Below are 115,343 nucleotides of genomic sequence, written 5' to 3' on the forward strand. Positions count from 1 at the left end.
CGCGCCGCGGCCTCGCGATCCGTGAGCGACTCCGCCGACGCCCTTCTCCGCCTCGACGACGCCGTCAACGAGCTCGATCTTGCGTTCCGGGCGGCCGACGCGGTAGATGTCATCGACGAACCGACCGAGCTCCGTCGCGCACGCGCCGCTGCCCTCCGCGCGCGCGACCGCGCGTTCGCCGAGGTCTCCCGCCTCCAGGACGACACCGGTCTCGCGGCGCGGCGGCGCGACGAGGCGCGACGGCTGGGCACGCAGCTCGACGGCCAGTTGGAGCGCGTCGCTCGTACCCGCAGGCAGCTCGACGAGTGGGCGCGCACGCACCGCACCGGGCCCGAGCTCCTCGCCGCCGCACGCCGACGCCGCGACGAGGTGCTCGAGACGACCGGAGACCCCGAGCAGCTCCTCGCCGTCCTCCGCGACCGTTTCGCTCCCGAAGACCGCGACGATGCCGAGACGGCCGGGCGAGCGGCATCCGATGCCCTCCGCGACGCGGATCTCGCGCTCCAGCGCGCCGCCTCCGAGCCGGACGGCCGCGACCTCTTCGACGCCACCGCGGCACTCGCCCGCGCCGAACGCCAGGTGCGCGCCGTCGAAGACGCGCACCGCATCGCCCTGCAGGCCGCCGAGAACGCGGCGGCCGAGGTCACGGCCGCACGAGCCGAGATCGAGGCGGCGACCGAGGTGGCGACCCTCCGTCCGACGGAGGCCGCACCCGACGCCGCCGAGCACCTGCGCGCCGCCGCTCGAGACCTCGAAGCCGCGGCGGCCGTTGCCACCCAGCGACCCCGGCGTGCCATCGCGATCGTGGCCCGGGTGCGGGAGCGGCGAGATCAGACGCTGAGTGACGCGATGACCCCGCGGCAACGCCTCGAAGCCGCGCGCGCGGCCCTGCCCGGTACTCTCGCTTGCGCCCGAGCAGCCCTGGCCGTGGCGGACGCGCGCGACTCCGACGCTCCCATCGCCGACCGCCTCCAGCTCGAGCGAGCCCGCCGTCAGCTCGCCGCTGCACGCGCGGCCACCGATGCCGAACAGGCCCTGGCCCATGCCCGAGCCGCCTGGCACGCGGTCGCACGGCCGATCTGACGACCGACCGCGGTCTGCGTCTCGGGAACTCGCGTGCCCTATCGTGAGCGGCATGGGGGAGAACACGATGCTCCGACGGGCGACGCAGCTCGCTCGACGCCTTCCTGCCACGCTCATCCTGGTCGGCATCCTGATCGTCGTCGGCGTCGCGACGGGCGCCCTCTGGCAGCCGTTCACGGTCTCCACTGCCTACGACTCGCTCGCGTACGGTCTCCCCGCCCTCGAGGCCGGTCGGTGGTGGACGCTCATCACCGGCACGTTCGTGATCAGCGCGCCGTGGCTCTACCTGCTCGGTATCCCGACCCTCGTCGGGATGGCGTATCTCGAGCTCCGCCGCGGCACCCGCGTCGCGACGGCGTATTTCGCCGTGGGCCAGCTCTTCTCGATCTTCGCCGCGTCGCTCTTCCTCTGGGTCGCTGCGCTGCTCCCCTGGCCGTGGGCCCAGCAGCAGGCGATGGCCCTCGATGTGGGCCCCTCGGGCGGCGTCTTCGCGTGCCTCGCGGCGGCGCTGGCCCTCCTGCCGTCTCCGTGGCGCCTGCGCGCGTGGACGGTCCTGATCGCGGGCCTCGCGGTCACGTTCCTCTACTACGGCTCGCTTCCCGACCTCGAGCGCGTCCTCGCCGTCGCCCTCGTGCTGGGTGTGGACCGGTCCCTGCGCCCGCAGCGCGTGAGCGTGCGCGAGCAGCGCCTCATCGCGTTCGTGGTGCTGTGCGCCCTGGGCGCGTTCGAGATCTTGGGCTATCTCGCCCCGATGACCGGCCCCTTCGGTTCATCGGCGGCGGCCTCGGGCTCGTGGGTCGACGTCGCGGTCAATACGCTCGTCGTCCTCGTGATCGCCACAGCCCTCCGCCGCGGTCGACGATGGGCCTGGGTCGTGGTGATGCTCTACAGCGCGCTGAACCTCCTGTTGGTTCTTCTGCTCTTCGGCGTCCTCCTCCTGGAGGGTCTCACCCAGATCGAAGCGGATCTGGATGCCGACTTCACCAGCGTCCTGGCCTCCTCGGCGCTGTGGCTCGTGGCATCCGTCTACTTCTTCCTCGTGCGGGCGGCCTTCCGCGCCCGTCCGCGCGCGGCGCTCGGCGACTCCCCCGCTCCGTCGGTCGCCGAGGTGAAGAATGAACTGCACGCGACCGGCGGCGGCACGCTGTCCTGGATGACGACGTGGGACGGCATGTCGTACGCGCGCTTCGGCCGGGGCATCGTCGCCTACCAGCGTCGCTCCGGCGTCGCTCTGGCTCTCGGAGATCCCCTCGGTCCCGTCGGCACGCGCGCTCAGACCGTCCGCTCCTTCGTCGACGCCGCCGAAGCCGCCGGACTCGCCCCGTGCTTCTTCAGTGCGGGCGAGGCCACGGCCGACGCGGTGCCGAGCGGCTGGCGTCGCATCGTCGTCGCCGACGACACGGTGGTCGACCTTCCCGGACTCCAGTTCACCGGCAAGGCATGGGGTGCCGTGCGCACGTCGCTCAATCGCGGCGAGCGCGAGGGCATGACCTTCCGCCTCTCGACCCTCGCCGACGAGACGTGGGGCGTACGTCAGCAACTGCGTGCGATCTCCGAGAGCTGGGTGGGCGACAAGGGACTGCCCGAGATGGGCTTCACCCTCGGCACGCTGCACGAGGCGGCCGACCCCGAGGTACGGATCGCTCTGGCGGTCTCTCCGCAGGGTGACGTCGACGGATTCCTGTCGTGGCTGCCGATCTACGGCGAGGGCGGGATCCGCGGATGGACACTCGACCTGATGCGCCGCCGCGACGGCGGCTTCGGGCCGGTGATGGAGTACCTCATCGGTGCGTCCGCCCGCCAGTTCTCGGCCGAGGGCGCCCAGGTCATGTCCCTGTCCGGCGCCCCGCTGGCCCACGAGTATCCGGCGGATGCCGGCGCCATCGCCGACCTGCAGGATCGCATGGCCGCGATGCTCGAGCCCGTCTACGGCTTCGCGTCGCTGCACCGGTTCAAGCAGAAGTTCCACCCGCGCTACGAGACGATGTACCTGCTCTACCGCGACGAGGCCGATCTCACGCGCATCGGTGCCGCCCTGACGCGGGCGTTCCTTCCGCACGCGACGCTGGGGCAGTTCGCCGCCGCGGGCGTCGACCTCGTGCGTCACGAACACTGAAGGCCCCGGCCGACACGCGGAACGCGCACGACCGGGGCCGGACCGACCGAGGCCGGATGGAGGATCAGAGGGGGCGGATGTTCTCCGCCTGCAGGCCCTTGGGGCCCTGGGCGACCTCGAACTCGACGCGCTGGTTCTCCTCGAGCGAGCGGTAGCCGCCCGACTGGATCGCGCTGTAGTGCGCGAAGACGTCCTGGCTGCCGTCATCGGGGGCGATGAAGCCGAAGCCCTTCTCGGAGTTGAACCACTTGACCGTGCCCTGCGTGCTCATTCGTTCTGCCGTTTTCCGCTTGAGCCGGCGCCGAGCGCGCCGGTCTGTGCCACCACGGTAACGGCCAAGGTCTTGTCGCGCACGGGTCCGTGACATAAACGTTGCGAGCGCGAAAGAAGGGGGTGTACGCCCTTGAGCCCATACGACGCCCGGGCTGAGCAAGGCTCAAAGCCCGGGCGTCGACGGATCCCCCCGGATATGTCACGCGAGGCGTGACGGCGATCACTTTACCGGCGCGGAGGCCTGCGCGCGACACGAAAACGAAGAATCAGCAAGTTCTGTCCATGTGCTGTGGTAATCGGAGGCCCTAAAATCCGGCTGATGGATAGTCGTCGGCGCGCTTCCGCCCTCGTCGACGAGGCCTACCGGGCCCTCGGCGAGGCAATCGTCGACGGTCGGCTCCAAGCCGGCGATCGGTTGCGCGACGTCGAATTGGCGACGCTCATGGGTATTTCCCGTACCCCCGTGCGCGAAGCGCTCCAGAGGTTGGAGCGCATCGGACTCGTCGAGGTCGCGGCCAACCGGTACACCCGGGTCGCGGCCCTCACCGACCGCGCCCGCAACGACATGCGCGAGTACGCCGCGCACACCATCGCGGCTGTCATGCACGTCGCTCTCCCGCGTTGTACCGACGAAGAACTCGCTGAAACCGCACGCATCGTCGAACAGATGCATTCCGCCGATTCTTCGAACGACTACGTTCTCGCGGTCATGGCGTTGGCCTCGCACCTCGTGGCCGTTTCGCGCAATGTCGTCTTTCAGAAGACCTTCGTGCAGATCGACCTTGTTCTACGCCGCAACCTCGAGGGGTGGACGAGCGTGACCGACAGCACTCGCGCGACGCTCTTCCGCCATCTCCACGACCAGATCGGGCGTCGCGACACCAACGGCGCCACCTGGACCTTCCTGGCCCTGCACGGTTTCGCCTGAGCGCACAAGAGTCGGGACTCGTCCGGCGAGCTCCGGTTAGCGTGACGTCATGCCCCACATCGAGTTGCGCGAGCTTCGACACGACGATCAGGATGCCGCTTTCCAGGCGGTGTCGGCCAGTACCTCGGCGTGGCCGCGCGCCACGTTCGACGACCGCGACGCCTTCGACCGATGGACCGCCGACGAGAAGGTCGACGCGCGCGCGATCGTCGAGGACGACACCGTCGTCGGGGTGGCCGCGGCTCTCGAGGTCAACGGTGACCGCGAGATCCTGCTCGCCGTCTCACCCTCGGCGCACGAGGACGCCCCGACCGAAGCGCTGCGGCTGCTCACCTCGCAGGAGGCCGAGCGCCCCCTCTACGCGTGCGTCTCCGCCGACGATCAGCCCTCGCATGCGATCCTGGCCCGCATCGGTTTCGTCGAGCACGAGCGCGACGGCGACGACGTGGTCTACGTGCTGCCGCCGACGCTGGAGTGAGGCCGAGTCCCATGAGCGCCGGACTGATCCCACGGCGCGAGAAGACTCCGCCGCTGCGCGCGGGCGGGGTCGGAGATGGGGGGCGGCCCCGCGCGGCGGGCAGCGGACGTTGACCTCTCGCTCCGCCTGTGTTGGGCTGTGAGGATGGCGGGCGAATGGGCATGGAGCATCCCCGTCGTCGTCGGCGCGATCCTGTGGTTCTGGTCGATCCGGCTGACGCTGCGTGCTTACCCCGACGAGCGCCTGTCGCTGTGGGCGAATCCGCGCAAGGCCCCGGCGCGCGCCGTCGCTGCCCGCGCGTCCGGCACCGGCCTCGCGATGTTCGGGGTCGGCATGACGGCGGGCTCCATCGAGACGGAGCCCTGGATCGCTGCGGGACTCGCGGGATCGTTCTTCGCCCTGACCTTCCTCGCGCCGTACGCGATCTCGGTAGCCGTCCACAACTCCCGGATGGCCTGAGGCGTCAATTCCGGGTCAGCCCCCCACCGATCCCCCGGCGAGAGCGAGGAGGAAGGGGAGGCGGCGGTGTTTCGGCATCCCGCCCAGTAAAGCGGGTGGACGAGGGAAGACGTGAAAAGGCCCGGGGCGCGGTCCAATCGCCCCGGGCCTTTCGTTGCGAGGTCAGCGCGCGGCGCGACGACCCACGATCAGGCCGTAGATGAGCAGAACGATGATCGAACCGCCGATGGCGAGCAGCCAGGTGCGCAGCTCGAAGAAACCGCCGAGGTCGACACCGAAGATCGCGGTTCCCAGGAAGCCGCCGAGCAGAGCGCCGACGACGCCGAGCACCAGCGTGATGAGCCAGCCGCCACCCTGCTTACCGGGGAGGATCAGCTTGGCGATGGCGCCGGCGATGAGGCCGAGGAGGAGAAATCCGAAGAATCCCATGATGTGTTCCTTTCGCGAGTGTGAACCGATGCCCGCTCGAGGCGGGACTCTCGTTACATACAGCTTCCTCTCAGGATCGAGTTCTGCGGGGTGGGTTGCATAAGGCGCGCATTTCTGGTGGGGTCGCGCGTCCGCGCGAATGGCGTTCCCCGGCCGGCTCGCCTAGCGTGGATCGAATGGCCGACACCTTTGCCGACCGCCGTTCGCCGCTGCGCCCCCTGGGAAACCTCGTGCGCGGCACACTCATCGGGGTGGTGGAAGTCATCCCCGGGGTCAGCGGCGGCACTGTCGCCCTCATCGTGGGGGTGTACGCCACGCTCATCGACGCCGCCAGCCACGTCGTGCGCGGAATCGTGGCGAGCACCGACGTCGTCCGCGGCCGAGGATTCGCGCGCAGCGCCGCACACTTCCGGGCCGTGCGATGGAGCGTCGTCGCCCCCGTGCTGGTCGGAATGGTCATCGCCGTGATCGTCGGGGCCCAGGTTCTGGCGCCGTTGGTGAAGGCGTATCCGTCCGAGACGCGAGCCGTGTTCGGTGGCATGATCGCGGCATCCCTCCTCATTCCCGTGCGCATGCTCGGCCGGGGGTGGACGTGGCGCCTCGGACTGATCGCACTCGTCGCAGCGTTCGCCGCATTCGTCCTGACCGGTCTGCCGACGGCGACGATGGCCGAGCCGCCGCTGGTGATCGTCGCCCTCGCCGCGTCGGTCGCGGTCTGCGCGCTCGTGCTGCCCGGGCTGTCGGGTGCCTTCCTGCTGCTGGTGTTCGGGCTGTACGAGACCACGCTCGTCGCCCTCAACGAGCGCGATCTGCCGTACATCGCGGCTTTCGCGCTCGGCGCTGTCGTGGGGCTCAGTCTCTTCGTGAATCTGCTGCGCGTGATGCTGCGTCGATTCCACTCGCTCATGCTCGCGATGATGACCGGGCTCATGCTCGGCTCCCTCCGCGCGCTCTGGCCATGGCAGGACGAGTTCGGTCAGGCGTCCGCCCCCGGCGACGACGCGGGCACGCTCGCGCTCCTCGCGGCAGGCGGGGTGGCCGCCGTGCTCATGGTGGTGGCGACGCAGGCGCGGATGGCGCGCGGTCGCGGCGCGGCGTAACGTCCCCATCCCGCGCCCCTCCGCACGCGCGGTGGGAGACTGGTCGAAGGCCGGCGCGCCCGACCCGACCGGAGGACGTCCCCGTGAGCAGCACGATCCGACCGGATGGTTCCCCGCCTTCGGCACCTCCGGGTAGGACGCAACGCGACCGCGACCGGTCCGTGCGCCGACGAGAGCGTGCCGAGATCGCCCTGATCGCCGCTTGCTGGGTCTCGGTCGTCGCCGCCGTGATGCTGTTCCTGGGATCCGGGCGACCGGCACAGCTCACCGATCTCGCCGGGGCGGTGACGGCCGCGGGGATCGTGACCGGCCTCGTCGGCACCGACCTGCTCCTGCTCATGCTCGTGCTCGCCGCCCGCGTCCCCTGGGTGGATCGGACGTTCGGTCAGGACGCCGCGATGAGGGTGCACCGCCGCCTCGGCAAGCCCGCGGTGTACCTCGTCCTGGGCCACGGCGCCCTGCTCACGGTGGGCTACTCCCTTCGCGACGGTCTGTCGCTCTGGCATCAGACGCTGTCGCTGTATTCCGGGGCCGACATGCTCCTGGCGCTGCTCGGAAGCTGCCTCCTGGTACTCATCGTCGTGACCTCTCTCGTCATCGTGCGTCGTCGCCTCGCCTACGAGGCCTGGCACGCGATCCACCTCATCAGCTACGCGGCCGTTCTGGTGGCGGTGCCGCATCAGCTCTCGGCCGGGCAGGTCCTCTCCGGCAGCACGCCGCAGACGTTCTACTGGATCTCCCTCTACGTCGTGGCGTTCGGCTCGATCGCCTGGTTCCGGTTCGCCGCGCCGCTACTCGCCACGCAGGAGCATGAGCTGCGCGTCGCCCGTGTCGACCCGCTCGGTCCAGACGTCTTCACGATCCATCTCCGCGGACGCGACCTGTCACGACTCGGGGTGCGCGGTGGGCAGTACGCGATCTGGCGCTTCTGGAGTCGCGGCACGTGGTGGCACGCGCATCCGATCTCGTTCTCCGCCGTGCCGACCGACACGGATGCCCGCCTGACCGTGCGCACGCTCGGCACCGGAACGGAGCGTCTGCGTCGACTGCGGCCCGGAACGAAGGTCTCCTTCGCGGGCCCCTACGGGATGTTCACGGATGCCGCGCGCACCGCCCCGCGCCTCGCGATCGTCTCGGCCGGCATCGGCATCACCCCGGTGCGGGCTCTGCTCGAGGACAGCGGACTGCGCCCGGGGGAGGCCACCGTCGTCCTGCGCGCGACAGAACGCTCGAAGACCTTCCTCTGGGACGAGGCAACGACCCTGGTCCAGAACAGCGGCGGCGACGTCGTCGAGATGATCGGGAGGCGACCCGCCGAGGTGGTGTCGTGGATGTCGGCCGACGCGATTGCGCGCGGAGCGACGATCTCGTCCGTTCTGCCCGACCTGCTCGACTCGGACCTCTTCGTGTGCGGTCCTGCGGAGTGGACCGACCTGGTCGTCCGGGATGCGAGGGCCGAGGGCCTCCCCGACCGACGGATCCACGTCGAGAGGTTCGACGCCGTGGGGCCTCGCGTTCCTCGTCGATCGAGATCGCTCCGTCGACGATGAGCACCCACCCCGTGATGTCCGACACTTCTCGGCCCGGTCGATCGGCTCGTGATCATCCGCCGTTCACTCGCCGGAGGTGACCGTGAACACGCCGTGATGTCTCGAGACGGCGTGGCGCCTCGCTCGGGGGCCGCCACCCGATCCTGATTCGACGACGAAGGGCCCCGGGAGAAACCCGGGGCCCTTCAGTGTCGTGTGCGCGAGGGGGGACTTGAACCCCCACGCCCTTGCGGGCACTGGCACCTGAAGCCAGCGCGTCTACCTATTCCGCCACTCGCGCGTGCGCGGCATCGTGGATGCCACGCGATCAACTTCCCGAGAATATCACGGCCGCCACCAGGTCACGAAACGCGGTGCTCGAAGCCCGCGTCCATGACCTCCCCAGCCGTGCTGACTACGATGTGCCTACTGGTCTGCCTGCCTGAAGGAGTCTCGTGGGGCTACTCGACAGTTTCGAGAAGGGTCTCGAACGCGCCGTCAACGGTGCGTTCGCGAAGACCTTCCGCAGTGGCATCCAGCCGGTGGAGATCGCGTCCGCTCTGCGGAGCGAGCTCGACAAGAAGGCCGTGGTCGTCACGCGTGAGCGCATCCTCGCGCCGAACACCTTCGTGGTGCGCCTCTCACCCGCCGACGACGAGAAGATGAGCGCGCTCGGTTCGACCCTGGTCACCGAGCTCGACACCCTGGTGAAGAAGCACGCCCGCACACAGGGCTACTCGTTCGCCGGCCCCGTCGCCATCTCGATCGAGCGCGACGGCTCCCTGTCCACGGGCACGCTGCGCGTGGACTCGCAGACCACCGAGGGCCAGGTCGCCTGGCGCGGAGTCGTCGACATCGACGGCACCCGTCACCCGCTGACCTCCGCCCGCACGGTGATCGGCCGCGGCAGCGACGCCGACATCACGATCCCCGATGCCGGGACGAGCCGTAAGCACGTCGAGATCCTGTGGGACGGCGAGCGCGCCATGGTGCGCGACCTCGGTTCCACCAACGGCACGACACTCAACGGGCGTAAGGTCTCCGAGGCTGCTCTTCCGCCCGACTCGACGATCTCGATCGGCCGCACCACTATCGTGTTCCGTGTCGTCGCCCAGGCGCAGCCGCCGCGACGCTCTTCCGCGTCCGACGCCACGAGCATCTTCGATGTCCGGGAACGGGGCCCCCTCTCATGAGTCAGTTGACTCTCCTTCTTCTGCAGGGCGGCTTCCTCGTCCTGCTGTGGTTCTTCGTGTTCGGCGTCGTGTACTCGCTGCGCGCCGACCTCTTCGGCGTGAAGGTGCGCAAGCTCCCCGAGCCCTCGGCATCCGCTTCCCCGGCGGCGGCCGCGCCCACCTCCTCGCCCGACGCGGTGACCACGCAGGTCAAGCGCCCCGCGGCGCCCGTCCCGGCACCCGCCGGGGGTCTCGCGACCACGGACGCGGTCTCACGTATCGTCATCACCAGCGGCCCCAAGGCCGGCCTCGAGCTGCCGCTGGGCACCGAGCCGCTGACGATCGGCCGTTCCAGTGAGTCGGGTCTCGTCATCCGCGACGACTACACCTCGAGCCACCACGCGCGTCTCGTGCTGTGGGGCGAGCAGTGGATGCTGCAGGACCTCGATTCCACGAACGGCACCTCGCACGACGGCGTCCGCGTGGCGGCACCGGTCCAGGTCAAGGTCGGTGCTCCCATCAAGGTCGGCGCCACGACGTTCGAGTTGAGGAAGTAACCCTCCCCCATGGTCTTCCAGGGCTCGAGCGCCGCCATCTCCCACACGGGCAAGGTGCGCTCCAACAACCAGGATTCCGGCTACGCCGGGTCCAACCTCTTCGTGGTCGCCGACGGCATGGGCGGTCACGCGGGCGGTGACGTCGCCTCGAGCCTGGCGATCGGCCGTCTGACCGAGCTCGACCAGCCGTTCGAGTCGCCCGCCCAGGCCGAGCACGCCATCCGCGATTCCCTCGCCGACACGGCCGCGGAGCTCATCGACACCGTGGCGCGGCGCCCCGAGCTGGCCGGTATGGGCACCACGGTGAGCGCTCTGGTCATGGTCGACGACTACGCCGTCATCGGCCATATCGGCGACTCGCGCATCTACCTGTATCGCGACGACACTCTCACCCAGATCACCGCCGATCACACCTTCGTGCAGCGCCTGGTCGACTCGGGTCGCATCACGCCCGAAGAGGCGCGGTACCACCCCCGTCGCTCGGTCCTGATGCGGGTGCTCGGTGACATGGATCCCGACCCCGAGATCGACAGCTTCATCATGCCGACGCAGGACGGCGACCGCTGGCTGCTCTGCTCCGACGGCCTCTCGGGTGTCGTCGACGACGCGCACACCGCGAAGACGCTCGCTCTCGGCATGCCCCCGGCCCGTACCGCCGACGCTCTGCTCAAGCAGGCACTCGACGGCGGCGCACCCGACAACGTCACCGTCGTCCTCGTCGACGTCGGTGGCCAGCACCCGGTCTTCATCGGAACCCCGACGATCGTCGGCTCCGCCTCGAACCCCAGCGGCGTGGTGGTCCCCGCCGCGCGTCCCGGTCGCTCCGGCTGGCTCCACCACGCCCGTCAGGTCGCGAACGAACCCACGCACTTCGAGCCGGCGGCCGAGTTCCTCGAGGAGTTGATCGAAGAAGACCGCCGTCGCGCCCGCCGTCGCCGCTTCGGCTGGCTCGCCGCGTTGATCGTGGTGCTCGCCGCGATCGGCCTCGGCCTGTTCGCCGGGTACACCTGGACCCAGACGCTCTACTACGTCGGCGCCGACAGCGACTCCGTGGTGATCTACCGCGGCATCCAGCAGTCCATCGGCCCGATCTCGCTGTCGACGGTCTATCAAGATACGAACATCCCCCTGAACCAGCTGTCCGACTTCGATCGGCAGACCGTTCAGGCCACCATCTCCGCCCCGTCACTGAACGACGCGGAGAAGATCGTCGAACGCTTGCGTCCCGCAGCGGAGGGAAGCGGATGACCGACCAGAAGCTCACCCGTCCGGGCGACGCCGTGTCCACCGACACGGCCGTCATGCGCGCGCTCAAGAAGATCCGCGTCCCCGCCAAGCAGCGCAATCGCGAGCTCGGTCTGCTCCTGTTCGCGATCGTCGTCTACGGCGGAGCCGTCGTGCTCGTCCAGCTCGGGGTGAACAACACCGTCGAGACCGGCTACCTCAGCATCGCGGCGATCCCGGCCGTTCTCGCGCTCGTCATGCACGTGGTGCTGCGCCTGCGCGCCCGAGACGCCGACCCCTTCGTGCTGCCCATCGCCACCGTCCTCACGGGTCTCGGTATCGCGATGATCTACCGCATCGACCTGGCCGAGAAAGCGAGCGGATGGGATGCCACGGGCAACCGCCAGATCGCCTGGGCGGCCCTCGCGATGCTCGCGGCCCTCGCCGTGCTGATCTTCCTGCGCAACTACCGCGTGCTCTTCCGGTACACCTACCTCTTCGGCCTCGTCGGCATCTTGCTCCTCCTGCTGCCGTTCGTGCCGGGCCTCGGTACCGACCAGAACGCCGACGTCTGGGTGTCCCTCGGGTTCGTGTCGTTCCAGCCGGGAGAGCTCGCCAAGATCTGTCTGGCCGTCTTCTTCGCCGGGTACCTCGTGCGCACGCGGGAGAGCCTCACCTCGACCGGAACGCGCTTCCTCTTCATGACTTGGCCGCGCGCACGCGAACTCGGCCCGGTGCTGATCATCTGGCTCGTCTCGCTCGGCATCATCGTGCTCCAGCGCGACCTCGGTACGGGCCTGCTCATCTTCGGCATGTTCGTCGCGATGCTGTACGTCGCGACCGGCAAGACGAGCTGGGTGCTGATCGGTCTGATCCTGGTCGGAGTCGGTGCCCTCCTGGCATCCCAAGTCCTCCCCTACGTCAACGGCCGCTTCGCCAACTGGCTGAGCGCCTTCGACCCCGAGGTCATCAACCGCGACGGGGGCAGCTACCAGCTCGTTCAGGGCATCTTCGGCCTCGCGCACGGCGGACTGTTCGGCACCGGTCTCGGCCAGGGCCGGCCCTACATCACGCCCCTCTCCCAGAGCGACTACATCGTGCCGAGTCTCGGCGAGGAGCTGGGCCTGGTGGGCCTGTTCGCGATCCTCGCGCTCTACATGGTGTTCACCAGCCGCGGCATCCGCATCGGTCTGGCCGGTCAGGACGACTTCGGCAAGCTGCTCGCGACGGGTTTCTCGTTCACGATCGCCTTGCAGGTGTTCATCATGGTCGGCGGCGTCACCCGTGTGATCCCGCTGACCGGACTCACGACACCGTTCCTCGCGGCCGGCGGATCCTCGCTGATCGCGAACTGGATCATCGTCGCGTTCCTGCTGCGGATCTCCGACGCGGTGCGCAGCCGCCCCCGGGTGGTGATCGGCTGATGACCCTCCCGTCCGCTCCCGTCGACGCCCCGATCATGGAGGAGGCACCGTGACCAAAGAGCTCCGACGCCTCAGCATCGTCATGCTGGCGATGTTCCTGGCCCTGTTCGCTTCGACGAGCATCATCCAGGTCGCCCAGGCCAGTTCGTTGACCAACACCACGGGCAACACCCGCGCGCTGTACGACTCGTACCAGATCCAGCGGGGATCGATCATCGCCGGCGGCACCGCGATCGCCTCCTCGGTTCCCTCGGACGACGTGTACAGCTGGCAGCGTCAGTACACGGATGCCGCGATGTGGGCGCCCGTGACGGGCTACATGAACCCCGTGCTCGACAGCAAGACCCAGATCGAGTCGGCGGAGAACAGTGTGCTCAGCGGCTCCGATTCGAACCAGTTCTTCTCGCGCATCGACCGGGCCATCACCGGTCAGGCTCCGCGCGGATCGAACGTCGAGCTCTCGCTCGATCCGACCGTGCAGAAGGCCGCCTGGGACGCCATGGGCGACCTCCAGGGTGCCGTCGTCGCGATCGAGCCCTCGACCGGCCGCATCCTGGCGATGGTCTCGACGCCCAGCTACGACACCAACACGCTCGCCTCGCACGACACCGACGCCGTCAACGCGGCATACGACCAGCTCGTGGCCGACCCGTCGAAGCCGATGGACAATCGCGCCATCGCGGGCAACCTCAACCCCCCGGGCTCGACCTTCAAGCTCGTCGTGGCGTCGGCCGCCCTGGCATCCGGTCGTTACACACCCGATTCCGCGTTCCCCAACCTCGCCGCGTACACCCTGCCGCAGTCGACGAACGTCGTCAGCAACGCCGGCGGCGGCACCTGCGGCGGGGGCGACACCGTCACGATCGCGACCGCGCTGCGCCTGAGCTGCAACATCCCGATGGCCGAGCTCGCCGTCGAGCTCGGCGACGACGCCATTCGCGCCGAGGCGGAGAAGTACGGCTTCAACAAATCGTTCAGCATGCCGCTTGAGTCGACCCCCTCCACCTACCCGACCTCGCCGAACGCCCCGCAGACCGCGCTCAGCGGCTTCGGCCAGGGCGACGTGCGCGCCACGCCCCTGCAGATGGCGATGGTGTCGGCTGGCATCGCGAACGGCGGCGTCGTCATGAACCCGCGCATGGTCGACCGCGTGATCGAGCCGAACCTGTCGGTCAAAGACGAGGCGAGCAGCAGCGAATTCGGGCGGGCTCTCGAGCCATCGATCGCCTCGCAGATGGTCACCATGATGACGGCGAACGTCCAGGACGGCGCAGCATCGAATGCAAGAATAGACGGGGTCGCAGTGGCGGGTAAGACCGGCACGGCGGAGAACGATTCCCGTCCCTACACTCTCTGGTTCACCGGCTTCGCACCGGCGGAAGACCCCAAGGTCGCCGTCGCCGTGGTCGTCGAAAACGGTGGTGGCCAGGGGCAGAACGGGAGCGGCAACGAGATCGCCGCCCCGATAGCGAAGAAGGTCATGGAGGCGGTGCTGGGTAAATGAGACCGACGCAAGGTGTGACCTTCGGAGGACGCTACGAGCTCGATTCGCGGATCGCGATCGGCGGTATGGGCGAGGTCTGGGAGGCGACGGATCACGTCATCGGACGTACCGTCGCGATCAAGATCCTCAAAGACGAGTACATGGGCGACCCGGGCTTCCTCGAGCGCTTCCGTGCCGAGGCCCGTCACGCTGCCCTCGTCAACCACGAAGGCATCGCCAGCGTGTTCGACTACGGCGAAGAAGACGGCAGCGCCTTCCTCGTGATGGAACTCGTCCCGGGCGAAGCCCTGTCGACGATCCTCGAGCGCGACGGCTCTCTCTCGACCGACAAGACTCTCGACATCGTCGCCCAGACGGCCGCCGCCCTCCAGGCCGCGCACGCGGCGGGCCTCGTCCACCGCGACATCAAGCCGGGCAACCTGCTGATCACGCCCGACGGTCGCGTGAAGATCACCGACTTCGGCATCGCGCGCATCGCCGATCAGGTGCCGCTCACCGCGACCGGCCAGGTCATGGGCACGGTGCAGTACCTCTCGCCCGAGCAGGCGTCCGGTCACCCGGCGTCGCCGGCCACCGACACGTACTCGCTCGGAATCGTCGCCTACGAGTGCCTCGCCGGAAAGCGCCCCTTCACGGGCGAGTCGCAGGTCGCGATCGCGATGGCGCAGATCAACGAGCAGCCCGCTCCGCTCCCGCCCACCGTCGCGCCGTCGGTGCAGAACCTCGTGATGGCGATGATCGCCAAGAAGCCCGATGACCGACCGGCCTCCTCCGCTGCCGTCTCGCGCGCTGCCACGGCCCTGCGTCGGGGCGACCTCGCCGCTGCGGCGGCCGCCGTACCGGCGATCGCGGGCGGTGCGGCCCTCGTCGACGACGCGACGCAGCTGCTCACGGCCGGCGGACAGACGTCCGCCACGACACGCCTCATGCCTGCCTCCGCAGCCGCGACGTCGCTTCTCAGCGAGGAGCACCGAGAAGAAGACCCCGCACCGCAGAAGAAGAAGCGCAGCCCCTGGACGTGGCCGTTGATCGCGCTCATCGCGCTGCTCGCGCTCGTTCTGATCGGCACGCTCGTCACGCTGCTGTCGAACCAGGGTGAACCGGATGCCGTCCCGGCGAGCCCCTCGGCCTCGTCCTCGACCCCGGCACCTCGGCCGTCGTCGCCCTCACCGAGCGCGTCCCCGTCGAGCACTCTCGTCGACGTCGACGCGCTGAACCTCATCGGCAAGACCTGCGACGAGGCCCGCGAGCTCTTGCGTGACGCGAACCTCGGTGCCACCTGCGCCACCGGCAACGCCGCAGCGAGCGCCGATCAGGTGGGAAAGATCTACGTGGTCGACCCCACCGGGCGCAACCCGCAGGGCACCAACATCGAGGTCACGGTCTACGGCGACGAGACGCCCCTCTCCACCCCCGGCACCCCGACCCTCCCCGGAACCTCGGTGACGGCCGGGAGCGACATCCAGGTCTCGTGGCAGCAGTACTCCTGCCCCTCGGGCACCGGGTCGGTCACGTCGTACAACTTCACCGCGACCAACGGCACCTTCGACACCAACGGTCAGTCGACCGCGTCGTTCGCGCCGGACGCGCGGAACGCGAAGCTGACGGTCAGCAACGCCCCCGGTCAGACCCTGCGCGTGACGTACACCGTCAGCTGCTCGGGCGCCGGTGACCGGACGGCCGGTCCGTCGGGTGAGGCCTCGGCGACGATCTCGGGCGGCAGCTCGGCATCGCCTTCGGCCAGCCCCGCGGCCGTTCCGACCGTCAAGCCCTGATCCCCCCGTCCCCCCACGCCAGGAGCTCCACCCGTGACCACTGAGACGCGCGTCCTTTCCGGGCGCTACCGCGTCGACGACCTCATCGGTCGCGGCGGCATGGCCAGCGTCTATCGCGGGTACGACCAGACGCTCGGCCGCACGGTCGCGATCAAGGTCCTGAAGGCCGACCTGGCCGGGGATGCGGCGTTCCGCACGCGCTTCCGCCTCGAGGCGCAGGCGGCCTCGCGCATGGCGCACCCGACGATCGTGCGGGTGTTCGACGCGGGCGAAGACGTCGAGACCGGCGCAGACGGCCACGAGCGTCCCGTGCCGTACATCGTCATGGAGCTCGTGCACGGGCGCCTGCTCAAAGACGTCATCGCCGCCGGCCCCGTCCCCACCGACGACGCGCTGCGGTACGTCGACGGCATCCTCGAGGCTCTCGAATACTCTCATCGCGCCGGCGTCGTCCACCGGGACATCAAGCCGGGCAACGTCATGATCACCGACTCCGGTCGCGTCAAGGTCATGGACTTCGGGATCGCCCGCGCGGTCTCCGACTCGTCGTCGACGGTCGCCGAGACCACCGCGATCGTCGGGACCGCGGCCTACTTCTCGCCCGAGCAGGCCAAGGGCGAATCCGTCGACGCGCGCGCCGACCTGTACTCGACAGGCGTCGTGCTCTACGAGCTCCTCACGGGACGCACCCCGTTCCGCGGCGAGACGCCGGTGGCCGTGGCCTACCAGCACGTCAGCGAGGCGCCGGTCCCGCCCAGTGAGATCGTCGAAACGGTCCCTCGGGCTCTGGATGCCATCGTGCTGCGCGCCCTGGCGAAAGATCCGTTCCAGCGCCCGCAGGACGCCGCGAGCTTCCGCGAAGCTCTCGACGAGACGATCGACGGGAAGGGCCCGACGAAACGCCAGATGTCGGCGCTGTCGAACGAGCTGTACGGGCCTAATCCACGTCAAGCGGCCGAGACCGCCCGCTCGTTGCGTCAGCTCAGCACCGACACGACGATGCGCCGCACTCAGCCCGGTCCTCCCGTGGCGTGGATCTGGGCGGGCGTCACCGTTCTCGCGGTGCTTCTGGTGGCGGTGCTCATCTGGGTCATGCAGATCCAACCGAGCAACGACGTCCCCACCAGTGCCTACACGGTGCCGAATGTGGTCGACATGTCGTACGACCGTGCCGTCGAAACGCTCGAGGCGCAACAGCTCACCACCAGCCGTGTGAACGAGTCCGACGAGAAGATCGCCGCCGGAAACGTCGTGAGCACGGTCCCCGAGGCGGGAACGAACGTCACCGCGGGACAGCGGATCACCGTCTACGTCTCCACCGGTCCCGACACGGCGACGGTACCGACGCTCAACGGGATCACCGAGAGTGAGGCGCGCACGTCGCTGCAGAAAGCCGGGCTGTCGGTCGGTTCGATCCGACGCCAGGACAACCCCGCACTGGCCGCGGGCACGATCATCTCGTCGAGCGTCGAATCCGGCTCCGAGGTCGCCAAGGGCACGACGGTCAACCTCGTGGTGGCCAGCGGTCAGGTCGTCATCGTGGACTACACCGGGTACACGGTCGACGCTGCGCAACGCGAGCTGGAGTCCGACTCGAAGCAACTGACGGTCACGAAGCAGCAGGATCCCGGATGCAAGGCGGCGACGCCCCAGACGGTCAAGACGCAGTCTCTGGCCCCGGGCGAAGTTCCCGTGCACAGCGAGATCACGCTGACGGTGTGCTCGGGCTCCTGACCCCGCGGGGATGAAGGAGGGAGCCGCGCGCGGCGGCCCCGGTCAAGCCGGAATTCTCGAGCCAGCGGCCGAGCAGCAGGTGACCCCCCTCGGTGAGCACGCTTTCGGGATGGAACTGCACACCTTCGATCGGTGCTTTCCTGTGACGTATACCCATCACCACACCGCTGTCCGTCTGCGCCGTGATCTCGAGTTCGGCCGGGAGGGAATCCGGTTCGACCGCGAGGGAGTGGTATCTCGTGGCGACGAAGGGGCCGGGGAGATCGGCGAAGACTCCCTCCCCGTCGTGTCGGATCACGCTCGTGATCCCGTGCAGCAGTTCCGGCGCGTGCCCCACCCGCGCGCCGAAGGCGGTCGCGATGACCTGATGGCCGAGGCAGACCCCGAGCAGGGGGATGCCGGCATCGAGGGCCGCGTGAACGACAGCGACGGAGTGTCCGGCGTCGTCGGGATGTCCCGGTCCCGGTGAGACGAGGATCGCATCCGCCTCGCGGACGGCTCGCCGAGGCAGCGCGCGCTCCTCGGCGTCGAACAGAACGGTCTGGGCGCCGAGGTCGCGGAGGTAGCCCGCGAGGGTGTGGACGAAGCTGTCGCGATTGTCGACGACGACGACGCGCCAGGGCCTCACTCGACCGTGACCTCCTGGGGATAGACGAGGTCGCTCACCCACGGGAAGACGTAGAAGAAGAGGCCGTACAGGACGGCAGCGACAAGCACGAGGATGATCAACACGCGCACCCACCACGGACCGGGGAGGACGCGCCAGAGGGCTCCGTACATCAGGATGCTCCAGAGGTCAGGGACGTCGGCGGACCGGCGTCGGTGCGCGGGGTGAAGGACTCGAAGACGCCGTACCCGATAGCCCGCTCCGAGAAGCCGTAGCGCGGGCTGCAGGTGGTCATCGTGATCAGTCGGTCCGTCGCCTCGACCTGCGGCTGCTGCGGCGTGGGCAGCAGGACGTTCACCCCGTCGGGGCGCACGTACTCGATGTTGCGGAAGCGGTAGGTGAACCATCCGACCTCGGTCTCGACGACGATGGCGTCACCGATGTGCAGCGAGGGGAGGTCGGCGAATGGGGCTCCGTGACTGCCACGATGGCCGGCGATGGCGAAGTTGCCCACCTGCCCGGGCATCGCGGTGTCGGGATAATGCCCCAAGCCGATCGGGTCGAGCGTGCGCGACGAGCTGACCCCGCCCGCCACGGTGAAGTGGTAATCGGGTCCGAGACGCGGGATGTACACCACACCGAATCGTTGTGCGTCGCCGGGCTGCTCGAGGGCGGGCGGGTCCGCCGTCGGCGGGGCCGCGGGCTGGGACGGAGACGTCGTGATGGCCGAGGGAACGGGGGGCGGCGGATCGGCGTTCCACTGCTCGCTGAGCTCTTTGCCCTGGTCTTTGAACTGGGCACCGATGATGGCGTCACCGATCCAGAGTTGCCACACGACGAAAAGGAGCACGAGAACGCCTGCGGTGACCAGCAGGTCGCCGATCACCCCGATCACGGTCACCCGTCGACGCGGCGCACGCCCGCGCCGTGATCCCCGACGGGTCTGCGGCTGGTCGACGGTCTGCACGGGGGCAGTCTAGTTCCGCGGGATCACGCGTACCTGACCGTTAGACTGTCCGGCATGGCACGAACTGGCAAAGGCGAAGACCCGATCGCTGAGCGCAACGAAGGCGGATCGGCTCCGAACCCCGTGTGGTTCTTGCCCATCATGATCGGCCTCATGCTCATCGGTCTCGTGTGGGTGCTGGTGTTCTACCTCAGCAACTCGCAGTTCCCGATCCCGGGCATCGGCCCGTGGAACCTCGTCATCGGCTTCGGAATCGCTTTCGTCGGATTCCTCATGACGACGAAGTGGCGCTGAGTTACACACATGTAATTCATCCCCACCTGTGGATGGGGCTGTGGATAACTCTCAGACGTAGAACAGAGCCGGGATCGCCAGCAGGGCGATCAGCAGCACGCTGAGCCCGACGAGCAGGCCGATCTGCAGGCGCTTCTGCGTTGCGGCACGGGTGCGCGCGTACACCAGCCCCACAGCCGCTCCGGTGATGAGACCACCGAGGTGGGCCTGCCACGAGATACCCACCGCCGCGAGCGATCCGGCGAAGTCGCCCGATCCGATGGCACCGATCGCCGCGATCACGAACGGCCAGGCGAAGTTGATGGCGATCAGCACGGCGATGACGCGGATGTCCGCGCCGATGTGCCGCCCGATCACCAGGAGCGCACCGAACAGCGCGAAGATCGCCCCCGAGGCCCCGACCGTCCAGACGCCGGGGGCGAGCAGAGCGACGGCCACCGATCCGCCCAGCGCGCCGATCAGATAGAGCAAGAGGAAACGCGCACGCCCGAGCAGAGGCTCGAGGCTGCGACCGATGAACCAGAGCGCGAGCATGTTCAGGCCGACGTGGAAGAAGCCGCTATGGACGAGAGCGACCGTGAGCAGCCGCCACGGCTCCAGTACGCCGAGTTGCGGCACCACGTACAGACTGTTGAACGCGAGCACGTTCCGGACGAAGCCGCCCACACCGGGGATCAGACCGATGATGTAGACGAGTCCGGTGACGGCGATGATGCCGAGCGTCATCTGAGGTCTGCCCGACGAGACCACCGACAGGGGGCGCGACGCCCAGCGGCGCTGCGCCTTCTTCTGAGCAGGGGTCTGGGAGGCGCGCTGCTGCGCCATGCACTCGGGGCAGATGACACCGACGGCGGCGGGGGTGCGGCAGTCCGAACACACGGTGCGCATGCACCGCTGGCACAGCACGAAGCTCTGCCGGTCGGGATGCCGGTAGCAGAAGTTGTCGCTGTTGCGACGGAACTCGTCAGTCGTGGACACCCGCCGCCGCCTGGAAGATCAGACCGAGACGATGTCGACCGACTGGAGCACGACGGGCTCGATCGGACGGTCGCCCGCGGCGGTGGGAACAGAGGCGATCTTGTCGACGACGGCCTTCGAGTCATCGTCGGCCACCTCGCCGAAGATCGTGTGCTTGCCCTGGAGCCACGGGGTGGGGTCGGTCGTGATGAAGAACTGCGAGCCGTTGGTGCCCTCGGGCTGGCCGGTGATGGCGTTGCGGCGCAGACCGGCGTTGGCCATGGCGAGCTTGTAGGGCTGGGTGAAGTCCAGCTCGGGGCTGATCTCGTCGTTGAAGTTGTATCCCGGTCCACCGATGCCCTGACCGAGCGGGTCTCCGCCCTGGATCATGAAGTTGGGGATGATGCGGTGGAAGATGACGTCCTTGTAGAGGGGACCCTCGCCCTTGGCACCCGTTGCCGGGTTCGTCCACTCCTGGGTTCCGTCGGAGAGCCCGACGAAGTTGCGGACGGTGCGCGGAGCGTGGTCGCCGAACAGGTTGACGACGATGTCGCCGTGGTTGGTGTGCAGGGTCGCGACGGCGGTGTGGTTGGCCATGGCTACATTCTCTCAGAGTTATCTGCAAGGGTCGGCGGTGCCGGCGACCCGTTCTGGCAAGATGAACGAACGTACATCCCATCGACAGGGAGGATGAGCCGTGGGCCTCAGCCGCAAGAGCAAGAAGGAACTGCGCAAGCTCCAGAAGCACGCCGCGAAGGTGTGGGAGTCGCAGCAGGTGCTGCTGGGCGAGAGCGGGAAGGTCGCTCGAGAAGCCGGCCACCAGCTCGGTCGCTTCAGCCGCGAAGACCTCGTCCCCGCCGTGCAGGACGGGTACAACAAGTACGCCGCTCCGTACGTCGACAAGAGCGTGAAGTACAGCAATCGCTTCCTCAGCCACAAGGTCGTTCCCGCGGCCGGTGCCGTGGTCGGCGGAGCGATGTCGGTGTGGGACGCCGCGGGCGACACCCGCGACCGTCTCGCGAAGGGTCGTGGCTTCGAGCTCGACACGCACAAGTACGCCAAGCGTGCCGAGAAGTACGGCAAGCAGGCGTCTAAGCGTCTCGCCAAGAAGCTTCCCTCGCAGCACGACGGCATCGGCGCCGGTGGCGTCATCGCCATCATCCTCGGCGTGGTCGCCGCTGCCGGCGTCGCGTACGCCGCGTGGCAGACACTGCGTGCCGACGACGAGCTGTGGGTGGCGGACGACCCGCTGCGCGCACCCGACGCGTGAGCGATCCCACCATCAGAGTCAGAGAGGCCGCGCGAGAGCGCGGCCTCTCCGTCGATATCCGCGAGCGTCCCTCCGCATCGAGCCTCGACGAGGCGGCCGAGCTGCTCGGCATCCCCTCTGCATCCATTGTGAAGACGCTGGTGGTCAAGCGGTCCGACGACACGTACCTGTTCGCTCTCGTGCCCGGTGACCGTGCCATCTCCTGGCCCAAGCTGCGTGCGGTGGTCGGGGTCAACAAGCTGCGCCTCCCGGAGCCCGAGCTGGCCCTCTCCGCCACCGGCTACGAGCGAGGCACCATCGTCCCCATCGGGAGCAGCACCGACTGGCCCGTGTACGCCGACGAGCGCATCGTCGGAACGCGGATCGCCATGGGAGCCGGCGCGCACGGCTACAGTCTGTTCGTCGACGCGGACGATCTCATCGCCGCGTACGACGCAACGGTCGCCGACATCACGGCAGAGCGAGCCTGACGTTCAGGAGCCGAGGAGGCCGGCCATCCGCAGGGCGACGTCGACCAGCTGAACGCGACGAAGTTTACGGGTCGCCCCGAGGGTGAACCACTCCGCTCGGTCGGTGGATCCGTCGGTCTCGAATCGCAGATGCCCGCCCACGACCCGGGCGCGGTAGACGATCCGCAATGCGTGTAGGGCACCCGTGGCCCCGTCGGCGAGCCGTGCCTGCGCGGGGATCACTCGAGAGTGGATGCCGAGCAGCTCGTCGACGACGACGCGGAAGCCCGTCTCCTCGCGCACCTCGCGGCGTACCGCCTGCGCGGGGTCTTCACCGTCCTCGAGGCCGCCGCCGGGCAGGGTCCACGCTCCCCGTCGTCCGTCGATCCAGTGAGCGAGCAGCACACGGTCGTCGGCGTCGGTCACGACGGCGTACGCGGCCACGCGCATGTCCATGACCAGACTCTAGCGAGCGTGTTCACCCGCGTGTCGGAGGTGACGGGAAGCGCCCGGCACCCGCCACGATGGTGGCATGCGCACAGAGCTTCCTCCGACGACCTCCGACGTCTCGCGCCGCGATCTCACACTGGACCTCGCCCGCGTCACGGCGGTGTGTTTCGTCGTCATCGTTCACCTGCTGCAGGTGGGGGTGGGGTGGGGCCCCGACGGCTCCCTCATCACGTCTCGGCCCGCGGAGATGCAGCCCTGGTTCGACGCCGCCACCTGGTTCGGCCAGATCATGCCGTTGTTCTTCGTCGTCGGCGGATTCGCTTCTGCGGCCGGATGGGCGACATGGCGGAGTCGTGGAGGTGACGCGCGCGGGTTCGTCCGCTCTCGCACGCTCCGGCTGGCGCAGCCGGCTCTGCCCCTGTTCGTCTTCGTCGCTGTCGTCCTGGTCGCCGCCGCCGCGATCGGAGTGGATCCGTCGCTGGTCGACGCCGCCGTGGTCGGCGTCGGGATGCCGCTGTGGTTCCTGGCGGCGTACCTCCTGTGCCAGGCGGTCGTACCTCTCGCCGCTCGCTGGCACGAGAGGGCCCCTCGCGGCACTCTCGTGATGCTTCTGGCCGCAGTGGTTGCGGTCGACGCCGTGCGATTCCTGTCCGGGATCGAGGAACTGGGCTACCTCAACCTGCTCTTCGTCTGGCCGCTCATCCAGCAGCTGGGATTCTGGTACCGCGACGGGTGGTTCGATCGCCGCTCGGCTGTATCTCTCCTGGCCCTCGCGACCTCCTGTTACCTCGTGGTCGGCGCCGTGGTCGTGTGGGGGCCCTACTCCGACAACATGCTGGCGAATCTCAACCCGCCCACTCTTCCCCTCGTGCTGTTTGGTCTCGCTCAGGCGTGTCTGCTGCGTCTGGCGAAGCCCGCGCTCACCGTGCTCATGCGCACGCGCCTCGCGCAGGGGGTGGTGTTCGCGATCGGATCCCGCCTGATGACGGTGTACCTGTGGCACCTGCCCGTCATCCTCATCATCTCGGGGATCGCCCTGCTCATCCCCGGCGCAGCTCCCGCGCCCGCGAGCCCGCAGTGGTGGGCAACGCGCCCCCTGGTCTTCCTGGCGACGGCGATCGTGCTCGGATTGCTCTCGCTGATCCTGATCCGATTCGAGGCGCTGGGCGACCTTCCGCCGGCACCGGGATCGGTCATCCTGGCGATCGCGTGGTTCTGCGCATTCCTCCCGCCCTTCGCCGTGACGCTGCAGGGGATGAACACGGTGCTCGCGGTCGGCGGGGCGGTCCTGTACACGGCATCCGTCGTTCTGCTCCGAAGAGGGCGGCGACGACGCGCCTCGTGAGAGCGACGGCGGAAAAGAAAAAGAGCCGGTCCCGATGGACCGGCTCTTCCTTCTCGATTGTGGAGCCTAGGAGATTCGAACTCCTGACATCCTGCTTGCAAAGCAGGCGCTCTACCAGCTGAGCTAAGGCCCCGCGAGGGAGGGGTGGGGCTACCAGGACTTGAACCTGGGACCTCTTCATTATCAGTGAAGCGCTCTAACCGCCTGAGCTATAGCCCCGTCTCGCTGACGTGATGTCAACCTCGAAGACTTTACCGGACTTGCAAGGTTTTGACGAATCGACGTCAGTTCGAGGTGAACCCGACGAGCAGGCCGCCGGTGACCTTGACCGCGAGGTTGTAGATACCCGCCATCACGGCGCCGAGCACCGTCACGATGACGAGGTTGAGGATCGCGATGATCGCCGCGAACGCCATGACCTGGGGCAGACCGACGTACTGCGAGAGGGTCGCGCCGCCGTCGGTGAAGCTGGTGAAGAACTCATCGAGCTTGGTCAGCAAGGTCGCCGACACCACCAAGTAGATCAGGAAGTACGACACGACCGTCACGATGGCCAGGGCCACCGCGGCAAGGAACGACAGCTTCACCGCCGACCAGAAGTCGATGTACACCAGTCGCAGGCGGACCTGCTTGGCGGGGGTCTTGTGAGTCGACTTCTTGGCGAGCTTGTCGGCTACCGTGCTCATGCGTCAGTACTTTCCTCGGGGGTCTCGGAAGAGGAGGCGTCGGCCTCGTCCGCGGGGGAAGCGGCGGGCTCCGTGGTCGTCTCCGTCGTCTCGGTCAGGTTCCGCTCTGCGTTTCGAGCGATGGCGATGATCCTGTCATCACCTCCGGCTCGTGCGAACACGACACCCATTGTGTCGCGTCCCTTGGCGGGTACCTCGGCCACGGCAGAGCGTACCACCTTGCCACTGGCAAGAACCACGAGGACCTCATCGCCTTCCGACACCATCATTCCGCCCGCGAGAACGCCGCGATCGTCGGTCAGGCGGGCCACCTTGATGCCCAGACCACCTCGGTTCTGCATCCGGTACTCGGTGACGGCGGTGCGCTTGGCGTAGCCGCCCTCGGTCACGACGAAGACGAACTCGTCGTCCTTGGCGACGGATGCCGAGAGCAGGCTGTCCCCCTCGCGGAAGTCCATGCCCTTCACGCCCGAGGTCGACCGCCCCATCGGGCGCAGCGCGCTGTCGGTGGCGGAGAAGCGCAGCGACTGTCCGAGCCGGCTGATGAGGAGGATGTCGTCACCCTCGTCGACCAGCATCGCGCTGACAAGCTCGTCGGCGCTGCCCTGCTCGGCCTCGTCGCCCTCCTCGGCGACCTGTCCGCGGAGCTTGATCGCGATCACCCCGCCCTGGCGGTTGGTGTCGTACTCGTCGAGACGGGTCTTCTTCACGAGACCGTTCCGGGTCGCGAGCACGAGGTAGGTCGCGACGCTGTAGTCGCGGATGTCGAGAATCTGCGCGATCTCTTCGTCGGGCTGGAGGGCGAGCAGGTTCGCGACGTGCTGACCCTTGGCATCGCGGCCCGCCTCGGGCACCTCATAGGCCTTCGAGCGGTAGACCCGGCCCTTGTTCGTGAAGAACAGCAGCCAGTGGTGCGTCGTGGTGACGAAGAAGTGCTCGACCACGTCGTCGGCGCGCAGCTGCGCACCCTTCACGCCTTTGCCACCGCGGTGCTGCGAACGGTAGTTGTCGCTGCGCGTGCGCTTGATGTAGCCGTCGCGGGTGACCGTGACCACCATCTCTTCTTCGGCGATGAGGTCCTCGATCGACACGTCGCCGTCGAATCCGTGGAGGATCTCGGTGCGACGGTCGTCACCGAAGCGGTCGGTGATGGCCGTGAGCTCGTCGCGGATGATGGTGCGCTGGCGAGCGGGGGTGGCGAGAATGTCGTTGTAGTCCGCGATACGGGCCTCGAGCTCGGTGGCCTCGTCGACGATCTTCTGGCGCTCGAGGGCCGCGAGTCGACGCAGCTGCATATCGAGAATGGCCTGCGCCTGGATGTCGTCGATGTCGAGGAGCTTCTGCAGTCCCTCGTTGGCATCCTGGGCCGTGGGCGAGCGACGGATGAGCGCGATGACCTCATCGAGCGCGTCGAGCGCCTTCAGGTAGCCGCGCAGGATGTGCATGCGCTCTTCGGCCTTGCGGAGGCGGTACTGCGTGCGCCGCACGATGACCTCGACCTGGTGGTCGATCCACAGGCTGATGAAACCGTCGAGAGACAGCGTGCGGGGCACCCCGTCGACGATCGCGAGCATGTTCGCGCCGAAGTTCTCCTGCAGCTGCGTGTGCTTGTACAGGTTGTTCAGCACGACCTTGGCGACGGCGTCGCGCTTGAGCACGACGACCAGACGCTGACCGGTGCGGCCCGAGCTCTCGTCGCGGATGTCGGCGACGCCGGTGATCTTGCCCTCGCGGGCGAGGTCGCCGATCTTGACGGCGACGTTGTCGGGATTCACCTGGTACGGCAGCTCGGTGATCACGAGGCACGTGCGGCCCTGGATCTCCTCGATGTTGACGACCGCCCGCATCGTGATGGAGCCTCGGCCGGTGCGGTACGCGTCCTTGATGCCGCGGGTGCCGAGGATCTGCGCGCGCGTCGGGAAGTCGGGGCCGGGAATGCGCTCCATGAGCGCTTCGAGCAGCTCCTCGCGCGTGGCATCCGGGTTCTCGAGGGCCCAGAGGGCACCGGACGAGACCTCGCGCAGGTTGTGCGGGGGGATGTTCGTGGCCATGCCGACCGCGATGCCGACCGAGCCGTTGACGAGCAGGTTCGGGAAGCGCGCGGGCAGGACCGTCGGCTCCTGGGTCTGACCGTCGTAGTTGTCCTGGAAGTCGACGGTCTCTTCCTCGATGTCGCGCACCATCTCGAGCGCGAGGGGAGCCATCTTCGTCTCGGTGTATCGCGGGGCTGCGGCGCCCTGATTGCCGGGCGAACCGAAGTTCCCCTGTCCGAGAGCGAGGGGGTAGCGCAGCGACCAAGGCTGCACGAGGCGCACGAGGGCGTCGTAGATGGGGGCGTCACCGTGCGGGTGGTAGTGACCCATCACCTCGCCGACGACACGGGCGCACTTCGAGAACGACTTGTCGGGGCGGAAGCCGCCGTCGTACATGCCGTAGATCACGCGGCGGTGCACGGGCTTGAGACCGTCGCGCACGTCGGGCAGAGCACGCCCGACGATGACGCTCATCGCGTAGTCGAGGTAGCTCCGCTGCATCTCGAGCTGGAGGTCGACCTGGTCGATCTTGCCGTGGTCGTGCGCCGGCTCGCCGCGGACGTCGTCGGATTCGGGCGTGATGTCGTCAGCCATGTCTTCTCAGTTCCGTGAATGCGTCGTGCGAGATCAGATGTCGAGGAAGCGGACGTCTTTGGCGTTGCGCTGGATGAAGCTGCGTCGCGACTCGACGTCTTCGCCCATGAGCACCGAGAAGATCTCGTCGGCCGCGGCGGCGTCGTCGATCGTGACCTGCTTCAGCGTGCGCGTCTGCGGGTCCATCGTGGTCTCCCACAGCTCGTGGTCGTTCATCTCGCCGAGACCCTTGTAGCGCTGGATGCCGTTGTCCTTGGGGATCCGGCGACCCGAGGCCTGACCATCGACGAGCATCGCGTCGCGCTCGCGGTCGCTGTACGCGTACTCGTGGGGGTGGTTCGACCACTTCAGGCGGTACAGGGGCGGCTGAGCGAGGTAGACGTACCCGGCCTCGATGAGACCGCGCATGTAGCGGAACAGCAGCGTCAGCAGCAGCGTCGTGATGTGCTGACCGTCGACGTCGGCATCGGCCATCAGCACGATCTTGTGGTACCGCGCCTTGGCCATGTCGAAGTCTTCGCCGATACCCGTGCCGAAGGCCTGGATCATCGCCTGGACTTCCTTGTTCCCCAGAGCGCGGTCGAGACGCGCGCGCTCGACGTTCAGGATCTTGCCGCGCAGCGCCAGGATCGCCTGCGTGTGCGGATCGCGACCCTGCACCGCGGAGCCACCGGCGGAATCACCCTCGACGAGGAAGATCTCGCTGATCGAGGGATCCTTCGAGGTGCAGTCCTTCAGCTTGTCGGGCATCGCGGCCGACTCGAACACGCTCTTACGACGGGCGGTCTCGCGCGCCTTGCGCGCGGCGAGGCGCGCGGTCGCGGCGTCGATCGCCTTGCGGATGATGTTCTTGGCCTGACCCGGATTGCGGTCGAACCAATCGCCGAGCTTGTCGCCCACGACCTTCTGCACGTACGCGCGCGCCTCGGTGTTGCCGAGTTTGGTCTTGGTCTGCCCCTCGAACTGCGGCTCCGACAGCTTGACCGAGATGACCGCGGTGAGACCCTCGCGGATGTCGTCGCCGGTGAGGTTGTCGTCCTTCTCTTTGAGGAGGTTGTTCGCGCGGGCGTAACGGTTCACGAGCGTCGTCAGGGCGGCGCGGAAACCCTCTTCGTGCGTTCCGCCCTCGTGCGTGTTGATGGTGTTCGCATAGGTGAACACGTTCTCGGTGTAGGCCGTCGTCCACTGCATCGCGAGTTCGAGGGCGATCTTGCGATCGGTGTCCTCGGACTCGACCTCGATGATCTCGTCGTTGACCACGTCGGCCTTGCGCACACGGTTCAGGTGCTCGACATAGTCGACGAGACCGCGCTCGTAGAGGAACGTGTCGTGGCGGGCCTCGGTGACCTCTGCGCCCGGCTCACCCTCGGTGACCACGGACTGGGCGCGTTCGTCGCGGAGGCCGATGCGCAGACCCTTGTTGAGGAACGCCATCTGCTGGAAGCGCGTGCGTAGCGTGTCGTAGTCGAAGTCGATGGTGTCGAAGATCGTGGCATCCGGCCAGAACGTGATCGTCGTTCCCGTCGCGTCGCTCTCCTCGTCTTTCGAGAGAGGAGCGAGCGGCACGCCGCCGTCGCGGAACGATTGACGCCACACGTGCCCCTGGCGGCGCACCTCGACGTCGAGGCGCGTGGAGAGGGCATTCACGACGGATGAGCCCACGCCGTGCAGACCGCCCGAGACCGCGTATCCGCCGCCGCCGAACTTTCCGCCGGCGTGCAGCACGGTCAGCACGACCTCGACGGTCGACTTGCCCTCGGTGCGGTGCATGTCGACCGGGATGCCACGGCCGTTGTCGACCACACGCACGGCGCCGTCGCTGAGGATCGTGACCTGGATCGTGTCGCAGTACCCGGCCAGCGCCTCGTCGACGGAGTTGTCGACGATCTCTTGCACGAGGTGATGCAGCCCGCGCTCACCCGTGGAGCCGATGTACATACCGGGACGCTTGCGAACAGCCTCGAGGCCCTCGAGCACCTGGATGGCGTCCGCCCCGTACTCGTTGGGAACCTTTTTGGTCGCGGCGGGGACTTCGGGTTCCTCGGAAACGCTGTCGGGGTTTTCGGACGTCATGTGTACGCGCGCTCCAGATCGATTCGTCGGAACCTCCATCCTATCGCGGACGGGCTCTCGAAATGGCGTGTACGCCCCTACGCGGCCATAAATCGTGTCGAACCGGGATCGACCATGACTCAGCCGTAGGTATCGCGCGGACCGCGGCCTGGAACGGCTCTGGGCCCCCATTTCCACGAGGGAACGTCCGGGCCCACGAACCGGATCGCTTCGACACCGGCCTCGGGAAAGCGTCGGAGGATCTCCGAGAGGATCTGCGCGCGCATGAACTGCAGCTGCTTCGCCCACGCCGTCGAATCGGCCTGAACGGTGAGTGTGCCGTTCTCGAGGGCGACGGGACGCGTGTGCGCGGCGGTGTCCGCCCCGGCGACCTGATCCCACGTACGCACGAGATCTTCGCGGGAGAGCTGGGGCTCCCACCCCGCCGACTGCGTCAGCGCCGAGATCACATCGCCCAGACCGCGCGGGTCGCGGCCCGGGCTGAATGGAGCGTTCTCGCCGTCGTCCGCCCGACGACGACGCTTCTTCTTGCGGTACGGAGAGGGCTCGAGCCCACGAAGCCGCAAGTAGGTCGACATCGTTTCGGGGATCTCGGCGTCATCACTCACCGCGGGGCTCCTCGATGCGGCCCGCCTCGACGCGGACGACGTGTGCCCGCAGGACATCGGGGACATCTTCTTCGACGGCCGAGGTGACGATGACCTGCTCGTAGCCACCGGCCAGCTCGGCCAGTCGGGTGCGACGGCCGGCGTCGAGCTCGGCGAACACATCGTCGAGGATGAGAACCGGGTCGCCCAGACGAGACTCGGCGCGAAGGAGTTCGGCGGATGCCAGGCGCAGAGCGAGCGCCACCGACCAGGACTCCCCGTGCGAGGCGTAACCCTTGACCGGCAGACCCCGAACGCGCAGCACCAGATCATCGCGGTGCGGGCCCACGAGGGTCAGACCGCGCTCGAGCTCGGCCGAACGCTTCGCCGCGAGGGCTGCTCGGAACTGATCGGCCAGGGGCTCGCTCGATCGCGCGCCATCGACGGCATCCCCCTCTTCGGGGTCGCCGCCGCCCACCGAGAGCGCCCACGACAACCGCGGCTCGTGGTCGGCGCCGGCGATCGCCGCGTAGGCCGCGGCCACGGGATCGGAGAGGTCGGATGCCAACGCGCTCCGCGCCTCGATCACCTCGGTGCCCAGAGCGACGAGCTTCTCGTCCCAGACGTCGAGCGTGCGAAGCGCTTCGCCGCGGAGTCCCCGGGCGCGCGCCGACTTCAACAGAGCGCTACGCTGACGCAGAACACGGTCGTAGTCGCCGATCACCCCGGCCATGCGAGGGGTGCGCTGGACGATGAGCTGATCGGCGAACCGGCGGCGGGCAGAGGGGTCGCCCCGCACGATCTGCAGGTCTTCGGGCGCGAAGAGGACCACCTGCGCGTACCGCGGCAGTTCGGAGGTACGGACGTTGACGCCGTTCACGCGAGCCTTGTTCGCGCCCTGGCGGTTGAGCTGCAACTCGAGCAGCACGCTGCGCTCACCGTGCGTGAGCCGCGCGCGCACGATCGCGGCATCCGTCCCGTCTCTGACCAGGGGTGCATCGTTCGAGACACGATGCGAGCCGAGAGTCGCGAGGTAGGCGATGGCTTCGACGAGGTTCGTCTTGCCCTGCCCGTTGCGGCCGACGAAGACATTCGCCCCCGAGGAGAGCTCGACGTCGGCTTCCGCGTAATTGCGGAAGTCCTTCAGTCCGAGCTGCTCCACGATCACCGAGTCAGACTACCCGCCGCCTCCGACACGGCAGCATGCGGTGCCGGTCAGCGCAACAGCAGGTTGGGCTGCAAGAGGTACTTGAACGTGCCCTCGCCGCCCTTCTCGACCGAGGTCTGGGGCGTGACCAGCACGGGGCTGAGCTTGTTCGCGTTGTCGCTCGAGGTGAAGGTGATTCGCGTGAACTCGCTGCGCACGGCACCGAGCGACTCGATGAGGTACTGCGGGTTGAGACCCAGCGTGACCTCATCGCCCACGAGCGTCGCGTCGACCGACTCCGTCGCCCGAGCCTGCTCGGTGCCGGCGGCGTCCATCGACACACCGTCGGGGCCGAACGTGAAACGCAAGGGCGCGGAACGGTCGAGCACGAGCGCGACACGGCGGACCGCCTCGACGAGCTCGGCCGTGTTGACCACGCTGTGGTGCTCGGTCTGCGCGGGGAAGAGTCGGCGCACGGGCGGGAAGTTGCCCTTGATGAGCAACGACGTGACGGTCTTGTTGCCCGACGAGAACGCGATGATCTCGCGGTCGCCCGAGCCCGAGAAGGCGATGGAGATGTCGCCGCTGTGAGCGAAGGTCTTGCCGACTTCCTGCAGCGTACGCGCGGGCACGAGAGCGGACGTGGTCTCATCGGATGCCACGGCTCCGCCGTCCCACGGGATCTCGCGGAGCGCGACGCGGTAGCGGTCGGTAGCGACCAGGCTCAAGCGGGTGCCGGAGACCTCGAGCTGCACGCCGGTGAGGACGGGGGTCACGTCGTCGCGCGAGGCTGCGAACGCGACCTGTGCGATCGCCGTGGCGAACTCGTCGGCGGGGACGAGACCGGATTCGCCGGTGACCTCGGGGATCGCCGGGTACTCCTGAACGGGCATGGAGGCAAGCGTGAAGCGCGCGGAGCCGCAGGTCAGCAGGATGCCACCGTCGTCGTCGACCGTGATCTGGATCGGAGCGTTGGGCAGACGGCTCGCAATGTCGCTGAGGAGTCGGCCGTGCACCAGGATCGTGCCGGGCTCGTCGACGGTCGCCTCGATCGTCGTGCGCGCGGAAGCCTCGTAATCGAAGGCGGCCAGGGTCAATCCCTGTTCGTTGGCCTCGATGAGCACACCGGCCAGGATCGGCTGCGGGTTTCGCTGGGGCAGGAGCTTGACCACGAACGAGACGGCTTCGCTGAACACATCGCGATTGACGTGGAACTTCACGGGTGCTCCCTTGACGGCGGGTATGGCTTACCCATGCTAGTGCCCCCTTGCGGCGACGCCCGCCGAGCGACGTCCCCACGGCAAGGTCATCGAATCTCTCTTAACAAAGAACTTGGATCTTCATCTTGTTAACAGCTGTGGAGAGTGTGGATAACTTGCGACACGCTTGTTAACGGCAGGGAACCAGGGGTCTGTTAACTGTGGACGAGCTGCGGAGAGCCTGTCGAGTTAACGACGGGTGTCGCGAGCGCCTTCGGCTGTTCCTCCACAGTGTTAACGCCTGAGTGCACAGATCATCCCGAGGAAAATCGAGTTATCCACAGGTTTTCCACACTGTGTAGAACCCCCTCCAAAACCCCCTGTGTACGGCCTTATATGCCCGATCAGGCGCGGAAAAAGAGAAAGGGGCTCGAACCACGGTCGTGGTCGAGCCCCTCGGGGAACGGGTGCTCAGCGCATACGGCCGAGCTGACTGGTGATCTCCGACACCTGGTTGAAGATCGACCGACGCTCCTTCATGAGGTCGCTGATCTTCTTGTACGCGTACATCACCGTCGTGTGGTCTCGGTTGCCGAACAGCTGGCCGATCTTCGGGAGCGACAGACTCGTGCGCTCACGGCAGAGGTACATCGCGATCTGACGCGCGGTGGCCACCGCCTGCGAGCGGCTCGAACCGTAGAGGTCGTCGACCGACAGCTTGAAGTACTGCGCGGTCGCCGTGATGATGTCCGTCGGCGAGATCACGTTCGCGTCGTCCTGGTCGATGATGTCTCGCAGGACAGTCTGCGCGAGCGACATGTCGAGCGTCGATCGATTCAGACTGGCGAACGCGGAGACGCGGATGAGGGCGCCTTCGAGCTCGCGGATGTTCGACGAGACGACCGTGGCGATGTACTCGAGCACGTCGTCGGGAATGAGAAGTCGTTCGCTCTGCGCCTTCTTGCGAAGGATCGCGATGCGCGTTTCGAGGTCGGGCGCCTGGACGTCGGTGATCAGACCCCACTCGAAGCGGCTGCGCATACGGTCTTCGAACCCGGTCAGCTGCTTCGGCGGCAGATCGCTCGTGATGACCACCTGCTTGTCGTGGTCGTGCAGCGTGTTGAACGTGTGGAAGAAGGCTTCCTGCGTCTCGGCGCGACCCTGCAGGAACTGGATGTCGTCGATCAACAGGATGTCGACGTCGCGGTAGCGCGCCTGGAAGGCCGATCCCCGATTGTTGGCGATCGAGTTGATGAAGTCGTTCGTGAACTCTTCGCTCGAGACATAACGGACTCGGATGCCGGCGTACATGCTCGCGGCATAGTCGCCGATCGCGTGGAGGAGGTGCGTCTTGCCGAGGCCTGAGTCGCCGTAGATGAACAGCGGGTTGTACGCCTTGGCCGGCGCCTCGGCGACCGCGACCGCCGCGGCGTGCGCGAAACGGTTGGACTGACCGATGACGAAATTGTCGAAGGTGTACTTCGGGTTGAGGCGCGTGTCGTTCCGCGACGCCGGGACGATCGGCTCGGGCGCCTGCTCACTCGCTGGCGAATGCACGGGTGCCGCCTGCGGGCGCTCTTCGCGCGGGGCGGCGGAGGAGCTGCGCTGCGTCTCGATCACATCGGGGTTCACGACGACGCGGAACGTCCCGATCTGAGGGTCTTCTCCTTGCACCTGCGCCAGCGCCTCGAGGATCGGCGCCCGCATGCGCTTGTTGAACTGCGCGGCGGTGAGGTCGTTCGGGACGTCGAGGTAAAGGGTTCCGCCCATCACGCCCTGCGGGACAGCGAGGTTCAGAAAACCGTGTAGCTGCGGGGTGACGCGATCATCGGTGAGAAGCTGGTCCAGCACGGATGACCAGACGGGCACATCCGGTGCTTCGTGCAGAGACATAGCCCCTCCGGGATCTTGACGCGACGGGTGATCGACGTGTCGCGTCGAACCTGTGGATAACTTCCGGGGCCACGCTAGTTCGCGGCCCTGTCGGAGCAAAATCCACTGTAGGACTCGGTCGCGTGTCTTTGCCACGCTTGTGGACAACGCCTGGGGATAATGGGCGGTCGCGGTTTCGGTTTGAGTTAACGCCCCGCGCGACGTAGCCTTAGTCGGTTGACTTATGCCTATACGGCAGTCCCGACCCCCGTCCCCGGCAGAAGAGCATCGGGCGACATCACCTCCGGAGTGACCCATGAGCAAGCGCACCTTCCAGCCCAACAACCGTCGTCGTGCCAAGAAGCACGGCTTCCGCGCCCGCATGCGTACGCGTGCCGGCCGTGGCATCCTGGCCGCACGTCGCGCCAAGGGCCGCACCGAGCTCTCGGCCTGACGGACCCGGTGCTCGCGAAGCCGAACCGACTCACTCGCGGATCGGACTACAAAGCCACGGTCCGACGGGGTACTCGCTGTGCCGGAGCGCACACCGTGACGTACGTCGGGATCTCGGCTGAGACCGATTCGCCCCGGTTCGGCTTCATCGTGAGTCGCCAGGTCGGCTCCGCGGTCACCCGCAATACCATTCGCCGCCGCCTCAAGGCGGTGTGCGCCGAGGCGCTCCCGTCTGTTCGAGGGGGCGCCTCGATCGTCATCCGCGCACTGCCGTCGGCAGCGACCGTCGACTATTCGACGCTTCGTGCCGAAGTGGTGCGATGCCTCGAGCGAAAAGCATCGGTATGAGTGCTTCTACTCTCCCGACCTCGTCCACGGGGACCGGACGGCTCACTGTCGACGGCGTCGTGGCATCCGTGCCGCTCCTCCCCCGCAATGCGGGGCTGGCACTGCTGCACGCGTATCGAGCGACGATCTCGCACGTCTACGGCGACGTGTGCAAGTACTACCCGTCCTGCTCCGCCTATTCGGTGGGTGCCGTACAGCAGCATGGACTCGTGAAGGGTATCGCGTTCACCGCGGCCCGTCTCGCACGCTGTCATCCCTGGGCTCAGGGTGGCATCGACGACGTCCGTCCTCATCGGGCCTTCCGCCACGAACTCACTCGGCACGGATTCGTCGTGCCCTCCCGAAAGGACTGATCGTGCAATTCGATCTCATTGGGACCATCCTCTGGCCACTGAAGTGGGTGGTCGAACTCGTGCTGGTGGGGTGGCACGCTCTCTTCACGGCGTTGGGCATGGCCCCCGCGGCCGGTCTGACCTGGGTGCTGTCGATCGTCGGCCTGGTACTCATCGTGCGCGCCGCTCTGATCCCGCTCTTCGTGAAGCAGATCAAGAGCCAGCGCAAGATGATGGAGATCGCCCCTGAGCTGCGCAAGGTGCAGGAGAAGTACAAGGGCAAGCGCGACCAGCTCTCCCGTGAGGCGATGAGCCGCGAGACCATGGCGCTGTACAAGAAGCACGGTACGACGCCGGTTTCGAGCTGCCTGCCCCTTCTGGTGCAGATGCCGATCTTCTTCGCCCTCTTCAGCGTGTTGAACGACGTGTCGAAGCACGCCGCCAGCGGCATCGGCGGCGTGGGTCTGCTCACGCCGGAGCTCACGACCGAGTTCTACGACGCACGCCTTTTCGACGTGGCATCCATGCACGTCAACCTCGTCACGGCGTGGGGCCAGTCGGACGGCCAGGTGACCGTCGCGATCCTGCTGACGCTCGTCGTACTCATGATCGGCTCGCAGTTCTTCACCCAGCTGCAGATCATCTCGAAGAACCTGTCGCCCGAGGCCAAGACCGGTCAGGCGTACCAGATGCAGAAGATCATGCTGTACATCCTGCCGCTGGCCTTCATCTTCTCGGGTGTGTTCTTCCCGCTCGGTGTCGTCATCTACTGGTTCGTCAGCAACCTGTGGACGATGGTCCAGCAGTTCGTGGTCATTCGCGAGATGCCGACTCCCGGTTCCGACGCGGCGAAGGCGCGGGAAGAGCGCTTGGCGCGGAAGGGCAAGGCCATCGATTCGTCGGGCAAGGTCGTGCCCATCGAGAAGTACCGCGCCGAGCAGCAGCGGCTCCTCGAAGAGGCCGAGAAGGCCCGCGCGGCCCAGCCCAAGCGCCAGCAGCCGGTCGGCAAGCAGCGGGCGAAGAAGCAGCAGTCCACGAAGAACACCGGTGCCGCGGGCGGAGCCGCCGGCACAGCCGGCTCCGCACCCGCCTCCTGAGAACCGGAGATCACGATGACGACATCCGATCAGATCGCACCCGAGCACACGGCCGCCACGGTGGAGCAGCTCGAGCAGGAAGGCGATATCGCCGCCGACTACCTCGAGGGTCTTCTCGACATCGCCGACATCGACGGTGACCTCGCTATGGACGTGCGCGCAGGCCGCGCGTACGTCTCGGTCGAGGCCGAAGATGCAGCCGCACTGTCGACGCTGTCGCACCCCGACACCGTGCAGGCCCTCCAGGAGCTCACGCGTCTTGCAGTGCAGAACTCGACGGGCCGATTCTCGCGGCTCATCCTCGATATCGGTGGCTCCCGTGATGCGCGTCAGCGCCAGCTCGAGAACCTCGTCGACCGGGCGATCGCGCGTCTCGACGAGGGTGCGTCGCAGGCGTCGCTCCCGGCGATGTCGAGCTACGAACGCAAGCTGGTGCACGACATCGCGGCCGATCGCGGCTTCTCGTCCGAATCGTTCGGTGAGGGCGCTGACCGTCACACCGTGCTTCGCCGCGGCTGAGTCTCGGGATGCCGGAACAGCTCGAGGCAGAGCCGAGTGCAGCGCTGACGCTGTTCGGCGACAACATCGAGAAGGCCCGTCGCTTCACCGAGAACCTGGCCCTGTACGGGGAGCAGCGCGGTCTCATCGGCCCGCTCGAGGTCCCGCGACTCTGGACGCGTCACATTCTCAACAGTGCGATCGCTGCGCCGTACTTCGCGGGTCGCGCGGTCGACGTGGGCTCGGGCGCCGGGCTGCCCGGGCTCGTGCTGGCCATCGCGCGGCCGGACGTCGAGTGGACGCTCATCGAACCCATGGAGCGTCGCACGGCCTGGTTGTCGGAGCAGGTCGGTGAGCTCGAGCTCGAGAACGTGACCGTTGCACGCATGCGCGGCGAGGAGTGGAGCGAGGGGCGCGTGTTCGATGTCGCGACAGCGCGCGCTGTGAGCGCGCTGCGGACTCTGCTTCCGTTCACCGCTCCCCTGGTGCGTCCCGGCGGGCGTCTCGTCTTCCTGAAGGGCGCCAACGTCGGAGCGGAGGTCGAGGCGGCCGCGAAGCAGGTGCGCAAGTACGGCCTCACCGATGTATCGATCGAGGTCGTCGGCGAGGGCGTGCTCGACGAGCCAACGCGGGTCTTCCTCGCCACGCTCGGTCGCTGAGTGAGGCATGTGCACATACGGCATGTGCTTTGGCGCTTTATCTATGTTTTTCCTATGCACGTGAAAGTTCTCTACTCGTGGGTGGAAACGTCGCTGACGTCGATCTCAGCAACCTTCAGAGCATCGAGAACAGCACCGCGCAGCACGCGAGGGTGACGAGGTCGACCGGAGTGGGTCGTGCCGCCCGGTCGCGTTGTCTCGATATGGGGCGCGGGGTGCAGTGCCGAACGGGAGCTCGGCAGGAAGTGCCGTTGTGAGAAGGCGGTAGAGGCTGCGATCGACGCGTGACCAGATGGCTCGCGCATCGGTGGCACCTATGCTGTCTGCTTCGGTGCCGTGACGTCTTGGTCGTCGAATCCGGGGCTCCGAAAGACTTCGGCGTGTCCGTCGGAATGTGACCCTGGCGTGGCGGGAGGCCGTTTTCGAGCTCGGCAGGTTCGTTCGCTGGCGGTGAGTGATGTGTGCGCTCCGCGCCGTTCAGGTGACGTGTACGGGGCGGCCGGCCGGCCCGGGACCACGTGCCGGGTGTGCAGGACATGAGTTTCACGTGAAACGGTTTCGCGGCAGTTGCATCCCGGGGGGCTCGGGCGCTGCGATACGCCGGGGCGGGTTCGGCCACGACGGACGTTCTCTGGTCACGCGTGGAACGAGTGGGCTGAACGACGATTGTCGTCTCGTCACCGAAGCCCTCGGCCGGTACCCGCGGAGGTCGCTGACCTTCGGCTCCCAGCGTGATCGGGTTCGTTCGGCGTGGCTTCGTCGCGCGCTAGCGAGCCGTGGTGCGTTTCGCGTCAGGATCGACCGCCACGGCGGAGGTAAAGCACCCGCGAGCGCTCTCGCGCTCTACTTCGAGTCTGGGACGCGCGCGAGACCACGGGAGTTCGCTCGTGCGTAGGCGTAGATGTCCGCGTGATCCGCACGCACGTCTAGCCTTGTTCGGGCTCAAGAGAGACCGACGGCTCTCCCCCACTCGCACGGCGGCCTCCTTCCATAGCGCGCTCAAGAGCGCACACGTCTGCAGGGTGAGAGAGGCTCCTGCACGACGTGCCCGGCACGTACTCGCGTTCCCTGGAACGACAGGGGTGGGCAGCTCTCGCAACGATCACGGCGCACATCGGGCTGTGTCGCGCGTCGGGTCCCCTGCCGGGCACTGAGCCGACCGCCCGGGTGCTTGGTGGCGGGGTGCGGGAGTCGCACGACACAGTCACTGTTCCAGCGTCTGCGGGGCGGGGTGACGTCGTGGTCGACCCGCGACCAGGGGCCTACGGGCAGCACCGATACGTGATCGTCGAGCGGTTCATCTGAGCGAGCCGGCTGGTGGGTGGCGGCGCTCTCCGTTCCGTCTGATGTCGGCGGTGACAGTCGCATCAGCTCGGTCCGATGCACGGGGCGACTGAGATCTTCTCGTTGGCCACACTCAGTGTCACGCGCCCGCATGGAAGGCCGCCCCCCCCGACGCGGCTGAGACGGGGCCCTTGGATGGTCGGGCTGCTCGTCGTGGTGAGGCCCGGATGTTCTCTTGCGGTTCGCCTCGTACGGCGGCGAACTCTCAATCGTCGCCCCTGCTTCTACTCCCCTGCTGGCTGATCGTCCACCTGCCGCACAATCCACGCGGCGTTCTCACGTCGGTGTGCCGCTTGGTTTCACGTGAAACGTCCCGTTGATCCTGCGCGCGATGATTGCGCAGGTGGTGCGTTCTAGGCCGGCGGGGAAGTCGTGGGTCGACACTGCTCGGATCGTGGGTGCTCCGTGCCCGTTGAGGTGGAGCTTGCGCGATCAATTGCGTCGGCAATCGATGCAGTGCGACGGCAATCTGAGCCGGTTCGATGTGGCACGTGTTTCACGTGAAACAGCGGAGGCGTGTCGGGTGGTGGCGTGTCTGTCGGTGGGTGCTGAAGGGTGAGCACGCAGCGTCGGACCGTGGGACTGCGCCAACATGGAGAGATGCACGCCGTGTGCCCTAGCGGTCACGAACTCACGGTCATTGTCGCGAGATAGCTGGCGGACAATCGGCCTTTGGGTACTCTTCGCGCGGAGCGGAAACGCACTTCTATCTGTCGTCGGCCACGTGTCCCGGGTTGGCGTGGGCAGATTGATAGTGCACGCCCGATCGAAGGCGGCGCGCGGCTAGTTCATCGCTACCCACCGCTACCCACCTGTTGACGAGCGCGGAGTGCGACACCGCGACCGGACGCGGTGACGCCGGAGGAGAGCTGATGAGGGTTTCACGTGAAACACCGCTGCGAAGCGAGCCACTGGGCGATGTTGCGTCGGGTTTCTCGGGTTGTCCGCTGCTGTGCTCCGTCCACGGCCACTCCGATTATCCAGAGTCCCCTAGCTTCTCCGTCTACGTACTTGGACGGTCAGTGCTCCGACGGGCGTGGTGAGGACAGCGAGAGGTCGGCGCACCTGCTGGGGTTTCGCCCGATAGGAGCTTCGTGCCCTGGGAGTGAGTGTCCGTCATCTCGCGGTGGGCGGAGGCGGCGCACTAGCGCGGGTTTCGTCCGGTGGGAGCTTCGTGCCCTGGGAGTGAGTGTCCATCATCGCGCGGTGGGCGGGGGCGGCGTACATCGGCGTGGTCACCCGCCGGTGAAGCGGGACTCCCCCGCATCTCGAGCCGCGAGTCAGCGGAGCTCATCACCAGTGATCGGCACCGTTTCACGTGGAACACGCGCCCGCGTGAGGGCTAAGACCTGCACGCCAGCTCCACCTTGACGGGAGAGATGGATAGCTGACCGGCGCCCAAGAAGGGTCTGACGCTGTGTGACATGGAGGGGCTTATCCGGCTCCACGCACGGCAGGCATGTAGCGAGCGGCCTCAGCCGTGGTCATCAGGGCCATCCGCCTTCTACGCCACGATGCAGAAGACCGCGATGTTTTGGACCGGCCGGCGCCGAGGTGTTGGCGCTCAGCTGCTCGCACTGTTCCGCAGTCGAAACCGTGTCGACCCGCGTGCGAGGTGCCGGGTGGAAGTCACGACGACCCACTGTCATCGCGCGCATTGATCTGTCCCTCAGGGTCCCGCGCTGGCTGATGGCCACGAGCCTTCTAGGCGGACCGCGAAAAAATGCGCTCCTGTTTGCGGAGGAGGACGCATCAGCGCTGTTCCCCTGCGTCCGATGACCGAAGCGTGCGAGATCGCGGCAGGTGAGGCCCGGGATACACAGCCGATCACCGTTCCGGTCCGGCTCTCGTGGCGAGCACCTTCTCTTCCCGACACCTCGGACTGCTGGGCGAGGGTGAACGTACGCTGAGCAGGGTGACATCGTGAACTGCCAGGCGTCCACGGTACGACGACACATTGGAGACAGCCGCATCCGAACGGACGCCTACTGTCTCCCGAGACCTCGACAGCTTGCGCTCAACCTTTTCGATGAGGGTGTCGAGTGCCGTCGGGTCTTGCGGGAGTCCCCAGTCGCTCTTTGGGGTTCAAAGTCGAGTGCCGCTCTCCCCGGCGCTCGTCCACCGAAACGCGGGCAAACGTGATCCGAAGCCGGTCGGGACGAGACGAGACGAGACGCAGGGCGCGGGTGCAGCTGAACCGTCGGAGTGTGTCCTCCCCAGGTTCTTCGACTGTCGAGAGGCTGCTCGATCGTGACTCCCGTCTACTGTTGTGGAGTCTGTGACCTACTCTCTGCACCTCGACGGAGACGCGGATGGACGCGCGCGGGAAGCGGCCTCTCGCTCTCCCCCGGCGCCTGGCAATTACCGCTCAAGTGCATCTCGTGACTAGACCCGACGCGACTTCAGGACATCGGCACGATCGCCAAGGGGGAATCCAATGCCCCGTCACGAACGTTTCACGTGAAACGCCGGCGATTATGGGGACGCCGTGCAGGGACCCTTCGGGGCGTTGAGGCCACTCAGATGTGAGCGCGGAGCCGCACAGAGCTGGAATCGGAGCCGTCGGAGGACGGACGTGCGTACGCTCACCGTCTGCATGTTTCACGTGAAACGTGAATGACCACAGGCGCGTGTGGCGGCGCGTCGTCGCTCTCGGTGCGCTTCGCTGGCCGCCTGATGGTGGAGCGCAGGAACTCCCTGCAACGAGCTGGGCGCTCGAGAAGGCCGGGTGAGCCACGATCGACAAGCTTTGAATACACAGCCACGCCAGCCGTCCATCATGAGCGGGCCAGAGCGCGGGTAGACTGAGCGGGTTGCCGAGGGAGAGGTGCGTTTCACGTGAAACAGTCCGATGAGGCGCCCGCGTCGACGTCGTTCGACGACTCCCCCATCGCTCGGGAGATCGCGAATCTCTCGGCGCGCCGGCGCACCCTGGAAGAGACGACCGTGGAGCTGTCGGGTCGCACCCGCGTGTTCACGGTCTCGAACCAGAAGGGCGGGGTGGGGAAGACTACGACCGCCGTTAACATCGCAGCGGCCCTGGTGTCGGTGGGAGCTCGTGTTCTCGTCGTCGACCTCGACCCACAGGGCAACGCGTCCACGGCACTGGGTGTCGCACATAACGCGGACACGCCCAGCGTGTACGACGTCCTCATCGATGAGTTTCCTCTCGCGGACATCATTCAGACCAGTCCGGAGTCCCCGAAGCTGCTGTGCGCACCCAGCACGATCCATCTCGCCGGGGCCGAGATCGAACTGGTATCGCAGGTCGCTCGTGAGCACCGCCTCCGTGGGGCTCTGCGCGACTATCTCGACATCGAGGGCAACCACCTCGATTTCGTCATCATCGACTGCCCTCCCTCCCTCGGCCTTCTGACGATCAACGCATTCACCGCAGCAGACGAAGTGCTCATACCTATCCAGTGCGAGTACTACGCGCTCGAGGGCCTCAGTCAGCTTCTCGGCAGCGTGCAGATGATTCAGAAGCACCTGAACCCCGGTCTTCACGTGTCGACGATCCTGCTGACCATGTATGACGGTCGCACGCGGTTGGCCCAGCAGGTCGCCGAGGAAGTTCGCTCGCACTTCACCGACGAGGTCCTGAACACCGTCATCCCTCGATCCGTGCGCGTCTCTGAAGCCCCGAGCTTCGGGCAGACCGTCATCGCGTACGATGGCCAATCAGCGGGCGCCATCGCCTATCGCGAGGCCGCGGTCGAGATCGTCGCTCGCGACACCACCAAGAAGGGTTCCTGATGGCTAAGAGGACCGGTCTGGGCCGCGGTATCGGCGCCCTCATCCCCACCATGGAGCCGTCCGAGGCGCGTCCCGTCGACGTCTTCTTTCCCGACGGCAACACGAAGAGTTCGGACGCTGCCGCGGAGACCGCCGCTCCGGAGTCGTCCGACGACAACCTCGTCACCGTCCCCGGTGCGCGGCTCGTTCACATCGACCCGAAGTCGATCGTTCCCAACCCACGCCAACCACGCACGAACTTCGACGCGGACGACCTCGCGGAGCTCGTCCACTCCGTCCGCGAGTTCGGAGTCCTGCAGCCGGTCGTCGTCCGGGATAAGGGCGATGGCACGTTCGAGCTGATCATGGGCGAGCGTCGCACCCGCGCCTCGCGCGAGGCGGGACTCGAGACGATTCCTGCCGTTGTCCGCGAGACGGATGATGAGTACCTGCTCCGCGATGCTCTGCTCGAGAACCTTCACCGCTCGCAGCTGAATCCGCTGGAAGAAGCCTCCGCCTATCAGCAGCTGCTGGAGGACTTCGGTATCACGCAGGAGGAGCTCGCAACGCGCATCGGCCGCTCCCGCCCCCAGATCAGCAACACCATTCGCCTGCTCAAGCTACCGGTCGCCGTGCAGCAGCGCGTCGCCGCGGGTGTCCTGAGCGCTGGACATGCTCGTGCCATCCTCTCGTTGGATGACCCCAAAGAGATGCAGAAGCTCGCCGACAAGATCGTCAACGAAGATCTCTCCGTGCGGGCGGCCGAAGCCGCCGCGAAGATGCCGGGCGTCGCCCCCCTCCGCCAGAAGCCCAAGGCAGGATCGCAGCGATCGGGTCTGGATGCCATCGCCAATCGGCTCGGGGATCGCTTCGATACGAAGGTGCGCGTTTCGCTGAGCGCAAAAAAAGGCCAGATCAGCATCGATTTCGCGAGCATTCAGGATCTGAATCGCATCCTCGCCACCCTGGGTGAAGAGGGATACACCGGCTGAGAGGCCTGCCGCTGATGAGCGTCTCCCGGGCAGCGAGCGACTTTCGAGGCCTGGTGTCGGTCCCTCGACGTAACCTGGAATGGTGACAGCGAACGACGACACTCCCCGCCGTCGCGCCAGCCTCGAGCTACTGCGCGCGGAGGCCTCCGACGAACTCGCGGTCCTCATCCACGAGCGCCTGCGCGGTGGAGAAGACCCGTGGGACTTCATGGAGGATCTTCCGAGCGTCGACGAACTGGTCGTGCTCATCCTGCGGGCTGACAACATCTCGGAGAATGGCGGCGTCCGACCGACCCGCGCGCGCAACTACCGCGTGCTCCGACAGATCGCTCTCGACTACCCCGCCCTCACGAAGGCTGTGTGGCGCATTCTGGGCGAAGAAGAGCCACACCGCCGCTGGGACGCCAGCGTTCGTCTCGACGTCTCCTGAGGGGCGCTCACGGTCCCTCAGAGACATTCGTGCCTCTTCTCGTACCAAGGGCGCTGTCTTCCCTCCCGGGCCCCGACTCCGCGGTTCATTCGAGGTCATGGCGCAACGGCTTCGACAGCGGGGGGAGCCCCCGCGCTCCGGCGTTCGACGCCGCCCCTGCACACGTCGTCAGAGGCGGCCATACCTGTGATCGTCGTGACGAGCCCGGCACCCACAACGCAAACGTCCCCGGCACCATACGGCACCGGGGACGTTCACACGGCAGGTCTTAGCCGAGGAAAGCGGCGAGATCCTGCTCGAGAGCGTACTTGGGCTTCGCGCCGATGATGGTCGTCTTGACCTCACCGCCGTGGAAGACCTTCATCGCGGGGATGGAGGTGATCTGGTACTTCATCGCGAGGTCGGGGTTCTCGTCGACGTTGAGCTTGAGGACGGTGATCTTGCCCGCGTTCTCGTTCTGGATCTCGTCGAGGACGGGAGCGACCATGCGGCACGGGCCGCACCACTCGGCCCAGAAGTCTACGAGAACGGGTCCGTCGGCCTGCAGGACGTCCTGCTCGAACGTTGCGGAGGTCGTCGCCTTGGCAGTCATTGCATTTCTCCTTAGATGAAAGCGTCAGTTCGTGAAAACGCCGGTGAGCGCGGTTTTGTTCCTCAGACGACCGCGGCGTCGGGGAGTCCCTCGATGGGGCTCTCGGCGACGGCGGGCTCGCCGGCCTCACCGCGCGCGGCGAGGAAGTGCTCCACGTCGAGAGCCGCGACCGTTCCGCTGCCCGCGGCCGTGATCGCCTGGCGATAGGTCGGGTCGATGACGTCACCGGCGGCGAACACGCCGTCGACCGAGGTGCGCGACGAACGGCCGTCGACCCAGATGGTGCCCTGGTCGGTGAGCTGCAGCTTGTCGTGCACGAGGTGCGTGCGCGGGTCGTTGCCGATCGCGACGAACAGACCGTCGAGGGGCAGCTCACGGGTCGAGTCGTCGACGGTCGAGCGCAGACGCACGCCGTTGACCGCGTCCTCACCGAGGATCTCGTCGACGGCGCTGTTCCAGATGAACTCGATCTTGGGGTTCGCGAAGGCGCGCTCCTGCATGATCTTCGACGCGCGGAGCGAGTCCTTGCGGTGGATGATGTAGACCTTCGACGCGAACTTGGTCAGGAAGTTGGCCTCTTCCATCGCCGAATCGCCACCGCCGACCACGGCGATCGTGCGGTCGCGGAAGAAGAAGCCGTCACACGTGGCACACCACGAGACCCCACGGCCGGAGAGGCGATCTTCCCCCTCGAGTCCGAGCTTGCGGTAGGCCGAGCCGGTCGCGTAGATGAGCGAGACTGCTTCTTCGACCTTGCCGCTGCCGAGCGTGATCTTCTTGACGGGGCCGTCGAGCTCGAGCGACACGACGTCGTCGTACAGCACCTGGGCACCGAAGCGCTCGGCCTGCGCCTGCATCTTGGCCATGAGGTCGGGGCCCTGGATGCCGTCGGGGAACCCGGGGAAGTTCTCGACCTCGGTCGTGTTCATGAGGTCGCCGCCGGCTTCGACGGAGCTCGCGACGACGAGGGGCTCGAGGTTGGCTCGGGCAGCGTAGATGGCGGCCGTGTATCCGGCCGGGCCCGATCCGATGATGATGACGTGACGCACGGTTGCGCCTTCCTCTCGTTGATTCCGTCGGATGAAACCCATGGTAGCCGCGGGGTATTCCGCAGCGCCGGGGCTAGCGCTTGGGGAGGAACCGCCGACCGAGCGCGAGCGCCGGGGCGAGTTCGGGAGTGCGGAAGAGGGCCAGGATGCCGATGTACACGGCGAGGACGACGATGCCCAGCACCGCGGCACCGGCGATACCGGCCCCGACGCTGCTCGTCATCCATCCTTCGGGTCCGCCCAGGAGAAGCAGGGTCCCCCATCCGGCGGCGGCGGCGGGAATCGCAGCCAGGGCGAAGCGTCCGAGCGCGGGGAGCCATGAGCCCGTGCCGATGCCGGAGAGCCGTCGACGGAGCAGGATCGTCGCGACGATCACCTGCACGATGCTGGCGAACGACTGGGTGAGGGCGACGCCGGCAGCCAGTTCCGACCGGTCGATGACCGCACCGGCCGCGAGAGCACCGCCCGCGACGAGCGCACACTGCAGCAGGGTGAAGAAGAACGGCGTGCGGGTGTCGTTGTAGGCGTAGAACGTCCGCTGGATGACGAACAGAACTGCGAGCGGCACCAGGCACACGAGGAAGGACCACAGCACCGGGGCCGCCGCGAGGGCCTCCTCCGGCCCGTTGGTGAAGATGCGGCTTGCGGGGACCGCCGCGACCGCGAGTGCCGCCGTGGCGGCGACGATGAAGAACCCGAGGGTTCGGATGCTGCGCGCGATGTCGGCCCGCACCTCGTCGTCGCGTCCGGCCGCGGCGTGCTCGCTGAGCTGCGTGAAGTAGGGCGTTCCGATCGAGAGCACGATGATCGAGTACGGCAGCATGAACAGCAGCCAGGCGTTCTGCGAGGCGAAGATCGCGGGGTCGTTGCCGGAGGCCCCGGAGAGCACGTTGGATTGCACGATGCCCGCCAACTGGCCGGCGACCACCATGAGGAAGGTCCAGCCGGCGAGCCGGCTGATGTGCCGGAGCCCCACACCCTTCCACCGGAAGTCGGGCCGGAGAGTGAGCCCTGCGCGGCGCCAGAAGAACATCAGCACGACCGTCTGCACGACGATCCCACCCGTCGCCGTGGCCGCGAGCAGGGTGATCATCGACGGGGTCCACGCGCCCACGTTCTCTTGCGGACCGCCGAACAGCAGGATGAACGCCCCGAAACCCGCGATCGACACGACGTTGTTGACGATCGGCGCCCACGTGTACGGGCCGAAGACGCGCCGGGCGTTGAGGATCTCGCCCAGCAGCGCGTACAGCCCGTAGAAGAAGATCTGCGGCAGGCACCAGTAGGCGAAAGCGGTCGAGAGCGCGAGCTGGTCCCCGGTGAATTTGCTCGCGTAGACCTGCACGAGGAGCGGGGCGGCGATCATCGCGAGAGCGGTGGCGCCCAGCAGACCGACGGTGCCCAGGGTGAACAGTTTGGAGATGAAGGCCTGTCCCCCATCGGCGTGCGCGGCGGCCTTCACGATCTGCGGGACGACCACGGCGGTCAACAGGCCGGTCGAGATGATCGCGTAGATGTTGTTCGGGAGCTGGTTCGCGACGGCGAAGGCGTCACCCGCTCTGCTCTGCGAACCGATGGCCGCGACGAGCACGATGGTGCGCAGCACCCCGCTCACGCGGGACGCGATGGTCCCGGCTCCGATGAGCACGCTGGCCCGTCCGATACTGCTCACGGGCGTGTCTCCTGCTCGGTTTCCGACGCGGTCGCGCGGGGTGTCTGGTCGTCGTGCTCGAAGTCCTCGGCGTCTTCCGCGGGGCTGCGCCCGTCGGCATCCGGATCTTTCAGGACGATCCCGTCCGCGGGCTCGTCGTCGTGAGGGGTCTGAGGTGCGGCTTCTTCGGCACGCAAGCGGCGTCGACGGGCGACCGTGCGCACCACTCCGAGGCTCAGGAAGCCGACGATGAGGGCGATGACCACCACGATGCCGATGTTCTCCCACTCGGCGCGCACCTCGACGTCGACCGCCTGAGGCGAACCGATCGGCACGCCCGTGGGGCTGAAGAGCTGCAGGTCGACGCTGACCTCGCCGTTGGCGATGCGGGCTTCGACGGGGACCTCGACGCGGGTGTTGGCGGAGGCCTGGGCGTCGATGGTCGTGTGGTCTTGGACGCGAAGCCGCACGTCGTTGGTGCGGACCGCCATGACGACGGTGATCGGCCAGGGCAGATCGTTGCGTACCCACGGCCGCAGCGGGGCGCTGGAGCTGACCAGGCGGAAGTCGGACGACAGGATGCCGACGGAGTCGAGCGTCGTGCGCGTGGCGTCGCGGTGGTCGGAGACGGCCTGGCGGGCGGCATCCCCCGTCCACGAGACGTTCGTGACCTGCAGGACCTCGGCGCGTTCGCGCCCGGTCAGGAGCTCGGGCTGGTCGAGGATCGAGGCGAAGCGGTCGATGCTCTGTTCGTCGCCGAGGAGGTTGCGGACCTCTTCGACACGGGCGGCGTCGACGGTCGGGGTGGTGAGGGAGACCTCGGATGCCGGGAGGGCAGCCACCGTACGCAGCGTCGAGGCCGTGAAGCCCGGCGCTGTCGCGGCGAGGCCGAGGGTCGCGCGCAGGCTCACACGAGAGCGGTCGGTGCCCCGGTCGAGGACGGCGAGCACCGGCTGGTCGCCGGTGGCGGCGCGTGCGATGGAGAGATACGCCTGGGCGGCCGCCAACGAGGCTCCGCGCCGGGTGCTGTCGTTCTGCCCCGCCGCGTCGGCGAGAGCACGCGAGACCTCGGCGTCGTAGACCGGGGTGGACACCCCTCCGACGCGGGCGGAGGCCTGCCGGCCGCCGCCCGAGACGCTCGTCGACGGGATGAGGACGTGGGTGGGGTCATCGGTGCTGCCGAGGGCGCCCAGGGCGGCGACGGTATCCGAACCCGCGGATCCGGTGGCAGGCCAATAGACGTGGGGGGTGGCGACTCCGATGTCGAGCAGCGTCGACAGGGACGGGTAGGTCGGCTGGCCGGGCGTCGTGCTCGGGGCGGGTTCGGGAGTCGACACCGCCGAGACGGCCGGCGCCGGCTGCACGAAGTCGGCCGCGGTCATGTAGTTCTGCAGCGATGTGGGGGTCAGCGGGGCCGTCAGCCCGGCGTGCAGCTGAGCCGCGACGTCGGAGTCGCCGAACTGCAGGGCGAACCGGTCGTTGGGGAGGGCCATCAGACGCTGGAGCCACGACACCGCGGTGGGCGGGGCCGCGGAGCCGAGCACGCGGATCGCGGCGGGGATGGCGGGGTCGACCGCCAGGGTCGCGGCCGTACCGTCGACCGCGTCGAGCTGCGCCGAGAGCGCGCCGTCGACAGCGGTGAGCTCGGCCAGTTCGTTCGCCGTGAGCAGGCCGCGGGTGAGGGGGGCCGCCTTGATGGGCACGACGAGGGCGATCGGGGTCTGCGCGCCCGTCTCGGCGGGGACGACGACGACGCTGGGTGCGGTCAGTCCCCCGCTCGTCGCGAGCACCGGGTAGACCCCGGCGCCCCGGTTCGCGAGGGCCGGGTCGTTACCGAGCGCCGTGAGCGTCGTGGTGGATTGCGAGCCGGAGGCCGCGGCATCCAGGGTTCCCGTGGCGACCTGCTGAAGCGTCACGCCGGCGGCATCACCGCTGAGCCATCGGTCTATCGCGGCGTCGTCGGCGAGAGGGGCGGCACCGAGGGACAGGGCCACGGGCCCCGCGGACGCCGGCGAGGTTCCGGCGGCGACGCTGACGACGACCGAGAGGGCTTCGCCGGGGCGCAGGATGCCGTTCGCCGCGGGAGCGGCGGTGAGCACCGACGGCGATGTCGAGGCGGACGGCGACGGGCTGGGCGTGGCCGCGGAGGCGGTCGTGACCGGCAGTGCGATGCCCGCGACGATGGCCCCGGCGGCCAGGGTCGCCAGGAGCCGGCGCGTGAGGGAGCGCCGCGGCACGGGTGCGCCCGAAGGCTGGGAGGTCACGGTCATACGATCGTCGGTGGAACGAGGGGGCCTCGCACCGCCTGCGAGTCTAGGCCCGCGTACCTACAAGCCCCCCGATAGCCTCGCGCAGACGGTTGAATGGACCGGTGCTCCCCGAACCCGATCCCCAGCTGTGCCAGGCCCTCGCCGACGACCTCCGCGCGGCGGGCTACACGAGCGCCGCCCTCCGCGACGCGTGGGGAACACAGGCCGACGACGCCGTCGCCCGCGGGCTCCGTCGACCCGCTACCCGGGCCCTGGGCGATCGCGGCGACGCCCTCGCCGTGCTGGGCCGCCTGTGGGGGCTCGGGCTGCCCGTCCCCCGCGGTGACGCCGAGGCGGCTCTTCCCACCCTGCGCGTCGACGGGGCTGCGGCCCTCGGTCTGTTGGAGATCTCGGGGGATGCCGTGACTCCGGCGGTGCTCGTGAGGCCTCAGGCCTTCGCCGACGACGAGGGTGAGGTCGAATGGTGGATCGCCAGCGACCTCGATGAAGCAGCCCTCGAGGGTCCTCTTCCCGAGGACCATGTGCTCGGCGTCGGCGGGGCGTCACAGACACTCGCGCGCCTTCAGCTCACCCGTCGCGCGCGCTCTGCCCTCGACATCGGCACGGGCTGCGGCATCCAGGCCCTTCGACTCCGCCGGCTCGTCGATCGCGTCGTCGCGACGGACATCTCCGAGCGCGCCCTGCGCTTCACCCGCCTCAACGCCCTCGTGAACGGGGTGGACGGGATCGAGACCCGCCTGGGCTCCCTGTTCGAGCCCGTCGCCGGTGAGACCTTCGACCGAGTGGCATCCAATCCCCCGTTCGTCATCACGCCGCGGGTCGCGGGGGTGCCCGCGTACGAGTACCGCGACGGGGGGATGGAGGGCGACTCGCTCGTCGCATCGGTCATCTCGGGTGTCGGGGAGCACCTCGCGCCCGGCGCGGTGGCGCAATCGCTCGGCAACTGGGAGTACCGCTGGGGCGAGTCGGGGCTCGACCGCGTGCGGGGATGGGTCGGACCGTCGCTCGACGCGTGGGTGATCGAGCGCGAGGTGCTCGACCCCCTCGCCTACGCCGAGCTGTGGGTGCGCGACGGCGGCACGGTGCCCGGCACTCCCGCCTACGCGCGTCTGATCGACGCCTGGCTCGACGATTTCGCCCGACGCGGAGTCACGGGCGTCGGCTTCGGGTACGTGCTGCTGCGTCGACCTCTCGCCGGTGGACCCACGCTCGCGCGCTACGAGCGCGTCTCGGGCGGCGGGGAATCGGCGTTCGGGCCGCACCTGTCGGCATCCCTCGCCGCGCACGACCGTGCGGCCCTGCTCGACGACGAGGACGTGGCCGCGAGCGTGCTGCGCGTCGCCCCCGACGTCACCGAGGCGCGTCATCACCGCCCGGGTGAGGAGGACCCCTCGGTCATCGAGCTGCGTCAGGGCGGCGGCTTCGCGCGCACGCTCGAGGTCGACCCGGGTCTGGCGGCGCTCGTCGGCGCCTGCGACGGTGACCTGCCGGTGGGCTCCCTCGTCGATGCGATCGCGCAGTTGATGGAGGTGGATGCCGCGGCCCTGCGCGCTGATCTGCTGCCGCGCGTGCGCGAGCTGCTGGTGACGGGCTTCTTGGGTTTCGCCGACGATTGATCCGGCCCCCGCTCGGTGGCGTTCCGCGGCCCCGGATAGGCTCGAAGGCATGCTGAACATGGCTGAGGGTCTCGCGCGCCTCGAGGAGCTCGCCGCGCATCCCGTGGTCGCCACGCTCGCTCGCGTGTTCGCCGAGGCCGGTCGTGATCTGGCCATCGTGGGGGGTCCCGTGCGCGACGCTCTGCTCGGCCGCGTCACCCACGACTTCGATTTCACGACCGACGCCCGCCCCGACGAGATCCTCGCGCTGGTGAAGCCCGTCTCGTCGGTGCAGTGGGATGTGGGCCGGGCCTTCGGCACGATCGGCGCCCGGGTGAAGGGCGAACAGGTCGAGATCACCACCTACCGCGCGGACAGCTACGACGGCGTCACCCGCAAGCCCACCGTCGAGTTCGGCGACACGCTCGAGGCCGACCTGAGCCGCCGCGACTTCACGGTCAACGCGATGGCTCTCCGGGTTCCGGCCCGCACCCTCGTCGACCCCACCGGCGGCGTCGAAGACCTGGTCGCGGGGCGCCTGCGCACCCCCATCGACCCGTCCGTGAGCTTCGGCGACGACCCGCTGCGCATGCTGCGCGGGGCTCGCTTCTCGTCTCAGCTCGACTTCGCCGTCGACTCCGACACCCTCGACGCCGTCCGCGAGCTGCGCGGTTCGCTGCAGATCGTCAGCCCCGAGCGGGTGCAGGCGGAACTCGTACGGCTCCTGCAGACCGATGACCCCGTGCGCGGCATCCGGGTGCTCGTCGAGACCGGACTGATCGAGGAGTTCCTGCCCGAGGTGCCCGCGCTGCGCCTCGAGGTCGATGAGCACCACCACCACAAAGACGTCTACGAGCACTCGCTCACGGTGCTGCGCCAGGCGATCGCGCTCGAGAAGCAGCGTCACCCGGATGCCGCACCCGACGTGCCCCTGCGCCTGGCAGCGCTGCTGCACGACATCGGCAAGCCCGCCACCCGTCGCCTCGAAGCGGGCGGTGGAGTGACGTTCCACCACCACGACATCAAGGGCGCGCGCATGGCGCGCAAGCGTTTGCAGGCCCTGCGTTTCGACGCCGCGACCACGGCCGTCGTCGCCCGCCTGGTCGAGCTCCACCTGCGCTTCTTCGGCTACGCCGAGGGAGCGTGGACGGATGCCGCGGTCCGCCGCTACGTGCGCGATGCGGGCGACGAGCTCGAACGCCTGCACATCCTCACGCGTGCCGACGTGACCACGCGCAACAAGCGGAAGGCCCAGCGCCTGGCATCCGCGTACGACGACATCGAGGCCCGCATCGCGGCGCTCCGCGAGCAGGAGGAGATCGACTCGATCCGCCCCGAGCTCGACGGTAACCGCATTCAAGAGGTGCTCGGGTTGAAGCCGGGTCGCGAGGTGGGCGAGGCGTATCGCTTCCTGCTCGACCTGCGACTCGACGAGGGCGTGCTCGGCGAGGACGAGGCCGAGAAGCGCCTGCGGGAATGGTGGGCGGCGCGGGGCTGAACCGGGGCCAGGCTTCCCCCCGGTGGGCGGGACCGTCGCGCGGAGTTCGTCGGTGACACGCCGACGATGACACGCCGACGGTGACGGGCCGTCGGCGGCGGGTCGGGCGCGCGCTCCGCACGACGGTGCGGGGTGGGGCGGCCTCGTAGGGCGTTGTTCGTGGCCCCGGGGCGTTCTGTGTGGCCCCGGGGCCATTGGCGAGAGAGAGGGGCGGCGTCATCGGGTTGCTCGAAGGTCGGATGCCACCCCCTCACTGCCCGCGTCAGGGCACGACGACCGCGCGCCCCCGGACCTCCCCCTTGTGCAGCTTCCCGTATGCCTCGACGGCGCCGTCGAAGCCGTAGCGCTCCACGTGCACGCCGACCGCGCCGCTGCGGGCGAGATCGAGCACCTCGATGAGTTCGCTGCGGGTGCCCCAGTACGGAGCGCGGACAGCCGCGCCCATCGGCGTAGAGAAGAAACCGGCGGGGAGGATGCCGCCGCCGATGCCCACGATGTGGATGAAGCTGTCCATTCCCGCGACCGCACGGGCGAGGTCGATCGTCGGCTGGACGCCGACGAAGTCGAAGACAGCGGTCGCACCGAGGCCGTTCGTCAGTTCCTTGATGCGCTCGGCCGCATGCTCGTCGGAGGTGACCGTGTGGTGCGCGCCCACCTCGCGGGCCAGTGCCAGCTTGTCTTCGCCCAGGTCGACCGCGATGACCGTCGCCTGCGTGATCGCGCGGAGGATCTGGACGCCGACGTGACCGAGGCCTCCGACACCGATCACGACCGCTGTGGCACCGGGGTACAACTTCTCCTTCGCCGCGACGATGGCGTGGTACGGCGTGAGGCCGGCATCCGTGAGCGAGACGGTCTCGACCGGGTCGAGGTCGCCGAGGGGCGCGAGGTGACGCGGATCGTCGACGATCACGTACTCGGCCATGGCTCCGGGGCTGCCCAGTCCTGGAGGCGTGATGCCCATCTCGGCCGCGTAGGGGCAATAGTTCTCGGCCCCCTGGGCGCAGGCATGGCAGCGGCCGCAGCCCCACGGTCCGTAGATCGCGTACGCCGCGCCCATCTCGACGCCTTCGACACCTTCGCCGAGCTCGTCGACGACACCCGCTCCCTCGTGACCCAGCGTGAGAGGGAGTCCGTAGGTGTACTGGTCTTCGGGCAGGTCCATGACGAACCAGTCCGAGTGGCACAGGCCGGCCGCGGTGACCTTCAGGCGCACCTGGCCGGGACCCGCGTGGGGCTCATCGATGTCGACGACCTCGGGGCCTTTGCCGATCTCGCGATACTGCACTGCCTTCATGGCATCCCTTTCTCTCGTTCTTTCCACCGTGGGGCGCGTCCTCTGTGTTTCCTGTGGGGGTTGACGGCGTTTTCGGGACATCGGGAACGGTTCTCATCGGCAGGCTGGGGCAATGGATGCCACGGACTGCGTGTTTCACGCCCGGGTCGGTCTCGCGCAGGGCACGTCGGCGCTCGTGCCGATGAGCGACCTCGCCGGAATCGCGCCCGAGGCCTATCGAGACGCCTTCGCAAAGTACGACGACACCGCCGAGCGGCGCCGGCTGCGCGACACCGTCATTCCCGGCCTCGACCGGACGTGGACAGAGGTCGTCTTCCTCTCCCCCGTGCACCCGCACGCGATCTGGCAGGCGTGGCTCGAGATCCGGGGGGGTGAGAGGCCCCCAGTGGAGTTCTGGGCCATTCCGGCCGCTGACCTTCCCGATGGCTGTGTCGTGCTGGACCGCACGCTCACCGCCACGGGTGAACCCATCGACCCGCGTGAGGTCCTGCCGTTCGATCGTGCGTCCCATCGAGCGGCACTGACGACGACCCCGCAGAATCGCGCCTGGCTCGAGGATTGCGCGCGCCGAGGGGTGAGCGGGGCCTGGTTCCACGGCATCCCGCATGTCCTGGCTCCGGGGTCCGTCCCGCTCGACCGCGCTCGTGTCGTGTCCTGGGAGGTCGCGCCGTAGCGGGGTGTCTTTCGTGCACCGGGGCGCTCGCTGACCGCCCCAGTGCACGGACTGCGCCCCGGTCGATTCGACCCTCCCGATCGCGGACCACCCGACCTACACTGGGACCCACCTCCGTCACCGCCGATGGGAGTCCCGTGCCCTCTCCATGGTCGCGACCGGCCGTTTCCCCCGAGACCTCGGGGCTGCTGATCGCGCGTGCTCACGACGAGCTCCTCGCCGGCAATGACGACCGGCGCCTCGATGACGTGCGGCCCCTCGTGCAGGATTCGTGGCGGAGGTCGCTGGCATCCTTCGTTGGGCCCGAAGGTCTTCCGCCGCTCGATCTGCCCAGCGGTGAGCTGGAGGCGTACCGCCGCGCTCACCCGCTCGCGGGGGTCATGGACATGGTTCGCTCGTTGCTCCTGCCCGGCACCGCGGAGGAATCAGGAGTGGTCGTGGCGGTGGGCGACGCCGCGGGCCGCCTGCTGTGGGTCGAGGGCGATCGTCATATCCGCGCCCTGACCGGCGATATGGGGTTCGTGGCGGGGGCGAATTGGGCGGAGGATGCCGTGGGCACCTCGGCCCCGGGGACGGCCCTGACCCTCGACAGGTCGGTGCAGATCCGCGGCGCGGAACACTTCAACCGGCTCGTGCAGCCCTGGTCGTGTACCGCGGCGCCCGTTCACGACCCCGAGACGCGCCGGCTGCTCGGCGTGATCGACGTCACCGGAGGGCCCGAGGCGGTGACTCCTCAAGCCCAATTACTGGTGGACGCCACGGCTCGGGCGATCGAGAGCGAGATCCTCGTGGCGAGACTGCGCGCGCGGCAGACTCCTCCCCCGCGTCGATCGGCGCCGGCGAGGGCCCTGCTGCGCATCCTGGGTCGAGACCGTGCCCTGCTGGAGGTCGGCGGCGCGTCCGTCGAACTCAGCGCGCGGCACGCGGAGATCCTGCTACTGCTCGCCGTCCACCGCGAGGGTCTGTCCGCCGAGGCACTGAGTGAGGCGGTGTACGGCCACGCTGCCGTCGAGACGCTGCGGCCCGAAATGGTGAGGCTGCGGCGCGTGCTCGCCCCGGTGGCGCCGCGCCTCGTCCCCACCTCGCGGCCCTACCGGCTTCCCGTGGGCCTCGAAACGGACGCGCAGCACGTGCTGTCGCTGCTCGATCGCGGGGCGCACCGGGTGGCGCTCGCGGCGTATGCGGGCTCGGTGCTCCCCGACTCCGAGGCTCCGGGGGTGGTCGAGGTGCGTGAGTCGGTGCGCTCGACGCTGCGTGAGGCGCTGATCGCCGAAGCGGGGGTGGATGTGCTTCTCGCCTACGCCGAGACCGCCGACGCGCGCGACGACGAGGAGGTGCTGCGCTTGTGTTTGAAGCTGGTGCCCGCCCGCTCACCCAAACGCGCGGGTCTCGTGGCTCGGCTGGCGAGCCTCGAAAGCGCGTGACACTCCGTGCTCCCCCGCGCCACCAGGGGATTTGCTGAGAGCCTCCCCGATGTCGGAGGCCCTCGTTACGCTGACCGTATGGACGAAAAAGCTCTCGACATCTTCTCGGCAGCTCGCGCCCGTCGCGACGTGGGGCGCATCCGCGAGGCACTCGCCGAGGTCAAGGCGGGCGACGTCGCCCGCGTCATCGTCCGCTCGCCCCGCTACGGGCTCTACGCGCTCGAGGGCACTGTGCGCATCGGCGTCGGCGGGCAGCCGCTCGTCGGCGACGTCATCCTCGCCACGAGCGCCGAGATCCAGCGCATCGACCTCGGCATCGAGGCCCCGCAGCCCGCGCTCGAGGCCGACGTGGTCGACCCCTCGACCCTTCCCCACGGCACCCCCGTGCGGGTGACCTTCGTCACCCCGACCCACCAGACCTTCGCGCTGACGGGTCCTATCACGGCCGGCAACGACCGCTTCCTCCTCGTCGGCAGCTGGATCGTCGCCGACGACCGCGCGATCGCGCCACGCGTGCAGAGCATCGAGCGCCTCGACGACGTCGACCTGCACGAGGTCAACGTGCCTCCGCTGCGTTCGGTGCTGGCCGACGCCGACGCGTAGTCGCGCGGCTGCGCCGAGTCTTCGACGCGCAGAACGGATGCCACGGCCTCGGGGTCGTGGCATCCGTCGTTTCGCGGGGTGCGGTGAGGTCGCGAGATCACGTGATCTCGCCGACATCACCCGTCTTGTCGTGTGTTTTTGTCCAGGTCACGTGATCTCGCGCCCTCCGCGGCCACGACGACCCCGTGCAACCCGATGCAACCTCTCCCGGCGTACCGTCGGCGCATCGCCGCCCGAAGCCGACGCGGCGACTCATGACCGTCGAAGGAGACACGCATGACCATCGTCGAAGAAGGCGTCTCGAGCGTCTACGCCGCTCCCGGAACCCGCGGGGCCGTCGCCGAGTACCGTTCGCGGTACGGGCACTACATCGGCGGCGAGTGGGTCGAACCGCACAGCGGCGAGTACTTCGAGAACATCACCCCCGTCACCGGCAAGCCGTTCTGCGAGGTCGCTCGCGGCGACGCGCACGACATCGACCGCGCGGTCGAGGCGGGGTGGAAGGCGTTCGCGTCGTGGAAGAAGACCACCCCGGCCGAGCGCAGCGTCATCCTGAACAAGATCGCCGATCGGATCGAAGAGAACCTCGAGAAGATCGCCGTCGCCGAGACGTGGGAGAACGGCAAGCCGGTACGTGAGACGCTCGCGGCCGACATCCCCCTGACCGTCGACCACTTCCGCTACTTCGCCGGTGTGCTGCGGGCGCAGGAGGGATCGCTCAGCCAGCTCGACGAGAACACCGTGGCTTACCACTTCAACGAGCCGCTGGGTGTGGTGGGTCAGATCATCCCGTGGAACTTCCCGATCCTCATGGCCGCGTGGAAGCTGGCCCCGGCCCTCGCCGCGGGCAACTGCGTCGTGATCAAGCCGGCCGAGCAGACCCCGGCATCTCTCCTGTTCCTCTTCGACATCATCGGCGACCTCCTGCCGGCGGGTGTCGTGAACATCGTGAACGGCTTCGGCATCGAGGCGGGAGCACCGCTCGCCCAGCACAAGCGGATCCGCAAGATCGCCTTCACCGGCGAGACCACGACCGGCCGCCTGATCATGCAGTACGCCTCGCAGAACCTCATCCCCGTCACGCTCGAGCTCGGAGGCAAGAGCCCCAATGTCTTCTTCGAAGACGTCGCTCTGCACAACGACGACGCCTATTACGACAAGGCGCTCGAGGGTTTCACGATGTTCGCGCTGAACCAGGGCGAGGTGTGCACGTGCCCCTCGCGCTCGCTGATCCAGCGGTCGATCTACGACCAGTTCCTCGGCGACGGCCTCGAGCGCGTCAAGAAAGTGCGCCAGGGCAACCCGCTCGACCCCGAGACGATGATCGGCGCGCAGGCCTCGAACGACCAGCTCGAGAAGATCCTGTCGTACATCGACATCGGCAAGCAGGGCGGTGCGAAGCTGCTCACGGGCGGGGAGCGGGTCGACCTCGGCGGCGACCTGTCGGGCGGGTATTACGTCGCGCCGACCGTGTTCGAGGGCACGAACGACATGCGGATCTTCCAGGAGGAGATCTTCGGGCCGGTGCTGTCGGTCACGTCGTTCGACGACTTCGACGACGCGATCTCGATCGCCAACGACACGCTGTACGGCCTGGGCGCCGGTGTCTGGAGCCGCAGCGGCGACACCGCCTATCGCGCGGGCCGGGCCATCGAGGCCGGGCGCGTCTGGACGAACACCTACCACCAGTACCCCGCGCACGCGGCTTTCGGTGGGTACAAGCAGTCGGGCATCGGCCGCGAGAACCACCTCAAGATGCTCGACCACTACCAGCAGACGAAGAACCTGCTCGTGTCGTACGCCGACGGGGCGATGGGCTTCTTCTGAGCTTCCTCCGGAACGTCCCGCTTCGCGCGAGCTCGACGGACTGAACTCGCACGAAGTGGGACACGCAACGTGGCGGACGGTATGCATGTCCCACTTTGTGCGGATCGGGTTCGCGATCTCCGCACGAAGTGGGACATGCCTCAACGAAGGACGGGAACGGATGCCAGAACTCTCCCGCGTGGACGTGACGGATGCCGCGGCCGCGCTGCTGCGCGAGCTGACGGTGAAGCACGGGCCGCTGATGTTCCACCAGTCCGGCGGGTGCTGCGATGGTAGCTCCCCCATGTGTTACCCCGTGGGCATGTTCCTCACCGGGCCTAGCGACGTGCACCTCGGCGACATCGAGGTCGGACTCGACGACCCCGTCGAGGTCTACATGTCGGAGTCGCAGTTCGAGTACTGGAAGTTCACGCACCTGACGATCGACGTCGTTCCGGGACGCGGCGCCGGCTTCTCGGTCGAGGGCCCGACGGGCATGCGGTTCCTCATTCGGTCGCGGATGCTGACGGAGGAAGAGGCGGTGGCGTTCGGGGTGGGCACTCCGTCCGGATGAGGCTTGCCCGCCAGCGCTTGTCACGCAGGGCCGTCACCGAGGCAAGGGTCAGGACGAGAACCGGGACGGCGAGCACCGCGTCCGGAACGAGGTAGGACACCAGAAACCCCGTTGCCGAAGCGCAAGCCACCGCGATCCAGTAAGTGGAATGCCGAGCCGGGTCGATGAGGTATCCCCAGCCCATTCCGAGCAGAGCCGCGAAGACGGTGACGATAAGACTGAGGTCGGGGGTCTCGTGCACGTGGATTCTCCAGGTCCGTGGAGAGGTCAATGTGGCATACCGTGTCCGTCCTCGGCGGGAGAATCACCTTCGGGCGGACGGTATTCACCCGTCCTGTCGCGGCCCGGCCCGCTACAGCCACCCGCGCTCGACCGCGACCCGCACGGCATCCGCCCGATTCCGCCCGCCGGTCTTGCCGATGGCGCTCGACAGGTGGTTCTTCACCGTTCCCTCCGAGAGGTGAACAGTCCGCGCGATGTCGGCGATCGAGCCGCCGTCGCGCGCCGCGGCGAGCACGTCGGTCTCACGTTCGGTCAGGGGTGAGTCGCCCTGCGCCAGCGACTCGGCGGCGAGAGCAGGATCCACCACTCGCAACCCGGCAGACACCCGCCGCACAGCATCGGCGAGCTCGGCTGCGGGGGTGTCTTTCACCACGAACCCCGAGGCTCCTGCTTGCATGGCCCGCGCCAGGTACCCGGGGCGTCCGAAGGTCGTGACGATGAGGGCGCGGCATCCGGGAACCTTCGACCGCAATTCAGTGGCCGCGGCGATCCCGTCGATTCCCGGCATCTCGATGTCGAGCAGGGCGACGGTGGCCCCCGACGTCCGTGCCGCCTCGACCACATGGTCACCGCGACCCACCTGGGCGACGACCTCGATGTCGGATTCGAGTCCCAGCAGGGCGGCGAGGGCCCCGCGGACGAGAGCTTGATCGTCGGCGATGAGCAGTCGGATCACCAGGCCACCTTCACTCTGAATCCTCCGAGGTCGCTGCGGCCGATCGTCAACCGTGCCCCCGAACTCTCGACACGTTCCCGAAGCCCGGTCAGACCCGAACCGGTGGATGCCGTGGACGCCGGGCCGCAACCGTCGTCGGCGACCTCGATGGAGCGGTTGTCGAGTCGCACGCGGCAGGCGTTCGCTCCGGAATGGCGGACCACGTTGGTCACGGCTTCTCGAACGACCCAGCCGGCGAGTTCACGCCGGTCGGCGGGAACCTGGTCGGTGGAGCCGGGGAGGTCGGCGGACACTCCCGCGCTCTCGAGCGCCGCTCGCGCCGCGGCGAGCTCGCCGCTGATGCTCACGCCCCGGTAACCGTGAACCGTCGCCCGCACGTCGGCCAGCGCTCCCCGCGACAGCTCCTCGATCTGGCCGATCTCGTCACGGGCGGCCGGGGAGCCGGCATCCATTAGTCGTCCCGCCAATTCGGCCTTGACGGTGATCACGGTGAGCGAGTGTCCGAGGATGTCGTGTACATCGCGGGCGACCCGTCCGCGTTCGCGCTCGGCGGCGAGTTCGGCGATCTGCTCTTGCGCGTCGCGGAGACGCTCGAGGGTCGAGATGTTCTCGACGAAGCTGAACATCATGATCGAGATCGAGAGGATGATCGCCGAGTTCACGACGTTCGACAACGCGTCGGCGCCCATCGCCTCGCCGACGACGAACGACAGAGCGCTGAGGGCCGGGACGAACAGCCAGGTCGTCCGCCGGCCCATCGCCGAGACGGCGAACGCGACGCCGACGAACGTCCACATCCAACGGATGTCGGCGCCGAGCCACGGCAGCAGCGCGAGGCTCAGCGCGAAGAGCACTACCGTCGGCAACAGCCGGTGCAGTCGCGACGCGGTGACGCGGGCGTAGGGAACCGTCGCCATGAACACGGCGGCGAACGCGACCACGATCCCTGTGCCCACGAGGTGACCCGCAACGCTCGGACCCTCCCACAATTCGACGAGGACCGGGAAGGTCCAGATCAGCGAAATCGACGCCCCGATGAACCAGCCGCGGCGGAACGGACGGCGGCCCGGAACGCGGGTGCGCTCCGGGCCGGTCGTCGTGCTCACGTCGTTCACCCTAGGCGCGTCAGCCGCGACGCGTGTCGCGACGGAAGAAGTACACGGTTCCGGCGACGAACACCGCGAGCCAGACCACCGCGTTGATCAGGGCGCCGAGATCGAATCCGTCACCGGTGAGGGGCGAACGGGCGAGCTCGCCGATGCCGTACACCGGCGTCAGCTTGCCAATGACCTGGAGAAAGTCGGGCATCGACGACAGCGGGAAGAACAGTCCGCCGAGGAACGACAGCAGCACCACCGCGAGGCTCGTGATCTGCGCCGCGTTCTCGCCCGGCACCATGTACCCGACCATGAGACCGAGCGTCGTGAAGACGGCGCCGGCGAGCACCCAGGCCGCCAGGCCCGTGACGATCCACTGCGCCGGGGCGAGCTGAACACCGGCGCCGGCGGCGACCGCGTACGTCGCGATCACGGCGATGAGGCCGAACATCATGCCCGCGAGCATCTTCACCACGACGTTCGCGACGGGGTTGAGGGGCGTGAGCCGCAGCTGGCGCGACCAACCCTGCGCGCGCTCGACCGCGACCGATGCCCCGGTCTGGGTCGCCGACATCATGGTTCCGTACATCGCCATCGAGACCATGATGTACGCGGCCACCGACACTCCCCCGGCCGCCAGCGGGGTGTCCGTGAGCGGCACGTCCAGCGTCTGGAACCCGACGATGAAGAACATCAGCACGGGGAACGCGACGGTGAAGAGGATGCTCCGAGGATTCCGCAGCTTGCGCACCAGCTCGATGCGCAGATAGGTCAGGGTGAAGCCGCCGAAGGCGGGGACCGGGCGGTCGAGGGCGATGGCGGTCATCGAAGTGATCCATTCAAGGCGAGGCCGGATGCCGAGGGCTCGGCGGTGAGAGTCAAGAAGACGCTCTCGAGGTTCTGCGCGGTGATCTCCAGATCGCGCGCCGTGGTCGTGCTGAGCAGGTGCCGGGCGAGGGCGTCGGAGTCCCGCGTGCGCACCGAGACGCGCTCGCCGTTGGCCTCGACCGAGTCGACGCCGGGCAGCGCCGCGAGCGCCGTGAGGTCGGCATCCGGAAGCGTCGCCTGAACCACACGACCCGAGACGAGGTTCTTGATCTCGGTGGTGCTGCCGTCGGCCACGATCTGCCCGCCTCGCATGAGCACGATGCGGTCGGCGTACTCGTCGGCCTCGTCGAGATAGTGCGTGGCGAACATCACGGTGCGTCCGCGCGCGGCATCCGCTCGAATCGCGCTCCAGAACGAGCGGCGCGCCTCGACGTCCATGCCGGTGGTGGGCTCGTCGAGGATCAGCAGCGCCGGGTCGCTCACGAGCGCCATCGCGAAGCGCAGCCGCTGCTGCTCGCCGCCCGAGCACAGGCCCACCTTGCGGCGGGCGAGATTCCGGATGCCGGCACGCTCGAGCGCCTCGTCGACGGGACGCTTCTCGGCGAACAGGCTCGCCGTGAGCTCCACCGTTTCTCGCACGGTCAGGTCTTTCAGCAGTCCGCCCGACTGGAGGACGGCGGAGACGAGACCGCGGGCGACGGCGCCGCGAGCGGTGTGGCCGAACACCTCGATGCTGCCGGCGTCGGGGTTCGTGAGGCCGAGGATCATGTCGATCGTGGTGGTCTTGCCCGCGCCGTTCGGGCCGAGGAAGGCCACGATCTCGCCCGGTCGGACGGTGAGGTCGACGCCGCGCACGGCGTGGACGGAGCCGAAGCTCTTGACGACGCCCCGCGCGTCGATCGCGGCGGGGATGGGGGTGGAGGAGGTCATGACTTCATGCTGGCCTCGGCACGCTCGCCGCACATCGGACGGCTGTCACCATTCAGAGGTGACGTTCGTCATGGGTGAATCCGTTACGCCACCTTCGTCGCCCGAATCGTGTAGCTGAGCGGCGCGACCGACGGCTGCTGCGTCAGCGCGTACTCGCCGTCCGCGCGCTCGGTCATGCGGCCGGGCAGCGCTTCCCACGGCACGCTGTCGTGCTCGACCAGGGTGTCGAGGCGCAGCCCGCGCGCGAGCAGGGCCGTGACGATCTCGCCGAGGCCGTGGTTCCACTCGTACGTCTTCGTCGCGGTCAGCGGTGCCGACACATCGACGTAGGTGCTGCCGTCGTCCCACGCGAGAGGCGCCGTCTGCTCGAAGTACGGGAAGGCCAGCGTCAGACCGGGCTGCTCCTCGTCCATGGACCACAGGATCGGGTGACATTCCCGCAGGTGCAGGGTGCCTCCGGGGGCGAGCAGGTCGTTCACCACCCCCGCCCAGTCCTCGATGGACGGTAGCCAGCAGAGGGCGCCGATGCCCGTGTACACGAGGTCGAAGCTCTCGCGCGGCAGGACGGTGGCGGCATCCCGCACATCTGACTGGACGAATGCGGCCTCGACTCCCGCCTCGGCAGCGAGCCGCCGGGCCTCGGCGACGGCGTTCTCGGAGAAATCCAGTCCGGTCACCTGTGCGCCCAGGCGTGCGAGCGACAGGGTGTCGGTGCCGATGTGGCACTGCAGGTGCACGGTGCGCCGCCCCGCGATATCGCCCAGCAGCGGCAGGTCGAAGCGCACGACGTCCGACAGCGCCTCGCGGTCGTCCACATAGCGCTGGATGCCGTAGCCCGAGCCGTCGCGGGCGGCGTGCAGCGTCGCACGCTCGTTCCAGTTGGCGCGGTTCGCGTCGATGTAGTCGGAGGTCATGGCATCCCTTTCCCGAGATCGAGCCTAGGGATGCCATGACCCGGTGTCGCCACATGACGCGGTGCGGGCGCGATGTCGGAGGTGCGGGTTAGCCTGGCGGCATGTCGGGCAAGGTCTATGTCATCCACGAGAACTCCCAGTGGATTCCGCCGTTCGCGGCGGCGTTCGAGGCGGAGGGCGTGCCGTTCGAGGAGTGGCTGCTCACCGACGGGTCGATCGACCTCGCGGTCGAGCCTCCGGAGGGAGTGTTCTGGTCGCGGTTGAGCGCATCGGCGCACACGCGCGATCACGCGCACAGCAAGGAGTTCGGTCGGGCCGTGTTGCGGTGGCTGGCGTCGTGGGGACGAACGGTCATCAACGGTGCCGACGTTCTCGAGCTCGAGGTCAGCAAGGTCGCGCAGCATGCCGCCCTGCGTCACGCGGGTATCGACGTCCCGCGCACCGTCGCCGTCTTCGGCACCGACGATCTCGTCGCCAAGGCGCGGGAGTTCGGGGCGCCCTTCATCAGCAAGCACAATCAGGGCGGAAAGGGCCTCGGCGTTCGCCGCTGGGACTCCCTTGCCGAGTTCGCGGCGTGGGTCGACGGTCCCGACTTCGAACCCTCCCCCGACGGCATCACCCTCCTGCAGGAGTTGCTGGTCGCGCAGACGCCGTTCATCACGCGCGCCGAGTTCGTCGCCGGTGATTTCGTCTACGCGGTTCGCGTCGACACGAGCGCGGGCAGCTTCGAGCTCTGCCCGGCCGAGGCCTGCGCGATCCCGGGCGCCGACGGGGTCGAGCCCGAGCCGCTGTTCCGGCGTCGTGACGACGTCGATCCGGCGCTCATCGACCGCTACCTCGCCTTCCTCGCGGCAGAAGGCGTGGGCATCGCGGGCATCGAGTTCATCGAGACGCGCGACGGTCGGACCGTCACCTACGACGTGAACACCAACACCAACTACAACCCCGACGTCGAGGCGACCGCGCCGCGCTCCGGGCCGCGCGAGATCGCTCGCTGGCTCGGCTCGCTGCTGCCCAAAGAAGCGGTCGGTCTTCGTGGCTGAGGCCGCTCCCCCGCACTCCGATTGGCAGGGCTTCGGCTTCGCCACGCGCCAAGTGCACGCGGGCGAGGTCGAAGACCTGACGCACGGCTCGCGCATCACACCGGTGCACCTGTCGGCCGCCTACCGGTTCGACTCGTTCCAAGAGGCGACCGACCGGTTCGCGGGAGCCGATCTCGGCCACCTCTACTCGCGCAACGCCAACCCCACCAACCAGGTGGCTGAGGCGCGATTGGCCTCGCTCGAAGGCGGTTCGGGTGCGATCGTCGTCGGCTCGGGCCAGGCGGCGATCACCATCGCCCTGCTCGGTCTCGCCGGCAGCGGCGAGCACATCGTCTCGACCGCGAGCATCTACAGCGGAACGCGCGTCCTCTTCGACCGCACCTTCGCCCGCATGGGCGTGACCGTCGAGTACGTCTGGGACCCCGCGGACGACGCCGAATGGGACGCCCTGATCCGCCCCGAGACGAAGGCGATCTTCACCGAGACGCTGCCGAACCCCAAGAACGACGTGGTCGACATCGCCGCCGTCGCGCGCGTCGCGCGTCGGCACGGCATCCCTCTGATCGTCGACAACACCATCGCGACGCCGTTCCTGATCCGCCCGATCGAGCATGGAGCCGACATCGTCGTGCACTCGGCGACGAAGTTCCTCTCGGGACACGGCGCGAACCTCGCGGGCGCGGTGGTCGATGGGGGGACGTTCGATTGGGTGGCATCCGCTCGGTCCTATCCCTCCCTCACCGACACGGCCATCGCCGGACACGCGTCGTTCATCGATGCGTTCGGGCCGCGCGCGTTCGAGCTGTCGTTACGGTTCGGCATCGCGAACGACACCGGGCCGGCGCTCTCGCCGCTCAACGGCTTCCTGCTGCAGCAGGGCATGGAAACCCTGTCGGTGCGCATGCGCCAGCACCTCGCGAGCGCCCGCACGGTCGCTGAGTGGCTGGAGGAGCACGCCTCCGTCGAGAGCGTCGACTACGCGGGCCTGCCCTCGCACCCGCAGCACGCGCTCGCGGTGCGCGATTACGGAGGTCTCTCGGGTTCGGTGTTCTCGTTCACCGTGCGCGGGGGTCGTCCCGCAGCCGAGCGGTTCTTCGACGCCCTGCGGTTGTTCAGCCGCATGACCAACATCGGCGACACGCGGTCGATGGCCCTGCACCCCGCGACCACGACGCACCTGGGCTTCACGCAAGAGACGCGCGATCGCCTCGGCATCGGCGATGGTCTCATCCGGTTGTCGATCGGCCTCGAAGACGCCGAGGACCTCATCGCCGACCTCGATCAGGCCCTGCGCGCGGCGAGCTGAGTCCGCACGCCCACGCGCGCCTCACCGGGTGAGCCCGCCGCCGCGGCGCGAGATCAGGCGTCGCGCTGCGCCTCCAGGCGCCGGACGCGCGGGATCACCTCGGCGGCGAAGCGCTGCAGCTCGGGCAGGTGCGGCGAGAACTGCAGCAGCAGCGTCGACACCCCCACGTTCGCGAACGCCACGATGCGTTCCGCCACCTGGTCAGGGGTTCCGACGAGGTTCGGCCGCAGGCCGCGGTTCGAGACCGAGTACTCCTTGAGGTCGACCTGGGTGTCGAGCTTCGACTTGCTCACGAAGTCCTGGTACGAGCCGTACGCCGCTCCCCCGCGGACGTCGGTGATGCGGTCGATCTCTGCCTGGGCCTCTTCCTCGGTGTCGCGAACGATCGCGTAGGCGGCCATGCCGAAGGCCTCGAACGGGGTCGCGCCGGCCTCGGACCGACGACGACGCATGTCGGCGACCTTCGTCTCGAGCTCCTTGAGGGTGCCGCCGTGAGTGAGGTAGGCGTCGGCGAACCGCGTGATGGAGGTGCGCCCGGCCTCGCTCTCGCCCCCGGCGTAGAGGCGCGGCGTCACGCGGGGCTTCGGCTCGAGGTAGGTGCCCTCGGTGCGGTAGTACTCGCCCTCGTAGGCGAACGGCGTCTCGGACCACAGTCCGCGCAGCACCTCGACCCACTCGATCGTGCGGGCGTAGCGGTCGTCGTGGGCGCTGAACAGGCCGTCGTACTGCTTGGCCTCCTCGGCCCACCAGGCCGACACGACGTTGAGGGTGAACCGGCCGCCGCTGATCTCGTCGATCGTCGCGGCCTGCTTCGCGGTGTGGAACGGGTTGTGGAAGCCGGGGCGAACGGCGGTCATCAGCTCGAGCTTCGACGTCACCGCGGCGAGACCAGCCGTCACGGCCCAGGCGTCGAGCGACGGCGCCTCGACGCCCTTGATGTCGTTGAGGTTGAGCTCGGGAATCAGCGTCAGGTCGAACCCACCCTCTTCGGCGACGCGGGCGATCTCGGCGACGTGCGCGAACGACACGGGGGTCTGCTCGTCGTCGACGTTGCGCAGCCATCCGCCGAAGATCGGGGTCCAGTAACCGAAACGCACGCGCTGGGGGGAGGTCATGGCTCCATCCTCGCCCGGTCGATGAGGCCCGGCGTCACGCGGCGACATGGTCCGTCATATGTCGTTGACGCCTCGGCCGAGCGGTGCGACGGTATCCGGGTTCCGATCCCGCCAGGAGGACCCCATGACCGACACCACGCCCACCCACGAGCCGCTGAAGTTCGCCTACTGGGTGCCCAACGTCAGCGGCGGTCTCGTCATCAGCTCGATCGAGCAGCGCACCGACTGGGGCTACGACTACAACGTGAAGCTCGCTCGCACCGCCGAGCGGGTGGGGTTCGAGTACGCCCTGAGCCAGGTGCGGTACGCCTCGAGCTACGGTGCCGCGCAGCAGCACGAGTCCACCTCGATCAGCCTCGCGCTGCTGCTGGCCACCGAGAAGCTCAAGGTCATCTCGGCGATCCACCCCGGGATCTGGCATCCGGCGGTCCTGGCGAAGTTCATCAACACCGCCGATCAGTTCTCGCACGGGCGTGCGGCGGTCAACGTCGTCAGCGGATGGTTCAAAGACGAGTACACCGACCTCGGCCTCGAGTGGCTCGAGCACGATGAGCGGTACGAGCGCGCGGCCGAGTTCATCCAGGTGCTGCGCGGGTTGTGGACGCAGGAGAAGTTCTCGTTCCACGGGAAGTACTACGACATCACCGACTTCACCCTGCGCCCGTTCCCGTACGAGGTGCCGGGACGCACTCACCCCGACATCTTCCAGGGCGGCAACTCCACGGCGGCGCGGTTCAACGGCGGCGCGTACTCCGACTGGTACTTCTCGAACGGTAAGGACTTCGACGGCTTCACCGAGCAGTACGACGACGTCACGCGCATCGCCGCCGAGCACGGGCGCCGCACGCGCTTCGGGCTCAACGGCTTCGTCATCCAACGCGACTCCCGCGCCGAGGCGGAGGCCCAGCTGCGCGAGATCATCGCCCACGCCGACGGCGGGGCGGTCGACGGGTTCCGCAAGAGCGTCCAGGAGGCCGGCGCCTCCACGAAGGACGGCAAGGGGATGTGGGCCGACTCGACCCTCGACGACCTCGTGCAGTACAACGACGGCTTCCGCACGCAGCTGTTCGGCGACGCTCAGCAGATCGCGGAGCGCATCATCGAGTACAAGAAGCGGGGGGTCGACCTGTTCCTGCTCGGCTTCCTGCACTTCCAGGAGGAGCTCGAGCGCTTCGGCGAGACGGTGATCCCGATCGTGCGCGAGATCGAGGCCGACCTCGCCCGCACCGGCGACCCGATCGAGGTCGCGACGCGCTGACGACGGCCGCGAGCCCGCGGATCCGTCTTAGCCTGGAGGGACATTCCTTGACGGGCATAGGACGGTGAGGCTTCGACATGAGCGGCGCACGACTCGGTTTCTTCACGAGACTCCTGGATGCCGGCACCGACGGCGAGCGATACCACCGGGCGCTCGCGCAGGTACGCGCCGCCGAGCGGCACGGCTTCGCGTCGCTCTGGGTGGCTCAACACCACTTCGACCGCGACGAGGGTGGGCTGCCGTCGCCCTTCGCGTTCCTGGCGGCAGCGGCGGTGCAGACCGAGCGGATCGCCCTCGGCACCGGCATCGTGACCCTGCCCCTCGACGATCCGATACGCGTCGCCGAGGATGCGGCCGTCGTCGATGCGCTCAGCGACGGCCGGGTGCAGCTGGGGATCGGAACGGGCGGGACGCCGGGCTCGTTCGCCGCGTTCGAGCGCTCCTCCGATGACCGACGCCAAATCCAGGCCGCGCACCTGAAGGTCCTGCGCGACGCCTTCGCCGGGCGCGGCATCCGCGGCACCGATTCGCGCCTGAATCCCGCTGCGTCACAGCTGGGCGGGCGCCTGTGGCAGGCGACCTTCTCGGTCGAGGGCGGCCGCAGGGCGGGCGCCGACGGAGATGGGCTGCTGCTCTCGCGCACCCAACCACGCGACGAGAGCGTGCCACTGCACGCGGTACAGGTGCCGATCGTCGAGGCCTATCTCGCCGCTCTGCCCGCGGGCGTGACGCCGCGCATCCTCGCCTCGCGGACGGCGGTGGTGGTGGATGCCGAGAACCTCGACGCCACGTGGAGCGCGGCCGAGCCCGGTGTGCGACGCCTGACGCGTACATTCCTCAAGCGGAATATGGACGGTGAACTGCGCGACCTCGCGCGCCAGACCGACACGCACCTCGGAACCGTCGAGCAGGTAACCGCCTCACTGACCGCCGATGAGACCCTCGCGCTGGCCACCGACGTCGCGTTCCAGGTGCACTCCGTCGATCCTGCGCACGAGATCACGCTGCGCTCGATCGAGCTGCTGGCGACCGAGGTCGCGCCGCGCGTGGGGCTGCGCACGGGCGCCGAGGCGGCGGAGGAGCTGCGGGCCCTGGGGTCGCCGCCACTCCCCCGCTGACAGGGAGCTGCGTGATGGACGGCGCACGGAGACGCGGGTGGACGCCCGGAGCGACGCCCACCCGCACGGTCAATCGAAGACGCGAGGTCCGCGGATCACGGCGTCGGCGCCGCCGTCGATGAACACCACCTGACCCGTGATGTGGGCGTTGGGGGCGTCCGAGAGCCAGGCCAGCACCTCGGCGATCGCCTCGGGTCGAGCCGGTCCGGCCAGCGGCATCGGCACGACCTGCATGAGCGCGTCGCGTCCCTCGGCCGTGGCGAGCAGAGGCTCGGTCATGGGCGTCAGGATGATGCCGGGTCCGACCGCGTTGAGCGGGATTCCGGATGCCGCCCACTCGGGCGTCACCGCCCGTTCGCGCACCCACTCCGCGATCGCGCGTTTCGTCGACGGGTAGATGAGATCGCCCTGGTTCTCACCGACGAGCTCGTCGGCGCGGGCGACCGCGGCATCCTCGTCGCCCGCACGGAGCAGATCGACGAGTTCGGCGTCGTTCTGCTGAAGGGCCGAGAACGAGGCCACCACGACGGCGCGCGGTGCGGGCGAGTTCCGCAGGAGCGGAAGGAGCTCCTCGAGAGTCGCGATCGCGCCGAAGTAGTTGACCCGCACCGTGAGAGACGTGGGCAGGGCCACGCCCGCGACGGCGATGACGGCGTCGACGGTGTCGCCGACCGCCCCGCGAACCGCGTCGGCGACGGACCGGCGACCCTCCCCGGTCGACAGGTCGGCATCGATGTCACTGCCGCGCAGGTCGATCCCGATCACGCGATGCCCGCGCGAGCGCAGGAGGGCGGCGGTGGCCGCGCCGATTCCGGATCCTGCCCCGGTGACGACGTAGGAGCGGGGCGTCGTGCCCTCCGATGCCGCCGTCACGGGACGAGCGCGAACTCGGCGACCATCGACTCGGGGACCGCGTAGCCCTCGAGGTCGCGGATACGGTCGATGTGGGCGGCGACGTCGTCGGCGGTGGCGACCGGCTCGTCGTGAGCGACGTGCCATCCCGGAGCGACGCCCATGAAGACGCGGGCATAGCGTCCCCGCGCGATCGAGTACAGCTCGCGGGTCGCGGTGTTCTGTTCGCTGGCGAGGTACGCGACCATCGCGGTGATCATCTCGGGCTCGCCGTGGGCGGGGGTCGTCGGCATTCCGACGAACTGCTCCGCATTCATGTCGGCCTGCATGCGACTGTTCGCGGCGGGGAGGATCGTGTTGACCAGGATGCCGTGCGGCTTTCCTTCGAGGGCGACGACATTCGCGAGGCCGAAGACGGCCCCCTTGGCGGCGGCGTAGTTCGCCTGCTGAATGGAGCCGAAGAGTCCGGCCGCCGAGGACGTGAAGACGATGCGGCCGTAGCCGTTGTCCCGCATGACCTCGAACGCCGGTTGAGTGACGTGGAACGCGCCCTTGACGTGCACGGCGAGCAGCGACTCGACGGATTCGGGCGAGAGGTCCGTGAAAGGAGCGTTGCGGATGTTGCCGGCGTTGTTGACGAGGATGTCGACGCGGCCGAAGGCGTCGAGCGCGGTCTCGACGATTCCTCTTCCCCCCTCGGGCGTGGCAACCGAGTCGTAGTTGGCGACGGCGTCACCGCCGGCGGCCTGGATCTCGGCGACCACGTCGTCGGCCATCGCGGTGCCGCCGTTCGCGCCGGAGATGTCTCCGCCGAGGTCGTTGATGACCACCTTGGCCCCTCGTCGAGCGATTTCGAGCGCGTGGGCTTTCCCCAGTCCTCCGCCGGCACCGGTGACGATGGCCACTCTGCCTGCGAACGAAATTTCGGACATGTTGTTCTCCTTTGAAGCTGAGCGATGCGCTGTGTGGCGTAGTCTGCCACTACGCATATGTGTGTCACTAGAGAGGCGGCATACTTGGCCCATGTCCGAAAGCCGTCTTCCGCCCGCGCCGACGCTGCGTGAGCGGCGCCGCATCGAGACGATGGCCCTCATCGAGGCCGCTGCGGCAGACCTCTTCGAGGCGCAGGGCTACGAGCAGACGACCGTGGAGCAGATCGCCGACCGAGCGGGGATCTCGATGCGCACGTTCTACCGGCACTGCCCGAGCAAGGACGGCACGCTGGTGGGCGAACTGGCCGATGGTCCCGCGACGTTCATCCGACACCTCGCCGCTCATCTGCCGGGGCCGCTGCTCTCGGCCGTGGTCGAGGGGTTCGCGGAGTCGACCGCCGTGGAGCCCGAGATGCGCCGCAGACTGACCCGAATCATCGTGCAGACACCGGCGTTGCGCGCGTCGTGGCTCGCCGCCGGGCGTCAGGCACAGGACGACCTCGTCGAGTTGTTCCGGCGCGAGCGTCCCGAGCTGGGGCCCCTCGCCGTGCGCGGGTTGGCCGCGGCGACGATCGCGTCCTTGACGATGGCCGTCGAGTCCTGGGCGCTCGGAGAGTCCCCCACGGCCCGGGAGGCCGCCGTCGAGGCCCTGGGTGCGATCGCACCGGCGCTCGCGGGGCCCTTGCCCTGAATTGCCTTCGGGAGCGCTCCCGCCCGGAACATGTCCGAACCCGAAATACGCACACCGGAAGATATTCGAGGTTTCGTTATCGTAAAAAGACGGGCAAAGAGTTGGTGTGCGGGCTGCTGAAGACCAAGATGTCCCAAGGACCGCGGCATCTGTCGCGATTGACACTTCACAGCAGAGGTAATTCATGACACTGCACAACAGTGGACGCGGCCGTCTCGGCCTCGCTCTCGGCGCTCTCGGCGCGTCGGCCCTCGTTCTGGCGGGCTGCACGACCACGACCGGGGGCGGCTCCTCGGACGGCGGATCGACCGACCCGCTCGTCATCGGCACCACCGACAAGATCACCTCGATCGACCCGGCCGGCTCGTACGACAACGGCTCGTTCGCCGTCATGACGCAGATCTACCCCTTCCTCATGAACAGCCAGTACGGCACGTCCGAGGTCACTCCCGACATCGCCGAGTCGGCCGAGTTCACCTCGCCGACCGAGTACACGGTCAAGCTCAAGTCCGGCCTGAAGTTCGCGAACGGCCACGACCTGACGTCGTCCGACGTGAAGTTCTCGTTCGACCGCCAGGTCGCCATCAACGACCCGAACGGCCCCGCATCGCTGCTGGGCAACCTCGACAGCGTCGCCACTCCCGACGACACCACCGTCGTCTTCACCCTCAAGAACGGCAACGACCAGGTCTGGCCCCAGATCCTGTCGAGCCCCGCCGCGCCGATCGTCGACGAACAGGTCTTCTCGGCCACCGCCGTCACCTCCGACGACACCATCGTCGAGGGCAAGGCCTTCGCCGGTCAGTACACGATCGATTCGTACAAGCCCAACGAGCTCATCTCGTACAAGCCGTACGCGGACTACATGGGGTCCCTCCCCAAGGCTGCCAACGGTGGCATCTCGACCAAGTACTACGCCGACTCGTCGAACCTCAAGCTCGACGTGCAGTCGGGTGCGATCGACGTGGCCTACCGCAGCCTCAGCGCGACCGACGTCGCCGACCTGCAGAAGGACGACGCGGTCAAGGTCGTCGACGGCCCCGGCGGAGAGATCCGCTACATCGTCTTCAACTTCGACACCATGCCCTACGGCACGAAGACGGCCGACGCCGACCCCGCCAAGTCGCTCGCGATCCGCCAGGCCGCGGCCGACCTCGTCGACCGCCAGGCCATCGCGACCGACGTGTACAAGGACACCTACTCGCCGCTGTACTCCTACGTTCCGCAGGGTCTCGCGGGCGCCAACGAGGCGCTCAAGGACATGTACGGCGACGGCAACGGCAAGCCCGATGCCGCCAAGGCCAAGGCGACTCTCGAGGCCGCCGGTCTCACGACGCCCGTCACGCTGAACCTTCAGTACAACGGCGACCACTACGGCCCCTCGTCGGGCGACGAGTACGCCGCGGTCAAGGCGCAGCTCGAGAAGGACGGCCTGTTCACGGTCAACCTCGCTCAGACCGAGTGGGTGCAGTACACGAAGGACCGCAAGGCCGACGCGTACCCCGCGTACCAGCTCGGCTGGTTCCCCGACTACTCGGATGCCGACAACTACCTCACCCCGTTCTTCTCGAAGGACAACTTCCTGCTGAACCACTACGACAACGCCGAGGTCCAGAAGCTGCTCGTCGACCAGGCGACGCAGACCGACAAGACCACGCGCGAGTCGGAGATCGGCGAGATCCAGGACAAGGTGGCCGCCGATCTGTCGACGCTGCCGCTGCTCCAGGGCAAGCAGGTCGCGATCGTGGGCTCGAGCGTCGAGGGCGCCGTCCTCGACGGGTCGTTCAAGTTCCGTTACGCACCGCTGCACAAGTAAGACCGAATCGGCGCCTCGCGCGGTTCCGCACGCTCAACGACCGAGGGTCACGTACCCTCGGTCGTTGGGCGAGAGCGGTGCGACGAGGCGCCGTTCCCCCTTCGAGTGAGGTCTCTCCCGTATGGTCACCGCCGTCGACGCTGCCGACATCGCCAAACCCGTCGCCCCCAGGGGCGGAGGACTGTGGCGCTACATCCTGGTCCGTCTGCTCCTGATCATCCCGACGGTGTTCATCCTCGTCACCGTGGTGTTCGTGCTCATGCGCATCACGGGCGACCCGATCACCGCCGCCCTCGGCGGCCGCCTTCCGCCTGATCAGCTCGCGGAGCGGATCGCCCAGGCCGGCTACGACCGCCCGTTGATCGTGCAGTACTTCGAGTACATCGGCGGGATCCTCCGCGGCGACTTCGGCACGACGCTGACCGACAACCGTCCGGTGATCGAGATCCTGCTGCAGTACGGATCCGCCACTCTCGAGCTCGCGATCTACGCGCTCTTCGTGGCGCTGCTCATCGGCATCCCGTTCGGCCTGCTCGCCGCCTACAAGCGCGACCGCTGGCCCGACGCGACCCTGCGCATCGGTGCGATCCTCGGGTATGCGACGCCGATCTTCTTCGTCGGTCTGCTCCTGAAGCTCGTCTTCTCGGTGTGGCTGAGCGTCCTGCCGGTCGCCGGGCGCGCGAGCACCCGTACCGAGCTCAAGTTCGCCTCGATCGAGAACCCCACCGGCATCTACCTGCTCGATGCGATCCGTCTGGGCGACGGCGCTGCCGCGGGCGACGTGCTGATCCACGCGATCCTGCCCGGTGTGGCTCTCGGCATCCTGACCGCGGGAATCTTCCTCCGTCTGGTCCGCACCAACGTCATCGGCACCCTGGGTGCGCAGTACGTCACCTCGGCGCGTTCGCGCGGCGTGGGGGAGTACCGTCTGGTCACCAAGCATGCCTACCGCCCCGCGCTCATCCCGATCATCACGGTCATCGGTCTGCAGATCGCTCTGCTGCTGTCGGGCGCCGTGCTGACCGAGACCACCTTCGAGTGGAAGGGCCTCGGCTTCATGCTCAGCGAGTACCTGAAGGCGCGCGACTTCGTCGCCGTCCAGGGCATCGTCGTGATCATCGCCGTGCTGGTCGCCTTCACCAACTTCCTGGTCGACGTCATCGCGGCGATCATCGACCCGCGAGTGAGGTACTGACATGTCGGATGCCGCGACCCCCACCCTCTCCGACGACAGCGTGACCGTGCGCAAGGTGCCCCTGCGCGACCGCCTGCCGGTGATCTCGCACCTTCGCCGCAGCGTCGGCCTGCAGCGCACCATGCTGGTGCTCGGCCTCGTCATCACCGCCGTCTTCCTCCTGACGGCGTTGTTCGCCCCGCTGCTGGCGCCCTACGGGTTCGCGCAGCAGGAGGCCGACGGCGTCAAGTTCGGCACGCAGCAGGCGCCCAGCGCGATGAACCTGCTCGGCACGACCGTCGGCGGATACGACGTGCTCTCGCGCGTGATCTGGGGAGCGCAGACCGCGCTGCTCGTGATCCTGTGCGCGATCGCGTTCTCGATCTTCCTCGGCATCTTCCTGGGGCTCGTCGGCGGCTACTTCGGGGGCTGGCTCGACCGCATCCTCGTGGTGCTGTGCGACGCGATCTACGCCTTCCCCTCGCTGCTGCTCGCGATCGTCATGTCGATCGCGATCACGAAGGGCCAGTCGACGCTCTGGGGCGGCATCCTCGCCACCGCCATCTCGATCACGGTGGTCTTCGTCCCGCAGTACTTCCGCGTGATCCGCGCCGAGGTGGTGCGCGTCAAGGCCGAGCCGTTCGTCGAGTCGGCGCGCGTGATCGGCGTGCCGACCGGTCGGATCCTGCTCCGCCACGTGCTGCGCAACTCGACACGGTCACTGCCGGTCGTCGTGACCCTCAACGCCTCCGAGGCGCTGCTGACCCTCGCGGGCCTCGGCTTCCTCGGCTTCGGCATCGAGGCCACCGCCGCCGCCGAGTGGGGTTACGACCTCAACCGTTCGGTGAGCGACGTCACCAGTGGCATCTGGTGGACCGCCATCCCGCCGGGAGTCGCGATCGTGCTCGCCGTGCTCGGCATCACCCTCGTCGGCGAGAGCCTCAACGACCTCAGCGATCCGCGTCTGCGCACCCGCCGCCGCGCCGGTCGCGCGCCCGCCCCGGTCACCGCGGTCGATCCGTCGACGGCTCCCGCCGCGGCTCGCGCCACGGCCGATCCCGCCGGGCCCCCGGCATCCGCCCCCTCCGATGGGAGCCCCTCATGACCGGCACCACCGCCCCCGTCGCCCGGATCGACGACCTGCGCGTCACCTTCGCCACCGACGGTGAGCCGGTCTCGGCGATCAACGGGATCTCGCTCGAAGCCCATGCCGGCGAAGTGCTCGCGATCGTCGGCGAGTCGGGCTCGGGCAAGACCGTCACCGCGAACACGCTGCTGGGGCTGCTGCCCGAGACGGCGACGCTTTTGGGCGCGGTGATCGTGCGCGGCCGCGACGGCGACCAGACCGATATCGTGCACGCGACCCGCGCGCAGCTGCGTGCCATGCGCGGGCGCGACGCCGCGATGGTGTTCCAGGAGCCCTCGACCGCGTTGAACCCGGTCTACACCGTGGGCTGGCAGATCGCCGAGGGCCTGCGCGCCCACGAGAAGCTGTCGAAGGCCGAGGCGAAGGTCAAGGCCGTCGACATCCTGCGACGTGTCGGCATCCCCGATCCCGAGAAGCGCGTCGACGACTATCCGCACCAGTTCTCGGGCGGGCAGAAGCAGCGCGTCGTCATCGCGATGGCGCTCGTGCTCAATGCCGGGCTCATCATCGCCGACGAGCCGACCACGGCTCTCGACGTGACGGTGCAGGCCGAGATCCTCGATCTGCTGCGCACGTGTCGCGACGAGTTCGGCGCGACGATCGTGCTCATCACCCACAACATGGGCGTCGTGGCCGACCTCGCCGACCGCGTGATCGTGATGTACCGCGGTGACATCGTCGAGCAGGCTCCGGTGCGCGAGCTGTTCGCCGCCCCGCGGCAGGCGTACACGCGCGAGCTGCTGGCCGCCGTGCCGCACGTCGGCCGCGGCAAGAGCGCTCGTCAGTCTCTCGAGACCGCGGCACCGACCTCGCCGCCCGAGGGCAGCCTGGTCGTCGCCGAGAAGGTCGAGATCGGGTACCCGGGCCGCTTCGGTTCATCGGGGGTCGTCGCCGTGAAGGGCGTCGACTTCTGGATCGGGCCGGGCGAGGTGCTCGGCCTGGTGGGCGAATCGGGCTCGGGCAAGACGACGATCGGTCGCGCGATGGTCGGGCTGACCTCCGTCGTCGGCGGGTCGCTGAAGGTGCTCGGCACCGAGATGCGCGGCGCGAAGCCCCGCGCGCTCGCCAAGACCCGCCCCGACATCGGGTTCGTCTTCCAAGACCCGGCCACGAGCTTCAACCCGTTGCTCACGATCGCGGAGTGCATCGCCGAGCCGCTCGTCGTGCACCGTCGCGTCTCGGGAGCCCGCGCGGCGCGCACTCGCGTGAACGAACTCCTGGATGCCGTGCAGCTGCCGACCGCGTTCGGCGACCGCTACCCGCATGAGCTGTCGGGCGGTCAGCGTCAGCGCGCCTCGCTCGCCCGCGCCCTCGCGCTCGACCCCAAGCTGCTGATCGCCGACGAGCCGACGTCGGCGCTCGACGTGTCGGTGCAGGCGCGCGTGCTGCAGCTGTTCGCGCAGTTGCAGGCGGAGTTCGGCTTCGCGTGTCTGTTCATCAGTCACGACCTGGCCGTCGTCGACGAGGTCGCCGACCGCGTCGTCGTGCTGCAGCAGGGTGTGATCCGCGAGCAGGGCACGACCGTCCAGGTGCTCACCGAGCCGCGCGACGACTACACCAAGCGCCTGCTGGTGTCGCTGCCCGTGCCCGACCCGGTCGAGCAGCAGAGCCGTCGTGAGCTCTGGCGGTCGACCCGGGGGGTCTGACCGCAGCCGCCGTGTTCCCGGGCCCGCCCCGTGCGGGCTCGGGGACGGCGTTCACCGTCCGAACGCGAGCGACAGCATCCAGAATCCGCCGAAGACGACCAGCACCGCGACGGATATCCACGGGATTCCGCGCTTGAGCCGCCGCCCCTCGCGGGCGACGCCGGCGGGCGGCGGGGTGAGCAACGGCACGCTCCGAGCTGCGGCGCCGGATGCCGCGGGGCCCGTGGCGGCGGCCCCCGACGACGAATCCCCGAGCCGGTCGTCGCGCCACCGCGCCCACTGTGCGAGCTTCTCGTCGATCGCGTCGACGGTGGCGAACAACCATCGCCAGGTGGCGGGGTCGAGGGTCGACAGGTCGCGCTTGGCGTAGAGGAACAGCCAGTCGTCGACGATCTCGACGTCGAGCGCCGCGGCGTTGTCGACGAACCGCGCCATGACGTCGGGGGTGAACAGGTACAGCGCGTCGCGCTCGTACCCCTCCGGGCAGTACAGCGCGAAGTGCCGGTCGAAATCGCCCTCGAGGCTCAGCCGCTGGCCGCGGCCGAGCGTGATCGGCAGGTTCGAGCCGCCGAACAGACCGTTGTTGCCCACGGCATCCAGCACGATATGGGGGAGCGGGGTGTCGAGCCGCAGCGCGACGTAGCCCCAGCGGTGCGTCTGCTTGCTCTTTCCCGACCCGGTCTCGTATGTGTAGTTGGCCACCTCGAGAGAGCGCGGCTGCTTGCGCCGCATCACGTCGTGCAGCTCCTGGTTGCGGCCGAGGTCGAAGATCATCCCCGGGCGTCGTGGGTGGGAGAATCCCGGATGCCATGTCATGCCGTTCGCGCTCGCGAAGAGGCTCAGCCGGTAGCGGCGTGCCGCGGCCCCGCCGACCCCGCGGATGATCGCCCAGGCCAGGAATCCGACGATGGCGAGGACGAGCACGAAGGGCAGGAGCGCGACGGGATTGCCGCTGCCGCGCGCGAACGCGTTCGTGACGATCGTCGCCAGCGTCGGGACGACGATGAGTGCGCCCACGATCCCCACGAACGCGAACACGATGATCGTGAACGCACGGCTCCGCAGCATGCCTTTCTCGCGCAGAGCCTTGCTGAAGGCGCGGACCTTCGCGCGATCGATCGGCTGGGTCAGGGCGGTGGTGTCGACGGTCATGACGACTGCGCCAAGAAGATGAGGAAGCCGACCGCGAAGAGCACGACCGGGACGACGACGAAGGCCCCCGCGACGACGAGCAGCGCGATGAGCCACGCGTTGCTGCGCTTCAACCGCTGGCCTGCAGGCGCGACCCCGACGGGTGCGGGGGTGAACGCGAGGGGAGCAGGTGCAGGTGCAGCTGCCGGACTCGCGGATGCCGCCGCCCCGGGCAGGGTCGGCAGAGCCGTGGGGGCACTCGCCCGCAGCGTGTCGTCGCGCCACCGCCCCCACTGATCGAGCTTGTCGATCAGGGCCGAGACGACCGCGAACGCCCAGGCCCACCGGGTCGGGTCGAGGGTCGAGAGCTCGTCGGGGGAGTAGAGGAACATCCAGTCGTCGACGATCTCGACCTCAAGCGCCGAGGCGTTGTCGACGAATCGCGCCATGACGTCGGGCGTGAAGAGGTAGAGCGCGTCGCGCTCGTAGCCCGCGGGGCACGACAGGTGGAAGTACCTGTCGAAGTCGCCCTCGAGGCTCAGGCGCTGCCCCCGCTCCCACACGCCGAGTTTCACGCCGTTGCCCACGGCATCCAGAACGATATGAGGAAGAGGCACGTCGAGCCGGATCGCGATGTATCCCCACCGCGAGGTGTGCGTGTTCCTGCCGTCGCTCGTCGTGTACGCGTAGTTGCCGATCTCGACGAACCGCGGCTCACTCCCGCGCAGGATGTCGTAGCCGGTGCGGTCGCCGCCGATTCCGAACAGCACTCCGGGCAGCGGGGGAGCGGGCACCGAGGGGACGTACTCCATGCCCACGTCGCGGCTGAATCCCGCGAGGCGCCAGCGGCGGTCCTCCTGGGTGCGCTGGGCCTTCTGACCGAGGAACCACGCCAGAGCCAGCCCGCCCAGACCCAGCGCGATCGGAAAGAGGAACAGGATGCCGAGGATGAACGACCCCTCGCGAAGGAACGGCGACAGCACGGCGGCGAGCACGACGATGACGACCCCCACACCGCCGATCAGCGCGAACGCGACCGCGTACGCCGCGACGGCGGCGCCCGTGCCCGGGAGGCGTCCGGCGCTGCGCAACTGCGCGGTGAACGCCTTCGCGGCCCGCGGGTCGGGCGGCGTCAGCAACGCCCGTGCGTCGAATGGTCGGATCCCTGCCATGCGGCCCCCCGCCGTCGTCTGGTCACGTCCACGCTACCGATGTCGGATTCCGTGGGGCCACCGGCATCCGTTAGACTACGAAGGTTGTCCGGCTGCGCCCATGCGCGTGTAACCCCGTGACGACGTGCTACACACCCTCCTGCTGCCGGGAAATGCCCGTCAGCCGTTCTAGTCCGAAGGAGGTGGGTTAGTGACGCACCAGTACGAACTCATGGTCATCTTCGATCCCGAGGTCGACGAGCGCCAGGTCGCTCCGAAGCTCGACGGATTCCTCAAGGTCATCACGGCCGATGGAGGAACCATCGACAAGATCGACATCTGGGGCCGCCGTCGTCTCGCCTACGAGATCCGCAAGAAGAACGAGGGCATCTACGCCGTCGTCAACTTCGTCGCGACCAGCGAGGCCACGAACGAGCTCGATCGTCAGCTGAAGCTGAACGAGCAGATCATGCGCACCAAGGTCCTCCGTGCCGAAGAGGCGATCGCTCAGGTCGCCGCCGAGGCCAAGCGCTCCGAGGAGAAGGCCGCCCGCAAGGCTGCCGCTCCCCGCAAGGTCGAGTCCGCCGAGAAGGCTGCGAAGTAACGACGATGGCCGGCGAAACCGTCATCACCGTTGTGGGCAACCTCACGGCCGACCCCGAGCTGCGGTACACGCAGAACGGGCTGCCGGTCGCGAACTTCACCATCGCGTCGACTCCCCGCACGTTCGACCGTCAGGCGAACGAGTGGAAAGACGGCGAGGCGCTGTTCCTGCGCGCCTCGGTGTGGCGCGAATTCGCCGAGCACGTCGCCGGTTCGCTGACGAAGGGCAGCCGTGTCATCGCGACCGGTCGCCTGAAGCAGCGTTCCTACCAGGACCGCGAGGGCAACAACCGCACCTCCATCGAACTCGAAGTCGATGAGATCGGCCCCTCGCTCCGCTACGCGACCGCCCAGGTCACCCGAGCCGCCGGTGGCGGTAACGGTGGCGGCGGTGGCGGTCAGCGCGCGCAGGTGCAGCAGTCGAACGACGAGCCGTGGTCGACCCCCGGCTCGAACAACGGCGGCGGCAACAACAGCGGCGCTGACGCGTGGAGCACTCCCGGCTCCTACGGCGACGACACCCCGTTCTGATCTTCGCCCCGCTCTCGAGCGAGACGACCCCCGAAATTCCGGATGCCATGCCCCGGTCCTCGTGACCGGAACGGCGTCCGAACCACACGAAAGAAGGAAGCATGGCTGGAAAGGCCACTGGCGACCGCCGCAAGCCGCGGAAGGGTGCGAAGAACGCAGCCCCCGCGAAGGCGATCCGCGTCGGCGTCATCGACTACAAGGACGTCCCCACCCTCCGCAAGTTCATCTCGGAGCGCGGCAAGATCCGCGCCCGTCGTATCACCGGTGTCTCCGTGCAGGAGCAGCGTCTGATCGCCCGCGCCATCAAGAACGCGCGCGAGATGGCTCTTCTGCCCTACGCCGGCGCCGGCCGCTAAGGAGCACCCGATGGCAAAGCTGATTCTCACGAATGAGGTCACCGGGCTCGGTAGCGCCGGTGATGTTGTCGAGGTCAAGAACGGGTACGCCCGTAACTACCTCATCCCGCAGGGCTTCGCCGTGTCGTGGAGCCGTGGTGGCGAGAAGCAGGTCGCGTCGATCCGCGCCGCTCGCGAGTCCCGCGCGATCCACGACCACGAAGACGCCGTGGCCCTGAAGAACTCGCTCGAGTCGAACACCGTCAAGCTCGCCGTCAAGGCCGGCAACGAGGGTCGTCTCTTCGGTTCGGTCAAGCCCGCCGATGTCGCCGACGCCGTCAAGGCCGCCGGTCTCGGTGAGCTCGACAAGCGCAAGATCCAGATCACCTCGGCGATCAAGTCGGTCGGCGAGCACGAGGCGACCGTTCGCCTGCGTGACGACGTCACCGCCGTGATCACCCTCCAGGTGGTCGCCGCGAAGTAATTCGCGACGCACGATCCGGCCCCGCTCCTGCTTCGGCAGGGCGGGGCCGTTTCGTGTGCGGGGGAGCGAGGGCGGGACGCCGTGACCCTAGGCTGAGTGCCGTGACCGACCCTCGCGCACCCGAGCGCATCGTCCGGCGCTTCGCGCGCGCGTCGAACCTCATGATCGCCGGACGCCCGTTCGCGGCGACCGGGGTCGGCGCCGATGCCCTGACGCAGCTGCTGGCCCGGCTCGGTGGCATCCCGAGCCCGTCTCCGACGCCGGGGCGCGTCGAGTTCGACCTGGATGCCGAGCTCGTGCTGCTCGACGGAGAGCCGCTGCCCCAACGCGGCGACGCCGCCGGGCGCATCGCGTTCGCCCGCGAGCACATGCCCGTGGCCGCGGCCCTCGCCGAGAGGCTCGACCTGTCCGGCCTGCGGGTGGGCGTGGCCATGGTGCTCGAACCGAAGACCGCGGTGCTGTCGCTCCTGCTGCGCGAGCGGGGGGCCGCGGTGTCGGTGTACGCGCACCCCGACGAGACCGATGTGGCGGTTGCAGATGAGCTCCGAGCTCGCGGTTTCGCCGTGACGGCCGACCCGGGGCTCGCGGGCACCGCGGAGCGCGCGGCGGCGCTGACCTTCCTCCGCGCGGGGCTCGACGTGCTGCTCGACGACGGCGCGCACCTCATCCGCCTCGCGCACGAAGACGACCCGGCGTTGGTCGACGGGTGGATCGGGGCGTGCGAAGAGACGACGAGCGGCCTCACGCCCCTTCGTCGGATGCAGGATGCCGGCACCCTCCGCTGCGCCGTGATGGCCGTCAACGACGCCCGCACCAAGACGATGTTCGACAACCGCTACGGCACGGGGCAGTCGTGTGTGTTCGCGATCGCCGATCTGCTCGAGGAGCGGGGGATCGCACTCACCGATCAGCCCGCGCTCGTGCTGGGCTACGGGCCCGTCGGCCGGGGAGTCGCCGCGCACCTGCGCGCGCTCGGGGCCGAGGTGCGCGTTGCCGAGACCGACCCCGTGCGGGCGCTCGAGGCACGGCACGACGGATTCGCCACCGGCCGGGCGGTCGAGCTGGCCGGGGGAGCGCTGGTGGTCTCGGCGACCGGCGTCCCCGCAACGGTGACACCCGAGATCGCCGCTGTCGCGCGTGTGATCGCGGTCGCCGGAGGAGTGCCGGGCGAGGTGTCGGGCAGCGGCGATGCGCTCGTTCTCGGGGGAGGGGGAGCGGTGAACATCACCGCCGCCGAGGGCAACCCGATCGAGATCATGGACCTGTCGTTCGCGGTGCAGCTCGCGGCCCTGGGCGAGCTGCTGAGTCGGCGGCCCGGGCCCGGCGTGCACGCCCTCGGAACCGACATCGACGACCTCGTCGCCCGGACCGCGCTGGCCGTGCGGGGCGCCGACATCGACCCGCCGCGCGCGCTCGACCTCGACGGCGTCGATGACTGGCGTTCCCCGCGTTATCGGGAGTCGCGCTCGTGAACGTCGTGCTGTACTCGGCTTCGCTCGTCGTCCCCGTGACCGCACCGCCCATCCCCGGCGGGGCGATCGCGGTGGCGGGAGGTCGCATCCGCCACGTCGGCGACCGCGAGTGGGTGCGCCACGAGCTGCGCGCGCGCGGCATCGCCTTCGACGAGGTGCACTGGCCGGGGGTGCTGACCCCGGGGCTCGTGAACGCGCACGCGCATCTGCAGTACACGGGCATGGCCGAGGTGGGGCGCGGCTCGTACGCCGGATTCGACGACTGGGACGACGCGTTCACCCCGGTCTATCGCGCCGGTCACGACTGGGCGGCGGATGCCAGGGCCGGGGCGCTCGCGATGATCGCGGCCGGCACGACGGCGGTGGCCGACATCGTCACCGACGTCGAGGCGGCCTCGGCGCTGCACGACGCTCGCCTGCACGGCATCACCTACTGGGAGGTGATGAGCTGGACGAACGCGGCGTGGGCCGAGCGCGGTCGAGCAGAGGTGGAGGCGCGGCTCGACGCGATGCCCTCACCCCCGGGCACGGGGCTGTCGCCGCACGCGCCGTACTCCCTCGACGTCGAGCCGCTCCTCGAGATCCCCGACATCGTGCGCGAGCGGGGGAGCCGGCTGCACCTGCACCTCGGCGAAGCGGCCTTCGAGCGCGAGCACGGCGAGGCGGTGCCCTGGCAGCTGCACCGACCAGCGAGTTTCCGAGCATTGCGCGACGAGGGCTTCGGCACGGGGGCGACGGAGTTCGTCGACGAGCTCGGTGTGCTGGGCCCCGACTGCCACATCGCGCACGGCGTCTACATGACCGCCCGCGATCGGGCGATCCTGCGGGCGCGAGGCACGTCGGTAGCCCTCTGCCCGCGCTCGAACGCGGTCATCGGGCTCGACGAGCCGCCGGTCGCGGCGTACCTGCTCGAGGGCAACGCGCTCGCCGTGGGCACCGACTCGCTGGCATCCAGCCCCTCGCTCGATCTGCTGGCCGACGTGTCGGCGCTGCACCGGCTGGCGCGGGCGCAGGGCTACGCGAACCGCGACCTCTCGGAGCTGCTGCTGCGCGCGGCGACCCTCGGTGGAGCGCACGCCATGGGGCTCGACACGGGCCCCGCCCGCACCGGGTACCTCGCCGTGGGCGCGGTGGCGGATCTGGCGTTCTTCGACGTGCCGGTGTCGCAGGTCGATGACACCATCGAGCACCTCGTCGTCGCCGGCGAGGGGAGCGCGGCCGCGACCTTCATCGACGGCGAGGTGCGCTCGGCATCCGCCGCCTTCACCCGAGAGACCGGAGTATCCGCCGATGACCGTTGAGCGTCCCGCCACCGCCGTCCTGCTCGATCTCGAACCGCACGCCGAGGGCGGATGGTTCCGGCGCATGTGGACGGGCGGCGTCGAGGTCGAGACCCCCGCGGGCACGCGGCCCGCGGCCACCTGCATCCACTACCTGCTGACCCCGGGGGAAGAGAGCGCCTGGCACGTCGTGACGAGCGACGAAGTGTGGCTCTGGCACGGCCCGGGCACGCTCGAGCTGTCGCTCGGGGGAGACGGCGAACAGCCCGGTACCGCGCGCACGGTCACCCTCGGGCCCGATCTCGCCGCCGGTCACGTGCTGCAGCACACGGTGCCCGCGGGCGTCTGGCAGGCGGCTCGACCGGCAGGCGACACGGAGGTCGTGGTCAGTTGCGTGGTCTCTCCCGGCTTCAGCTTCGCCGACTGGCGCCTCGCCGAGTAGCCGCGTCCCGTGTCGCCAGGTTTCACCGGCGACATCCCCTGAAACATGCGCTCGGTACGCTGTGCACATCACAGCACTCCGGGGATGACCCCGATACGTCCACGAGGAGACATCGTGACCGCTTCCGCACGCCTGCGCCGCGTCGCCGCCCTGACCGCCGTCGCCGCCGCCACGCTCGTCACGCTGACGGCCTGCGCCTTCGCCCCGACCGGATCCGACGCCGGTTCCGCCCCCGCGACCGAGGGCGCCCTGCAGACCGTCGCCGCGGGCAAGCTCACCATCGCCACCGGCGAGCCCGCCTTCTCGCCGTGGGTCGAGAACGACGACCCCGCGTCGTGCGAGGGCTTCGAGGCCGCCGTCTCGTGCGCCGTCGCCGAGAAGCTCGGCTTCTCGAAGGACGACATCGTGTGGGTCCGCTCGAACTTCGACAGCGCGATCGCCCCCGGCCCGAAGGACTGGGATATGAACGTGCAGCAGTTCTCGATCACCGACCAGCGCAAGCAGGCCGTCGACTTCTCGTCGCCGTACTACACGACCACCCAGGCGGTCGTCACCACGGGCACCTCGCCCGCCGCCTCGGCCACGACCGTCGCCGAGCTGAAGAACATCCCCGTGGGCGTCATGAGCGCCACCACCAGCTACCAGGTGGCCGCCGACCAGCTCGGCACCGGCAAGCTCAGCGTCTTCAACTCGAACGACGACGCCGTCGCCGCCCTGCAGTCGGGCCAGGTCGACGCGATCGTCGTCGACCTGCCGACCGCGTTCTACCTCGCCGGGGCCGTTCTCGACAACGGCAAGGTCGTGGGTCAGCTGCCCGACTCCTCGGCCGGCGGCGACGAGCTCGCCTACGTGCTGCCCAAGGGCTCGGCGCTGACCACTCCCGTCAGCGACGCGGTCGACGCGCTCAAGGCCGACGGCACGCTCGACGAGCTGCAGCAGAAGTGGCTCGGCGGCACCTCCGCCGCCCCCGTGCTGAAGTAACTCCGTGGCATCCACCTCTTCCGACACCGCGTGGCGGCCGAGCGAGCTCGAACTCGGGCGGCGCGCCACGCGGCGTCAGCAGTCGACGAAGTCGGTGCTGATCGCCCTGGTCAGCTCGGTCGTCTTCGTCGTGGTCGTCGGGTGGGCGATCCTGTCGAGCCCCGGCTGGGAAGACGTGCGCCGCAGCTTCTTCGACCTCGACATCGCGCTCAAGAGCTTCCCCTCGATCCTCGCGGGGCTGTGGGTCAACATCCAGGTGCTCATCGTCGCCGCGCTCGCCGTGGCCGTGCTCGGGACGACCCTCGCGGTGCTGCGGTCGCTGCGGGGGCCGGTGTTCTTTCCCCTGCGCGCCCTGGCTACGATCTACACCGACCTGTTCCGCGGCATCCCCCTGCTGATCGTGCTGTACCTGGTGGGCTTCGGTCTGCCGGCCCTGGGTGTCTTCGGGCGCGTGCCGGTCGTGCTGTGGGGAACCATCGCGATCGTGCTGACCTACTCGGCGTACATCGCCGAGGTGCTGCGTGCGGGCATGGAGGCCGTGCACCCCTCGCAGCGGGTCGCGGCCCGCTCGATGGGTCTGACGCACGGGCAGACGCTGCGGATCGTCGTCATCCCCCAGGGCGTGCGCAAGGTCGTGCCGGCGCTCATGAACGACTTCGTGTCGATGCAGAAAGACGTCGGCCTCATCTCGGTGCTCGGAGCGGTGGATGCCGTGCGCGCGGCGCAGATCTCGGCGGCGGAGTACTACAACTTCACGCCGTACATCGTCGCGGCGCTGTTGTTCGTGGCCATGGCGCTGCCGATGATCCGCCTCACCGACTACGTCTCGGCGCGGTTGGCCAAGCGCGAGCAGATGGGCGGAATCGTATGAGCGTGCTCGACGTCCGCGCGGTGCGGAAGGCGTTCGGCGACCACGTCGTGCTCGACGGCATCGACCTCGACATCGCGAAGCACGAGGTGGTCGTGTTGATCGGTGCCTCGGGTTCGGGCAAGTCGACCCTGCTGCGCACCATCAACCTCATCGAGCGCGTCGACGACGGCCAGATCCTGCTCAACGGCGACGACCTGACCGATCCGACCATCGACCAGGATTCTGCCCGCTCGCGCATCGGCGTGGTGTTCCAGCACTTCAACCTCTTTCCGCACCTGCGCGTGATCGACAACGTCACGCTGGCCGCGCGCAAAGTGCACGGGATGCCGAAGGCCGAGGCCTACGCGCGCGGCACCGAACTGCTCGAGCAACTGGGCCTCGGCGCGAAGGCGCGCGAGTTCCCCGACCGGCTGTCGGGCGGTCAGCAGCAGCGCGTCGCGATCGTGCGCGCCGTGATGACCGACCCCGAGCTGCTGCTGCTCGACGAGATCACCTCGGCCCTCGACCCCCAGCTGGTGGGCGAGGTGCTCGACCTGGTGCGGGTGCTGCGCGACCGCGGGTCGACCATGCTCATGGCCACGCACGAGATGTCGTTCGCGCGCGAGGTGGCCGACCGCATCGTGTTCATGAAGGGCGGCAAGATCGTCGAGCAGGGCACGCCCGCGCAGATGTTCGATGCCCCGCAGAAGCCCGAGACGATCGCGTTCCTCGAGCGCGAGAGGCGCGGCGGGGCGCTGTAACGCGTGTGCTTCAGAGGGTGTGGGGCGTGTTCCGTGCATCGGGGCGCGCAACTGACGCCCCCGTGCACGCTCCGCGCCCCCACGTCCGGGATCTGACGGTGCGAGGCACGCGACCCTGAGCTCGTCGAGGGGTTCGGGACCCGCGCTCGAACCCCGTCCCGGGCACGCCGCGACACCGGATGCCGGCCCGAGGGCGTGGCATCCGGTGTCGCGTTCTGTGGGCGAACGCTCCTGGTCAGGCGACCGAGCGGCGGCGACGCAGCAGCAGACCGGCTCCGAGGAGCAGGGTCAGCAGGCCGACGATGCCGAGCCCGGCGGCCATCGAGCCGTCCGTTCCCGTCACGGCGAGGGCGCCGCGAGCGTTGTTCGATCCGGTGGCAGCGAGGGCGCTGACCGAGCCGAGCGAGGCGAGCGAGCCGGTCACGGTGACAGTGCCGTTGGTGCCGTTGGTGCCGTTCGTTCCGTCAGTGCCGTTCGTTCCCGGGGTTCCGGGCGTTCCGGGGGTTCCGGGCGTTCCGGGCGTTCCGGGCGTTCCGGGCGTGCCGGGGGTTCCCGGGGTGCCGGGGGTACCGGGCGTTCCCGGGGTTCCGGGCGTTCCGGGCGTGGTGGGCGTTCCGGTGGTGGAGTCGGTGGTGGTGCTGTCACCGATCACCGAGACCGCGTTGCCGCCGATGGTGACGGGGATGGTGATCGGCAGACCGATGATGTTGCCGCCGCCGATGCTGCCCGTGCCGTCGGTGCTGGTGCCGCCGGTCGAGCCGGTGGTGCCGCCGGTGGTGGTGGCGTTCTCGGAGGTGCTGTCGCCGATGCCCGAGACCGCGTTGCCGCCGACCGTGATGGGCACGCCCACCGGGAGGCCGATGACGTTGCCGCCGAGGATGCCGTCGTTGCCGTCGGTGCTGGTGTTACCCGTTCCGCCAGTGGTGGTGCCGCCGGTGGTGTCAGCGCCGTCGGTGACGCTGTCGCCGATGCCCGAGACGGCGTTGCCGCCGATGGTGACGGGGATGCCGACCGGGAGGCCGATGATGTTGCCGCCGCCGATGTCGTCGGTTCCGTCGGTGGAGGTGTTGCCCGTGCCGGTCGAGCCGGTGGTGCCGCCGGTGGTGTCAGCGCCGTCGGTGACGCTGTCGCCGATGCCCGAGACGGCGTTGCCGCCGATGGTGACGGGGATGCCGACCGGGAGGCCCACGACGTTGCCGCCGCCGATGCCGTCCGTGCCGTCGGTGAGGCTGCCCCCGGTCGAGCCGGTGCCGCCCGTGGTGCCGCCAGTGGTGTCGGCGCCGTTCGAGACGCTGTCACCGACCACCGAGACCGCGTTGCCCCCGATGGTGACGGGCAGGCCGACCGGAGCGTCGACGACGTTGCCGCCGAGGATGCCGTCGGTGCCGTCGGTGAGAGTGGCGCCGCCGGTCGAGCCGGAGGTGCTGCCGCCGGTGGTGGCCGCATCGTCGGTGCTGGTGTCGCCGATCACCGAGACCGCGTTGCCGCCGACCGTGACCGGAGCATCGATCGAGATGACGCCCTGGTTGCCGCCGGCGACGCTGTCGCTGCCGTCGGTGCTGCTGCCAGCCGCGGGGGCGGCAGCTTCGGTCGCGGGCGCCGAGGTGCCGGCATCCGTGCTGTTGCTGTCTCCGACGAGCGAGACGGCGTTGCCGCCGACCGTCACGGGAACGTCGATCGACACGAGCCCCTGGTTGCCCGAGCCCACGCCGTCGCTGCCATCGGTGATGGTGACGGGTGCGGGAGCGGGGGCCGCGGGAGCGGAGGTGTCGGCGCCGTCGCTGCTGCTGTCTCCGAGCACCGAGACGGCGTTGCCGCCGACGGTGACCGGGAGGTTCACCGAGACACCGACCTGGTCGCCCGAGAGCAGACCGTCGACGCCCGAGGTGTCTGCGGCATTGGCGATGCCGGCTCCGAGGACGGCGAGGCCGCCTCCGACGAGCGTGCCCAGAAGGACACGCGAGTAGATCTTGCGCATGAGAGTTTCTCCTGTAGATGAATGAGGGTGCGCGAAAGCGCGGGGTCGTCTGCCGTGCGATGCACGGTGCGACCGTCCTCAGTCAGGAGAGACGTCGGTGCCGAAGACCGGGGTGCCGGGCAGGTCGTCGTCGACGACGGTGCGGCGGTCGAGAAGAAGCGGGGCGGCGAAGAGCTTGCCGCTGTCGGCGGTGGCGGCGTTCGCGCCCCCCGCGCCGGAGTTTCCGGATGCCGACGAGCTCGAGCCCGTGCTCGCGCCGAGGACTCCGGCGAGGTCGTCGTCGCCCGGCGGGGTGGAGGGGGCGCCCTGCGCGGCCGCGACGGCGACGGAGACCGCGCCGGTCGCGGTGGCGTCGAACAGCGTCGCCGCCCCGCCCGAGGGGGCCGTGCGGGACGACGACGGAGCGGGGGAGGGATCCGCCGACAGGATGCCGGCGACGACCGCTGTCGCACCGTCCGCTGCCTCGGCCGAGAGGGGTTCGGCGGGCACGATGCCGGGGATCGGGGTGGCGGTGTCACCACCCGGAGCCGTCGGAACGCCCGGGGTCACGGGGATCACGGGGGAGATCGGGGGGAGGGTGCCGACGATCACGGGGAGCGCGGAGTCGACCGCGTCGGTGACTCCCGAGATGAGCTCGTCGAGCCCGACGGTGTGCACAACGTCTCCGACGACGGGGACCGTCTGAACGGTTTCGACGACGGGGGTGACGACGTCACCGACGACTCCTGAACCGGCGACGTCGGTGACCACGTCTCCCACGGTGTCCACGGTGCCGCCGACGGTCGAATCCGCTGTCGAGACGACCTCGGAGACGGTTGCCGTGGTGGTCGTGACGACCTCGGCCACGGGGGCGGGTGCCACGTCGGTGACGACCTGTGTCACGGGAGCGACCGTCTCGGTGACGTGCTCGACCGTGGGAGCGACGACGGTTCCGACGACCTCGTCGACGGTGTCGGTGACCTGGTTGACCGTCGAGCCGACGGCGCCGAGCAGGCCACCCGAGCCGTCGTCGGCGGAAGCGGGAGAGGCCGAAAGGGCAACGGAGAGAGCTGCTGCTCCGAGGGCGGTGGACGCGCCGATGAGGAGCAGCCGCAGCATGCGCGGTGCCCCCCGACCGGACGCGTTCTCCATGATTCGCCCCCCAAAGGTGAATCTCCGAATCTCTTGGGCGGCGACGCTACGCCCGTCTTCACCCGGGTGAAAGGGGCTTGGTGAAATCTAAGTAGTTTTCGGGAGACCGCCAGATGACGGGCGACACGCCGGACGGTGAAGAAAAACTTGACAGCGGGGGCTCCGGGTCGGTACGCCATCGGCGAGTTATCCCCCGAGTTGTACACATGTGCATGCCCCTAGCAGCAACCTTCAACGTTCACTTCACACGGGATTTCCCCAGGAAAACTGTGGATAGATAAATGCCCGGTCAGAGGCGTAAACACGCCCGATATTCGTATCCATCCACCGAGTTCTCCACAGCACTTGTGCACAGAGATGGCGGCGTTTCCCGCAGTCTGTCCACAGAGTTATCCACAGGCTCGTTTGCGTGTGGGGAGAGTGGTATCTAGCGTGGGTGCAGCCCCTCGGGCAGCCCTCTCACCGTGCCGTCCGCGTCAACGTCGGAACTTGGTGATCTGATGCTGCCGAGGCCGCCCCGAGCCCCGTTTCCGCGAACGCTTCACGCGCGCGCGAGGCCCGGCCAGGGGTGCCCGAACTGAAGGAGAGCCCGTGTCGATCGCCGATATCGCCGAAGAACGTCTCGGAAAAGCGCCGCGCCCCGAGCGCACGCCCCCGCACGACACGCTGGCCGAGCAGAGCGCGTTGGGCGGCATGCTGCTGTCGAAAGACGCCGTCGCCGATGTGATCGAAAGTCTCCGCGGTCCCGACTTCTACGTGCCCAAGCACGAGCTGATCTTCGAGGCCATCCTCACCCTCTACTCGCACGGGGAGCCCACCGACGTGGTGGCCGTCACCGACGAGCTGATCAAGACGGGCGAGCTGCAGCGCGCCGGGGGAGCGGACTACCTGCACACCCTCACCTCGATCGTGCCGACCGCCGCCAACGCCGGCTACTACGCGTCGATCGTCGCCGAGCGCGCCATGCTGCGCCGCCTGGTCGAGGCCGGCACGCGCATCGTGCAGATGGGCTACGCCGGCGAGGGCGACCCGGTCGAGCTCGTCAACAGCGCCCAGGCCGAGATCTACAACGTCTCGGGCGACGACAGCGCCGAGGACTACATCCCCCTGACGACGGCGGTGGATGCCGCGGTCGAAGAGATCGAGGCCGCTCGCGGTCGCGACGGGTCGATGACGGGCATTCCCACCGGCTTCGCCGGCCTCGACCAGCTGACCAACGGTCTGCACCCCGGCCAGATGATCGTGCTCGCCGCGCGCCCCGCCATGGGTAAGTCGACGCTCGCGCTCGACTTCGCCCGCGCCGCCGCCATCAAGTCGAACGCCCCGTGCATCTTCTTCTCGCTCGAAATGGGTCGCAGCGAGATCGCCATGCGCCTGCTCAGCGCCGAGGGCCAGATCCCCCTGCAGAGCATGCGCAAGGGAACCCTCGACTCGCGCGACTGGACCACGGTGGCCTCCACCCGCGGTCGTATCAACGACGCACCCCTCTACATCGACGACAGCCCCAACATGACGCTCGTCGAGATCCGCGCGAAGTGCCGTCGCCTGAAGCAGCGCGAGGGTCTGAAGATGGTCGTCATCGACTACCTGCAGCTGCTCACCAGCGGTAAGCGCGTCGAGTCGCGTCAGCAAGAGGTCAGTGAGTTCTCGCGTGCGCTGAAGCTGATGGCGAAGGAGCTGCAGGTTCCGGTCATCGCGCTGTCGCAGCTGAACCGTGGTGCCGAGCAGCGCGCCGATAAGAAGCCGGCCCTGAGCGACCTGCGTGAGTCGGGCTCGATCGAGCAGGATGCCGACATGGTGGTGCTGCTGCATCGCGAGGCGGCGTACGAGAAGGATTCACCGCGCGCCGGCGAGGCGGATCTGATTGTCGCGAAGCACCGTAACGGTCCGACGGACACGATCACGGTGGCGTTCCAGGGGCACTACTCGCGGTTCACGGATATGGCGCCGGGAATGTAGTTCATCCGGCTGTAGGTGCGCCGTGCAGTTGACGGCTCACGCGGCCGACGTTCATCAGTATGCGGTGTTCGAGTCGACGCCGCCGAGCACGCCGTGAACGGCCGCAGCGTCGGTTCGGGATCGAGCCCTTCGAGGGGTGTGGGAACGTGTCCCCCGAATGGCGGGTGCCGGAGCGCGGTCGGCATCGATAGCCTCCGAATGAACTCGAGTGGGGGTCTTGAGTCAAGCGTGGCCCACGACGAGATCTTTGGGGGACGGCGAAGGATGGCGTCACGAGTTGTCCAATGCCTATGGGGGGCGAGGGAGGAAACGATGCAAGAAAAGCTTGTGCAGCCAGTGGCGATACAAGAGGGAGCCATCTTCCGCGTGCGCCTCTGGGTCCCCCCATCCGCAGACGGCTTCGCGTGGCAAGTGGACGACTGGGAACTGACCAACGGTGATCTTGACCAAGCCCTGAGGTGGGCTGATGAGCATGCCCAGGGAAACCCGTACGAACTCTTCGTACGGGCAGGATCACTCGACTTCTGCCGCCTCTGAGGCAAGCCGGCTGACGGTGGTGGCACTGAAGAAACCATTATTCTTCGCACCGACTCGACCCGTGAATGAAGGAGAGGCACAGAGATGTCCGCACTGACATTCCCAACCGCCCGCGCCGTGTGACGCGCCGCCGCAGAATCGCGGCCGCACCCCAACCAGAGCCGAACCAGGAATCGGCTTGGATATCAGAGAACCCGCTTCCGGAAGGCGTCACCATGACGTCCACCGGGGATGGCGCTGAGCTGACCTTCTCGTTCGATAAGTATGACGCGCGACCTGTGTCGGGCAGCCATCGCGGCGTCCGACACAGGTCGCTGTCTCATACCGCTTCCCGTGCGAGACACCTGACCACTCCGCCCTGACTCGGCGCATCCCCCGTGGCGATCCCCATCCGGACAGCTATGAAGCCGGTGTTCCGCATAGAGACGACCCCCCGTCCTCCCATCTTGAGGAACCGACATCGCTGACACGATCACGTCGCTCGGCGACTACTTCGTGAGGATCGCTGGTGGACCGCTGCTCACGGTGATGGATGCGGCGTTCGACGCGAGCATTCGTACGGGAAGGCCGGTGCGGATTGCCTGATCATCGTCGGCTGGCCGGCACGATGATGAAGGGGTGCTGCTGCAAGTCACCGTTCATCGACATGTCAACGGGGACGTGGCCAGGGTGCTCACGGCTTCCAGAACCCCAGCGTGCACAGCAGCACGGCCTCGTCGTCAGCATCGGCCGGCGGTTCGATGGCTGGCGGGAACACGCCCCACTGACGCCATTCGTCAGCGTGCGGGGTGACGTGCTCGTTCATCCCCTCAATGAGCTCGGGGGAGAGGTGGAACGGGATGCCGAACTCCTCGGCGATCGACCACGCCTGGAACGCGCGGTACGTCGCGAGGTGCGCGAAGCCCTCGTCGGCCGGGTAGTCGCCGTAGGTGAAGTGGAAGGTGTCGGCGACGTCACCGGCGCGCACCGCGGCGGTGGCCTTGTCGTTGAGGGCGTCGTATGAGGCGATCGGATCGTCGCCCAGCAGGTCGACGTCGGTGAAGCGGTCGCCGTCGGTGGCCGCGCGTCCCGCGATCACGTCGGGCACCCACGCTTCGTCGTAGGCGTGACGCCCGAGGATGCCGAGGAGGGTTGGCGACTCGAGCTGGCTCCACTCCTTCGGCACGGGGGCGGAGAAGTCGGCGGGGTCGATCCGATCGACGACCTCGCGCAGTGCGGCGTCGGCGTGGAGGAAGAGAGCGGCGGGGCTCATGGTGGGGAAGGTACTCCGGGGTGGGAGTGGGGGATAGGAGGGGAGCGATGCAGATCACTTCGACCTCCGCTCATGCTCGCTCGACGATCGGTTTCGGACACGCGAGTGACCGCGTCAGCGGCGCCCTAGCAAAGCCTCACCGTAGCTCTAGCAGTACGCCCAAAGATGTTGGCGGCCGCTACCGTACGTAGGCGCGGGGAGCGGATCAACCGGCTCGACCGCCGGGGCGTGTTTCACCGTCGTCACGGCTCGCGAGCTCAGGATGCGCCGGGTGTCCCTGGCGCCTCGTACTATCGAAACGTGAGTGACACGAGAGCGCCGGAGTACACCGTAGTCGAGGTCTGCGCCGGCGCCGGGGGACAGTCGCTAGGTCTTCATAAGGCAGGGTTCAAGCACTCTCTCGCTGTCGAGATCGACCCGACCGCAGCAGCCACGCTCACGGCCAATCTCGGCGCGTCCGTCGTGGTGGGAGACGTGGCGGATCCTGAAGTATGGGATCCGCGAGATCACGTGGGCGCGACACTTTTTGCCGGAGGCGTGCCCTGCCCGCCGTTCTCCATAGCTGGCAAGCAACTGGGGTCGTCAGATGAGCGAGATCTGTTCGCATGGGCTATCGAGCAGGTGGGCACGATTCAGCCGCGCGCTGTAATGCTCGAGAACGTGCGCGGTCTCTCCTCTCCGCGCTTCGCCGGTTATCGCCAGCATGTGATCGACCGACTCGACAAGTACGGCTATGTCGGGGAGTGGAAGCTCCTGCATGCGTCCGACTTCGGTGTGCCGCAGCTTCGCCCGCGTTTCGTGCTGGTGGCAATGCGCCCGGAGGATCAAGCCTATTTCCGGTTTCCCGAGCCCAACGAGATCGCTCGCACCACCGTGGGCAATGCCATTCACGATCTGATGGCCGCTCGTGGATGGAGCGGCGCTGACGAGTGGCGCGACCTCGCAAACGGCGTTGGCCCAACCCTCGTCGGCGGCAGTAAGAAGCATGGTGGGGCGGATCTGGGCCCCACACGAGCCAAACAAGCTTGGGCGAAGTTGCATGTCGATGGGCGAGGAATTGCCAATGCAGCCCCAGACGCCGACGCGCCTTCGCCTGCCGAGTGGCACCCGCGACTGACCATCGAGATGGCCGCTCGCGTTCAGGGGTGGAAACCTGAGGACAACTGGTTCTTCAGTGGCCGAAAGACTTCGCAATACCGCCAGATTGGTAATGCCTTCCCGCCGCCCGTGGCTGAGGCGGTTGGCGCGCGCATCATTGCTGCGCTACAGAACGAGGGGATGCCGAGAGAAGATCTCGGACGGGTAGTCGACCTCCACGATCCCGTTTACCGCGCTCTCGCCAACGCATCTGATGCGCTTTCGATGGCAGATCTCGTCCGTGCGCACAATGACGGAAGCGTGGGTTCCGTCGAGAAGAAGATCACCGCGCTGTCCCATGACTTTCATGTGGAGGTCTTTACGGATGCGCTAGGCGTGACCCGTTATCGTCTTGGCGGTTTTCGTGGTTTCACGGGCCAAGATGACCACGTGCGCCATGATTTCTTGGCTCAGCACCGCAACCGGGTTAGCTGACATTGCCAGACCACCTTGCAGACCAGTGGTCATTCGATCCGGTCGCGAACGAGACCGATCAAGCCCTCGTCGACGTCTTCCGTGCTTTCGAGCGCGCTGACCCTGACGGAGCACGGACAGCCCGGATGATGCGTCGAACGCTTGACCAGCTCTATGACGGCCAAAGGACTGGCAGGTACTCGTGGGCCCAGCTGCATAAGACCGAGCGAACCCACTTCGGCACTTTGTTCGAGATAAACCTTCGTCGGGAGTTCGACGACGTGATCGACGAAGGCGCCAAGCTTGACTACCGGATCTGTCAGCACGACGTCGACTGCAAATTTTCGCAGCGGATGGGAGGCTGGATGATCCCGCCTGAGGCCATCGGCCAGCTGCTATTCGTGGGCTACGTCAATGACGCGGCCAGTGAGTTCGCCGTCGGGGTCGTGCGGGCATCTCCGAACCACCTACGCCTCGGAGCCAACCGCGACGCGAAGGTCGGTCTGAATGCAGCCGGACGTGACGCGGTCCGGTGGCTGCACCGACCTGGCGAGCTGCCGCCGAACGTGCTCCTTCAGGCTGATCCTGACGATGTCGCCGCCATCTTCGCGCCCGGACTTTCCGGTCAAGCGCGCGTCAACGAGCTCTTCCGCCGGATTGTGCGCCGACGCATCGGCCGAAACACGGTCGCCACGGTTGCTCAGCAGGACGACTTTATGAAGCGAGTGCGCGAGAACGGCGGCGCGCGCAGTCTGCTTCGCCCTGATGGATACGTCATTCTGGGAGGTGACTACGCGTTCCATCGTGGAATCGCCGAGCAGCTCGGCGTGCCGGTCCCGGAGCCAGGAGAGATGGTCAGTATTCGCATCACCCCTGCCCGCGAGGACGACGTGCGTACGATCGAGGTCGACGGCGTGGTGTGGCGCGCGGCGGACGACTGGGAGATCGTGACCGGTCCGGCGCCTTTCGTTCCTCACAAATAGCGCTGCTGCGCGTGACTTCCATCTTCTTGGGTTCGTCGCTCGGAGGTCGTCTTATCCCGATACTCGGATCAGTCGTGGTTTGAATCTGTCGCAGGGTACGAACGCTACGGGGCGCTTGAGTAGGCACTGGGGCGGCCGGCTTCGGTGTCGAACGGCAGGGAAGATGACACCGATAGTGGAACCCCGCGATGTTCCCGTGTCCCGGGGGTTGCCGTACGTGACCACTAGTTAGCCAGAAGAGGGCGCGTCCAAGCTCGAAGGTCGGACCCTGGATTCGAGTGCATGCGTATTGTGGCTAGATAACCCGGATAATGGCTCAGCGTTAATTGTGCCCCCCGCCGTCTCGTAAGGTGTGAAGGGGGAGGTAGACGATGGCGTCGGTCGATGAAGGGCGTTATGCGCACTGGCAGACGGCGCTTGCGGGGAGATTCCTAGCTGAACGCGACGGGCCCGTTGTGCTCTTCGTGGATGATGCAGAACTGGCACAGGTCGTGAGCGACGTCGCTGATCCTGGAGCCGATCTTGCCCGGGCCGTCCTGGAAATGAGGCCGACCGACCCAGACGCCGACTTCTTCGTGAAGGTCGCTCGAGCTTGTCGGCTGTGGAAGCGCGGTGACCGGACGCAACCACCTCCGGTCCTTCCGGTTCTCGCGTTGAGCGTCCTGGCAGCGACTCGTATGCACTCCGACGGACATGCCCTGTCCACCAATTACTATCTGCGCTTGGCTGAAGCGCTCACTCCTAACGCAACGCCCGGCCAACTGGACGAGCTGCGCAGCGAGATGAGGGGTCAATCGTTCTTGGACGTCGTCGAGATGTGGAGCACGCTCCACGATTGGATCGTCGCGCAGAACGGTCGCGTCGGGGCCTCGACAATTCGAACCGATGAAAACCGTCTTACGCGAGTCGGATACCCGCTTTCGCAGGCGCTGCTGAAGCGCCATGACCGCGCGGAACTGACCCGGTTCTTCCAGGCGATGAGGATCAAGAAGTTGGGCGTGCCCGACGAAGAAGAAATCTTGCGCGGCCTGGATATGTGGACGAGACCTGACCGCAACCAACTTTCGGGCACTTTCATGGAAGCTCTGCGCAGTGAAAAGTTGCGTCCACTGCTCGGGTCTCTCGTTCAGGCATATGCCGCGGCGTGGGACGGTCTTGTTCTCGCCGTCGACGGTAGGCGCCGTCTCGCTCTCAGGCTTGGGCTCGACCTTGAGCGTATGACAAAAAGGTGGCTATTCCCGATTGAGGATGGTGCGGTCGAGGTCATTACGCTCAAAGGACTCTCCGCGGACCAGCCGCCTGTGATTCTCTCGCAGAGGCCACCGTCGAGATACTACGTCGCTGAGGGGGCACCGCCGGTCGCTCCGGAGCTGATAATGCAGGGCATGCGGTTGCGCGGCGAGTCATTTGCGGCTGAGTTCCCGAAGTCGCCGATCCTCATCTTCACCCGGGACCCGCAAACCGGAGATTGGTCAACGACGGCGGGCATCGCACCTTTCGAGCATCACGTCATTGCCGCAGCTTCGTCAGAGTCTGCATCCGTAGAGCAGCTCATCGGGCGAGCCGCGGCGCCTGGTTGGTTGGTGCGCAACCAGGGGCGTAATGCGATCCTTCCCGGATTCAAGATATTTGTAGATGTTCGTTTCACTGACCCGCAGTTGCTGGCGGAGGCCCTTCGGGATGCTCCGCATCTTCGTGCCCATGGAGTCTCGCCGACGCTGACACCGCGAGCCCGCTTCGTCCGGGGCCTTCCGCTGGCGCGAGAGATTGCTCAAAACATCTACATGGTCGGCGGCGAACCGGACCTCTTTCTCCCCACGGACGAAGAGCCGCGAGTTGTGTTGCTCTCACTGGATGGAGTCGAAGAGGTCGTCATCGCAAGCGGCTTCCCCTTCGAAATTCGTAGATTTCCACAGAGGGAAGGCCTCATCCCTGTCGTCGTCGAAGGCCAGGAACTTTCATTCACGCTGCTGGCTGAGTCCCCGCTCGGACAACCGCCCGGTGCGCATTCGCTCGGATGGTCGGATTCAGGCACCCTCGAGGCTGCCTCACCGGAGAGCACGATTATCGGAGCAGTGGTAAATCCCGCTTCTGCTCGCGGCGCCCAGCTTGTCCGGAGGGGTCGCGACGAGACGTGGCTTTTGCACGAGGGCGGCGTTACCGAGAAATGTCGAGAACCGGGCCCTCCCGCTTTCTTGAAGGAGACGGGATTTGACTACGTCCCCATGCATTTCGAAGTGGCCACGAGCGGCTCGGCGCGCTGGGTAGCGCAGCGCAAGGGCGGTATTTGGTTTCTCACCGAATTGGGAGCTGGAGGGGGTCGCGAAGTGAACGCCGACTTCGATGTTCTACGTACGTGGGCTGCCACGGCCGATGGAGCGAATGGCCCAGCCTTCTGGGCACTCCAAATGGGACTCATTAATGGATGATTCTGTCGGCGATATTCTGCTCCGCTGGATGAGCGAGATCGGTTCCGGCACAATCGAGGATTTGCGCGCTCGAATCGAATGGATGTGCAGGACGGTCGACATTGACCTCCCGCCCTATGCAAGTGGGAGATGGTTGAGAGACATCTCCTCTCTTGGGCACTGTGAGCTCGATTGGGACACTGGCCGATGGTCCATCGCGCCCGCGGCAATCGTTACTCTCCCCGGCGGGGATGGGCTCGCAGTGCTCGCGGGGGAGCGGAGGTTGCGCATCCTCCGTGCTCTCACAGACGCAGAGATGTGGGTTGAGGAAGCGCGACGCGCGAGCGTAGAGGGCGAGATTCCGGTGCCGACCACCCTCTTCGCCCCGTTCTCCGCCGCAGACGAACTCGTCCAGATCGCGCGGGTTGCTGGCGCGATCGACGCTGGTTTGAGCTGTGAGAATATCGCGGACGCGCTCACGCCGATTGAACCCAGGCGACCGACCGGGCCACCGGCATACGCTTCCGAACTCGAAGTTCTCGACGCTCTTTTCCCACGCGATTGGCGAACCGTTAGCGCGAATCAACTGAACCCTCCCGAAGGGCTCTACCGTGAGCGAATTAACGGCAGGTGGCGTCATCTAACGCGTCGCGGTGGCGAGTGGTTTGACTGTGACTTGTCTGCGGGGGTGTTCGCTGAGCTTGCCCGTCGACACGAGTCGGCTATTCGCTGGCGTTCCGAACCTGGCCGGCAGGCGGCCGACATTGGAACCGTGTTTGTGGACTGGGGAGCCCCGCTTCCCGTGCTGCACCGTCGCGCGTTAGCACTGTGTACCGGCTTTCCACCGCGGCTCGGCGTCGTCGCCACCACCGCCATTTTTGAGAACGTGCCTCGTTCGATTGCGGCACGAGTTTGCACATCGCTCGGCCAGACTTTGGTCGTTCAGTGAAAGGACAACCGTGATGAACGCGCCCACCGAACGCCAGCTCGACGCCGTCCAGACGTTCGAACACCTCCGCGCGGCCTACTTCAAGTACTACGACACGCCGTTCGGACTCGCGGACCCCGTTCTGCAGGCCGAGCGCAAGGCGCTCCTGAATCGAGACGGGGGAGTGTTTCGCGAGCCCCTGCTCGAGCTCCGACCCGAATACGAGAACACAGGTCGCTCGCTGGCAGAGTCGGTGGCGGCGGTCGGGGCCGCGGCCGAGCTCGCGGAATTCGCCTCGCTGGGATTGATGAAGGGTGTCCCACAGCTCTATCGGCATCAAGAGGACGCACTACGAGCGGGCGTCAGCGACGGGCGCCATATGGTGATCACAGCGGGAACCGGGTCTGGCAAGACTGAATCGTTCATGCTCCCGCTCCTTTCTTCCCTACTGAAGGAGTCGAGGGGGTGGACAGGCCCCTCGACCCGCGGGGCCGACTGGTGGAGTGCAGATAAAGGCGCCTACGCGTCACAGCGGCAGCAGGACACCGGGCGCGCTGCGGTTCGCGCCATCATTTTGTACCCGATGAACGCGCTCGTCGATGACCAGCTCATTCGCCTCCGCCGGGCGCTCGACAGTGACGACGTGCGCGCCTGGCTCGATAAGCACCGGAATGGTCACCGCTTCTACTTTGGCCGCTACACCGGCACAACGCCTGTCACGGGAGGACGAACAAACTTCTTTGCCGTGCGCGCCCTGAGGGACTACCTACGGGCAACAGCAGCTCGCGGCAAGCGCGCACGAGAGCTTGCCGCTGAGGGTGGCGACGAAGATCTGCAGTACTTCGTGCCGCGGCTTGATGGCGCAGAGATGCGCTCCCGGTGGGACATGGCGGATGCGCCACCGGACATCCTCATCACCAACTACTCGATGCTCAACGTCATGCTGCTGCGCGACCGCGATAGTCAATTCTTCCAGTCCACGCGGGATTGGTTGAAGGACCCCGCGAATCGCTTCACGCTTGTCGTCGACGAGCTCCACACCTACCGCGGGACAGCGGGCAGCGAAGTGGCATACCTACTGCGCCACCTCAAGAGACGTCTCGGGCTGGATGATCGCCCGGAGCAGTTGCGCGTGTTGGCGGCCTCCGCATCTCTCGAACCCCATCGCGACAGCACATATCTGCACGAGTTCTTCGACGTCCAACCCGGCTCTTTCGACTTCGTCGAAGGGGCGAACAAACGACCCACGGACGTCGAGGTGGCTCCGACCGCAGACCCGGCTGAGGTGGCCGTTCTCGACCCTACCGACGCAGCAGCGGCAGCGCGCGGCAGCGGGCTTGTAGGCTCGCTTCGAAGTGCACTGTTCGCGGATGACGGCGCAGCTAAGCCCGTCGATTCGCTCGCTCGCGCCGTCTTCCCAGAGTCACCTCCGTCGGTGGCCCGAGCAGCGATTGTGAACGTTCTCGAGGGCCTTGCGGCGGCACCTGCGGAGGACGACCCGAAGCTGCGTGCACACCTCTTCTTCCGCAACGTCCCCGGAATGTGGGCATGCTCAGACCCCGAGTGCTCAGCCGTCGACAGACCTCAGGGCGGTCGATCTGTCGGCAAACTCCACGCAGAGCCAGCAACTCGTTGTGAATGTGGGGCCAGGGTACTTGAGCTCCTGTACTGCCAGAACTGTGGCGACGTGTTCCTGGGAGGATTCGCGCCAGAGGGTGAGCCGCAGAGCCCGGCCGTCCAGACGACACTACTCGCCGACGTCCCCGAGCTCGCGAAACTCCCCGACCAGGTGAGCCTCCAGCGGACGGCCGACAATTACATCGTCTACTGGCCTAATAATCAGGCGGCGCTTCCTCACCTCGACAGCACGACTTGGAGTCGGGATGGCAAGGCCGTCACCTACGAGTTCCGAGCCAGTCGACTCAACTTCATCTCGGGCGAGCTGCTCAATACGACTGAAGGACACACCGGCTGGAGCTTTCACGCGCTCATTGCGCGGGATAAGAACGGTAAGCCGAAGCGCGACGTGGCCACGGTGGGGCCGTTCCCCACTCAGTGCCCGTCATGCGGAGACGACTGGGAGATCAAGTACGGACCGCATGGGGCGCTGAAGGCAACGGACCCGCTCACTCAACGATCGCCCATCCGCGCGATGCGTACCGGTTTCGAGAAGATTAACCAGGTACTGACGACCGAACTAGCGAACGACTTGAGCGAGCGCGAACGGAAGCTCATCGTCTTTACCGACAGTCGGCAGGACGCAGCGAAACTCTCCGCGGGTCTGGGATTGCGTCACTATCAGGACTTGCTGCGTCAACTCCTTTATGTTCAGCTCACAAGCGTTGGCGACCCCGCGACTGATGTTGCATTGGCGCAGGCCCATTACGCGGGCGTAAAAACTCCTGAGTCTTGGGCCGCAATCGGGCGTCTGGTCGCGCGGGACGGCGCTTCGTGGACGGCGCTTCGCGACATCTGGGAGGGTAGCCCGCTCGTCGATAAGTCTCGCGAGTCGGCCCTGGTTGCCGAGCTCTCAAAGGGCGTCACTTTGAGTGAGTTGTCATCGCTCGTTGCCACGGACCTTCTTGCGCTGGGTATGAGCCCTGGTGGTCCTCACGCGAGTCTGACAAACAGGAAGGGTGTCAGCTGGTCATCCCTGTATAACTGGCACGTGACGCCGCCGACGCCCCGTGCGGGTCTCTCGGAAGGAGAGCGCTCGTTCATCGAAGAGATCGGCGCATCGCTTCAGAGCGAGATTCTCGAAGGCCTATACGCCGGCGGAGGTCGTGATTTTGAATCGACAGGCCTCGGCTGGTTGGCGCTCGCTGACGATACGGCACCTGTCGATGCCACAGAGTCGTCGATTGGGAACGCGCGAGCCGCGCTACGCATTCTCGCCGACCAACGTCGCTTCCAAAGGATTCGTACCGTGCGCTCAGATGCACCGCCTCGTCTCCGTAATTTCTGGAAGAAAGTCGCCGATGAAATCCCGGATGACCCTGACGCCTTGCGTCAACTTGCTTTGGGTCGCGCGGGCGGTGCAATTCGGGACTACCTCATCGATCCTTCCAAGGTTTCCATTCGACTTAGTGACGGCCGAGCTTGGATCTGTGAGCGTTGTCGTAGGCAGCATCTGACACTAGGGAACGGTTACTGCACGAAGTGTGCCCTTCTGCTCCCGGCGACGCCGGTCGCTGTCGTCAATGACGAGGACTACTACGCCTGGAAGGCGAAGAGCGAGGACGGGAAGTTTCGGCTCAACTCGGCGGAGCTCACGGGTCAGACTGACCGGATTGACGCGCAGAGTCGCCAAGCGCGCTTCCAGGGTGTGTTCCTTGATGGGGATGAGAATGCCACGACGGACGCTGTGGACCTCTTGTCGGTCACCACGACCATGGAAGCCGGCGTCGATATCGGGTCGCTCTCGGCCGTTGTGCTCGGAAATATGCCCCCGACTCGCTTCAACTACCAGCAGCGGGTCGGTCGCGCGGGTCGCCGCGGGGCGCCGGTGGCGATTGCGCTGACTATCTGCCGAGGTCGCAGCCACGACGAGTATTACTTTGAGCGCCCTGACCGCATCACTAATGAGCCGACTCCGGCCCCCTACCTAACCCTGGATCGTCCCGAGCTGTTCGACCGCTCACTCCGAAGCGAAGTCCTGCGTGTCGCATCTGATCAGTATCTATCCGTGAATGACGGAGACGAAGTCACCGCGAACGTGCACGGTGCCTTCGGTCGGGTGATGGACTGGGCAAGCACAATCAGGCCACGTCTCGAGAATTGGATGACCTCGAACCATAAGACCGTGGCATCGATCGCAGAATCGTTGGCATCGAGCACCGCATTCGCCGGAAACCCGTCCGAACGCGTTGATGCAGTTCTCGGCGCGCTTCTGACGGACATCGACGATGCGGTGGTCGACGGGGGGCACGATGACCTAAGTCAACTTCTCGCTGGCGCGGGTCTACTGCCGATGTTTGGGTTCCCGACGTCAGTTCGGTACCTGCATCTGGAGCGCCCCAAGAACTCATACCCATGGCCGCCTAACGGGGTCATTGACCGAGACCTCAGCATGGCGGTTAGCCAGTTCGCGCCCATGAGCGAAGTGGTCCGAGACGGCAAGGTCTATCCCGTCGTCGGCGTCTCGGCGTTCAACCCCGTCAAGGGGCAAGCCCCACACCCTGTCACCGATCCGCTGGGGAACCAGACCAACCTCTCCATTTGTCGCACGTGTTCTTACCTTGGCGAAGTTATACCTGGCGGCCCCGACACATGCCCCCGCTGCGGCGCCGGGCCGTCGTACTTCACAGCTGTTCCCCTCCGGGAGCCGCTGGGCTTTCGAAGCGGGCAGCCGAGCGACTTCGACGGGAATTTCTCCTGGTCGCCACGCGCGATGGCCGCGCGGGCGATGGCCGACCCCGCTAACCTCACGGAGTCCGCGACGGGACACGCGCAGGTGCTTTCGGGCCCCGCTTCTCGCTACGTGATCAACGACAATGGGGGACGCCTGTTCCCGCTCCGAGCAACTGCGGCTGGCGGGCCAAATTGGGGCGGATACATATCCGTGCAAGCAATTGAGCAGGGCCTAGTGCGCGAGACCTTCGCGGCAGGAGAGCCGCTCGAGGTCGCTCTCGGCGCCGTCCAGCACACGGACTTCCTCTTCATGGGTGCAATTTCACCGACGGACGCGGAGAAAGGCCTGAGGCTGAATTTGGTCTCGAGCATCTCTCAGCCCAGTGGCGCCCCTGATGTAACAGAAGGTCGCCGAGCAGGGTGGTACTCACTTGCCTTCTTGCTACGGACGGTTGCCGCCACGAGATTGGATATCCTTCCGCTTGAACTTCAGGCCGGCATCTACTCCGGCGTCACTGCCGAAGCGGAGCCGACCGTGCAGGCGTTCCTCGCGGATACGCTGGAGAACGGCGCAGGGTTTAGCACGCACCTTGGATCGGCGGCCTTTTTGCCCGAGTTCATGGGGGCCGTCGAGGATTACTTGAAAGAACTCGAACTGCCTGACCATAGCAATGCCTGCAACTCGTCCTGCTACCGGTGTCTCCGCGATTACGGGAATATGGCTTACCATGCCCTTCTGGATTGGAGACTCGCCCGGGACCTCTTCAGTCTGCTCCGTGGCGAAGGGCTGAATACTGACGACATTGAAGAGGCGCGTGCGCTTGCTACGTGGGCCGAGGCCTACAACGCCACGATGCTCGACGTCCCCGGTGTTGCGGCCGCCCAGCGCAATGACCAGTACGGTTCGTACACAGTCGTCCTGCGCCACCCATACGAAGGCTCAGACCCGTTTATCATGTCGGAACGGCTGGCTGTGGCGCTTGCTCACATTGAGACCACCGATACGTCGGACGGAGTGGTGTTCGTCGACTGGTTCACGCTCGATCGGGACCCGCGCCGCGTACTCACGCTTATAAAGGACGCGGCCAGCAGTTCATGAGCTTCACACCGATGTGGGTGTCAGCAACTGCCGCAGGGCGATTGTTGACATGCCCGGTGTCCGTCGCTCCACGCGCAAACCCCACGATCCCGACGGCGACAACTCCGAATAACGCAGGGTCGCTCGCGCACCTCGCGCTCGGAGTGTGGCTCGAGTCGGGCGGGTGGAAGGGCAAGGACCCGGGTACTGCGCTCCACGCGGCATGGGATGCGGAGGCCGCACGGTGGGGCGTCAACTGGCGTCGGCTACGCGAAGGCGTGGTGGTCCGCGCACGACTCGGCTTGCGGGCGGCAGACCTCGCGCAACTTATCAAGAACGCGGGCATCCGTGCGCGGTCCGAGGTCTTTCTCACAGATCGCGCGACAGGCATCTATGGGGCGCTCGACGTGATAGTCGATGGCGGGGCTGGCGGTGGCGCTGTGATTGATCTGAAAAGCGGGAGAGACGTCGTCGGAGACCTAGACGCGGCCGCCAGAGTTCAACTACTGATGTATGCCCACCTCTTTCGACGGGAGTACGGCCAATTGCCGGCCACCCTGATCGCGTTCAGTCTCATCCGGGGCGCCCTGCCAATTGAGTTCTCCCTCGAGGAAGTGGACGAATTGATCGAGCGGGTGGGGGGAGTCCGTGCGCTGCAAGACCCTGTCGCAACGCCTGGTCAAGCCGTGTGCCGCTACTGCTCGCGGAGGTTGCGATGCGAGCCGCACTGGGTCGCTGCGGAAGAATGGTCGAAGCCTGACTGCTTAGAAGGGCAGCTGACAAAGATCGAGCGAGCAGCGGCTGGAATGACTGCAATCCGTCTGAAGACACCGACGGCGAGCGAATGGGTCACTAATCTTGACGCCCAACAGGCGGCTAATGCGCGCGCAATTGGTGAGCGCGTGCGCGTCGTTCGGGTTACCAAACGTCGCGACACTGAGTGGGTAGCATCGCCTGTCACCCGGATCGCAACGCACTCGTCGACCCCGGATTAGTCGATCACGTCGCCCACCTTGCCAGCGTCCTAATATCGATGGGTTCAGCTATCGGCTCCAGGGGTGTGGCCGTCGTACTTCCCCCAGCATCAGGATCCGTTATGCAACTCGCATGGTGAGCACAACCCTTGCAGTCTCCGTCCACCCGATCTGGGTCTAGCGCGTTGCGACAGCAACCAGTCTGAGCTCTGCAGGCCGCCTCATAAGCCGCGCGCGCGACTCGGCCTGGTCGCCGGAAGTCCGCAGTCAGGAACCCCAGCGAGCGTCGGCGGTAGACCCCCTAACCCGGTCTGGCCGGACGACCTCGAGACACCCCGCCACGCGCCGAGCCAGCCGGGGCCCGTCGACCAGACGCTAAGCACTCCGCCGGTTCGACGGTCTGCTCTACGGCCGCGTCACCTACGAGCTGACGAAAGGCGCGTTGCGCCGACCCGAGTCGGTGGAGTGGCCTGACTGATTCGACGGCAGCAAGGTCACGTTCTCGGAGGTATTGGATTCGATGCAACAGGTCGTGGCATCCGGAGCCCTCGACGCAGTCGACTCGAACGCCGAACTCGTCCGGGGCTAGGTCGTCGACGCCGTCCGGCGGCTGAGAGAGCAGTCGGGGTGGGGCATCGCGCTGGGTGGCGTGATGGTCCCCGTGGCGCTCGCGGCGCACGTGCTCATCGATGAGTAAAAGTTCGTCGTGCATCCGGTGGTCGCAGGGCGAGGACCACGGCTGCTCGATGGCGTCCGCGATCAGATGCACCTCGGGCGCGATCGCGCAGCGCTACCGGCCCATCGCAAAGGAACAGGGCCCCGCGCGAACTGGTCGCGCGAGGCCCTGGCATCAGGAATACAGTTCTGGGGTAACGGGTAGTCGGTGTATCCGGTTTCGCCGCCGCAGTATACGAAGGTCTGGTCGACCTCGATCTCGTCGGCGCCCTCCTGCCAGCGGATACGCGCCGCGACCGCACACGTCACTCTGCGGTGACCGACGCGCTCCACGTCACGCCGAAGCGGTCGGTCAGCATGCCGAAGCCCGCGCTCCACGCCGAGGCGGCGAGGGGTTCGACGATCGTGGCATCCGTCGACAGGGTGTCCCAGTAGCCCTGGAGCTCCTCGAGGGTGGGGGCGCTGATGGAGATGAACAGCGACTGGTCGGTGACCGTCGTGTTGTTCTCGCGGTGGGTGGAGCCGGGGGCGGCGATGCCTCCCTCGGTGCGGCCGGGGATGTCGTAGCCCATGATGCGGAAGCCGTTCTCGCCGGCGACCAGGCCGAAGACGACCTTGTCGGCGCCGGGGATCTCGGCCGGCATGCCGAAGTCCGCGTAGGTGTTGACGACGAGGTGGCCGCCGAAGACGGAGTGGTAGAACTCGAGCGCCTGGCGGGCGTCGCCGCGGAAGTTCAGGTGGGTGGTGGTCTGCACGGGCATGTCTGCTCCTCGATGAATCGGCCGGGATCGGCTCGGGAGATCACGTTCCCACCCGTATAGGTCAGTTTCTGTCCTAGACCATGACTACCGTCGGACGCATGGCCACGACGTCGCGATTGCTCACCCTGCTGTCGCTGCTGCAGGCCCGGCGGGACTGGCCGGGGTCGGTCTTGGCCTCGCGGCTGGACGTCAGCGACCGCACGGTGCGGCGCGACATCGATCGCCTGCGCGAGATGGGCTACCGGATCGAGACGACGATGGGCCCTGACGGGGGATACCGCCTCGACGCGGGCGCCGAGATGCCGCCGCTGCTGTTCGACGACGATCAGGCGCTTGCGGTCGCGATCGCTCTGCGCGCGGCTCCCGCGTTGGGTGCGGACATCGGCGAGGCGGCGGTGCGCGCTCTCGCGACGATGCGGCAGGTGCTGCCGTCGCGGCTGCGGCATCGGCTCGACGCTGTGGAGGTGACGACGGTGGGCCGCCCGGGGGAAGCGCCGGTCGCTGCCGTGCCGCTCGAGGTTCTGCTCACGCTCGCGCAGGCGGTGCGCGACCGGGTCACGGTGCGCTTCGACTACCTGCCGAGGAGTGGGGGAGAGGCCCCGCCTCGTCGGATCGAGCCGCACCACCTCGTGGCGTCGGATGGCCGGTGGTACCTGCTGGGGTGGGATCTCGAGCGGGAGGACTGGAGGCTCTTCTCGGCGGACCGCGTGCGCCCCCGGGTGCCGCACGGTGCTTCCTTCGTTCCACGGGTCGTGCCGGGCGGGGACGTCGACGCGTTCGTATCCGCGCGGTTCAAGGGATCGGACACGAATGAGTGGCCCTGCCGTGGGACGGTGCTGCTGCATGCGCCGGCGCGGGATGTGCAGCCGTTCGCGGGCGACGGCACCGTCACCGCCGTCGACGACAAGCGCTGCACCCTCGAGGTCGGGTCATGGTCGTGGGGTTCGCTCGCCGCATCGTTCGGGCGGTTCGAGGTGGCGATGGAGGTCGTGGAACCGCCGGAATTGGCGGAGGCGTTCGCGGTGCAGGCGGGGCGGTTCGCGGTCGCGGGCTCTTCCGCAGGGGAACCGCGGCGAGGAAGCTAGCGGCATGACTCAGCCTCACCACCACGGAGTGTGCACCGGCGAGTCACCGGTCGGCATGGCGACGAGCGCATCAATCGACAATGTGCTCAGAAATTTGCGCGGGTGTGCAGCACTCCCCCGGGTGCTCGGGCCCGAGCTGCTGGCGGCACTGCCGGTGTCGCCAATGAAAACCGAACCGTCTCGAATTCAGTAGCCCGCCTCGCCGGGCCCGGCCGTTAGCCTCAGCTATGGCCGATACCAAGCAAACCAAGACCATCGGCGAGCACTACGCGGCAGCCGAACTGGCTCGGCGCGGCTGGGCTCCCGCCTTGACTCGAGACGGACTCGAGCGAACAGACATCTTGGCCGTCATGGCTGAAGGCGCGGGTCGCCGACTTGTCGAGATCCAGGTCAAGACCGCGCGCGGCGAGAAACCGGGGCGCGTCAGCTGGCCGCTGGGGAACAAATCACAGGCCCCTAGTGCCCATGCGCGAGAGTATTTCGTCTTAGTGGCCGTCCCTCTGGATCATTCCGTGAGGCCCCGCAGCTTCGTCGTTCCACGTGTGCATGTAGCCGCGGCAGCGTGGATTGCGCACATGAATTGGTTAACCGATCCTGACGCGCCCATCGGAAAGCGAAATGCGCCGGTAGACCGATCGAGGGTCGGAGTGAACACCTTCCTCAGGTACGAGGATCGTTGGGATCTACTCGAGATCGACCAGGCGGACGCGCCAGTCCTGTTGCCTTCGATCTATCGGGAGTATGCACTCTCGCCGCGGGTAGGACTACGGAAAGACCACGAGTGGCAAAAAAGCTTGCCGGAATGGTGAAGGTCAGGAGGGGGTCGAGCGCATCGCCGCCGCCTGGTGGGGAAGAAACAGATTGGCGGACGGCATGACCCAGCCCCTCCGCTACGCCATCAACGTCACCCTCGACGGATGCGTCCATCACGAAGCGGGCCTGCCGCCGGACGCGGAGTTCATGGCGTTCTGGACCGACGAACTGCGCCGCTCCGACACTCTGCTCTACGGACGCGTCACCTACGAGCTGATGGAGGGCGCGTGGCGTCGACCGGAATTGGGGGAGTGGCCGGACTGGATGGATGCCAGTGAGGTCGCGTTCTCAGAGGTCATGGATCCGATGCGGAAGGTCGTGGCATCCGGGACTCTCGACGCAGTCGATTGGAACGCCGAACTTGTCCGGGGCGACATTGTCGAGGCCGTCCGGCGGCTCAAGGAGCGACCGGGACGGGGCATCTCGCTCGGTGGAGTGAAGCTCCCCGCGACTCTCGCGGCGCACGGGCTCATCGATGAGTTCACGTTCGTCGTGCATCCGGTGATTGCGGGGCGTGGGCCGCGGTTGCTCGAGGGCGTGCGGGATCAGATGAAGCTCGAGCTCGTGGATCGGTGGGAGTTTCGCTCGGGCGCCAGCGTGCAGCGCTACCGGCCGGTGTGATGCGAAAAGGCCCCGCGCGAACGAGTCGCGCGGGGCCTCAAAAGCTGATCGGATCAGCCTTGCAGGAACGGGTAGTCCGTGTAGCCGCGCTCGTCGCCGCCGTAAACGGAGGCCTGGTCGACCTCGTTCTCGTCGGCACCCTTCTGCCAGCGGGTGACGAGGTCGGGGTTGGCGATGGCGGGGCGGCCGACGGCGACCAGGTCGGCGAGGTCCTTCTCGACCACCGAGACGGCCTCGTCGCGCGTGGTGACGCTCGAGAAGCCCGAGTTGATGATGAAGGTGCCGCCGAAGGTGCGGCGGAGGTCCTGGATCAGGTCGCTGGCGGGGTCGGCGTGCAGCACGCTCAGGTACGCGAGGCCCAGGGGGGCGAGGCCCGACACGAGCGCCTCGTAGGTGGCGCGGGTCTCGGTGTCGTCGGTCTCCCAGACGTCCTGGATGTTGTGCGCGGGCGAGATGCGGATGCCGACGCGCGTCGCGCCGACCTCGGACACGACGGCCTGCGCGACCTCAATGACGAAGCGGGCGCGGGCCGCGGGGGATCCGCCGTACTCGTCGGTGCGCTGGTTCGACGCGGGCGAGAGGAACTCGTGCAGCAGGTAGCCGTTGGCGCCGTGCAGCTCGACGCCGTCGAAGCCGGCATCCACGGCCTTGCGGGCAGCGGCGACGAACTCGTCGCGAACGGTTGCGAGCTCCGCGGTCTCGAGCGCGTGCGGCACGGCGTAGGCGACCTTCGTGCCGTTGGCGAGGCGCGTGTCACCGTCGATCGCGATCGCCGAGGGGGCGACGATGCGGTCGGTGCCCGTGATCTCGGGGTGCGTGACGCGTCCGCCGTTCATGAGCTGCATGAAGACGGTGCCACCCTCGGCGTGCACGGCGTCGGCGACCTTGGCCCAGCCCGCGGCCTGAGCGTCGGTCACGATGCCGGGCTGACCCGGGTATGCGCGCGACTCATCGCTCGGGAAGACACCCTCGGTGACCAGCAGGCCGATGCCGGCGCGCTGCGCGTAGTACTTCGCGACGATCGGACCGGGGACGCCGTCGGCGCCGGCGCGCAGGCGGGTCATCGGGGCGAGCGAGACGCGGTTGCGGACGCCGATCTCTCCGACGGTGGTGGGGCTGAACAGGCTCATGGGTGTCCTTTCGTGGGGGAACAGAACCGAGTCCCCCAACCCGATGACCTCGACGGGCATTCCAGGAACGCACGAATTCTCAGGCGTGCCAGAGAAAACCTCAGCCCGCATACCCCCGCACACTCGCCGCGCCATCCGAACGCGGGTCGCTGCCGGCGTCCAGGCCACCGTCGGCCCCCACGATGACAAGATTCGCGTGCCCGACGAGCTCGTCGGCATCCGGAGTCTCGATGATGTGCAGGCGCGTCGCCTCGAGCGAGGCGCGGGCGGGCGCGGCGAGGTTTCCCTCGACGTAGATGTCGGAGGGGGTGTCGCCGTCGCGCTGCGGGCCCACGATGGCGCGCGGAGCCGACACGGCCTCTCGAGCGGTGGCTCCCGCCATCGCGCGCAGCAGCGTCTGCGCGTGGATCTGCGGCTGGCCCTGGCCGCCCATCGTCGCCGAGACGAAACGCAGACCGCTCGCGTCGTCGACCATGACCGGCATGAGGGTGTGGAGCGGGCGCTTTCCGGGGGCGAGGGCGTTCGGCGACGCCGGGTCGAGCGAGAAGCCCGTGCCGCGGTTGTGCAGCAGGATGCCGGTGGAGGGCTCCACGACGGCGGCTCCGAACGCGTGGTAGACGCTCTGGATGAGCGAGACCGACCACCCCGACGAGTCCGACGCCGCGATGCCGACCGTGTCGCCGCGGGGGCGGCGGAAGCCGGGCAGCACGGGCTCGTCGCCGTGGGCGGTCGCGTCGCCGGTGAGCAGCTCGGTGACGTCTCCCGAGGTGACCCGCGGGTCGGCGAGCAGCTCGTCGCGCACGAGGTTCGCGGCGAAGAAGCGCTCCATCATGCGGCCGAAGTCCGCACCGAGGGGGTCGGCGATGCCCTGTCGCTCCAGCTCGCCGAGCACCCGCAACAGCACGAAACCGTGCGTGTTGGGTGGGCTCGTCAGGACGCGATACGAACCGAACGAGGTGGTCAGCGGTTCGACGACCTCGGGGTGGAAGAGCAGCAGGTCGGCCGCCCCGATGCGCGAGCCGAGGCGCGCGAGACCGTCGACGAAGCCGGCGGTGAGCTCGCCGTCGTACAGGGCCGCGGCGCCCCCGTCGCGGATCGCCTCGAGGGTTTGGGCGAGCACGGGTTGCACGAGGGCATCGCCCTTCACGGGCAGGCCCTGCGCGAGGAACGTGTCGCGGAACCCTGCATCGAACCCGATCGCGGCCTCTTCTTCGCGGAAGGCGGCGGCGAGCGAGCGCGACACCGGGACTCCGTCGCGGGCGGCAGCCACGGCATCCGTGAAGATCTCCTCCCAACCGAGCTGACCGCCCATGCGCCGCAGCACCTCCCACCCGCGAACCGCGCCCGGTACCGTCACCGTATCGATGCCCCGATACGGCAGCACCTCGCCGTGCGCTTCGCGCATCGCCGCGCGATCGACAGCGGATGCCGCGGGGCCCGACGCGTTCACGCAGCGCGTGCGCCCCGAGGGGTCGCGGACCAGGGCGATCAGGTCGCCGCCGATGCTGACGTTGTGCGGGTAGACGACGCTGAGGGTGGCCGCGGCCGCGAGGGCGGCATCGATCGCGTTGCCGCCGCGGGCGAACGCTCGCTCGGCGGAGCGGGTGGCGTCGGCGTGCGGAGTGGCGATGGCGCCGGTCAGGGGCGTGCGAGACATGGGTGTTCCTCGGTGGATCGTGCGGGGAGGGGAGAGGGTCAGAGGATCTTCGAGAGGAACGCCTGCGTGCGCGGGTGCTCGGGCGCGGCGAACAGCTGGCCGGGCGGGGCGACCTCGACGATCGCTCCGGCATCCATCACCACGACGCGATCGGCCACCTCGCGGGCGAAGCCCATCTCGTGCGTGACCACGACCATGGTCATGTGGTCGGCGGCGAGCTCGCGCATGACGTCGAGCACCTCGCCGATCATCTCGGGGTCGAGGGCGCTGGTCGGCTCGTCGAACAGCATCAGCCGCGGCTTCATCGCGAGAGCCCGGGCGATCGCGACGCGCTGCTGCTGACCGCCCGAGAGGTTGCTCGGGCGGGCGTCGGCCTTGTCGCCCAGACCGACGCGCTCGAGGAGCGCCTGCGCCTGCGCGACGGCCTCCGCCTTCGCGACACCGCGGACGCGCACGGGCGCGTGCCAGATGTTCTCGAGCGCGGTCATGTGCGGAAAGAGGTTGAAGTGCTGGAACACGAACCCGATCTCCTGCCGCTGCTGCCGCAGGGCCGACTTCGTCGCGGGCACGCGTCGACCGTTCGGCGCGATCCGGTAGCCCATCGGCTGGCCCGCGACCGTGAGGTCGCCGCCGTCGATGCTCTCGAGGCCGTTCATCGTGCGGAGGAACGTCGTCTTGCCGGCGCCCGAGGGACCGACGAGCACGACGACCTCGCCCGGCTGCACGTCCAACGACACGTTGTCGAGCACCTGACGCCCGCCGAGTTCGCGGGTGACGTTCTTCGCGCTGACGAGGGGATCGGTCATTTCAGGACTCCCGAGTCGGAGAGGGTGGTGACGGGGGTGAGGGGCGCCGACCGACGACCCCCGAACAACCGCTGCCACGGAGACGCCGTGGTGACGATGCCGACGCGGGCGTTGAGCTTCTTCTCGATCGCGCTCTGGATGATCGTCCAGATCGTGGTGAGGGCGAGGTAGTAGATCGCGACGACCGCGAAGATCTCGAAGGTGCGGAAACTCGCGGCGCTGATGCTCTGGGTGACCAGGAACATCTCCGAGACGCCGATGACGCTCAAGATCGACGTGCTCTTCATGAGCCCGTTGAACGAGTTGCCCAGCGGGGGAACCATCAGCCGCAGCGACTGGGGCAGGATGATCCACCGCATCGCCGATATCCCCGACATGCCCAGCGCCTGCGCCGCCTCGGTCTGACCGACCGGCACCGAGTCGAGGCCCGCGCGGATGATCTCGGAGATGTACGCGCTTTCGTTCATGATCAGCCCGACGATCGCGGCCTGGATGGCGGCCTTGATCAGGATGCCGCCGAGATCGACGTCCTGGAACCGGAACACGTTCGCCGCCGCGAACCCCGTGTAGATGATCACGAGCTGC

101 protein-coding genes and 3 tRNA genes (2 of these 104 running past the window's edge) are annotated in these 115,343 nt (G+C 67.8%); 63 read left to right on the forward strand and 41 right to left on the reverse strand.

Going from position 1 to position 115,343, the window contains the following annotated elements; translation table 11 throughout:
• Positions 1-1,083 carry the 3' portion of a hypothetical protein gene (locus MTE01_RS09190; RefSeq protein WP_141377028.1) on the forward strand. 111 nt of this gene lie to the left of the window's left edge, so only the last 1,083 of its 1,194 coding nucleotides appear in the window; its start codon lies off the left edge, out of view; the stop codon is at positions 1,081-1,083.
• A 52-nt stretch (positions 1,084-1,135) separates the two neighbouring features.
• Positions 1,136-3,199: a bifunctional lysylphosphatidylglycerol flippase/synthetase MprF gene (locus tag MTE01_RS09195; RefSeq protein WP_141377030.1), complete on the forward strand. Its 2,064-nt coding sequence runs from the start codon at positions 1,136-1,138 to the stop codon at positions 3,197-3,199.
• A 64-nt stretch (positions 3,200-3,263) separates the two neighbouring features.
• Here the strand turns inward: MTE01_RS09195 and MTE01_RS09200 are convergent, their stop codons facing one another.
• Positions 3,264-3,470 (reverse strand): cold-shock protein, encoded by a 207-nt coding sequence (locus MTE01_RS09200; protein ID WP_056225145.1) that lies wholly within the window; start codon positions 3,468-3,470, stop codon positions 3,264-3,266.
• 321 nt (positions 3,471-3,791) lie between these two features.
• Here MTE01_RS09200 and MTE01_RS17040 point away from each other — a divergent pair, with 321 nt between their 5' ends.
• The 3 genes from MTE01_RS17040 (at position 3,792) to MTE01_RS09215 (ending at position 5,337) form a co-directional block, all read left to right on the forward strand.
• The gene (locus tag MTE01_RS17040; RefSeq protein ID WP_103207390.1) at positions 3,792-4,400 is read left to right on the forward strand and encodes a GntR family transcriptional regulator; all 609 of its coding nucleotides are present in this window, start codon (positions 3,792-3,794) and stop codon (positions 4,398-4,400) included.
• Positions 4,401-4,449: 49 nt separating this feature from the next.
• Positions 4,450-4,878 carry a GNAT family N-acetyltransferase gene (locus MTE01_RS09210; protein ID WP_141377032.1) on the forward strand — a complete coding sequence of 143 codons (429 nt, stop codon included), beginning with the start codon at positions 4,450-4,452 and terminating at the stop codon, positions 4,876-4,878.
• 144 nt (positions 4,879-5,022) lie between these two features.
• The gene (locus MTE01_RS09215) at positions 5,023-5,337 is read left to right on the forward strand and encodes a hypothetical protein (RefSeq protein WP_141377035.1); all 315 of its coding nucleotides are present in this window, start codon (positions 5,023-5,025) and stop codon (positions 5,335-5,337) included.
• Between the two features lie 162 nt (positions 5,338-5,499).
• Here MTE01_RS09215 and MTE01_RS09220 read toward each other — a convergent pair whose 3' ends face one another.
• Complete coding sequence (locus MTE01_RS09220; protein ID WP_103207399.1) at positions 5,500-5,766, reverse strand: GlsB/YeaQ/YmgE family stress response membrane protein; 267 nt, start codon at positions 5,764-5,766, stop codon at positions 5,500-5,502.
• Positions 5,767-5,942: 176 nt separating this feature from the next.
• On the opposite strand from MTE01_RS09220, the gene MTE01_RS09225 reads away from it, so the two are divergent.
• Together MTE01_RS09225 and MTE01_RS09230 are read left to right on the forward strand one after the other, a co-directional pair.
• Entirely contained in the window at positions 5,943-6,866 is a 924-nt protein-coding gene (locus tag MTE01_RS09225; RefSeq protein ID WP_141377037.1) for a DUF368 domain-containing protein, read from the forward strand.
• A gap of 161 nt (positions 6,867-7,027) precedes the next feature.
• Positions 7,028-8,416 carry a ferredoxin reductase family protein gene (locus MTE01_RS09230; protein ID WP_141377040.1) on the forward strand — a complete coding sequence of 463 codons (1,389 nt, stop codon included), beginning with the start codon at positions 7,028-7,030 and terminating at the stop codon, positions 8,414-8,416.
• 196 nt (positions 8,417-8,612) lie between these two features.
• On the opposite strand, the gene MTE01_RS09235 is transcribed toward MTE01_RS09230, so the two are convergent.
• Positions 8,613-8,696: transfer RNA gene (locus tag MTE01_RS09235), tRNA-Leu, on the reverse strand.
• A gap of 154 nt (positions 8,697-8,850) precedes the next feature.
• Here MTE01_RS09235 and MTE01_RS09240 point away from each other — a divergent pair.
• Genes MTE01_RS09240 through pknB form a run of 7 tightly spaced genes read left to right on the forward strand, consistent with a single transcriptional unit; the run spans position 8,851 to position 17,785 of the window.
• Positions 8,851-9,588, forward strand: a complete 738-nt coding sequence (locus MTE01_RS09240) for an FHA domain-containing protein (RefSeq protein WP_103207407.1) — start codon at positions 8,851-8,853, stop codon at positions 9,586-9,588.
• On the forward strand, positions 9,585-10,124 hold the full coding sequence (locus MTE01_RS09245; RefSeq protein WP_103207410.1) for an FHA domain-containing protein FhaB/FipA: 540 nt from the start codon (positions 9,585-9,587) through the stop codon (positions 10,122-10,124). The genes MTE01_RS09240 and MTE01_RS09245 overlap by 4 nt, the downstream gene beginning before the upstream one ends.
• Before the next feature lie 9 nt (positions 10,125-10,133).
• Entirely contained in the window at positions 10,134-11,372 is a 1,239-nt protein-coding gene (locus tag MTE01_RS09250) for a PP2C family protein-serine/threonine phosphatase (RefSeq protein WP_103207413.1), read from the forward strand.
• Positions 11,369-12,772 (forward strand): FtsW/RodA/SpoVE family cell cycle protein, encoded by a 1,404-nt coding sequence (locus MTE01_RS09255; RefSeq protein WP_141377043.1) that lies wholly within the window; start codon positions 11,369-11,371, stop codon positions 12,770-12,772. The genes MTE01_RS09250 and MTE01_RS09255 overlap by 4 nt, the downstream gene beginning before the upstream one ends.
• 49 nt (positions 12,773-12,821) lie before the next feature.
• On the forward strand, positions 12,822-14,276 hold the full coding sequence (locus MTE01_RS09260) for a peptidoglycan D,D-transpeptidase FtsI family protein (RefSeq protein ID WP_103207419.1): 1,455 nt from the start codon (positions 12,822-12,824) through the stop codon (positions 14,274-14,276).
• A complete protein-coding gene (locus MTE01_RS09265; protein ID WP_141377045.1) occupies positions 14,273-16,051 on the forward strand; it encodes a serine/threonine-protein kinase in 1,779 nt (592 codons plus the stop codon). Before MTE01_RS09260 ends, MTE01_RS09265 begins: the two co-directional genes overlap by 4 nt.
• Positions 16,052-16,084: 33 nt before the next feature.
• Complete coding sequence (gene pknB / locus MTE01_RS09270) at positions 16,085-17,785, forward strand: Stk1 family PASTA domain-containing Ser/Thr kinase (protein ID WP_103207423.1); 1,701 nt, start codon at positions 16,085-16,087, stop codon at positions 17,783-17,785.
• Here pknB and MTE01_RS09275 read toward each other — a convergent pair.
• From MTE01_RS09275 to MTE01_RS09280, 3 genes are read right to left on the reverse strand one after another with little or no spacing between them, the layout of a single operon-like run.
• Positions 17,757-18,413: an anthranilate synthase component II gene (locus tag MTE01_RS09275; protein ID WP_141377047.1), complete on the reverse strand. Its 657-nt coding sequence runs from the start codon at positions 18,411-18,413 to the stop codon at positions 17,757-17,759. The genes pknB and MTE01_RS09275 overlap by 29 nt on opposite strands.
• Positions 18,410-18,565 carry a hypothetical protein gene (locus tag MTE01_RS17045; RefSeq protein ID WP_170210668.1) on the reverse strand — a complete coding sequence of 52 codons (156 nt, stop codon included), beginning with the start codon at positions 18,563-18,565 and terminating at the stop codon, positions 18,410-18,412. Before MTE01_RS17045 ends, MTE01_RS09275 begins: the two co-directional genes overlap by 4 nt.
• Positions 18,565-19,359 (reverse strand): class E sortase, encoded by a 795-nt coding sequence (locus MTE01_RS09280; protein WP_246078167.1) that lies wholly within the window; start codon positions 19,357-19,359, stop codon positions 18,565-18,567. The genes MTE01_RS17045 and MTE01_RS09280 overlap by 1 nt, the downstream gene beginning before the upstream one ends.
• 54 nt (positions 19,360-19,413) lie before the next feature.
• Between MTE01_RS09280 and MTE01_RS09285 the strand changes: the two genes are divergently transcribed.
• Positions 19,414-19,653 carry a cell division protein CrgA gene (locus tag MTE01_RS09285; protein WP_094735171.1) on the forward strand — a complete coding sequence of 80 codons (240 nt, stop codon included), beginning with the start codon at positions 19,414-19,416 and terminating at the stop codon, positions 19,651-19,653.
• Between the two features lie 51 nt (positions 19,654-19,704).
• Here MTE01_RS09285 and MTE01_RS09290 read toward each other — a convergent pair whose 3' ends face one another.
• Together MTE01_RS09290 and MTE01_RS09295 are read right to left on the reverse strand one after the other, a co-directional pair.
• Positions 19,705-20,631, reverse strand: a complete 927-nt coding sequence (locus tag MTE01_RS09290; RefSeq protein ID WP_246078169.1) for a rhomboid family intramembrane serine protease — start codon at positions 20,629-20,631, stop codon at positions 19,705-19,707.
• Between the two features lie 18 nt (positions 20,632-20,649).
• Positions 20,650-21,207, reverse strand: a complete 558-nt coding sequence (locus MTE01_RS09295; protein ID WP_103207428.1) for a peptidylprolyl isomerase — start codon at positions 21,205-21,207, stop codon at positions 20,650-20,652.
• A 100-nt stretch (positions 21,208-21,307) separates the two neighbouring features.
• Between MTE01_RS09295 and MTE01_RS09300 the strand changes: the two genes are divergently transcribed.
• Entirely contained in the window at positions 21,308-21,880 is a 573-nt protein-coding gene (locus tag MTE01_RS09300; protein WP_056225083.1) for a hypothetical protein, read from the forward strand.
• On the forward strand, positions 21,877-22,350 hold the full coding sequence (locus MTE01_RS09305) for an aminoacyl-tRNA deacylase (RefSeq protein ID WP_141377050.1): 474 nt from the start codon (positions 21,877-21,879) through the stop codon (positions 22,348-22,350). Before MTE01_RS09300 ends, MTE01_RS09305 begins: the two co-directional genes overlap by 4 nt.
• 3 nt (positions 22,351-22,353) lie before the next feature.
• Here the strand turns inward: MTE01_RS09305 and MTE01_RS09310 are convergent, their stop codons facing one another.
• Positions 22,354-22,785, reverse strand: a complete 432-nt coding sequence (locus MTE01_RS09310; protein ID WP_116239652.1) for an NUDIX hydrolase — start codon at positions 22,783-22,785, stop codon at positions 22,354-22,356.
• A gap of 76 nt (positions 22,786-22,861) precedes the next feature.
• On the opposite strand from MTE01_RS09310, the gene MTE01_RS09315 reads away from it, so the two are divergent.
• Positions 22,862-24,124: an acyltransferase family protein gene (locus MTE01_RS09315; protein WP_141377052.1), complete on the forward strand. Its 1,263-nt coding sequence runs from the start codon at positions 22,862-22,864 to the stop codon at positions 24,122-24,124.
• A 60-nt stretch (positions 24,125-24,184) separates the two neighbouring features.
• On the opposite strand, the gene MTE01_RS09320 is transcribed toward MTE01_RS09315, so the two are convergent.
• The 9 genes from MTE01_RS09320 to dnaA all read right to left on the reverse strand — a co-directional run bounded on the left by MTE01_RS09320 (position 24,185) and on the right by dnaA (position 34,336).
• A tRNA-Ala gene (locus MTE01_RS09320) sits at positions 24,185-24,257 on the reverse strand.
• 12 nt (positions 24,258-24,269) lie between these two features.
• A tRNA-Ile gene (locus MTE01_RS09325) sits at positions 24,270-24,343 on the reverse strand.
• 65 nt (positions 24,344-24,408) lie between these two features.
• Positions 24,409-24,810 carry a DUF3566 domain-containing protein gene (locus MTE01_RS09330; protein WP_103207439.1) on the reverse strand — a complete coding sequence of 134 codons (402 nt, stop codon included), beginning with the start codon at positions 24,808-24,810 and terminating at the stop codon, positions 24,409-24,411.
• Entirely contained in the window at positions 24,807-27,437 is a 2,631-nt protein-coding gene (gyrA, locus tag MTE01_RS09335) for a DNA gyrase subunit A (protein WP_103207442.1), read from the reverse strand. Before gyrA ends, MTE01_RS09330 begins: the two co-directional genes overlap by 4 nt.
• Positions 27,438-27,470: 33 nt before the next feature.
• Positions 27,471-29,510 (reverse strand): DNA topoisomerase (ATP-hydrolyzing) subunit B, encoded by a 2,040-nt coding sequence (gyrB, locus tag MTE01_RS09340; protein ID WP_103207445.1) that lies wholly within the window; start codon positions 29,508-29,510, stop codon positions 27,471-27,473.
• Between the two features lie 119 nt (positions 29,511-29,629).
• Positions 29,630-30,118 (reverse strand): DciA family protein, encoded by a 489-nt coding sequence (locus tag MTE01_RS09345; protein ID WP_246078171.1) that lies wholly within the window; start codon positions 30,116-30,118, stop codon positions 29,630-29,632.
• Positions 30,111-31,265: a DNA replication/repair protein RecF gene (gene recF / locus MTE01_RS09350; RefSeq protein WP_103207450.1), complete on the reverse strand. Its 1,155-nt coding sequence runs from the start codon at positions 31,263-31,265 to the stop codon at positions 30,111-30,113. The genes MTE01_RS09345 and recF overlap by 8 nt, the downstream gene beginning before the upstream one ends.
• Before the next feature lie 47 nt (positions 31,266-31,312).
• Complete coding sequence (gene dnaN / locus MTE01_RS09355; RefSeq protein ID WP_141377057.1) at positions 31,313-32,464, reverse strand: DNA polymerase III subunit beta; 1,152 nt, start codon at positions 32,462-32,464, stop codon at positions 31,313-31,315.
• 450 nt (positions 32,465-32,914) lie between these two features.
• Entirely contained in the window at positions 32,915-34,336 is a 1,422-nt protein-coding gene (gene dnaA / locus MTE01_RS09360) for a chromosomal replication initiator protein DnaA (RefSeq protein WP_103207454.1), read from the reverse strand.
• Positions 34,337-34,631: 295 nt separating this feature from the next.
• Here dnaA and rpmH point away from each other — a divergent pair, with 295 nt between their 5' ends.
• The 9 genes from rpmH to MTE01_RS09405 all read left to right on the forward strand — a co-directional run bounded on the left by rpmH (position 34,632) and on the right by MTE01_RS09405 (position 44,203).
• Positions 34,632-34,769 carry a 50S ribosomal protein L34 gene (gene rpmH, locus MTE01_RS09365; protein WP_013584598.1) on the forward strand — a complete coding sequence of 46 codons (138 nt, stop codon included), beginning with the start codon at positions 34,632-34,634 and terminating at the stop codon, positions 34,767-34,769.
• A gap of 8 nt (positions 34,770-34,777) precedes the next feature.
• Positions 34,778-35,116, forward strand: coding sequence for a ribonuclease P protein component (gene rnpA, locus MTE01_RS09370; protein ID WP_103207457.1), 339 nt, complete (start codon positions 34,778-34,780; stop codon positions 35,114-35,116).
• Complete coding sequence (gene yidD, locus MTE01_RS09375; RefSeq protein WP_141377060.1) at positions 35,113-35,469, forward strand: membrane protein insertion efficiency factor YidD; 357 nt, start codon at positions 35,113-35,115, stop codon at positions 35,467-35,469. Before rnpA ends, yidD begins: the two co-directional genes overlap by 4 nt.
• A gap of 2 nt (positions 35,470-35,471) precedes the next feature.
• Positions 35,472-36,545, forward strand: a complete 1,074-nt coding sequence (gene yidC, locus MTE01_RS09380) for a membrane protein insertase YidC (RefSeq protein ID WP_174799671.1) — start codon at positions 35,472-35,474, stop codon at positions 36,543-36,545.
• A gap of 15 nt (positions 36,546-36,560) precedes the next feature.
• Entirely contained in the window at positions 36,561-37,064 is a 504-nt protein-coding gene (locus MTE01_RS09385; protein ID WP_103207461.1) for a Jag family protein, read from the forward strand.
• 8 nt (positions 37,065-37,072) lie between these two features.
• Positions 37,073-37,702: a 16S rRNA (guanine(527)-N(7))-methyltransferase RsmG gene (gene rsmG / locus MTE01_RS09390; RefSeq protein ID WP_103207464.1), complete on the forward strand. Its 630-nt coding sequence runs from the start codon at positions 37,073-37,075 to the stop codon at positions 37,700-37,702.
• A gap of 4,182 nt (positions 37,703-41,884) precedes the next feature.
• Positions 41,885-42,802, forward strand: a complete 918-nt coding sequence (locus tag MTE01_RS09395) for a ParA family protein (RefSeq protein ID WP_141377062.1) — start codon at positions 41,885-41,887, stop codon at positions 42,800-42,802.
• Positions 42,802-43,773: a ParB/RepB/Spo0J family partition protein gene (locus tag MTE01_RS09400; protein WP_103207470.1), complete on the forward strand. Its 972-nt coding sequence runs from the start codon at positions 42,802-42,804 to the stop codon at positions 43,771-43,773. The genes MTE01_RS09395 and MTE01_RS09400 overlap by 1 nt, the downstream gene beginning before the upstream one ends.
• Positions 43,774-43,852: 79 nt before the next feature.
• A complete protein-coding gene (locus MTE01_RS09405) occupies positions 43,853-44,203 on the forward strand; it encodes a tryptophan synthase subunit alpha (protein ID WP_103207473.1) in 351 nt (116 codons plus the stop codon).
• Between the two features lie 268 nt (positions 44,204-44,471).
• Here MTE01_RS09405 and trxA read toward each other — a convergent pair whose 3' ends face one another.
• The 4 genes from trxA to MTE01_RS09425 form a co-directional block, all read right to left on the reverse strand.
• The gene (gene trxA / locus MTE01_RS09410; RefSeq protein ID WP_103207476.1) at positions 44,472-44,795 is read right to left on the reverse strand and encodes a thioredoxin; all 324 of its coding nucleotides are present in this window, start codon (positions 44,793-44,795) and stop codon (positions 44,472-44,474) included.
• Between the two features lie 62 nt (positions 44,796-44,857).
• The gene (gene trxB, locus MTE01_RS09415; protein ID WP_141377065.1) at positions 44,858-45,844 is read right to left on the reverse strand and encodes a thioredoxin-disulfide reductase; all 987 of its coding nucleotides are present in this window, start codon (positions 45,842-45,844) and stop codon (positions 44,858-44,860) included.
• 73 nt (positions 45,845-45,917) lie between these two features.
• Positions 45,918-47,516 carry a murein biosynthesis integral membrane protein MurJ gene (gene murJ, locus MTE01_RS09420; RefSeq protein ID WP_141377067.1) on the reverse strand — a complete coding sequence of 533 codons (1,599 nt, stop codon included), beginning with the start codon at positions 47,514-47,516 and terminating at the stop codon, positions 45,918-45,920.
• Positions 47,513-49,759 carry a DUF6049 family protein gene (locus MTE01_RS09425; protein WP_141377068.1) on the reverse strand — a complete coding sequence of 749 codons (2,247 nt, stop codon included), beginning with the start codon at positions 49,757-49,759 and terminating at the stop codon, positions 47,513-47,515. The genes murJ and MTE01_RS09425 overlap by 4 nt, the downstream gene beginning before the upstream one ends.
• Positions 49,760-49,866: 107 nt before the next feature.
• On the opposite strand from MTE01_RS09425, the gene MTE01_RS09430 reads away from it, so the two are divergent.
• Together MTE01_RS09430 and MTE01_RS09435 are read left to right on the forward strand one after the other, a co-directional pair.
• Positions 49,867-51,381: a DUF7059 domain-containing protein gene (locus MTE01_RS09430; RefSeq protein ID WP_141377071.1), complete on the forward strand. Its 1,515-nt coding sequence runs from the start codon at positions 49,867-49,869 to the stop codon at positions 51,379-51,381.
• 49 nt (positions 51,382-51,430) lie between these two features.
• Positions 51,431-52,858: a CCA tRNA nucleotidyltransferase gene (locus MTE01_RS09435; protein ID WP_141377073.1), complete on the forward strand. Its 1,428-nt coding sequence runs from the start codon at positions 51,431-51,433 to the stop codon at positions 52,856-52,858.
• A 262-nt stretch (positions 52,859-53,120) separates the two neighbouring features.
• Here MTE01_RS09435 and MTE01_RS09440 read toward each other — a convergent pair whose 3' ends face one another.
• Positions 53,121-54,155 (reverse strand): NAD(P)-dependent alcohol dehydrogenase, encoded by a 1,035-nt coding sequence (locus MTE01_RS09440; RefSeq protein WP_141377076.1) that lies wholly within the window; start codon positions 54,153-54,155, stop codon positions 53,121-53,123.
• Positions 54,156-54,267: 112 nt separating this feature from the next.
• Between MTE01_RS09440 and MTE01_RS09445 the strand changes: the two genes are divergently transcribed.
• The 5 genes from MTE01_RS09445 (at position 54,268) to MTE01_RS09465 (ending at position 59,235) form a co-directional block, all read left to right on the forward strand.
• Entirely contained in the window at positions 54,268-54,828 is a 561-nt protein-coding gene (locus MTE01_RS09445) for a hypothetical protein (RefSeq protein ID WP_141377078.1), read from the forward strand.
• Between the two features lie 137 nt (positions 54,829-54,965).
• Entirely contained in the window at positions 54,966-56,252 is a 1,287-nt protein-coding gene (locus tag MTE01_RS09450; RefSeq protein ID WP_141377081.1) for a GAF domain-containing protein, read from the forward strand.
• 78 nt (positions 56,253-56,330) lie between these two features.
• Positions 56,331-56,855 carry a hypothetical protein gene (locus MTE01_RS09455; protein WP_141377083.1) on the forward strand — a complete coding sequence of 175 codons (525 nt, stop codon included), beginning with the start codon at positions 56,331-56,333 and terminating at the stop codon, positions 56,853-56,855.
• Positions 56,856-57,131: 276 nt separating this feature from the next.
• Positions 57,132-58,682, forward strand: coding sequence for an acetaldehyde dehydrogenase ExaC (gene exaC / locus MTE01_RS09460; RefSeq protein ID WP_141377086.1), 1,551 nt, complete (start codon positions 57,132-57,134; stop codon positions 58,680-58,682).
• Between the two features lie 160 nt (positions 58,683-58,842).
• A complete protein-coding gene (locus tag MTE01_RS09465) occupies positions 58,843-59,235 on the forward strand; it encodes a DUF779 domain-containing protein (RefSeq protein ID WP_141377088.1) in 393 nt (130 codons plus the stop codon).
• Positions 59,236-59,587: 352 nt separating this feature from the next.
• Here the strand turns inward: MTE01_RS09465 and MTE01_RS09470 are convergent, their stop codons facing one another.
• The 5 genes from MTE01_RS09470 to MTE01_RS09490 all read right to left on the reverse strand — a co-directional run bounded on the left by MTE01_RS09470 (position 59,588) and on the right by MTE01_RS09490 (position 63,962).
• The gene (locus MTE01_RS09470) at positions 59,588-60,193 is read right to left on the reverse strand and encodes a response regulator transcription factor (RefSeq protein WP_141377091.1); all 606 of its coding nucleotides are present in this window, start codon (positions 60,191-60,193) and stop codon (positions 59,588-59,590) included.
• On the reverse strand, positions 60,190-61,299 hold the full coding sequence (locus tag MTE01_RS09475; RefSeq protein ID WP_141377094.1) for a sensor histidine kinase: 1,110 nt from the start codon (positions 61,297-61,299) through the stop codon (positions 60,190-60,192). The genes MTE01_RS09470 and MTE01_RS09475 overlap by 4 nt, the downstream gene beginning before the upstream one ends.
• A gap of 19 nt (positions 61,300-61,318) precedes the next feature.
• Positions 61,319-62,116, reverse strand: coding sequence for an ABC transporter permease (locus tag MTE01_RS09480; RefSeq protein WP_141377097.1), 798 nt, complete (start codon positions 62,114-62,116; stop codon positions 61,319-61,321).
• A complete protein-coding gene (locus tag MTE01_RS09485) occupies positions 62,113-63,048 on the reverse strand; it encodes an ABC transporter ATP-binding protein (protein ID WP_141377100.1) in 936 nt (311 codons plus the stop codon). The genes MTE01_RS09480 and MTE01_RS09485 overlap by 4 nt, the downstream gene beginning before the upstream one ends.
• Before the next feature lie 83 nt (positions 63,049-63,131).
• Positions 63,132-63,962, reverse strand: a complete 831-nt coding sequence (locus MTE01_RS09490; protein ID WP_141377103.1) for a class I SAM-dependent methyltransferase — start codon at positions 63,960-63,962, stop codon at positions 63,132-63,134.
• A 101-nt stretch (positions 63,963-64,063) separates the two neighbouring features.
• Between MTE01_RS09490 and MTE01_RS09495 the strand changes: the two genes are divergently transcribed.
• Together MTE01_RS09495 and MTE01_RS09500 are read left to right on the forward strand one after the other, a co-directional pair.
• Positions 64,064-65,005 carry an ATP-grasp domain-containing protein gene (locus tag MTE01_RS09495; protein ID WP_141377106.1) on the forward strand — a complete coding sequence of 314 codons (942 nt, stop codon included), beginning with the start codon at positions 64,064-64,066 and terminating at the stop codon, positions 65,003-65,005.
• Entirely contained in the window at positions 64,998-66,311 is a 1,314-nt protein-coding gene (locus tag MTE01_RS09500) for an O-acetylhomoserine aminocarboxypropyltransferase/cysteine synthase family protein (RefSeq protein ID WP_141377109.1), read from the forward strand. The genes MTE01_RS09495 and MTE01_RS09500 overlap by 8 nt, the downstream gene beginning before the upstream one ends.
• Positions 66,312-66,364: 53 nt before the next feature.
• Here the strand turns inward: MTE01_RS09500 and MTE01_RS09505 are convergent, their stop codons facing one another.
• Positions 66,365-67,426 carry an LLM class flavin-dependent oxidoreductase gene (locus tag MTE01_RS09505; RefSeq protein WP_218026345.1) on the reverse strand — a complete coding sequence of 354 codons (1,062 nt, stop codon included), beginning with the start codon at positions 67,424-67,426 and terminating at the stop codon, positions 66,365-66,367.
• Between the two features lie 124 nt (positions 67,427-67,550).
• Between MTE01_RS09505 and sfnG the strand changes: the two genes are divergently transcribed.
• Together sfnG and MTE01_RS09515 are read left to right on the forward strand one after the other, a co-directional pair.
• On the forward strand, positions 67,551-68,684 hold the full coding sequence (gene sfnG / locus MTE01_RS09510; protein WP_141377111.1) for a dimethylsulfone monooxygenase SfnG: 1,134 nt from the start codon (positions 67,551-67,553) through the stop codon (positions 68,682-68,684).
• A gap of 77 nt (positions 68,685-68,761) precedes the next feature.
• The gene (locus tag MTE01_RS09515; RefSeq protein WP_141377114.1) at positions 68,762-69,802 is read left to right on the forward strand and encodes a putative FMN-dependent luciferase-like monooxygenase; all 1,041 of its coding nucleotides are present in this window, start codon (positions 68,762-68,764) and stop codon (positions 69,800-69,802) included.
• A gap of 69 nt (positions 69,803-69,871) precedes the next feature.
• Here MTE01_RS09515 and MTE01_RS09520 read toward each other — a convergent pair whose 3' ends face one another.
• Positions 69,872-70,675 (reverse strand): SDR family oxidoreductase, encoded by an 804-nt coding sequence (locus MTE01_RS09520; protein WP_141377117.1) that lies wholly within the window; start codon positions 70,673-70,675, stop codon positions 69,872-69,874.
• Complete coding sequence (locus MTE01_RS17345; RefSeq protein WP_141377119.1) at positions 70,672-71,586, reverse strand: SDR family NAD(P)-dependent oxidoreductase; 915 nt, start codon at positions 71,584-71,586, stop codon at positions 70,672-70,674. The genes MTE01_RS09520 and MTE01_RS17345 overlap by 4 nt, the downstream gene beginning before the upstream one ends.
• Before the next feature lie 91 nt (positions 71,587-71,677).
• Between MTE01_RS17345 and MTE01_RS09530 the strand changes: the two genes are divergently transcribed.
• From MTE01_RS09530 to MTE01_RS09550, 5 genes are all read left to right on the forward strand, one after another.
• Entirely contained in the window at positions 71,678-72,277 is a 600-nt protein-coding gene (locus tag MTE01_RS09530) for a TetR/AcrR family transcriptional regulator (RefSeq protein WP_170210669.1), read from the forward strand.
• 184 nt (positions 72,278-72,461) lie between these two features.
• Entirely contained in the window at positions 72,462-74,093 is a 1,632-nt protein-coding gene (locus MTE01_RS09535; protein WP_141377124.1) for an ABC transporter substrate-binding protein, read from the forward strand.
• A gap of 121 nt (positions 74,094-74,214) precedes the next feature.
• Positions 74,215-75,288 (forward strand): ABC transporter permease, encoded by a 1,074-nt coding sequence (locus tag MTE01_RS09540; protein WP_103207537.1) that lies wholly within the window; start codon positions 74,215-74,217, stop codon positions 75,286-75,288.
• Between the two features lies 1 nt (position 75,289).
• Entirely contained in the window at positions 75,290-76,372 is a 1,083-nt protein-coding gene (locus MTE01_RS09545; protein WP_103207539.1) for an ABC transporter permease, read from the forward strand.
• The gene (locus MTE01_RS09550; protein ID WP_141377129.1) at positions 76,369-78,060 is read left to right on the forward strand and encodes a dipeptide ABC transporter ATP-binding protein; all 1,692 of its coding nucleotides are present in this window, start codon (positions 76,369-76,371) and stop codon (positions 78,058-78,060) included. The genes MTE01_RS09545 and MTE01_RS09550 overlap by 4 nt, the downstream gene beginning before the upstream one ends.
• Before the next feature lie 51 nt (positions 78,061-78,111).
• Here MTE01_RS09550 and MTE01_RS09555 read toward each other — a convergent pair whose 3' ends face one another.
• On the reverse strand, positions 78,112-79,212 hold the full coding sequence (locus MTE01_RS09555) for a hypothetical protein (protein WP_141377131.1): 1,101 nt from the start codon (positions 79,210-79,212) through the stop codon (positions 78,112-78,114).
• Positions 79,209-80,330, reverse strand: coding sequence for a hypothetical protein (locus MTE01_RS09560; protein WP_246078178.1), 1,122 nt, complete (start codon positions 80,328-80,330; stop codon positions 79,209-79,211). Before MTE01_RS09560 ends, MTE01_RS09555 begins: the two co-directional genes overlap by 4 nt.
• 223 nt (positions 80,331-80,553) lie before the next feature.
• Between MTE01_RS09560 and rpsF the strand changes: the two genes are divergently transcribed.
• From rpsF to MTE01_RS09610, 10 genes are all read left to right on the forward strand, one after another.
• Complete coding sequence (rpsF, locus tag MTE01_RS09565; RefSeq protein WP_058622540.1) at positions 80,554-80,946, forward strand: 30S ribosomal protein S6; 393 nt, start codon at positions 80,554-80,556, stop codon at positions 80,944-80,946.
• A 5-nt stretch (positions 80,947-80,951) separates the two neighbouring features.
• Positions 80,952-81,476, forward strand: coding sequence for a single-stranded DNA-binding protein (locus tag MTE01_RS09570; RefSeq protein ID WP_103207547.1), 525 nt, complete (start codon positions 80,952-80,954; stop codon positions 81,474-81,476).
• A 101-nt stretch (positions 81,477-81,577) separates the two neighbouring features.
• Entirely contained in the window at positions 81,578-81,832 is a 255-nt protein-coding gene (rpsR, locus tag MTE01_RS09575; protein ID WP_055832386.1) for a 30S ribosomal protein S18, read from the forward strand.
• 10 nt (positions 81,833-81,842) lie between these two features.
• On the forward strand, positions 81,843-82,295 hold the full coding sequence (gene rplI, locus MTE01_RS09580) for a 50S ribosomal protein L9 (RefSeq protein ID WP_103207550.1): 453 nt from the start codon (positions 81,843-81,845) through the stop codon (positions 82,293-82,295).
• Between the two features lie 101 nt (positions 82,296-82,396).
• Entirely contained in the window at positions 82,397-83,767 is a 1,371-nt protein-coding gene (locus tag MTE01_RS09585; RefSeq protein ID WP_218026347.1) for an adenosylhomocysteinase, read from the forward strand.
• The gene (locus MTE01_RS09590; RefSeq protein WP_371861610.1) at positions 83,764-85,068 is read left to right on the forward strand and encodes an amidohydrolase family protein; all 1,305 of its coding nucleotides are present in this window, start codon (positions 83,764-83,766) and stop codon (positions 85,066-85,068) included. Before MTE01_RS09585 ends, MTE01_RS09590 begins: the two co-directional genes overlap by 4 nt.
• Positions 85,058-85,489, forward strand: a complete 432-nt coding sequence (locus MTE01_RS09595; RefSeq protein WP_141377135.1) for a cupin domain-containing protein — start codon at positions 85,058-85,060, stop codon at positions 85,487-85,489. The genes MTE01_RS09590 and MTE01_RS09595 overlap by 11 nt, the downstream gene beginning before the upstream one ends.
• Positions 85,490-85,603: 114 nt before the next feature.
• Positions 85,604-86,470, forward strand: coding sequence for an ABC transporter substrate-binding protein (locus MTE01_RS09600; RefSeq protein ID WP_246078181.1), 867 nt, complete (start codon positions 85,604-85,606; stop codon positions 86,468-86,470).
• 4 nt (positions 86,471-86,474) lie between these two features.
• The gene (locus MTE01_RS09605) at positions 86,475-87,341 is read left to right on the forward strand and encodes an amino acid ABC transporter permease (RefSeq protein ID WP_116239675.1); all 867 of its coding nucleotides are present in this window, start codon (positions 86,475-86,477) and stop codon (positions 87,339-87,341) included.
• A complete protein-coding gene (locus MTE01_RS09610) occupies positions 87,338-88,081 on the forward strand; it encodes an amino acid ABC transporter ATP-binding protein (RefSeq protein ID WP_141377139.1) in 744 nt (247 codons plus the stop codon). The genes MTE01_RS09605 and MTE01_RS09610 overlap by 4 nt, the downstream gene beginning before the upstream one ends.
• Before the next feature lie 235 nt (positions 88,082-88,316).
• Here MTE01_RS09610 and MTE01_RS09615 read toward each other — a convergent pair whose 3' ends face one another.
• Together MTE01_RS09615 and MTE01_RS09620 are read right to left on the reverse strand one after the other, a co-directional pair.
• The gene (locus tag MTE01_RS09615; RefSeq protein WP_141377141.1) at positions 88,317-90,059 is read right to left on the reverse strand and encodes a chaplin family protein; all 1,743 of its coding nucleotides are present in this window, start codon (positions 90,057-90,059) and stop codon (positions 88,317-88,319) included.
• A gap of 78 nt (positions 90,060-90,137) precedes the next feature.
• Complete coding sequence (locus MTE01_RS09620; protein WP_141377144.1) at positions 90,138-91,157, reverse strand: hypothetical protein; 1,020 nt, start codon at positions 91,155-91,157, stop codon at positions 90,138-90,140.
• Between the two features lie 624 nt (positions 91,158-91,781).
• Between MTE01_RS09620 and dnaB the strand changes: the two genes are divergently transcribed.
• Positions 91,782-93,149, forward strand: coding sequence for a replicative DNA helicase (gene dnaB / locus MTE01_RS09625; RefSeq protein WP_103207564.1), 1,368 nt, complete (start codon positions 91,782-91,784; stop codon positions 93,147-93,149).
• A gap of 1,210 nt (positions 93,150-94,359) precedes the next feature.
• On the opposite strand, the gene MTE01_RS09635 is transcribed toward dnaB, so the two are convergent.
• Entirely contained in the window at positions 94,360-94,938 is a 579-nt protein-coding gene (locus MTE01_RS09635) for a hypothetical protein (protein ID WP_141377146.1), read from the reverse strand.
• Positions 94,939-95,238: 300 nt separating this feature from the next.
• Here MTE01_RS09635 and MTE01_RS09640 point away from each other — a divergent pair, with 300 nt between their 5' ends.
• The 6 genes from MTE01_RS09640 to MTE01_RS09665 all read left to right on the forward strand — a co-directional run bounded on the left by MTE01_RS09640 (position 95,239) and on the right by MTE01_RS09665 (position 107,231).
• Positions 95,239-96,510: a DNA cytosine methyltransferase gene (locus tag MTE01_RS09640; protein ID WP_218026348.1), complete on the forward strand. Its 1,272-nt coding sequence runs from the start codon at positions 95,239-95,241 to the stop codon at positions 96,508-96,510.
• 2 nt (positions 96,511-96,512) lie between these two features.
• Positions 96,513-97,472 carry a NaeI family type II restriction endonuclease gene (locus tag MTE01_RS09645; protein WP_170210671.1) on the forward strand — a complete coding sequence of 320 codons (960 nt, stop codon included), beginning with the start codon at positions 96,513-96,515 and terminating at the stop codon, positions 97,470-97,472.
• 371 nt (positions 97,473-97,843) lie between these two features.
• Positions 97,844-99,901, forward strand: coding sequence for a hypothetical protein (locus tag MTE01_RS09650; RefSeq protein ID WP_141377152.1), 2,058 nt, complete (start codon positions 97,844-97,846; stop codon positions 99,899-99,901).
• Positions 99,894-100,829, forward strand: a complete 936-nt coding sequence (locus MTE01_RS09655; RefSeq protein ID WP_141377154.1) for a hypothetical protein — start codon at positions 99,894-99,896, stop codon at positions 100,827-100,829. The genes MTE01_RS09650 and MTE01_RS09655 overlap by 8 nt, the downstream gene beginning before the upstream one ends.
• A gap of 13 nt (positions 100,830-100,842) precedes the next feature.
• Positions 100,843-106,257, forward strand: coding sequence for a DEAD/DEAH box helicase (locus MTE01_RS09660; protein ID WP_141377156.1), 5,415 nt, complete (start codon positions 100,843-100,845; stop codon positions 106,255-106,257).
• A gap of 11 nt (positions 106,258-106,268) precedes the next feature.
• A complete protein-coding gene (locus MTE01_RS09665) occupies positions 106,269-107,231 on the forward strand; it encodes a PD-(D/E)XK nuclease family protein (protein WP_246078183.1) in 963 nt (320 codons plus the stop codon).
• A gap of 959 nt (positions 107,232-108,190) precedes the next feature.
• Here MTE01_RS09665 and MTE01_RS09670 read toward each other — a convergent pair.
• Positions 108,191-108,646, reverse strand: coding sequence for a VOC family protein (locus MTE01_RS09670; protein WP_141377160.1), 456 nt, complete (start codon positions 108,644-108,646; stop codon positions 108,191-108,193).
• A 98-nt stretch (positions 108,647-108,744) separates the two neighbouring features.
• On the opposite strand from MTE01_RS09670, the gene MTE01_RS09675 reads away from it, so the two are divergent.
• From MTE01_RS09675 to MTE01_RS09685, 3 genes are all read left to right on the forward strand, one after another.
• The gene (locus MTE01_RS09675; protein ID WP_141377163.1) at positions 108,745-109,731 is read left to right on the forward strand and encodes a helix-turn-helix transcriptional regulator; all 987 of its coding nucleotides are present in this window, start codon (positions 108,745-108,747) and stop codon (positions 109,729-109,731) included.
• Positions 109,732-109,958: 227 nt separating this feature from the next.
• Entirely contained in the window at positions 109,959-110,540 is a 582-nt protein-coding gene (locus tag MTE01_RS09680) for a hypothetical protein (RefSeq protein WP_141377165.1), read from the forward strand.
• A 64-nt stretch (positions 110,541-110,604) separates the two neighbouring features.
• Complete coding sequence (locus tag MTE01_RS09685) at positions 110,605-111,165, forward strand: dihydrofolate reductase family protein (protein ID WP_141377167.1); 561 nt, start codon at positions 110,605-110,607, stop codon at positions 111,163-111,165.
• A 53-nt stretch (positions 111,166-111,218) separates the two neighbouring features.
• On the opposite strand, the gene MTE01_RS09690 is transcribed toward MTE01_RS09685, so the two are convergent.
• From MTE01_RS09690 to MTE01_RS09705, 4 genes are all read right to left on the reverse strand, one after another.
• Positions 111,219-112,295, reverse strand: coding sequence for an alkene reductase (locus tag MTE01_RS09690; protein WP_141377169.1), 1,077 nt, complete (start codon positions 112,293-112,295; stop codon positions 111,219-111,221).
• Positions 112,296-112,395: 100 nt separating this feature from the next.
• Entirely contained in the window at positions 112,396-113,952 is a 1,557-nt protein-coding gene (locus MTE01_RS09695) for a gamma-glutamyltransferase family protein (RefSeq protein ID WP_141377171.1), read from the reverse strand.
• A 38-nt stretch (positions 113,953-113,990) separates the two neighbouring features.
• Complete coding sequence (locus tag MTE01_RS09700; protein WP_141377173.1) at positions 113,991-114,758, reverse strand: amino acid ABC transporter ATP-binding protein; 768 nt, start codon at positions 114,756-114,758, stop codon at positions 113,991-113,993.
• Positions 114,755-115,343: the 3' portion of an amino acid ABC transporter permease gene (locus MTE01_RS09705; RefSeq protein WP_141377175.1), read on the reverse strand. The gene runs 218 nt beyond the window's last position; 589 of the gene's 807 nt are visible here — the last part of the coding sequence; its start codon lies off the right edge, out of view — the gene reads right to left on this strand; its stop codon occupies positions 114,755-114,757. Before MTE01_RS09705 ends, MTE01_RS09700 begins: the two co-directional genes overlap by 4 nt.

It is taken from the genome of Microbacterium testaceum (assembly GCF_006539145.1).
GTDB classification, from domain to species: Bacteria; Actinomycetota; Actinomycetes; order Actinomycetales; family Microbacteriaceae; genus Microbacterium; species Microbacterium testaceum.

Coding starts and splice junctions, on each gene's coding strand:
- MTE01_RS09620 (WP_141377144.1), bottom strand. CDS start 91,157: ATGCTGCGGCTGCTCCTCATCGGCGCGTCCACCGCCCTCGGAGCAGCA.
- MTE01_RS09220 (WP_103207399.1), bottom strand. CDS start 5,766: ATGGGATTCTTCGGATTTCTCCTCCTCGGCCTCATCGCCGGCGCCATC.
- MTE01_RS09435 (WP_141377073.1), top strand. CDS start 51,431: ATGCTGAACATGGCTGAGGGTCTCGCGCGCCTCGAGGAGCTCGCCGCG.
- MTE01_RS09530 (WP_170210669.1), top strand. CDS start 71,678: ATGTCCGAAAGCCGTCTTCCGCCCGCGCCGACGCTGCGTGAGCGGCGC.
- MTE01_RS09255 (WP_141377043.1), top strand. CDS start 11,369: ATGACCGACCAGAAGCTCACCCGTCCGGGCGACGCCGTGTCCACCGAC.
- MTE01_RS09490 (WP_141377103.1), bottom strand. CDS start 63,962: ATGACCTCCGACTACATCGACGCGAACCGCGCCAACTGGAACGAGCGT.
- MTE01_RS09265 (WP_141377045.1), top strand. CDS start 14,273: ATGAGACCGACGCAAGGTGTGACCTTCGGAGGACGCTACGAGCTCGAT.
- MTE01_RS09405 (WP_103207473.1), top strand. CDS start 43,853: ATGGTGACAGCGAACGACGACACTCCCCGCCGTCGCGCCAGCCTCGAG.
- MTE01_RS09670 (WP_141377160.1), bottom strand. CDS start 108,646: ATGCCCGTGCAGACCACCACCCACCTGAACTTCCGCGGCGACGCCCGC.
- MTE01_RS09690 (WP_141377169.1), bottom strand. CDS start 112,295: ATGAGCCTGTTCAGCCCCACCACCGTCGGAGAGATCGGCGTCCGCAAC.
- MTE01_RS09655 (WP_141377154.1), top strand. CDS start 99,894: ATGGATGATTCTGTCGGCGATATTCTGCTCCGCTGGATGAGCGAGATC.
- MTE01_RS09615 (WP_141377141.1), bottom strand. CDS start 90,059: ATGCGCAAGATCTACTCGCGTGTCCTTCTGGGCACGCTCGTCGGAGGC.
- MTE01_RS09540 (WP_103207537.1), top strand. CDS start 74,215: ATGGTCACCGCCGTCGACGCTGCCGACATCGCCAAACCCGTCGCCCCC.
- MTE01_RS09700 (WP_141377173.1), bottom strand. CDS start 114,758: ATGACCGATCCCCTCGTCAGCGCGAAGAACGTCACCCGCGAACTCGGC.
- MTE01_RS09550 (WP_141377129.1), top strand. CDS start 76,369: ATGACCGGCACCACCGCCCCCGTCGCCCGGATCGACGACCTGCGCGTC.
- MTE01_RS09440 (WP_141377076.1), bottom strand. CDS start 54,155: ATGAAGGCAGTGCAGTATCGCGAGATCGGCAAAGGCCCCGAGGTCGTC.
- MTE01_RS09480 (WP_141377097.1), bottom strand. CDS start 62,116: ATGACCGCCATCGCCCTCGACCGCCCGGTCCCCGCCTTCGGCGGCTTC.
- MTE01_RS09665 (WP_246078183.1), top strand. CDS start 106,269: ATGTGGGTGTCAGCAACTGCCGCAGGGCGATTGTTGACATGCCCGGTG.
- MTE01_RS09545 (WP_103207539.1), top strand. CDS start 75,290: ATGTCGGATGCCGCGACCCCCACCCTCTCCGACGACAGCGTGACCGTG.
- dnaA (WP_103207454.1), bottom strand. CDS start 34,336: ATGTCTCTGCACGAAGCACCGGATGTGCCCGTCTGGTCATCCGTGCTG.
- MTE01_RS17040 (WP_103207390.1), top strand. CDS start 3,792: ATGGATAGTCGTCGGCGCGCTTCCGCCCTCGTCGACGAGGCCTACCGG.
- MTE01_RS09610 (WP_141377139.1), top strand. CDS start 87,338: ATGAGCGTGCTCGACGTCCGCGCGGTGCGGAAGGCGTTCGGCGACCAC.
- sfnG (WP_141377111.1), top strand. CDS start 67,551: ATGACCGACACCACGCCCACCCACGAGCCGCTGAAGTTCGCCTACTGG.
- MTE01_RS09250 (WP_103207413.1), top strand. CDS start 10,134: ATGGTCTTCCAGGGCTCGAGCGCCGCCATCTCCCACACGGGCAAGGTG.
- MTE01_RS09505 (WP_218026345.1), bottom strand. CDS start 67,426: ATGACCTCCCCCCAGCGCGTGCGTTTCGGTTACTGGACCCCGATCTTC.
- MTE01_RS09330 (WP_103207439.1), bottom strand. CDS start 24,810: ATGAGCACGGTAGCCGACAAGCTCGCCAAGAAGTCGACTCACAAGACC.
- yidD (WP_141377060.1), top strand. CDS start 35,113: ATGAGTGCTTCTACTCTCCCGACCTCGTCCACGGGGACCGGACGGCTC.
- MTE01_RS09635 (WP_141377146.1), bottom strand. CDS start 94,938: ATGAGCCCCGCCGCTCTCTTCCTCCACGCCGACGCCGCACTGCGCGAG.
- MTE01_RS17345 (WP_141377119.1), bottom strand. CDS start 71,586: ATGTCCGAAATTTCGTTCGCAGGCAGAGTGGCCATCGTCACCGGTGCC.
- MTE01_RS09455 (WP_141377083.1), top strand. CDS start 56,331: ATGGACGAAAAAGCTCTCGACATCTTCTCGGCAGCTCGCGCCCGTCGC.
- MTE01_RS09210 (WP_141377032.1), top strand. CDS start 4,450: ATGCCCCACATCGAGTTGCGCGAGCTTCGACACGACGATCAGGATGCC.
- MTE01_RS09485 (WP_141377100.1), bottom strand. CDS start 63,048: ATGACCTCCTCCACCCCCATCCCCGCCGCGATCGACGCGCGGGGCGTC.
- gyrB (WP_103207445.1), bottom strand. CDS start 29,510: ATGACGTCCGAAAACCCCGACAGCGTTTCCGAGGAACCCGAAGTCCCC.
- MTE01_RS09215 (WP_141377035.1), top strand. CDS start 5,023: ATGGCGGGCGAATGGGCATGGAGCATCCCCGTCGTCGTCGGCGCGATC.
- MTE01_RS09680 (WP_141377165.1), top strand. CDS start 109,959: ATGGCCGATACCAAGCAAACCAAGACCATCGGCGAGCACTACGCGGCA.
- MTE01_RS09695 (WP_141377171.1), bottom strand. CDS start 113,952: ATGTCTCGCACGCCCCTGACCGGCGCCATCGCCACTCCGCACGCCGAC.
- MTE01_RS09225 (WP_141377037.1), top strand. CDS start 5,943: ATGGCCGACACCTTTGCCGACCGCCGTTCGCCGCTGCGCCCCCTGGGA.
- MTE01_RS09595 (WP_141377135.1), top strand. CDS start 85,058: ATGACCGTTGAGCGTCCCGCCACCGCCGTCCTGCTCGATCTCGAACCG.
- MTE01_RS09685 (WP_141377167.1), top strand. CDS start 110,605: ATGACCCAGCCCCTCCGCTACGCCATCAACGTCACCCTCGACGGATGC.
- MTE01_RS09310 (WP_116239652.1), bottom strand. CDS start 22,785: ATGGACATGCGCGTGGCCGCGTACGCCGTCGTGACCGACGCCGACGAC.
- MTE01_RS09200 (WP_056225145.1), bottom strand. CDS start 3,470: ATGAGCACGCAGGGCACGGTCAAGTGGTTCAACTCCGAGAAGGGCTTC.
- MTE01_RS09465 (WP_141377088.1), top strand. CDS start 58,843: ATGCCAGAACTCTCCCGCGTGGACGTGACGGATGCCGCGGCCGCGCTG.
- MTE01_RS09445 (WP_141377078.1), top strand. CDS start 54,268: ATGGATGCCACGGACTGCGTGTTTCACGCCCGGGTCGGTCTCGCGCAG.
- trxA (WP_103207476.1), bottom strand. CDS start 44,795: ATGACTGCCAAGGCGACGACCTCCGCAACGTTCGAGCAGGACGTCCTG.
- MTE01_RS09195 (WP_141377030.1), top strand. CDS start 1,136: ATGGGGGAGAACACGATGCTCCGACGGGCGACGCAGCTCGCTCGACGC.
- MTE01_RS09570 (WP_103207547.1), top strand. CDS start 80,952: ATGGCCGGCGAAACCGTCATCACCGTTGTGGGCAACCTCACGGCCGAC.
- MTE01_RS09285 (WP_094735171.1), top strand. CDS start 19,414: ATGGCACGAACTGGCAAAGGCGAAGACCCGATCGCTGAGCGCAACGAA.
- MTE01_RS09495 (WP_141377106.1), top strand. CDS start 64,064: ATGTCGGGCAAGGTCTATGTCATCCACGAGAACTCCCAGTGGATTCCG.
- MTE01_RS09315 (WP_141377052.1), top strand. CDS start 22,862: ATGCGCACAGAGCTTCCTCCGACGACCTCCGACGTCTCGCGCCGCGAT.
- rsmG (WP_103207464.1), top strand. CDS start 37,073: ATGCCGGAACAGCTCGAGGCAGAGCCGAGTGCAGCGCTGACGCTGTTC.
- MTE01_RS09385 (WP_103207461.1), top strand. CDS start 36,561: ATGACGACATCCGATCAGATCGCACCCGAGCACACGGCCGCCACGGTG.
- MTE01_RS09400 (WP_103207470.1), top strand. CDS start 42,802: ATGGCTAAGAGGACCGGTCTGGGCCGCGGTATCGGCGCCCTCATCCCC.
- rpsR (WP_055832386.1), top strand. CDS start 81,578: ATGGCTGGAAAGGCCACTGGCGACCGCCGCAAGCCGCGGAAGGGTGCG.
- MTE01_RS09295 (WP_103207428.1), bottom strand. CDS start 21,207: ATGGCCAACCACACCGCCGTCGCGACCCTGCACACCAACCACGGCGAC.
- MTE01_RS09535 (WP_141377124.1), top strand. CDS start 72,462: ATGACACTGCACAACAGTGGACGCGGCCGTCTCGGCCTCGCTCTCGGC.
- rplI (WP_103207550.1), top strand. CDS start 81,843: ATGGCAAAGCTGATTCTCACGAATGAGGTCACCGGGCTCGGTAGCGCC.
- rpmH (WP_013584598.1), top strand. CDS start 34,632: ATGAGCAAGCGCACCTTCCAGCCCAACAACCGTCGTCGTGCCAAGAAG.
- MTE01_RS09660 (WP_141377156.1), top strand. CDS start 100,843: ATGAACGCGCCCACCGAACGCCAGCTCGACGCCGTCCAGACGTTCGAA.
- MTE01_RS09515 (WP_141377114.1), top strand. CDS start 68,762: ATGAGCGGCGCACGACTCGGTTTCTTCACGAGACTCCTGGATGCCGGC.
- exaC (WP_141377086.1), top strand. CDS start 57,132: ATGACCATCGTCGAAGAAGGCGTCTCGAGCGTCTACGCCGCTCCCGGA.
- MTE01_RS17045 (WP_170210668.1), bottom strand. CDS start 18,565: ATGTACGGAGCCCTCTGGCGCGTCCTCCCCGGTCCGTGGTGGGTGCGC.
- gyrA (WP_103207442.1), bottom strand. CDS start 27,437: ATGGCTGACGACATCACGCCCGAATCCGACGACGTCCGCGGCGAGCCG.
- MTE01_RS09650 (WP_141377152.1), top strand. CDS start 97,844: ATGGCGTCGGTCGATGAAGGGCGTTATGCGCACTGGCAGACGGCGCTT.
- MTE01_RS09555 (WP_141377131.1), bottom strand. CDS start 79,212: ATGACCGTCGACACCACCGCCCTGACCCAGCCGATCGATCGCGCGAAG.
- MTE01_RS09245 (WP_103207410.1), top strand. CDS start 9,585: ATGAGTCAGTTGACTCTCCTTCTTCTGCAGGGCGGCTTCCTCGTCCTG.
- MTE01_RS09675 (WP_141377163.1), top strand. CDS start 108,745: ATGGCCACGACGTCGCGATTGCTCACCCTGCTGTCGCTGCTGCAGGCC.